At 44.2% G+C, this 115,343-nt stretch carries 99 protein-coding genes, 1 tRNA gene, 4 pseudogenes and 2 other annotated features (1 of these 106 running past the window's edge); of the genes and pseudogenes, 27 read left to right on the top strand and 77 right to left on the bottom strand.

What is annotated here, in order from left to right:
• The 3 genes in view from FJU10_RS10080 to FJU10_RS10070 are tightly spaced (at most 51 nt apart) and all read left to right on the top strand, a layout consistent with a single transcriptional unit that may run on beyond the window.
• Nucleotides 1-91 carry the 3' end of a polysaccharide deacetylase family protein gene (locus FJU10_RS10080; protein ID WP_170924030.1) on the top strand. The gene continues 662 nt to the left of window position 1, outside the view, so the window shows 91 of its 753 coding nt (coding positions 663-753); its start codon lies beyond the left edge, outside the window; it ends in the stop codon at nucleotides 89-91.
• On the top strand, nucleotides 88-1,065 hold the full coding sequence (locus FJU10_RS10075) for an ABC transporter substrate-binding protein (protein WP_086292002.1): 978 nt from the start codon (nucleotides 88-90) through the stop codon (nucleotides 1,063-1,065). The genes FJU10_RS10080 and FJU10_RS10075 overlap by 4 nt, the downstream gene beginning before the upstream one ends.
• Before the next feature lie 51 nt (nucleotides 1,066-1,116).
• The gene (locus FJU10_RS10070) at nucleotides 1,117-1,521 is read left to right on the top strand and encodes an arsenic metallochaperone ArsD family protein (RefSeq protein WP_140965850.1); all 405 of its coding nucleotides are present in this window, start codon (nucleotides 1,117-1,119) and stop codon (nucleotides 1,519-1,521) included.
• A gap of 21 nt (nucleotides 1,522-1,542) precedes the next feature.
• Here FJU10_RS10070 and FJU10_RS10065 read toward each other — a convergent pair whose 3' ends face one another.
• Entirely contained in the window at nucleotides 1,543-2,202 is a 660-nt protein-coding gene (locus tag FJU10_RS10065; protein WP_140965815.1) for a YczE/YyaS/YitT family protein, read from the bottom strand.
• A gap of 92 nt (nucleotides 2,203-2,294) precedes the next feature.
• Here FJU10_RS10065 and FJU10_RS10060 point away from each other — a divergent pair, with 92 nt between their 5' ends.
• Complete coding sequence (locus FJU10_RS10060; protein ID WP_140965814.1) at nucleotides 2,295-2,963, top strand: cyclic nucleotide-binding domain-containing protein; 669 nt, start codon at nucleotides 2,295-2,297, stop codon at nucleotides 2,961-2,963.
• A 125-nt stretch (nucleotides 2,964-3,088) separates the two neighbouring features.
• On the opposite strand, the gene FJU10_RS10055 is transcribed toward FJU10_RS10060, so the two are convergent.
• From FJU10_RS10055 to FJU10_RS09950, 20 genes and pseudogenes are all read right to left on the bottom strand, one after another.
• Nucleotides 3,089-4,531, bottom strand: coding sequence for a glycoside hydrolase family 32 protein (locus FJU10_RS10055; RefSeq protein WP_140965813.1), 1,443 nt, complete (start codon nucleotides 4,529-4,531; stop codon nucleotides 3,089-3,091).
• Nucleotides 4,532-4,574: 43 nt separating this feature from the next.
• Entirely contained in the window at nucleotides 4,575-5,951 is a 1,377-nt protein-coding gene (locus tag FJU10_RS10050) for a PTS transporter subunit EIIC (RefSeq protein WP_086297404.1), read from the bottom strand.
• Between the two features lie 146 nt (nucleotides 5,952-6,097).
• Nucleotides 6,098-7,093 (bottom strand): LacI family DNA-binding transcriptional regulator, encoded by a 996-nt coding sequence (locus tag FJU10_RS10045; RefSeq protein ID WP_077452799.1) that lies wholly within the window; start codon nucleotides 7,091-7,093, stop codon nucleotides 6,098-6,100.
• A 373-nt stretch (nucleotides 7,094-7,466) separates the two neighbouring features.
• Nucleotides 7,467-8,777, bottom strand: a complete 1,311-nt coding sequence (locus FJU10_RS10040; protein ID WP_081116571.1) for an NCS2 family permease — start codon at nucleotides 8,775-8,777, stop codon at nucleotides 7,467-7,469.
• 160 nt (nucleotides 8,778-8,937) lie between these two features.
• Complete coding sequence (locus tag FJU10_RS10035) at nucleotides 8,938-9,537, bottom strand: NUDIX hydrolase N-terminal domain-containing protein (protein WP_081118240.1); 600 nt, start codon at nucleotides 9,535-9,537, stop codon at nucleotides 8,938-8,940.
• A 206-nt stretch (nucleotides 9,538-9,743) separates the two neighbouring features.
• Entirely contained in the window at nucleotides 9,744-10,364 is a 621-nt protein-coding gene (locus FJU10_RS10030; RefSeq protein ID WP_081118241.1) for a zeta toxin family protein, read from the bottom strand.
• Nucleotides 10,365-11,231 carry a class II fructose-bisphosphate aldolase gene (locus tag FJU10_RS10025; RefSeq protein WP_005234664.1) on the bottom strand — a complete coding sequence of 289 codons (867 nt, stop codon included), beginning with the start codon at nucleotides 11,229-11,231 and terminating at the stop codon, nucleotides 10,365-10,367.
• Nucleotides 11,232-11,253: 22 nt separating this feature from the next.
• Nucleotides 11,254-11,646, bottom strand: a complete 393-nt coding sequence (locus FJU10_RS10020; protein ID WP_140965812.1) for a tetratricopeptide repeat protein — start codon at nucleotides 11,644-11,646, stop codon at nucleotides 11,254-11,256.
• A gap of 18 nt (nucleotides 11,647-11,664) precedes the next feature.
• Nucleotides 11,665-12,954, bottom strand: a complete 1,290-nt coding sequence (locus tag FJU10_RS10015; protein WP_008379073.1) for a PTS sugar transporter subunit IIC — start codon at nucleotides 12,952-12,954, stop codon at nucleotides 11,665-11,667.
• A gap of 31 nt (nucleotides 12,955-12,985) precedes the next feature.
• Complete coding sequence (locus tag FJU10_RS10010; RefSeq protein ID WP_005225455.1) at nucleotides 12,986-13,288, bottom strand: PTS sugar transporter subunit IIB; 303 nt, start codon at nucleotides 13,286-13,288, stop codon at nucleotides 12,986-12,988.
• A gap of 24 nt (nucleotides 13,289-13,312) precedes the next feature.
• Nucleotides 13,313-15,382, bottom strand: coding sequence for a BglG family transcription antiterminator (locus tag FJU10_RS10005; protein WP_140965811.1), 2,070 nt, complete (start codon nucleotides 15,380-15,382; stop codon nucleotides 13,313-13,315).
• Nucleotides 15,383-15,617: 235 nt separating this feature from the next.
• Complete coding sequence (locus FJU10_RS10000) at nucleotides 15,618-16,667, bottom strand: FUSC family protein (RefSeq protein ID WP_140965810.1); 1,050 nt, start codon at nucleotides 16,665-16,667, stop codon at nucleotides 15,618-15,620.
• Between the two features lie 648 nt (nucleotides 16,668-17,315).
• Nucleotides 17,316-18,020 carry a deoxynucleoside kinase gene (locus FJU10_RS09990; protein ID WP_077452807.1) on the bottom strand — a complete coding sequence of 235 codons (705 nt, stop codon included), beginning with the start codon at nucleotides 18,018-18,020 and terminating at the stop codon, nucleotides 17,316-17,318.
• A gap of 16 nt (nucleotides 18,021-18,036) precedes the next feature.
• Nucleotides 18,037-18,390: pseudogene (locus tag FJU10_RS09985) on the bottom strand (nucleoside 2-deoxyribosyltransferase); the annotation flags it as partial.
• 82 nt (nucleotides 18,391-18,472) lie between these two features.
• Entirely contained in the window at nucleotides 18,473-19,039 is a 567-nt protein-coding gene (locus FJU10_RS09980) for an LOG family protein (RefSeq protein ID WP_140965809.1), read from the bottom strand.
• Nucleotides 19,040-19,361: 322 nt separating this feature from the next.
• A pseudogene (locus tag FJU10_RS09975) lies at nucleotides 19,362-19,770 on the bottom strand (helix-turn-helix domain-containing protein).
• A gap of 246 nt (nucleotides 19,771-20,016) precedes the next feature.
• Nucleotides 20,017-21,240: an amidohydrolase family protein gene (locus tag FJU10_RS09970; RefSeq protein ID WP_081118249.1), complete on the bottom strand. Its 1,224-nt coding sequence runs from the start codon at nucleotides 21,238-21,240 to the stop codon at nucleotides 20,017-20,019.
• 16 nt (nucleotides 21,241-21,256) lie between these two features.
• The gene (locus FJU10_RS09965; RefSeq protein WP_005225442.1) at nucleotides 21,257-22,618 is read right to left on the bottom strand and encodes a hypothetical protein; all 1,362 of its coding nucleotides are present in this window, start codon (nucleotides 22,616-22,618) and stop codon (nucleotides 21,257-21,259) included.
• Between the two features lie 348 nt (nucleotides 22,619-22,966).
• Nucleotides 22,967-23,889, bottom strand: a pseudogene (msrA, locus tag FJU10_RS09960) (peptide-methionine (S)-S-oxide reductase MsrA).
• Between the two features lie 315 nt (nucleotides 23,890-24,204).
• Nucleotides 24,205-24,750 carry a cysteine hydrolase family protein gene (locus tag FJU10_RS09950; protein WP_189372289.1) on the bottom strand — a complete coding sequence of 182 codons (546 nt, stop codon included), beginning with the start codon at nucleotides 24,748-24,750 and terminating at the stop codon, nucleotides 24,205-24,207.
• A gap of 120 nt (nucleotides 24,751-24,870) precedes the next feature.
• Here FJU10_RS09950 and FJU10_RS09945 point away from each other — a divergent pair, with 120 nt between their 5' ends.
• Entirely contained in the window at nucleotides 24,871-25,278 is a 408-nt protein-coding gene (locus tag FJU10_RS09945) for an Lrp/AsnC family transcriptional regulator (protein WP_411268837.1), read from the top strand.
• A gap of 229 nt (nucleotides 25,279-25,507) precedes the next feature.
• On the opposite strand, the gene FJU10_RS09940 is transcribed toward FJU10_RS09945, so the two are convergent.
• The 4 genes from FJU10_RS09940 to rlmH form a co-directional block, all read right to left on the bottom strand.
• Nucleotides 25,508-27,028, bottom strand: coding sequence for a C40 family peptidase (locus tag FJU10_RS09940; RefSeq protein WP_223273013.1), 1,521 nt, complete (start codon nucleotides 27,026-27,028; stop codon nucleotides 25,508-25,510).
• A 406-nt stretch (nucleotides 27,029-27,434) separates the two neighbouring features.
• The gene (map, locus tag FJU10_RS09935) at nucleotides 27,435-28,208 is read right to left on the bottom strand and encodes a type I methionyl aminopeptidase (RefSeq protein WP_140965807.1); all 774 of its coding nucleotides are present in this window, start codon (nucleotides 28,206-28,208) and stop codon (nucleotides 27,435-27,437) included.
• Between the two features lie 42 nt (nucleotides 28,209-28,250).
• The gene (gene truA, locus FJU10_RS09930; protein ID WP_140965806.1) at nucleotides 28,251-28,988 is read right to left on the bottom strand and encodes a tRNA pseudouridine(38-40) synthase TruA; all 738 of its coding nucleotides are present in this window, start codon (nucleotides 28,986-28,988) and stop codon (nucleotides 28,251-28,253) included.
• A 65-nt stretch (nucleotides 28,989-29,053) separates the two neighbouring features.
• Nucleotides 29,054-29,533 carry a 23S rRNA (pseudouridine(1915)-N(3))-methyltransferase RlmH gene (gene rlmH, locus FJU10_RS09925; protein WP_008379108.1) on the bottom strand — a complete coding sequence of 160 codons (480 nt, stop codon included), beginning with the start codon at nucleotides 29,531-29,533 and terminating at the stop codon, nucleotides 29,054-29,056.
• 373 nt (nucleotides 29,534-29,906) lie between these two features.
• Between rlmH and FJU10_RS09920 the strand changes: the two genes are divergently transcribed.
• On the top strand, nucleotides 29,907-31,211 hold the full coding sequence (locus tag FJU10_RS09920; protein ID WP_140965805.1) for a S1C family serine protease: 1,305 nt from the start codon (nucleotides 29,907-29,909) through the stop codon (nucleotides 31,209-31,211).
• A gap of 76 nt (nucleotides 31,212-31,287) precedes the next feature.
• Here the strand turns inward: FJU10_RS09920 and ytpR are convergent, their stop codons facing one another.
• The 4 genes from ytpR to pepA all read right to left on the bottom strand — a co-directional run bounded on the left by ytpR (nucleotide 31,288) and on the right by pepA (nucleotide 34,179).
• Nucleotides 31,288-31,902 carry a YtpR family tRNA-binding protein gene (gene ytpR / locus FJU10_RS09915; RefSeq protein WP_140965804.1) on the bottom strand — a complete coding sequence of 205 codons (615 nt, stop codon included), beginning with the start codon at nucleotides 31,900-31,902 and terminating at the stop codon, nucleotides 31,288-31,290.
• 273 nt (nucleotides 31,903-32,175) lie between these two features.
• Complete coding sequence (locus FJU10_RS09910) at nucleotides 32,176-32,637, bottom strand: universal stress protein (RefSeq protein ID WP_140965803.1); 462 nt, start codon at nucleotides 32,635-32,637, stop codon at nucleotides 32,176-32,178.
• A 12-nt stretch (nucleotides 32,638-32,649) separates the two neighbouring features.
• Nucleotides 32,650-32,970: a thioredoxin family protein gene (locus tag FJU10_RS09905; protein WP_026008043.1), complete on the bottom strand. Its 321-nt coding sequence runs from the start codon at nucleotides 32,968-32,970 to the stop codon at nucleotides 32,650-32,652.
• 132 nt (nucleotides 32,971-33,102) lie between these two features.
• A complete protein-coding gene (gene pepA, locus FJU10_RS09900) occupies nucleotides 33,103-34,179 on the bottom strand; it encodes a glutamyl aminopeptidase (protein WP_034878843.1) in 1,077 nt (358 codons plus the stop codon).
• A 292-nt stretch (nucleotides 34,180-34,471) separates the two neighbouring features.
• Between pepA and FJU10_RS09890 the strand changes: the two genes are divergently transcribed.
• Complete coding sequence (locus tag FJU10_RS09890; RefSeq protein ID WP_005234590.1) at nucleotides 34,472-34,816, top strand: peptidase; 345 nt, start codon at nucleotides 34,472-34,474, stop codon at nucleotides 34,814-34,816.
• 59 nt (nucleotides 34,817-34,875) lie between these two features.
• Here FJU10_RS09890 and FJU10_RS09885 read toward each other — a convergent pair whose 3' ends face one another.
• The 3 genes from FJU10_RS09885 to FJU10_RS09875 all read right to left on the bottom strand — a co-directional run bounded on the left by FJU10_RS09885 (nucleotide 34,876) and on the right by FJU10_RS09875 (nucleotide 36,813).
• A complete protein-coding gene (locus tag FJU10_RS09885) occupies nucleotides 34,876-35,901 on the bottom strand; it encodes a hypothetical protein (protein ID WP_140965802.1) in 1,026 nt (341 codons plus the stop codon).
• A 77-nt stretch (nucleotides 35,902-35,978) separates the two neighbouring features.
• Nucleotides 35,979-36,380: an Ohr family peroxiredoxin gene (locus FJU10_RS09880; protein ID WP_140965801.1), complete on the bottom strand. Its 402-nt coding sequence runs from the start codon at nucleotides 36,378-36,380 to the stop codon at nucleotides 35,979-35,981.
• Nucleotides 36,381-36,564: 184 nt separating this feature from the next.
• On the bottom strand, nucleotides 36,565-36,813 hold the full coding sequence (locus tag FJU10_RS09875; RefSeq protein ID WP_077452821.1) for a GlsB/YeaQ/YmgE family stress response membrane protein: 249 nt from the start codon (nucleotides 36,811-36,813) through the stop codon (nucleotides 36,565-36,567).
• Nucleotides 36,814-37,219: 406 nt separating this feature from the next.
• Between FJU10_RS09875 and FJU10_RS09870 the strand changes: the two genes are divergently transcribed.
• From FJU10_RS09870 to FJU10_RS09860, 3 genes are all read left to right on the top strand, one after another.
• Complete coding sequence (locus FJU10_RS09870; protein ID WP_077452822.1) at nucleotides 37,220-38,479, top strand: ABC transporter substrate-binding protein; 1,260 nt, start codon at nucleotides 37,220-37,222, stop codon at nucleotides 38,477-38,479.
• Between the two features lie 92 nt (nucleotides 38,480-38,571).
• Nucleotides 38,572-39,444 (top strand): carbohydrate ABC transporter permease, encoded by an 873-nt coding sequence (locus FJU10_RS09865; RefSeq protein ID WP_086291975.1) that lies wholly within the window; start codon nucleotides 38,572-38,574, stop codon nucleotides 39,442-39,444.
• On the top strand, nucleotides 39,434-40,285 hold the full coding sequence (locus FJU10_RS09860; protein WP_010747711.1) for a carbohydrate ABC transporter permease: 852 nt from the start codon (nucleotides 39,434-39,436) through the stop codon (nucleotides 40,283-40,285). Before FJU10_RS09865 ends, FJU10_RS09860 begins: the two co-directional genes overlap by 11 nt.
• Before the next feature lie 73 nt (nucleotides 40,286-40,358).
• Here FJU10_RS09860 and FJU10_RS09855 read toward each other — a convergent pair whose 3' ends face one another.
• Nucleotides 40,359-41,300 carry a magnesium transporter CorA family protein gene (locus tag FJU10_RS09855; RefSeq protein WP_081117409.1) on the bottom strand — a complete coding sequence of 314 codons (942 nt, stop codon included), beginning with the start codon at nucleotides 41,298-41,300 and terminating at the stop codon, nucleotides 40,359-40,361.
• A 187-nt stretch (nucleotides 41,301-41,487) separates the two neighbouring features.
• Here FJU10_RS09855 and FJU10_RS09850 point away from each other — a divergent pair.
• Together FJU10_RS09850 and FJU10_RS09845 are read left to right on the top strand one after the other, a co-directional pair.
• Nucleotides 41,488-42,315, top strand: a pseudogene (locus tag FJU10_RS09850) (manganese catalase family protein).
• Between the two features lie 132 nt (nucleotides 42,316-42,447).
• Entirely contained in the window at nucleotides 42,448-43,287 is an 840-nt protein-coding gene (locus FJU10_RS09845) for an aldo/keto reductase (protein WP_140965800.1), read from the top strand.
• A 50-nt stretch (nucleotides 43,288-43,337) separates the two neighbouring features.
• Here FJU10_RS09845 and FJU10_RS09840 read toward each other — a convergent pair whose 3' ends face one another.
• From FJU10_RS09840 to FJU10_RS09825, 4 genes are all read right to left on the bottom strand, one after another.
• On the bottom strand, nucleotides 43,338-46,427 hold the full coding sequence (locus tag FJU10_RS09840; RefSeq protein ID WP_140965799.1) for an alpha-mannosidase: 3,090 nt from the start codon (nucleotides 46,425-46,427) through the stop codon (nucleotides 43,338-43,340).
• The gene (locus FJU10_RS09835; protein ID WP_034878427.1) at nucleotides 46,424-47,254 is read right to left on the bottom strand and encodes a carbohydrate ABC transporter permease; all 831 of its coding nucleotides are present in this window, start codon (nucleotides 47,252-47,254) and stop codon (nucleotides 46,424-46,426) included. The genes FJU10_RS09840 and FJU10_RS09835 overlap by 4 nt, the downstream gene beginning before the upstream one ends.
• 9 nt (nucleotides 47,255-47,263) lie before the next feature.
• Nucleotides 47,264-48,157 (bottom strand): carbohydrate ABC transporter permease, encoded by an 894-nt coding sequence (locus FJU10_RS09830; protein ID WP_077452827.1) that lies wholly within the window; start codon nucleotides 48,155-48,157, stop codon nucleotides 47,264-47,266.
• A gap of 85 nt (nucleotides 48,158-48,242) precedes the next feature.
• Nucleotides 48,243-49,613: an extracellular solute-binding protein gene (locus FJU10_RS09825; protein WP_077452828.1), complete on the bottom strand. Its 1,371-nt coding sequence runs from the start codon at nucleotides 49,611-49,613 to the stop codon at nucleotides 48,243-48,245.
• Nucleotides 49,614-49,835: 222 nt separating this feature from the next.
• Here FJU10_RS09825 and FJU10_RS09820 point away from each other — a divergent pair, with 222 nt between their 5' ends.
• A complete protein-coding gene (locus FJU10_RS09820; RefSeq protein ID WP_140965798.1) occupies nucleotides 49,836-51,977 on the top strand; it encodes a helix-turn-helix transcriptional regulator in 2,142 nt (713 codons plus the stop codon).
• Nucleotides 51,978-52,126: 149 nt separating this feature from the next.
• On the opposite strand, the gene FJU10_RS09815 is transcribed toward FJU10_RS09820, so the two are convergent.
• Genes FJU10_RS09815 through FJU10_RS09795 form a run of 5 tightly spaced genes read right to left on the bottom strand, consistent with a single transcriptional unit; the run spans nucleotide 52,127 to nucleotide 56,477 of the window.
• A complete protein-coding gene (locus FJU10_RS09815; RefSeq protein WP_140965797.1) occupies nucleotides 52,127-52,864 on the bottom strand; it encodes an SIS domain-containing protein in 738 nt (245 codons plus the stop codon).
• On the bottom strand, nucleotides 52,865-54,115 hold the full coding sequence (locus tag FJU10_RS09810; RefSeq protein WP_140965796.1) for a PTS ascorbate transporter subunit IIC: 1,251 nt from the start codon (nucleotides 54,113-54,115) through the stop codon (nucleotides 52,865-52,867). It abuts the gene before it with no gap.
• A 2-nt stretch (nucleotides 54,116-54,117) separates the two neighbouring features.
• The gene (locus tag FJU10_RS09805; protein ID WP_005225413.1) at nucleotides 54,118-54,399 is read right to left on the bottom strand and encodes a PTS sugar transporter subunit IIB; all 282 of its coding nucleotides are present in this window, start codon (nucleotides 54,397-54,399) and stop codon (nucleotides 54,118-54,120) included.
• Between the two features lie 12 nt (nucleotides 54,400-54,411).
• On the bottom strand, nucleotides 54,412-54,840 hold the full coding sequence (locus tag FJU10_RS09800; RefSeq protein WP_081117417.1) for a PTS sugar transporter subunit IIA: 429 nt from the start codon (nucleotides 54,838-54,840) through the stop codon (nucleotides 54,412-54,414).
• On the bottom strand, nucleotides 54,837-56,477 hold the full coding sequence (locus FJU10_RS09795) for a BglG family transcription antiterminator (RefSeq protein WP_140965795.1): 1,641 nt from the start codon (nucleotides 56,475-56,477) through the stop codon (nucleotides 54,837-54,839). The genes FJU10_RS09800 and FJU10_RS09795 overlap by 4 nt, the downstream gene beginning before the upstream one ends.
• A gap of 201 nt (nucleotides 56,478-56,678) precedes the next feature.
• Here FJU10_RS09795 and FJU10_RS09790 point away from each other — a divergent pair, with 201 nt between their 5' ends.
• Nucleotides 56,679-57,569, top strand: a complete 891-nt coding sequence (locus tag FJU10_RS09790) for a neutral zinc metallopeptidase (RefSeq protein ID WP_086291965.1) — start codon at nucleotides 56,679-56,681, stop codon at nucleotides 57,567-57,569.
• 284 nt (nucleotides 57,570-57,853) lie between these two features.
• On the opposite strand, the gene FJU10_RS09785 is transcribed toward FJU10_RS09790, so the two are convergent.
• The 6 genes from FJU10_RS09785 to FJU10_RS09760 form a co-directional block, all read right to left on the bottom strand.
• A complete protein-coding gene (locus FJU10_RS09785) occupies nucleotides 57,854-58,669 on the bottom strand; it encodes an ABC transporter permease subunit (protein ID WP_140965794.1) in 816 nt (271 codons plus the stop codon).
• Nucleotides 58,666-59,550, bottom strand: a complete 885-nt coding sequence (locus FJU10_RS09780; RefSeq protein WP_140965793.1) for an ABC transporter ATP-binding protein — start codon at nucleotides 59,548-59,550, stop codon at nucleotides 58,666-58,668. Before FJU10_RS09780 ends, FJU10_RS09785 begins: the two co-directional genes overlap by 4 nt.
• A 442-nt stretch (nucleotides 59,551-59,992) precedes the next feature.
• Complete coding sequence (locus FJU10_RS09775; RefSeq protein ID WP_096741499.1) at nucleotides 59,993-60,823, bottom strand: energy-coupling factor transporter transmembrane component T family protein; 831 nt, start codon at nucleotides 60,821-60,823, stop codon at nucleotides 59,993-59,995.
• Nucleotides 60,813-62,522: an ABC transporter ATP-binding protein gene (locus FJU10_RS09770; protein ID WP_140965792.1), complete on the bottom strand. Its 1,710-nt coding sequence runs from the start codon at nucleotides 62,520-62,522 to the stop codon at nucleotides 60,813-60,815. Before FJU10_RS09770 ends, FJU10_RS09775 begins: the two co-directional genes overlap by 11 nt.
• Nucleotides 62,523-62,548: 26 nt before the next feature.
• The gene (locus FJU10_RS09765; protein WP_005225401.1) at nucleotides 62,549-63,103 is read right to left on the bottom strand and encodes an ECF-type riboflavin transporter substrate-binding protein; all 555 of its coding nucleotides are present in this window, start codon (nucleotides 63,101-63,103) and stop codon (nucleotides 62,549-62,551) included.
• Complete coding sequence (locus tag FJU10_RS09760) at nucleotides 63,100-63,948, bottom strand: S-adenosyl-l-methionine hydroxide adenosyltransferase family protein (protein WP_140965791.1); 849 nt, start codon at nucleotides 63,946-63,948, stop codon at nucleotides 63,100-63,102. The genes FJU10_RS09765 and FJU10_RS09760 overlap by 4 nt, the downstream gene beginning before the upstream one ends.
• Nucleotides 63,949-64,040: 92 nt before the next feature.
• Nucleotides 64,041-64,280 (bottom strand) — a binding site (T-box leader).
• Between the two features lie 452 nt (nucleotides 64,281-64,732).
• Here FJU10_RS09760 and FJU10_RS09755 point away from each other — a divergent pair.
• Nucleotides 64,733-64,814, top strand: a tRNA-Leu gene (locus FJU10_RS09755).
• A gap of 93 nt (nucleotides 64,815-64,907) precedes the next feature.
• Here FJU10_RS09755 and FJU10_RS09750 read toward each other — a convergent pair.
• Entirely contained in the window at nucleotides 64,908-66,560 is a 1,653-nt protein-coding gene (locus FJU10_RS09750) for a peptide ABC transporter substrate-binding protein (RefSeq protein WP_140965790.1), read from the bottom strand.
• A 562-nt stretch (nucleotides 66,561-67,122) separates the two neighbouring features.
• Between FJU10_RS09750 and FJU10_RS09745 the strand changes: the two genes are divergently transcribed.
• Entirely contained in the window at nucleotides 67,123-67,575 is a 453-nt protein-coding gene (locus FJU10_RS09745) for a DIP1984 family protein (protein ID WP_077452841.1), read from the top strand.
• A 237-nt stretch (nucleotides 67,576-67,812) separates the two neighbouring features.
• Here the strand turns inward: FJU10_RS09745 and FJU10_RS09740 are convergent, their stop codons facing one another.
• From FJU10_RS09740 to FJU10_RS09725, 4 genes are all read right to left on the bottom strand, one after another.
• Nucleotides 67,813-68,529 carry an NADPH-dependent F420 reductase gene (locus tag FJU10_RS09740; RefSeq protein WP_140965789.1) on the bottom strand — a complete coding sequence of 239 codons (717 nt, stop codon included), beginning with the start codon at nucleotides 68,527-68,529 and terminating at the stop codon, nucleotides 67,813-67,815.
• Complete coding sequence (locus FJU10_RS09735; RefSeq protein ID WP_140965788.1) at nucleotides 68,522-69,583, bottom strand: LLM class flavin-dependent oxidoreductase; 1,062 nt, start codon at nucleotides 69,581-69,583, stop codon at nucleotides 68,522-68,524. The genes FJU10_RS09740 and FJU10_RS09735 overlap by 8 nt, the downstream gene beginning before the upstream one ends.
• Before the next feature lie 152 nt (nucleotides 69,584-69,735).
• Entirely contained in the window at nucleotides 69,736-70,098 is a 363-nt protein-coding gene (locus tag FJU10_RS09730; protein WP_016610641.1) for a TIGR02328 family protein, read from the bottom strand.
• Nucleotides 70,099-70,112: 14 nt separating this feature from the next.
• Entirely contained in the window at nucleotides 70,113-71,081 is a 969-nt protein-coding gene (locus tag FJU10_RS09725) for an NADP-dependent oxidoreductase (RefSeq protein WP_140965787.1), read from the bottom strand.
• A 267-nt stretch (nucleotides 71,082-71,348) separates the two neighbouring features.
• On the opposite strand from FJU10_RS09725, the gene FJU10_RS09720 reads away from it, so the two are divergent.
• The 4 genes from FJU10_RS09720 (at nucleotide 71,349) to FJU10_RS09705 (ending at nucleotide 75,445) form a co-directional block, all read left to right on the top strand.
• Complete coding sequence (locus FJU10_RS09720) at nucleotides 71,349-72,428, top strand: ABC transporter substrate-binding protein (RefSeq protein ID WP_140965786.1); 1,080 nt, start codon at nucleotides 71,349-71,351, stop codon at nucleotides 72,426-72,428.
• Complete coding sequence (locus tag FJU10_RS09715) at nucleotides 72,429-74,033, top strand: amidohydrolase (protein ID WP_140965785.1); 1,605 nt, start codon at nucleotides 72,429-72,431, stop codon at nucleotides 74,031-74,033.
• Nucleotides 74,034-74,496: 463 nt separating this feature from the next.
• The gene (locus tag FJU10_RS19055) at nucleotides 74,497-74,643 is read left to right on the top strand and encodes a hypothetical protein (RefSeq protein ID WP_005234527.1); all 147 of its coding nucleotides are present in this window, start codon (nucleotides 74,497-74,499) and stop codon (nucleotides 74,641-74,643) included.
• A 217-nt stretch (nucleotides 74,644-74,860) separates the two neighbouring features.
• Nucleotides 74,861-75,445 (top strand): SOS response-associated peptidase, encoded by a 585-nt coding sequence (locus FJU10_RS09705; RefSeq protein WP_140965784.1) that lies wholly within the window; start codon nucleotides 74,861-74,863, stop codon nucleotides 75,443-75,445.
• 80 nt (nucleotides 75,446-75,525) lie between these two features.
• Here FJU10_RS09705 and FJU10_RS09700 read toward each other — a convergent pair whose 3' ends face one another.
• Nucleotides 75,526-76,131, bottom strand: a complete 606-nt coding sequence (locus FJU10_RS09700) for a short chain dehydrogenase (protein WP_077452848.1) — start codon at nucleotides 76,129-76,131, stop codon at nucleotides 75,526-75,528.
• Nucleotides 76,132-76,332: 201 nt separating this feature from the next.
• Nucleotides 76,333-76,564 (top strand) — a binding site (T-box leader).
• Nucleotides 76,565-76,612: 48 nt separating this feature from the next.
• Here FJU10_RS09700 and FJU10_RS09695 point away from each other — a divergent pair.
• Nucleotides 76,613-77,452, top strand: coding sequence for a MetQ/NlpA family ABC transporter substrate-binding protein (locus FJU10_RS09695; RefSeq protein WP_140965783.1), 840 nt, complete (start codon nucleotides 76,613-76,615; stop codon nucleotides 77,450-77,452).
• A 138-nt stretch (nucleotides 77,453-77,590) separates the two neighbouring features.
• Nucleotides 77,591-78,502, top strand: a complete 912-nt coding sequence (locus FJU10_RS09690) for a LysR family transcriptional regulator (protein WP_140965782.1) — start codon at nucleotides 77,591-77,593, stop codon at nucleotides 78,500-78,502.
• A 137-nt stretch (nucleotides 78,503-78,639) separates the two neighbouring features.
• Here FJU10_RS09690 and FJU10_RS09685 read toward each other — a convergent pair whose 3' ends face one another.
• From FJU10_RS09685 to fdrA (FJU10_RS09630), 11 genes are all read right to left on the bottom strand, one after another.
• Entirely contained in the window at nucleotides 78,640-80,388 is a 1,749-nt protein-coding gene (locus tag FJU10_RS09685) for an ABC transporter ATP-binding protein (RefSeq protein WP_140965781.1), read from the bottom strand.
• On the bottom strand, nucleotides 80,372-82,126 hold the full coding sequence (locus FJU10_RS09680) for an ABC transporter ATP-binding protein (RefSeq protein WP_077452853.1): 1,755 nt from the start codon (nucleotides 82,124-82,126) through the stop codon (nucleotides 80,372-80,374). Before FJU10_RS09680 ends, FJU10_RS09685 begins: the two co-directional genes overlap by 17 nt.
• 463 nt (nucleotides 82,127-82,589) lie before the next feature.
• Nucleotides 82,590-84,233: a peptide ABC transporter substrate-binding protein gene (locus FJU10_RS09675; RefSeq protein ID WP_140965780.1), complete on the bottom strand. Its 1,644-nt coding sequence runs from the start codon at nucleotides 84,231-84,233 to the stop codon at nucleotides 82,590-82,592.
• A 28-nt stretch (nucleotides 84,234-84,261) separates the two neighbouring features.
• Complete coding sequence (locus FJU10_RS09670) at nucleotides 84,262-84,972, bottom strand: gamma-glutamyl-gamma-aminobutyrate hydrolase family protein (RefSeq protein WP_140965779.1); 711 nt, start codon at nucleotides 84,970-84,972, stop codon at nucleotides 84,262-84,264.
• Nucleotides 84,973-85,266: 294 nt separating this feature from the next.
• Nucleotides 85,267-85,749, bottom strand: coding sequence for a single-stranded DNA-binding protein (locus FJU10_RS09660; protein WP_077452856.1), 483 nt, complete (start codon nucleotides 85,747-85,749; stop codon nucleotides 85,267-85,269).
• A gap of 228 nt (nucleotides 85,750-85,977) precedes the next feature.
• The gene (gene allD, locus FJU10_RS09655; protein WP_140965778.1) at nucleotides 85,978-87,039 is read right to left on the bottom strand and encodes an ureidoglycolate dehydrogenase; all 1,062 of its coding nucleotides are present in this window, start codon (nucleotides 87,037-87,039) and stop codon (nucleotides 85,978-85,980) included.
• Nucleotides 87,040-87,088: 49 nt separating this feature from the next.
• A complete protein-coding gene (locus FJU10_RS09650) occupies nucleotides 87,089-88,306 on the bottom strand; it encodes a dicarboxylate/amino acid:cation symporter (protein WP_140965777.1) in 1,218 nt (405 codons plus the stop codon).
• Between the two features lie 13 nt (nucleotides 88,307-88,319).
• Nucleotides 88,320-89,252, bottom strand: coding sequence for a carbamate kinase (gene arcC / locus FJU10_RS09645; protein ID WP_077452859.1), 933 nt, complete (start codon nucleotides 89,250-89,252; stop codon nucleotides 88,320-88,322).
• Nucleotides 89,249-90,499: an MFS transporter gene (locus FJU10_RS09640; RefSeq protein WP_140965776.1), complete on the bottom strand. Its 1,251-nt coding sequence runs from the start codon at nucleotides 90,497-90,499 to the stop codon at nucleotides 89,249-89,251. Before FJU10_RS09640 ends, arcC (FJU10_RS09645) begins: the two co-directional genes overlap by 4 nt.
• A 15-nt stretch (nucleotides 90,500-90,514) precedes the next feature.
• Entirely contained in the window at nucleotides 90,515-91,336 is an 822-nt protein-coding gene (locus FJU10_RS09635) for a DUF2877 domain-containing protein (RefSeq protein WP_140965775.1), read from the bottom strand.
• Entirely contained in the window at nucleotides 91,326-94,334 is a 3,009-nt protein-coding gene (gene fdrA / locus FJU10_RS09630) for a DUF1116 domain-containing protein (RefSeq protein ID WP_140965774.1), read from the bottom strand. The genes FJU10_RS09635 and fdrA (FJU10_RS09630) overlap by 11 nt, the downstream gene beginning before the upstream one ends.
• Nucleotides 94,335-94,450: 116 nt before the next feature.
• Between fdrA (FJU10_RS09630) and FJU10_RS09625 the strand changes: the two genes are divergently transcribed.
• From FJU10_RS09625 to FJU10_RS09615, 3 genes are all read left to right on the top strand, one after another.
• The gene (locus FJU10_RS09625; RefSeq protein ID WP_140965773.1) at nucleotides 94,451-96,028 is read left to right on the top strand and encodes a PucR family transcriptional regulator; all 1,578 of its coding nucleotides are present in this window, start codon (nucleotides 94,451-94,453) and stop codon (nucleotides 96,026-96,028) included.
• On the top strand, nucleotides 96,025-96,822 hold the full coding sequence (locus FJU10_RS09620) for an alpha/beta hydrolase (RefSeq protein WP_140965772.1): 798 nt from the start codon (nucleotides 96,025-96,027) through the stop codon (nucleotides 96,820-96,822). Before FJU10_RS09625 ends, FJU10_RS09620 begins: the two co-directional genes overlap by 4 nt.
• Nucleotides 96,823-97,025: 203 nt before the next feature.
• Nucleotides 97,026-98,171: a cation:proton antiporter gene (locus tag FJU10_RS09615; RefSeq protein WP_081117446.1), complete on the top strand. Its 1,146-nt coding sequence runs from the start codon at nucleotides 97,026-97,028 to the stop codon at nucleotides 98,169-98,171.
• Between the two features lie 156 nt (nucleotides 98,172-98,327).
• Here the strand turns inward: FJU10_RS09615 and abc-f are convergent, their stop codons facing one another.
• From abc-f to FJU10_RS09595, 4 genes are all read right to left on the bottom strand, one after another.
• The gene (gene abc-f / locus FJU10_RS09610; RefSeq protein ID WP_140965771.1) at nucleotides 98,328-99,797 is read right to left on the bottom strand and encodes a ribosomal protection-like ABC-F family protein; all 1,470 of its coding nucleotides are present in this window, start codon (nucleotides 99,795-99,797) and stop codon (nucleotides 98,328-98,330) included.
• 358 nt (nucleotides 99,798-100,155) lie between these two features.
• Nucleotides 100,156-101,424, bottom strand: a complete 1,269-nt coding sequence (locus FJU10_RS09605; protein ID WP_096741523.1) for a dicarboxylate/amino acid:cation symporter — start codon at nucleotides 101,422-101,424, stop codon at nucleotides 100,156-100,158.
• 18 nt (nucleotides 101,425-101,442) lie between these two features.
• On the bottom strand, nucleotides 101,443-102,693 hold the full coding sequence (locus tag FJU10_RS09600; RefSeq protein WP_081117449.1) for an MFS transporter: 1,251 nt from the start codon (nucleotides 102,691-102,693) through the stop codon (nucleotides 101,443-101,445).
• 151 nt (nucleotides 102,694-102,844) lie between these two features.
• Nucleotides 102,845-104,059 carry a pyridoxal-phosphate-dependent aminotransferase family protein gene (locus tag FJU10_RS09595; RefSeq protein ID WP_140965770.1) on the bottom strand — a complete coding sequence of 405 codons (1,215 nt, stop codon included), beginning with the start codon at nucleotides 104,057-104,059 and terminating at the stop codon, nucleotides 102,845-102,847.
• Nucleotides 104,060-104,189: 130 nt separating this feature from the next.
• Between FJU10_RS09595 and FJU10_RS09590 the strand changes: the two genes are divergently transcribed.
• On the top strand, nucleotides 104,190-105,821 hold the full coding sequence (locus FJU10_RS09590; RefSeq protein WP_087627069.1) for a PucR family transcriptional regulator: 1,632 nt from the start codon (nucleotides 104,190-104,192) through the stop codon (nucleotides 105,819-105,821).
• Nucleotides 105,822-105,851: 30 nt separating this feature from the next.
• Here FJU10_RS09590 and arcC (FJU10_RS09585) read toward each other — a convergent pair whose 3' ends face one another.
• Genes arcC (FJU10_RS09585) through allC form a run of 7 tightly spaced genes read right to left on the bottom strand, consistent with a single transcriptional unit; the run spans nucleotide 105,852 to nucleotide 113,820 of the window.
• Entirely contained in the window at nucleotides 105,852-106,787 is a 936-nt protein-coding gene (gene arcC, locus FJU10_RS09585; RefSeq protein WP_015509188.1) for a carbamate kinase, read from the bottom strand.
• Nucleotides 106,760-107,623 carry a DUF2877 domain-containing protein gene (locus FJU10_RS09580; protein WP_140965769.1) on the bottom strand — a complete coding sequence of 288 codons (864 nt, stop codon included), beginning with the start codon at nucleotides 107,621-107,623 and terminating at the stop codon, nucleotides 106,760-106,762. The genes arcC (FJU10_RS09585) and FJU10_RS09580 overlap by 28 nt, the downstream gene beginning before the upstream one ends.
• 38 nt (nucleotides 107,624-107,661) lie before the next feature.
• Entirely contained in the window at nucleotides 107,662-108,924 is a 1,263-nt protein-coding gene (locus FJU10_RS09575; protein ID WP_005234461.1) for a DUF1116 domain-containing protein, read from the bottom strand.
• A gap of 12 nt (nucleotides 108,925-108,936) precedes the next feature.
• Entirely contained in the window at nucleotides 108,937-110,691 is a 1,755-nt protein-coding gene (gene fdrA, locus FJU10_RS09570) for an acyl-CoA synthetase FdrA (protein WP_140965768.1), read from the bottom strand.
• An 8-nt stretch (nucleotides 110,692-110,699) separates the two neighbouring features.
• The gene (allD, locus tag FJU10_RS09565) at nucleotides 110,700-111,776 is read right to left on the bottom strand and encodes an ureidoglycolate dehydrogenase (protein WP_096741530.1); all 1,077 of its coding nucleotides are present in this window, start codon (nucleotides 111,774-111,776) and stop codon (nucleotides 110,700-110,702) included.
• A gap of 13 nt (nucleotides 111,777-111,789) precedes the next feature.
• Nucleotides 111,790-112,575 carry a (S)-ureidoglycine aminohydrolase gene (allE, locus tag FJU10_RS09560; RefSeq protein ID WP_081117457.1) on the bottom strand — a complete coding sequence of 262 codons (786 nt, stop codon included), beginning with the start codon at nucleotides 112,573-112,575 and terminating at the stop codon, nucleotides 111,790-111,792.
• 15 nt (nucleotides 112,576-112,590) lie between these two features.
• Nucleotides 112,591-113,820, bottom strand: a complete 1,230-nt coding sequence (allC, locus tag FJU10_RS09555) for an allantoate deiminase (RefSeq protein WP_140965767.1) — start codon at nucleotides 113,818-113,820, stop codon at nucleotides 112,591-112,593.
• 169 nt (nucleotides 113,821-113,989) lie between these two features.
• Here allC and FJU10_RS09550 point away from each other — a divergent pair, with 169 nt between their 5' ends.
• Nucleotides 113,990-114,862: an alpha/beta hydrolase gene (locus FJU10_RS09550; protein ID WP_140965766.1), complete on the top strand. Its 873-nt coding sequence runs from the start codon at nucleotides 113,990-113,992 to the stop codon at nucleotides 114,860-114,862.
• Between the two features lie 85 nt (nucleotides 114,863-114,947).
• Here FJU10_RS09550 and FJU10_RS09545 read toward each other — a convergent pair.
• The coding region (locus FJU10_RS09545) for a transketolase-like TK C-terminal-containing protein (RefSeq protein WP_317615670.1) at nucleotides 114,948-115,343 on the bottom strand (396 nt) is incomplete at its 5' end.

Raw genomic sequence — 115,343 nt, 5'->3', positions numbered from 1 at the left:
GCCAATGGAACTCCATCGGGCAGTCATCCCGTTCTCACTACCAATGGCTGCTTTTGAACAACGATTTAGAAACGAGGAAATGAACCAATGAAAAAAACGATTTTAGCAAGTATCCTAGCACTATTCGCTGTCGGCGCTGCCGCCTGCGGCAACACTGGCGAAACAGCAAGTACCAGCAATTCCAGCACTAGCAGTACAGAAGTTGCGGTCACGGATCAAACATTGACGATTGGGGTGTTACCAGCAGAATCAGCGATTCCGATCATTCTAGCAAAAGAAGAAGGCTTTTTCGAAAAGCAAGGATTGACTGTGGAGCTGAAATCCTTCACTTCCCCGAATGACCGCAATGTGGCGGTGCAGGCAGGCGAGCTGGATGGTACCATCAGCGATGTCATGACAGAAGCGACCTTCAAGCAAAACGGCATCGATATGACGATCACTTCTGATATTTTGGAAAACTTCAAGATTCTCGCTTCACCGAATTCAGGGATCACTGAGATGAAAGGGTTAGCGGATAAAAAAATCACCCTTGTACCGAATTTCATTTTAGAATACATCATGGACCAATTTGCACAGGAAAATGATTTTACCTATGACATCGTGGATATCGCTTCTTTTTCTGCCCGTTCCGAAGCATTGCTCAATGACCAAGTCGATGGCGCTGTTTATACGGAACCGCAAGCCAGCATGTTGGCTGCCCAAGGGGCGATTGTTTTAGGCAGCTCTAAAGATGCTGGCATCAAAGGCGGCACACTGCAATTTATGGACGAAGTTATCCAAAATCGCCCGCAAGACCTAAAAGCATTCTACACTGCTTACAACGAAGCCATCGATTACATGAATGCTCATTCAGCAAAAGACTATGCCGACATCTTGGCAGACTATCAATTTCCCGATGCTATGAGTACTTACTTAGACAGCCAGGAAGACTATCCGTATGCCCAGGCAGTGCCGCAAGAGCAATTCGACGCAATCATTGCTTGGACGAAAGACAAGGGTCAAATCGATCAAGCGTATTCTTACAACGAGTTGACCAATTTCGATTTTTTACCCGCTGACGAATAGGAAACAACAAAAAAGACGCATTTGCGTCTTTTTTTGTTGTTTCACTTCTTTTTGCCACTCTTTTTTGCTCGTGGCAAGAAATTCAGGTATACTTTTGACAAATCAGCTACCATGAAAGGATTTGATGCAATGCCAACGATCGCTGTTTATGCCGACCAGAAAGAAGATACTTGGGAAGCACACTTGACTCGCCAGTTAAAAATAAATGAAGAAAGGACCCAGGCTCATCAAACATTCCATAACGAACCTTTAACGATCGACGAATACTTCTTTACAGAAGAACCTGCCCCTTTCTATGCGAATCAAGCCGTCAGCCAGCAATTAGCAAGCAATGGGCGCAGCTGTCTGCCACTCGTTTATGTTGACGATCAGCTATTTTGCCAAGGTCGCTTGCCAACGATCCGTGAATGGGAACAATTGACGAAATCTGGGATCACCGTGCAATTTGATGCGTAAGATCAAAAGGCGTTGAAGGATTTACCCTTGACGCTTTTGCCGAGTCGGTATTCCCAAAGTCAAATCACGTTCCTTCGACCAAGCGATGGCACCCGACAGCAAAAAGAAGCTAATGACCGTCCCTTCCCTCACCGCTAGCGGTAAGCCCAAACTGATCGCTAGCAAGAGCGCTCCCGAAATACAGACTGCATCAACGCCATAACGGTACTGCTTAAATGTCCAACGACTGCGTTGCGCCAGCAAATGACACCAGTGCTCGATTGGAAATTTCAAGACCTGCAACCGTAAGACTTGCCCCGTCGCCGTTCCAGAAATCAAGATCCCACCGATCAAAGCAGCTAGTTGGCTCCAATAATTCGTCAAGTGCAGCGATGCCAAGAAATAGTAAACAAAGCCATTGATCAAATAGCCGAATGCCAGCAAAGCAAAAAACATAATCAAGTACTCACTGCCTTTTTGTTTGAGGGACGTCTGCCGCCGATCCAATAGCCAACAGACAGCTAAAAAGCCCAAATTGATGGCTGTTGTGATGGTGCCGACTTTGATTCCTGACATCGATGCCAGTGTGACATTTAAGGCATTAAAACTACTGACCCCGACGCTGGCTTTAATGGTCAAGCTGATCCCGAATGCACTCAGCCCATAAAATATCCCAGATCCTATCCATTGCTTTTTATTCATTTTTTCTCCCACACTTTCATTTTTGCTTTTCTAAGTATGTGCTATACTGACTAAAAACAAATAGGAGATTTCTCCTAGTTTGGAGGAAAAAAGTGAAAAAAACCGCTTATGCCTTGGCAATAAAGCAGGTACCAATCAAAGAAAGCTGCCCCTTGCCGATTCCTGAGGAGATTTTACAACAAAGTGCTCTCTGGACCTTTGATCATCGAGAAGCGATCCAAAAAGAAACGGTGCCGATGTCGGTCTTTTTCGTCCTATTGACTGGCAAAGCCAAGATCATTCAAACGCAAGAAAACGGCAAACGTGCCTTGCTACAGTTTCTCCATCCTTGTGATTGCATTGGTGATCTCACGTTGATTGGCGCCGAAACAGTGCCGAAGACCGTGGTTGCGATCGGTGAAACAACTTGTCTGGGCATTCCTATGAAAGCAGCAGCTCACGGGCTCATGCAAGACCTGGCTTTCGTACAAACGCTAGGCAAAACTATCGGTGAAAAATTGCTGCTGCGTATGGATCATTTTTCCGTCAATCAAACCTATCCCTTGGCTTGGCGCCTTGCCCAGCTACTGTTGGAAGCTTCGATCGATGATCTTTTTCAAGAAAAATTAACGGAGACCGCAGAATACTTAGGCGTGAGCTATCGCCATTTGACGTATACCTTAAAAGATTTCAAAACGCAAAAACTAGTCTCAAAAACTGCAGACGGCTATCGGATCGATGCGCCTGCGCTGCAGACCTTTATCCAAAACCAACAAAAGTAGTAGTAAGCAAAAAACGACAGCGAAATAGTTGGTATGATGCTCCCCTAAAAGCCAGAGAAAAAGCTGACTTTTAGGAGGCGCAACAAGAAAAACCAACTGTTTGCTGTCGTTTTCGGGTCGTTGCTTTATTTTTTCGCCAATGCCCATGCATTGACAGTAACCGTGCCAGTTCCGCTGAGAGCGATCGCCTCGGTCCGTTTGGGATACACGCGAGAGGTCAAACAATATTGCCCGCCATTTAGGAAGATCTCAATCGAAGACCTATCGACAAAAATCTGCAGCTGCGTCAGTTCATCGACCTTGACACTGCGCTGTTTACGACCGTAGCCAGAAACGCCATGATGGATCGTGAAGACACCAGCTTCATAAGTCAAAGTCGTATCTTGCAAAAGTCCAAGCTGGAACTGCTGCAATGGGACTTCCGCCGTAACTTGCAACTCATATGCCAATTCATCGAAAGACAAGTGCTGCGGTTTCTCTGATAGCACAATTTTTTGGCTGACTTGCTTGTCTCGCAATTTTTGAAATTCTGGCAAAGGTTCTTGATACAACTGGTCATTTTTGACCGAAAGCTGTCTTGGCAGCGTTGCGGCATGCTGCCAGCCGCGAGGGATCGTAGGATTGCTGTATTCAGGACTGGTATCCCCTAGCCCCATCCAGCCCCACAAGATCCGACGTTTCTGCTCATCTTCAAAGGTTTGCGGGGCATAGAAGTCAAACCCATAATCAAGTTCACGAAACGCAGAAGTTTCTTTGAACGTCAGGGTCTCCCAATCCACCTCACCGATCAGATACCCTGATTGATGAATATTTTGGTAGGCATGTTCTTTGGCTGCCAAGCCTTGCGGTGAGAAGACCAACACATCTTTGCCATCTAAATGGAAGTAGTCTGGGCATTCCCACATGTAGCCTAGCGCATAGTCCTCACCGAAAAAGATTCCTCGATAGGTCCATTCATTTAAATCCGTCGATTCATAAATCAAAATTTTGCCTTCGTTTTCCAACGTACGCGCGCCTAGCAGCATATAGTAGGTGTCTTCGTGGGCAAAAACCTTTGGGTCACGAATATGATCGGTAAATCCTTCAGGGTAGTCCTCATGAGGAATCACGACTTCTTGCTTTTCGACGGTATAGCCGTCTTTGCTGATTACATGGACCGTGTTTTGTTCTCGTCCACTAAAGGTATAGTCATGATCACCAGGATGTTTGACATTCCCAGTATAGAAAAAATGGATCGTGTCATTCTCGATAAAGGCAGAACCCGAGTAGACCCCGTCTTTGTCATAGTTGTGTTCGGGAGAAAGAAACAGCGCTTCTTCTTGAAACGTGACAAAATCCGTCGACGTTTTGTGTCCCCAGTGGGGGGGTTCTCCGCCGTGGGGCGTTTGCGGTACATATTGATGGTAAAAATGAACGACACCTTTGAATTGGCAAAGACCGTTCGGGTCGTTCATCCATCCTGTTTCTGGCATCAAATGATAGTTCAAGCGCCACGCATCAGCACTGATTTTTTCCGCTAATTCGCTTTGAGTTTGGGCAAGCTGTGCCCAGTATTCTTTCGTTAACATTGTGGTACCTCTTTTCTCTTGCCGATGAACAGCAAGGGATTATTTATTGGTTCAACTCTTTGGCTAGCGGTTTGCGCTGCAATTGGACACCAGCAAAACCGACTGCAAAGGCAATCAAAATCACGACGACGTATTTCAGCATGGCACCGAAATCTCCAGTATACAACAATAGTCCTGGAATAAAAGTGATGCCCATCCCAGTGGCAGCTAATTGGAAGACATACGTCGCAAACCCGCCGACTGCGCCCCCCAACATGCCTGCGCCAAAAATCCGCATCGAGCGTAAGTTGACCCCAAATAGTAAAGGTTCCGTGATCCCAAATAAGGTTGGAACCGCCGCACTGATGGCATTTGAGCGTTTGACTTTGTTTTTATAAATAAATGCCGCAGCGATCGCAGCCCCAAATTGTCCCGCCATACTTGCTGTACCTAAGACTTGTAGGACGTTTTCGCCTGTCGTATTCAATAACCCTAACTCAATAATACTTAACGAATGGTGCAATCCAGTGATCACGATCACTTGCTGAACTCCTCCGTAAATGATATAACCGATGCCCAATGGTGCTTGCACCAAGTAGACGATACTGTTGATGACTGCTCTTTCAGCTACTTGCAAGATTGGTCCTAACGCAAACAAAATCAAACCTAAAGTAATGACGATCGTTAAGAATGGTGTCACGATCAAGTCCATCATTTGCGGAACAAATTTACGGAACCATTTTTCTAGCTTAGAAACTAAGATCCCGACAATAATTGCTGGAAAAATCGACCCTTGATACCCAGAGATCGATAAACCGAATAAGTGCAATGGCTCTGCATCCCCGCTGGCAACTGCCCAAGCGTTCGGCAATTGTGGTGCCACCATCATCAATCCTACCACGATCCCGATGATCGGATTACCGCCGAATTTTTTCGTCGCACTATAGGCGATCAAAACAGGTAAAAAGGCAAACGCTGTATCCGTTAACATTTCAAACATAGCTAACCAGTCAGCACTATAGGTGACCCCCAACTCGGTCAATAACCCCCGAATCCCCATCAAAAGCCCCGTCGTTACCAAAGCTGGAATCAATGGCACCAAGACATCTGACAACGTGCGGACAACTTTTTGGACGGGTGACAGATTCGAATACACATCATCTTTGAAGCCAGCTTTTTCAGCGGAGGCGTCATTGCCCATCTCTGCGGCGAAGGCTTGATACACTTCATTGACTTTTCCTGTTCCAAAAATGAATTGATGCTGTCCCGTGTTGAAAAAATAGCCCTTGCTGCCCTCAACTGCTTCCGCTTTGTCTTTATCTACTAACTGATCGTCTTTCAAAATCAAGCGCAAACGTGTGGCACAGTGTTCAAAGTTTTTGACATTTTCTTTGCCGCCAACAGCTTCTAACACTTGGTCGATCGTTTTTTGTTCCTTCATTTTTCCCACTCCTTTGATCGTCGGTCCATTTGCGGAACCGGTTCTACATTTGCAGATTAACAGAAACCGTTTGCAATTGCAAGCAAAGAAAATAAAAAAACAGAACGCCGCAACTGGACGTTCTGTTTTCTCGAAAAATTTTTGCTTTATTGCTCCTGCTTGTCAAGCTTGGCAGTCGACTGTTTGACCACTAATCGATTCGGTAATTCGATCACTTCAGGAACCTCTTCCCCTTGTGTCAGTTTTTGGATCGTTAAGACGGCATCGATGCCTAATTGGACATAGGGATATTGGGTCGTTGTGATGGTCGGATAGACATAATCCGTCGAATCATAGCCGCCAAATCCGTTCAAGGAAAAGTCTTGCGGCACTTGGTACCCTAGTTCATGGGCGGCTTTTAGTACAGCAACAGCGATATTGTCCGTAGCACAGGCGATGTACGTTGCCGGTTGATCTTTCAAGAACACAAGGGCTTTTTGGTACGTTTCTCTTCTAGAAAAAGACGTTTCGATAAAGTCCACCTTGACGTTGGGGGTTTGTGCCAAGACATCAAGAAAACCTTTCTTCCGCAAGACACCTACCGCATAATCATTTTCGCTGACCCCAACAAATAAATAACGTCGGTGGCCAGCGCTGACTGCATATTCTGCCATGGTTTTGCCCGCTTGATAATCTTCATGGACGATGGAATGAATGCCAGCTAACTGTTGACCTAACAATAAAACAGGCATAGGAACCTCTGCCAGCACCGCTTGCAGCTGCGGTGTGATTTTGCGCGCAAACAGGATCATCCCTGCTACTTTTTGTTTGACTAGCATTTCGATATTTTCTAATTCCCGCTCATCGCTTTGATCAGAGTTGGTGATTAGCATTTGATAGCCGTTTTCCCGTGCCGTCGTATCGATCCCTTTCAACACATCATTTGTCGATGGTGAATTCAGTCGAGGAATGATCACGCCCAGCAATTTCGTGTCTTGGGCTTTCAGCGAACGAGCAAATGTATTAGGACGATAGCCAGTTTCAGCAATGATCTGATCAATTTTTTTGCGCTTTTCTTCACTGATATAGCCATTGTTCAGATAGCGGGAAACCGTACTTTTCGCTACTCCCGCCTTTTCAGCAATGTCCTTGATCGTTGTCATGATTTCCCACCTTTGCATTTTCTTTTATTATAACAATAACTGAAAGAAAAGCGCAGGTTTTGCGTGAAAATTGTTGGGATAGGAGAATTTGGAATGAAGCTTCACTTCAAAGTCATCTTACAATCAATGAATGGTAGAGAAACTAAAACCTCCCTTTACAAGCTATGGCGAAGATCGATCAGATCATTGAGTATATTTTTTAAGCAACACAACGCCCTGATTCGTCAGCAGATAAACCACGAATAGTAAACCCTTATTCGATTCTGAACATTTTTATAGCAAGCGACATATAATAAAAAAACCAGCTAAGCCACGCTTAACTGGTTTTTCATTAGTAGAAATCCTACTTTAACTTTACATTGAAACCCCTCTATCACACATTCAAAATCCACATAAACCCAAGAAAGACAAAGAACAAGCCGTACATGATCGGTGAGACTTCTTTGCCGCGTTTGGCTGCTAACATGGTGATTGGGTAAAAGATAAAGCCCAACGCGATCCCATCTGAGATGCTGTAGGTCAAGGGCATGCCTAATAGAATCAAGAAGGCTGGGATTGCGATTTCCATTTCGTGCCATTTGATTTCTCGCAGCGATTGTGCCATCAGCACGCCTACAACGATCAGAGCTGGTGCCGTCACTTGGGAAGTGACAACGGACAATAATGGTGAAAAGAACAAGCCGAACAAGAAGAAAATTCCCGTCGTCACGGCAGTCAAGCCAGAACGACCGCCCACGGCGATCCCAGCGGAAGATTCCACGTATGCGCCTACTGGTGAGGTACCTAATAAAGAACCAGCGAGCATGGCGGTGGAATCAGAAGCAAGTGCTTTGCCGACCCGTGGCATTTTGTTGTCTTTCATGAAGCCCGCTTGGTTGGCAAGTCCCACCAAGGTGCCTGCGGTATCAAAGAAAGTGACGAGTAAGAAAGTCAGTACTACGACCCACATTTGCAGAGAATTGATGTCTCCTACATGGTTGAGCGCCACTAAGAATGTGGAAGAAATACTTGGTGCAGCAGAAACGATACTGGATGGTGCTTGGATCAAGCCAGTCAAAAGACCTAAAACAGTTGTTGCGGCCATCCCGATAAAAATTCCGCCAGGAACTCGGCGAACCATCAAGACGGCAGTGATCACTAAACCAAAAATCGTCAGCCACGTCGTACCAACACTCAATGAACCTAGCGCCACAAGGGTCGAATCGTCAGAAACGATGATCCCGCCTTCGCTCAATCCCAAAAAGGCGATGAACAGACCGATCCCGCCAGAGATGGCATATTTTAAATCAGCAGGGATCGCATCAATGATCAGCTCCCGTAATTTGAAGATCGTGATCACGATAAAAATCAGTGATGCCACAAACACACCGGCTAATGCTGTTTGCCATGGAACCCCCATTCCAATACAGACTGAATAAGAAAAGAAAGCGTTGATCCCTAATGCGGGTGCTGTAGCGATCGGGTATTTTGCTAAAACCCCCATCAAGATACAGCCCAATGCACTGGCTAACGCCGTTGCTGTAAAGACGGCACCTTCGTCCATCCCAGATGCCCCAAGGACCGTTGGATTGACGAATAAAATATAGGCCATTGAGATAAAGGTGGTAAATCCAGCTAAGATTTCTCGTTTGACCGTTGTTTGTAGGGCATCCAGCCCAAAAAAGGAATTGATTTGATTCTTCATTTTTACTCCTCCAGCAATCAAGCAAAGGTATCACGATTGCTTGATTTTTTATAATGAAAACGACGAAATCAATCATAAACCAACTTTATCTGCAAGTAAATATTATCCGGTTAAAAAAACCAATAAAACGCTTTTTCCAACATCTTACCCTTAGTTGTTTCTAATCCACGTGTAACGACTTCTCATTCACCAATTGCTTCAGCTGTTCCTTGGTGGTGCGCTTGATGGAAAGCTTTGGCAACTCGTTCAACGCAAAGTAATCGCTGTTGGAGGTTTCACTGTTTTTGATGAAGTCCCCTGCCAAAACATCACAGGCAAAGACCAGCTTATAGTATTGAAACACTTGTGGAATGTCTGGTCTTAGATTCGTATCAAAAATTGCTCGCAGCTCCTTGACCTCAACGAGCAAGCCAGTTTCTTCCAGCACTTCTTTTTTGATGTTTTCCCGTGGCGTCAAGCCAATTTCTGCATAGCCTCCTGGCAGTGACCATTCTTTCGTCAGGCTGTCTTCCACCAGCAAGATTTTTTCGTCTTTTTGGATCAATGCTCGTACATCGACTTTGGGCGTAGGATAGCCCTCATTATTTTCTGTTAAAAGGGTCAACGCAGCTGCGTCTTGATCCACGACGGTACTCATCAAATGCAATGCCAACTCTTTGATTTCTTGATAACGTTCCTTATCGTACACATCTTTGCCATAGTACAAACCTGCTTCAGCGATCGATAACAGGCGTTTGTATTGCGCAAAATAATCTTTCATCCATTCCCCGCCTTTTCCATTTCTCTGTTATGCTTCTTATTCTAGAGGAAATCGCCAGTTTTGCAAAAGAAAGTCTTCTGAGACATAAGCAACAATCCGTCTTGCTTTGACAGCTAAACTTCCCCAAAAGCTGAGTCATGAGAACTAGCTCATCAAAAAAAGCAGTTGGCATGTACCTAGACCAGGTATAACGCCAACTGCTTTGCTTATTTACTTAGCTCAATTGCGATTCTCTCGATCAATGGACGATAATCCACTTGCTTGTAATCTTCCACATTGACTTCGATAAGCTCCCCTAACTGAAAGTCATCGTAACGGCGATCGGTGATGATTTGCCGAAACGCTTCTTTGGTTATATGGTTGGTTGCAGCTTGTCTATCTTCCAGCACATCCCCGTAATGGTACCGTTCCATGATAAAACTCAAATGGCGGTCATCCGCACGATCACGTAAGAAGCGTCTTTCCCATAAGGTTTCAAAAGAGGCTGTCAAACGTATAGTCAAGCAGTCATAGCCATAGCTTTGGGCGAGAAAATTCAGCAAGGGCTTCTGCTTTTCACTAAAGGGGTATTCCGAGACCACCAAACGTTTTCCTAAAGACATGTACAAGCCCAATGCCTGATAGTAAAAAGGCCAAACATACTGCTTTTCGATCTGGGCTTTTTCTGCCAATGAATCAAAGCCGAGGGATTCGGCATAGCACTCTTTGATTTCATCCGGCGTAAGTGCGAAAAGATCAGGAAAACGTGTCTTCAACAGATTCAGTAAATAACTTTTTCCGGTTCCAGGGCTGCCTGCCAATAAAACAAGCATCTTTTTGCGTACCATCTATTTGCCGATCGCAGTCGGCGCTTTCGTATTCATGAAAAGGCCGATCTTATGCTTGACGATTTCTTTGATGGCTTCATTGGATGGGATCACGTTGTGGCGCAATGATTTGTTGACTTCCGTTGCCCCAAAATTTTCTTTAGCAATCTTCGTCCAATTCACCAACAATTCAGTACCTACATTAAACTTGCGAATGCCGTTATTGATTAATTCAGGATAATCTTCTTCTTTGACGCCAGTTCCTCCATGAATGACTAGCGGCACGTCTACGACCGCATGGATTTCCTTCAATAACGCAACATTCACTTCGGTTTTTGAGCGGAATTGGCCGTGATTGGTTCCGATAGCGATGGCTAGCGCATCGACGCCAGTAGCAGCGACAAATTCTACCGCATCTTCTGGGCGTGTGAAGACTTTATCGTCTTCTTCCACATGAATGCCCTCTTCTGTGCCGCCGATCGTTCCTAGTTCTCCTTCGACGGACACCCCATGAGCATGAGCGTATTCGACGACTGCGCGCGTTTTCAAAATGTTTTCTTTGAAGGGCAAATGCGAGCCATCATACATCACCGAGCTATAGCCGCTATCAATCGCCGCTTTGATCTCATCGAAATCTCTGGCATGATCCAAATGCAAGACAGCATCCACCAGCTCGTGATCGGCAATCGTTTTGACGACATTGACCAAGACATCATAGCCGATGTATTTCGCCGTATCGATACTTGTTTGAATGATAATGGGTGCCCCCATCTCTTTGGCTGCCCGCAGCATACTTGGCAGCATTTCTAAATTATGGGTATTAAAAGCCCCCACTGTAAAATTCAATGCTTCTGCTGTTTTCGTTACTTCTTTTAACGTTGTATACATCCTTGATACCACCTCGTCTAGTTTAATTGCCGCTGATCGTAAGTTGTTTGGCGATTTGCCGCATTTCTTCCATTTTGTCCATGTAATAGTCGATCTTTGCATCGTCGCCGTTTCGTGCGGCGGCGGCACGCTGAGCATTGTAAAGGGACATCAGTTTTTTGTAGCCGTCCCCGATCGATTTTTTCGCCTGCAAGCTTTTTTCCAATGCGTCGATCGCTTCTTCTGTGCGGGAAAGTTTTGCCTGCGCTAAGCCTAACGCTTCATACAATTTTGCTTGTTCGTCGCTGTCAGTTTCTGCTTGCAACTGACTTTCTAAGTTTCCAATAAGCGCTTCTGCTTCTTGGCTTTCTTCAGCGGTCAAAGGAACCGCTGGTGTTTCTGTGGGCTTTTTTTCTTTTTTGAAAAAAGAAAACATGCGTCTTCCTCCTAGCGATTAAAAGTTTTTCAATAAGGGACTGATGATCCAAGCATATAGCAGGGCTGCCGTGACGGTATCCACATCGGTTGCCGTAGCGTTAACAAAGCCCATTTGATTGAAGATCGTCACAAGTAGGGCTGGCAGTAATGTAATGAAAAAGCCGTGGAAGATCCCTCCGATGATCGCCCCTCGACGTCCACCGACCGCATTGCCGAAGATCCCAGCGGTACCGCCGGCAAAGAAGTTCGTCAGCATCCCTGGCAAGATCATCGCCAAGCCAAAGACTGGTAAAACGAACATGGCAATGACTGTCCCAATCGTTGTAGTAATAAAGCCTAAAATAACTGCATTTGGGCTATATGGGAAGAACACCGGACAATCGAGTGCTGGTTTTGCATCAGGCACCAATTTCATGGCGATCCCACGAAACGCAGGAACGATCTCGCCTAAGAGCAACCGAACGCCTGCTAACAAAACATAGACCCCAACCACGAATTGGATGGCTTGCAAGAAGGCATACATGATATAGTTTTGATCACCAGAGAGCGTAGAAGCAAAGGTTTCTCCAGCAAACAAGACCGTCACGATATACAGTGGAACCATCACGACCATGACAGAAAGATAGGTGTCTTGTAAAAATTCAAAAGAGCGTGGCAGTTTGATGTCTTCGATCGATTTTTTCTTCTCGCCTCTTTCTCCAAACAGATAGGCAACGCCTGCTTCAAAGAGGTAGCCGATCGTACAAAAATGTCCGAGAGCAATGTCGTCTGACCCAGTGACTTTACGGATGATAGGCTGAGCCATCGCTGGCATCGCTACGGCAAAGATCGCTCCAATCAACCCACCGACAAGAATCAAGACAACGCCCCGTAAACCAGCGAAATAGCCAAAAACCGTCGTCATGGTCGCCATCCATAAAATGGCCTGACCCGTTAAGAAAATATATTTCCATTTCGTAAAGCGTGCCAATAAAATATTAAAAACAAAGATGGCTAAAAATGTCAGCGCTATGTCCCGCCCCAAGCCCAACTCATTCATCGCTTGCCCGTTGATGGCTTCGATGGAAGGGATTATGCCTTGCATGTCGAATCCTTCTGTGAAAATCTCGCCGAAATAGGTCAAACTACCGACGATGATGCTAGAACCAGCGCTTAAAACCTGAAAGCCCAATAGCGTCTTCAAACTTCCTGAAATGACTTGACCTGCTGACTTTTTCTGAAGCAGCAGTCCTAACATCGCGATCAAGGCGATCGTGATCGATGCCTGCGTTAAAATATTATCAATAATAAAATTGATGATGCCCATTTTTTCAAACTCCCTTCGTCATGACCCTTCCTTACAGTGCGCCTTTTTCCGTTAATACCGGGGTGATTTTTTCTTCGATTTCTGGTTTTGAAACAATGTTGCGTAAATAAATGATTGCGGTTGTCGGGTCCAAAGCAAACTTTTCAAATTGCGTCCGAAAATTCTCTGCTGTAATGATGATGTCTGGTTTCATTGATACTGCTGATGAGATATCGACATGATCCAATTTCGCCTCCACTCCTAATTTCGTTAAGACATCTTCTGTTGACATCTGAGCCGCAAAGCTGCTGCCAAGACCTGCACCGCATACGAATAAGATCGATAATTTGTTCATGATTTTTTCCCCTTTTCTTTTTTTTTATGAAAATAGCAATGATTGAAAAGCTTCAATCGTGGAACAAGCCAGTAACTGCGTGACTTTTTCTTCATCATTGATCAGTTCGATCAATTCCTTCATGATGGCAAGATGAGAGTAGGAGTCCACCGCAGCCAAGCAAAAAATGATTTTGACGGGGTCCATTTCTGGGTTCCCAAATGCGACTGGCGGCGCCAAGGTGAGGACACTCACACCCAACTGCTGGGCGCCATCTTCTGGTCGTGCATGCGCCAGCGCCAAATGTTTGCCAATGACGATATAAGGACCGTATTCCTCCACCGCCGCAACCATTGCCTCGATATAGCGTTGTTCGATGATCTGTTCTTTTACTAGCGGCTGCGCCGAGCGTTCAATGGCTTCTTCCCAATTTTGAACAGGAACGTTTAATTGAATATGACTAGCGGATAAAACATCTTTTAACATTGGCTGAATCTCCCTTGCATTAATGGCTAATTGATTTTGTTCAAACAAGTGTGTCAATTTGCGATAGGCGGCAGCATCGACCGTCCCGCCACTTTCTTCAATGACTGTAAGCAACTGATTGAAGAACAGCGTGGCATTTTTTTGGTCAAAGGCGATCCGCTTGAACTGTTCATTGTTTTTTAAGAAGCGGCGGATCACTTGGTGATTTTCTTCATTGATGATCGGTGGGATCAGTAATACTGGCTTTTCTCGATAATCGATCTCATAGGTTGAAAAAACTAGATCCACATCGAATTTCGTAATCAAATTGACTTCTTGTGAATTCAAAACTGCCGCAACTTCTACTTCTGGAAACTTCTCCTTGAGGCTGGCTGCCAGCAGATTGCCGGTTGCCATTCCATGGTTACAGACGACGACCGCCTTATAGATCGTAATGATTTCGTGGTTCAATGAACTTAAGGCTGTAGAAAAATGGATCACGAGAAATGTCAGTTCATCTTCTGATAGTGGTTGTCCGACGATCTCTTCGATCGTGGGGGCGAAGCCCTTGACGGCTTGGTAGATTTGTCCATAATTTTTGCGAACAGTCTCTTTGATCGGATTGGGGACTTGAATGCCGCTTTTGGCTCGAACGATCAGCGCGGCCATATGTTTATACAATCCCTCTAACAACTCTTCTTCCTTTTTACTAAAAGGGATCTTGGTTTGGCATTCCACAAATTGGATCAGCTGCAGCGACAAGAGTTGCGCATGCGCCCATTCGATGGAATTGGACAAATCTTTAAAATTCAGTGATTCGATGATGAAAGAAAGATAGTTGACTTCGATTTCTGGTGGCTCGATCGAAAAGGTTTCAGCGATCGCCTGGATATAGGCTGACCCTTGGAGCGGATTGCTGGAAGTAGACCAGTTCATGCGTGTGATAAATTCCTTCATTCTGATGCGCATCAGCCAAATGGCGGTAAACAATAAGATTTGGCTGCTATACAACTCATTTTGATTTGGCGGCAACACTGCTTGCATCACTTGTTGGATCTGTTTGATTGCTTTTTGCGGCAAATAGCGATAAAGCAATTTCGTAAAGACTAAATCTGGGGTCTGTTTATCAAGTGGCAGCCTACCGATCCGCTGATTGATGATGTCAAAAATCATCGTCCGAATCGCTCGTTCCGATCCATTCAACCGCAATCCTTTTTTTCCTAGACTAATGATCTCAATGCCATACTTATTGATGTCCGCCCGCAAACGGCGCATGTCTTCATCCATGCTGCTTTTCGATATCTGGTACGCTTCTTCTTTTTTATTCAACACCAGGATCTCTTTTGAAAATGTCAGATGCAGTAGCAGATCAAAACTCCGCTCTTCACGGGTCATATATTCCGACTGTTGTGCCTGTAATGCCTGCCAAACAATGGCTTGCTGCTTCGAGGTCAGTTTCAAAAGGATGCCCTTTCCTCGAAGGGTTTGGATCGGTCCGATGTGTAAGTCAGCAAGAAACGTGTTGATCTCATTCAAATCATTGCGGATCGTCCGCCCACTGGCTGCGGTCTCTTCTGCCAGTTGCTCGATGGATAGTGGATAATCAGTCACCAACAGGCGATGCAAAACATCTACGATTCGTTTTTTCACAACTTTCTCTCCTTCTCTGATTTGAGTATATGATTTCGCTTACAACAAAAAAAGTAGATGTTTCTGCCACTTTAGTTTGCAAAAATGTAAACGCTTCTATTTCAAAATAGGAACCTTTGCTCGATTATTTCACATTTCCCTTCTTTTTCCTATCCAATGGAGAAAACGTTTAGCTAGAGGATCAGATGCAAAAAAAGCAAGAGCAGCTGCTCTTGCTTATCGATGATGGTGCATGCTATTGTGTTTGATCCGTCGTGTCTTCTGGCTTATTTCCCAGCGCTTGCTCCATTTGCTTTACTGCCCAATCCATTAGAAAGATCAACAGCATTGCCAGCACGCTGCCAATCAATGCCCCTGAAAAACGCAATGGGATCAATTTCAGTGGCGTAAAACTAGTACCGATCGTCATTAACAGCAGGACTTGTGGGTTGGTAAAGAAATTAGCAACGGTATAATTGACTGGCATAAAAAACTCCGTCAATATGTTTAGAATGATCAATACCACTGCGATCGCTTCAAGGGGCATATGCAAGGACATCAATAAGAAACCCAGCAGCAGCCCTACGATTCCTCCCAGTACCCTGCCGATCGTGCGATTTTTGATTTTTTCCATATGTTCCCCTGCCAAGACGGCAGCAGCGGAAATCAAGATCCAATACCCGTTGCTGTCCCGCAACAGATAGGCAATGTAGGTGGCAATAAACAAGATCAAAGAAAAGTGCAACGCCTTGATAACCATTTCTGGTTGCTGAGATAATGCCAGCGGATATTTCTCGTGCAAGCTCAGTTGTTGAAAGGCCGTTTTTTCTTCTTTCAACGGTAGCTGTTCAGCTAACGAAATCACCAGTCCAGCAAGCAGCGAGCCTGCGATGCCATAAAGCAAATAGGAACTGTGGTGCAAGATCTCTCCAAGGTGCGCGGCGTGAAAATTAAAGCCGGTGGCATAAAGCATCAACACGAAGAAATAATCCGGCTTGGGGATCCGCATCACTTTTGACAACAAAAACGCAGAAAACGATAACGCACCAATAATAAAAGGCGCGCTCCAAGGAATCAGTGCTGTCCCAGCACCTAAAATAAAGGCTAGCAGTAGCGCCGCACCGTGGGTCAAAATGGCGCGCAGATTATAAAACAGGGACCGATGTTGAAAAGCTAAGTATGAAAAAGCCCCCATCGCCCCCACAGAACTTATCAAAGGGTCCTGAACAAGAATCCCTATAAATAAAGGAACCGCCATCGCAAACCCTGATCCTAATGGACGCAAGACTTTTCGTTTGTCTTTCATGCAATTCCTCCTATCAAAAAAATATGTACGATGATACAGCGTTTTATAAACAACGTCCTAAACTAGTATACGGAGCAAAAGATGAATATGCAAATTTTTTTCAGAAACTTTTCGATATAATCGTAGCGATGTTTTCTTAATCAAATCATACGCTGGCACAAAACAGCCCTTAGCAATAAAAAAAGAGAAGCATTCGCTTGGCAATAGACTACAAGCGAATCTCTCTACTTTTCGTCAAAATATTCTTCAATGAAGTGCTGGTCATTGTATCTACTATTAGTATCGCGCAGCATTCACCCGTTTGAATAACACTTGATGCACTCAATCAGCTAGTAACTCACCCTAGTGACCACATGGACAGACTCTTGACACACCAACACGAGTCATTGCCTTTGCTGCTGGTGTCTGGCGCGAATATGTCTCTCAATAGATAATTGAAACACTAAAGCACCGAAAACGGCGTCTTCGGTGCTGACCAATTTCCTTTTGTTTACTGCAAACGCCATTGAATAATTGGTTTGACAACAAGGATTGCTCTTTAATCCTGTAAAATCGCCGTTTTCAAGCACTTCGATTAATCATAAAAAAGCTGACAGGGATGACTGCTTTTTCAACCAACTGGCAAGAATCATCGGTTGCTTCTCTGCTTTAATTTTTCTTGGAAAAATCACCTTTTGCGATGGCTTTGTCCGTACAATAGTGGCCTTTGCCATGGGTCTGACGGACCTCTGCCAATTTTTCTTGGATCATCTCGAGGATCACCATGAGGTTGTCTTCATTGGCAACAAAGTCCAATTGATCCCCATCGATTTGCATTTTCGGACAAACGTCAAAGTTTTCATACCATTCATCATATCGCTGATTCAATTCTTTGTAATAGTCGTACAATGTCGGATCATTGGCAATTTGTTCATAGGAACGGCCACGTTTATTGATCCGTTCGATCATCGTATCCAAGGAAACTTTAATATGAACCATTAGATCTGGATGTTTCAACGGCGCCGATTCTTCCAATTCCCGTAGCATCGTGTTCAACAGGTTATCGTATTGTTCGACCTCCATCGGTGCGATTCGACCTAGATCAGCATTTAGATGAAACATCAAACTGTCCTCATAGATGGAGCGATCAATGACATTGTCATCATTCGACAACGCTTCCCGCATCCCTAAAAAACTTTTGTTTAAGAAAAAAATCTGCAATAAAAAGGCGTATCGTTCTGGATTGGAATAAAACAATGGCAGAACATCGTTGTCCTCCACGTTTTCATAAAAAGGCTTCGACGCCATTTCCTTCGATAAAAAATCAGTCAAACTGCTTTTTCCTGCCCCGATCGTACCTGCGATTAATAACACATTCATCCATCCTTTATTAAATATAGTCACCGACAAATGCTCGGTGCGCCATCGCTTCAAAATCATACGCTGTTCGTGCCGCCAAATCAGTCAAATACGCTTGTACCGACTCCGTCAACATCAGATTGACCGCCGCGGCTTTTTCCTGAAAAGCGATCACTGGTTTATTTCGTACGTGTGCTGCACCGATTTCAAAGGCTGTTCCCGGATCGGTGATCCCTTCATGGTCATCCAAAACGGCAACGACGACGTCGGCTCGTGTCAATTCCAGCATGTCTTTTTCAAAAATTTCTCTCGCCCATTCTGGTGTATTGGGTTCAGATGAACCTTCTTGATACAAGCGCGGCGAATAGATCGCCAAGGGCTGCGGGTTTTCCGCTAAACTGCTTTCTAGTGTTTGAGTCGTGCGACTTGTTCGTTTGAAAAAAACGGTCCAGCTAAATAGACATGCTTCATCCTGCCAAGCACTCCTTTCCTGACCCCTTCGCCGCCAATCGTTGGATCAACGACTCAACGTCAGATAGGAAAAAGAGCGTTTCCGGCAGTTCAGCCCAAGCTCCAAACGTTGTCAGCAGCGGCTTCAGTCCATCCTTCAAGCCTTCGTTCATTAACACACCGATCGGCTTGACTGACAATGGCCCAAGAGTCATAAAAGAGCATACTGATGACAACTCCTCTAGTGTACCAAATCCACCAGGTAATACAAGGTAGGCATCGCTCATTTCCAACAATTGTTGCGTTTGTTCCTCCCTCGTATCCGTATAGAACTCGGTGTATGTGCTTGATCCAGTGATGATTGGCGGCAAATCTTCTGCAAAGGAACCTGATGGATAGATCCCCGTCACTGCGCCTTCTTTTTCAAAGACCCCTTTCACGATCTCCCTCATCAAGCCAGCCAAAGGGCCGCAATAAACCAACTCGATGTGATTTTTTGCTAAGGCATTGCCGATGGCACGAGCGGTCTTTGCTAACTTTTTCTCATTTTCTAAACGGGTGCCGCAACATACAGTTACTCTCAAAAAGAACAGCTCCTTCTTCACTACACCTGCTATTTTACACAATCTCTTAAAAAAGTAAATACTACATATTGTGCTTCATTTAGATGAAAATCGATCTATTCACTATATATTGTATATCGCCATTTACATCTTTTCGCTTTCCCTTAAACCTTACAAACCTTGAAAATAGCAGCCAAGAACAAACAGAACCAGCTTTCATCGATTGCCTCAGCCCTCTTTCATCCCACATAAAAAAACACGATGCAGCTAGGATCGTGTTTTTTTATCCATCACTTTTTTTCTCTTGTCCAAACAAAATTCAGCAAAAAACTGTATAAAAAAATTATTTTTCGTCGGTGGCTGCTTTCAGCTTTTTCAAATCCTCTTGCTCGACAAAAAAAAGTCACTTCTCCTGTTTCTAAATCGACAGATGCTTTGACTTCAACCCCTCGTGGGAAAAACTTGCTGGCATCGGTCTCGATTTTCAAACGCATCGTTCCGTCTTTCAATCCAGCACCATAGGTCATCGTACGAAAGTTCTTTTTCATTCCTGCTCGCTCCTTTTTTAATAGCTCATCGACGCTGCACCCATAAAGGGTACTCAGTTTCAATAAATTCAAACTGTCTGGTACCGTCTTGCCGGTTTCCCAATTTGAGATCGATGTGCGGGTCACTAAAATTTTTGTTGCTACTTCTTCTTGGCTCATTTGCTGTGTGACTCGATGGTTCTTTAATGCTTCCCCAATCGTCATCTTGGCCTCCTTCTTCTACCTTAACGCAGACCTGCTGTGGTTTCTGCTCAAATCCATTGATATTACGGCTTTGTCAAACAGTTTTGACAGGATTTTCTTAAACGAACTCTCCGTGATAGTGGTTTTCTTTCTATCATAGATGAAAAAAGAATAAATGACTAGAAAATGATTTTTTTATTTCGACTATATTACGATAAAAAAAGTAGCACGAATAAATCGTACTACTTGAGAAAACATGACCTGTTACTAACGGTGGATCGTCACTTCTTTTTTGACTTCTACGGTGATGCGGCCATTTTTGATGACCATCAAACGTTCAGGAATATCGATCAGCACATCGGCTTTTCTTTGGGTATCTAAAAGAATCAAATCTGCGCGGTTGCCAACAGCGATTCCATAGTCTTTGATATTTAATGCTTTAGCGGTATTGGTCGTGATCATTGGCAAGACCGTCGGCAGGTCATCGGCGCCGCCTAAATGCGCCACTGGCACAGCCAACATAGCAATTTGAATCAAATCACCGTTGCCATATGGTGTAAAGGCGTTACGGATATTGTTGCTGCCTAAACAGATATTCACACCAGCATCACGTAATTTGCGAATCGGCGTCACGGCACGGCGAACGTTGTAGGCATCGTTTCTGGCACCTAAGTGCAAGTCGGTCGCAGGCAACGGCATCACATTGATTTGGGCTTTGACCATCAAATCGATGACTTCTGCCAGCTGATCAGGTTCCATGGCATGCAGTGCAGTCAAATGTCCTACTGATACCCGACCTTGATAGCCTTCTGCGATGGTTTTTTCACACAGATAGACGATCGATGTATCGTCTGCTTCGTCGGCAAAATCTTGATGCAAGTCAATGTCTTTGTCAAATCGCTTGGCGATCTCAAAGATCAAGTCGATGTGCTCATTGGCTGGCGCATCATTGTAAGGAATGCCGCCAACGACATCGGCGCCTTTCTCCATCGCTTCGATCATCATTTTATCCGTCCCGGGTGCTTTAAAAATCCCTTCTTGCGGAAAGGCAACGACCTGGATATCGATCAAGTCGCGGTATTCTTCTTTTAAGCGCATGATGGTGTCAAACCCTGTGAAGCCTTGTGCTGGATCAAATTCGGCATGGGTGCGCACAGCAGTCGTGCCGTGTACGATCAGCATTTCTAATGCGCGTTTCGCCCGATCATAAATGTCTTCTTCGGTAAAGGTCGGTTTCAGCTTTGCCGTAACTTGGATCGCTTCTTGCAACGTACCTGAATTATTGGGTTCACGATCGGCGATCAACGCTTTGTCTAAGTGGATATGGCTTTCGATCAATCCAGGGATCACCACTTTGCCTTTCGCCTCAATCGTTTTTGCTGCTGATTCTTCAATGTTGGGTGCAACTGCGATGATTTTTCCTTCTGAAATTGCAATGTCTACTAATTCTGCATCGTCTTCAAGACGTGCTTGCTTGATCAATAAATCCATGTTTTCCTCCTATCCATCAGCCAAACACTAAGCCGATGACTAATAATAATACGGCTGCTAAACTCAACCACTTCACGTTTCCTTTGACTACATCCAGAATCGGAATTTGGAAACCAGAAGATAAAGCTTGCATCGTAATGTTGACGAAACTCATTTGACTGCCGAGGCCAACCCCCATCGTTACAAAGCCAAGAGCTAAGACTGGGAAGCCTAATGAAACGGCAACTGGTAGCACTAGTGTTAAAACGGAGCCGACATAGGCACCCGCGGGAATCCCAATCAAGACACCCGTCAAGATCGCCACGGGAACGACGATTGCTGCGGGGGCATTTTGTGCCGCACCGGCAATAACAGCAAACGTCCCGGTTTCAGCGATCACGTTGATGAAGGCTAAAAAGATCCCCACTTGGAACAAGCGGGTCAAAATATACGTCGATCCGTCCACCATCGCTTCCACCGATTGATTCATCGAAAAGTCGGTACAAACAAAAATCAACGCCAACGTGACCACCATATAAACTAGCGGTGTAAAGAGGACAAAGCCGATCAGGTCATTGATCAACGGACCAAAGATGACCGCAAAAAGCAAGAAAATCGCAGGCAGTGTCGTTTTGAACAACTCGCCATTGCTTTTGTTCTCATACTCTTGATTGGCTGATTCTTTGAAGCCCAGATGACGACGCTTGGTCCCAAAGAATGCCAATAAAATCGCCAAACCAACGAATAACAACCAGAATGGGCGCATTTGATCGACGTAAGAAGCGACACTAAAGCCGCCTAGTTCAGACACGATACTAGATTCCAAAGAGGCAGGAGAAGTCGTAAAGGAGACAGCTGCCGCTAACGACATCGCTGCGATCAATTCGGGTACCACCCCAACTGCCGCAAATGCTAACGGTGCGATCACCATCGCACTCCCGCCGCCGATCCCGGACATATAAGTCGCTGCTGCCAATAAAATGACAATAAACCCTGCCACATATTCCACTTTTCCTTTGGTCCCTCTTTTGGCTAAGGTTAAGGCTGCCGTATAACTACCGGCTTTGAAGACCGCCATCGCTACAGCGGAATTGATGATTGGCACCGTAATACTTAACATCGTCGGAATAGCTTCCAACAGTTGCGAATTGGCTTCAGCTAAACTGATCCCGCCAATAATCATCGCCAATATCCCAGCAATCAAGCCAGCAATGATCATATCTACTTTTTTAAAGAGTAAAACCAGTACTAACACTAACGGAATCAGTACTAAAAATGCTTTGACTCCAGTTGGTGCAACGATCTCATTGATCGCTTCTGCCGCAAACACTGTTCTTTCTGAAAAGATAAAAAGAATGAGAGCCATAAACAGTGAGACGAACGTTCCCTTTTTTTTCATCACATTTCTCCTAACTTATATGAATCTTCATATAATAAATGTTGTGTTGCTATGGGGTGTTGCTGATTGATTTTTCCGCTGATTTTTCTCTGGTGTTTCCCACCTTCTTTCCTCGAAGAAAGGAACCAAGCAAAAGACACCTGCTTTTTCGACCTTTTTCGCCACTTTTTCTTTCTCTATTATAATTCTTGTTGTTAACGCTTTCTTTGGACATTATTCTAAAATAAATCTTCGTTTTTTATCCAATTGGCTAAACGCGCAGAAAAAAGCGCGGCCTGTGGAGAAAAGAGCCTTCATTTGATCCTCTGGCCTTTTCTCGGAGCCCCGCTTTTTTGATGTATCTTCTGCCTATGATCGTTTTTTCCCTCGGTTTGTCCAGCGTTTCAGTTTATAAAAAAGCATCAGTTGCTTGCGCGCTCGCTTGATCCGCTGGTAGCGCTTGGGCTGCTTCTTGTAAAATGCTTGATGGTAGTTTTCCGCTGGCCAAAACTGCGTGGCCTTGCGGATCTCGGTCACGATGGGTTGCTGATAATAACCAGATTGTGCTAGTTCCTTTTTGGCTCGTTGCGCAAGCACTTCCTGCTCAGCAGTCGTATAGAAAATGATTGGGCGATAAAAATTGCCGCGATCTTGAAATTGTCCGAAAGCATCTGTCGGGTCTGTCACTTGCCAATATAACTGCAACAAGTCCTGATAGGTGATGATTTTGGGATCAAAAATGATCTCTACTGCTTCGACATGCCCTGTTGTTCCACTTAGTACTTGATCATACGTCGGATTCGGGACTGTTCCCCCGGTATACCCCGACAAGACGGAAAGAATACCCGGCTGGTCTTCAAAAGGCTCTACCATACACCAAAAGCAGCCGCCAGCAAAAATAGCCACTTCTTGTGCTTTTCCACCTGTTTCGGTTGGCTCCACGGAAACTTCTGCTGGTTGGGCTTTGCTTGTTTCTTCATTCCTTGCCTTTTTCGGTGCCGACTGGCTGATTGTTTGATAAAACTCTGCGACATTCGGGGTCAGATTGTTTCTCAGTGCCAAAGGACGCAACGACGCTTCTAGTTTTTCCAAAACCCGTCTGGTCTGTTGGTCTTCAAGGCTATTTGACGATTCTTTTTCGTGTTTGCCTGCTTTTTGTTTGGTCGCCAGCTGAGTTTCCAGTGTATTTTTGCTTGCACCAGTTGTTCTCGTTCCCACTGTCTCGTGCCAGGATGCAAGATCAAATTATAGATTTCTGACAGCCATGCCATCGTTGTTTGCTTCATCACCATTGCCCCTTTGCCTCATGAAGGAGCGGCTCTCGCTCCTTGTTTGGTTGCACTGTACCATAGTTTCGCCGATTCGCCCAATTTGATGCCCAAAAAACGTTCGAGAGAAGTCCTCGAACGTTTTTGGCTTTTGTATGGGTTGGTTCTTATTCATCCTCTGAGGGATCAGCTCAGTATCATTGGTGGGTACGCAACTGGGCATTCATTTTTTTTAGAAACATTGAAGCGGAATGAGATAGGATCGCCAATTTCAAAGAGTGATCAAGAACCACTCAATGCAAATGAACCTTTGCCTTTTTTGGTAAATACGCAATTTTTCTACAATCCGTTTAAATAGTCATCGGTTTTCATCACCGTAGAGAAAGTTTCCAACGCCGATAAAAACGCTCGTTGAACAGCTTCCGCAGGAATTTCGTGTGCTTCAAATGTTAATGCTTTCGTTGCCGTGGCATCAGAAATCAGTATGGGCTGATAACCGAGTTCTTTGCTAGCTCTTGTGGTTGAATCGATGCACATATGCGTCATCATCCCAGTGATGATAACTTGTTGGACACCTAAAGAGTCTAACGTTTCTTTTAAATTTGTTTCAATGAAGGAGTTAGGAAAGTGCTTTTCGACAATAATAGAAGAATGCGTTGTTTTTAACTGTTCATGCAGCAGTACGCCTTTGGTCCCTCGTTCAAAAAAATCAGCTGCTTCTTGATCGTTGATGTGTTGGATATAGATGATCGGGAGTTGCTTTTCGATAAAAGTCGCTTCTAGTTTATTTATGTTTGCAAGCGCCTGTTCAGGGGAATGAAGGGCCATTCTTCCTTCTTTAAAATAGTCATTTTGGACATCAATAATTACTAAAGCTTTTTTCATAGAATCACCATTTCTTTTCTTATTTGTTATAATCCAGTATAAATACATATGACCGTACAACAAAGCGTCTCTTGAAAAAGATAAAGTCAATTTACTTTCATTATGAAAGGAGGAACCCTTATGGACATCATCGATGAACAAATCCTAGCTATCCTGAAACAAAACAGCAAATTATCGAACAAAGAAATCGGCGAAATGGTCCACCTGACAGGACAAGCCGTGGGCAATCGGATCTTGAAATTGCAAGATGAGGGAATCATTCAGCGATTTAGTATTGTAGTAAACTACCCAAGTACGCAATACATCCGGTTTTTTATGGATTCAAATCGCTATACAGCTTTTGAAGCCTTCGTGAATCAATACAAAGAAATTGAGGTCTTTCATAAAGTTTCAGGTCAAGCTTGTTATCTCTTGGTCAGTCATTTTACAGATGTAACCTTCCCTTTATTTATAGAGAGTCTCTCAAACTGGGGCAGGTATAGTGTAGAAACCTTTGTTGCTGACAAACTCAATCATGGGGATGCTTGATTTTAACCGCTTGCTGAAGGGTTGTTGAATAAAGCTTTCACTGAAGCGGTAAGAGGGATAAGAAAAAGGGGCAAAACGATTTGAATTTTTTCCTTTTAAATGAATTGTTCGAAATTCATTGTCCTAATCATATTAATTAAACTTGAGAAAGCAAAAAGCGAATCAAGTGTGGATTCGCTTTTTGCTTTCATCTAAGATAGTAAAAAATATTGATAATTTTTGCGAGAACTTATTTAACACTTGTACCTTGAGTGTTAACATATCCAATCCATGTATTTGTATTATCATATAAGGAATAGAAGGTCTTTCCATTTCCTAATGTATATTTTACTTTAGCAGTGTAACTATTACCATACAACTGACCTGCTTCGAATTTTTTACTAGTCCAATATAAATTGTTCCACATAGGATAGTTTTTGCTAGTAATCTGTACTTCTATGTTAATATTTTCAGTTCTTAAATCTTCAGTAGCATCAGAATTAATATAACCTATCCAAGTGTCGCCTTGATATATAGAATAAAATATCTTTCCATTTGACAGAGTATATTTATATTTTGCTTTATAGACCAAACCACTCGAATAATTTTCTGTACTTCCTAATTTACTCGTCCAATATAGGTTTCCCCAAATCGGATAATTCTTCGTCGCACTGACAAATTTATCAATATTTTCAGCCTTTAAATCAATAACCGCTTCAGCATTGATATAACCGAACCATTGATCACCACGATAGAGAGAATAAAACTTTTTACCATTTGTCAAAGTATAACTAACAGATGCATAGTACACTGGATTATCGGCGAAATCAGCAGTATCACCTAGTTTACTAGTCCAATAGAGATTTCCCCATCTTGGATAATTTTTAGTTGCCATAATATTTTTATTCTCGCTTGTAGCGGTTAATTCTTCAACTGCTACAGTATTAATAAATCCTACAAAGGAATCTCCACGATATAGTTCATAAAACGTTCTACCATCACTAAAAGAGATTTGATTTTTCGCATAATAAACTAAACCATCTTGAAAATTAGAAGTATTTCCATTTTGAGAAGTAAATTCCAAGTTGTTCCATAGTGGATAATTACTGACCGCCATAACCGTTTTTCCATAAGACACTGTTTGGTATTCTGATAGATCCATCCGGATGGCAAATGATGGATAGAAACTGTCCCAGATTGGAGATAATTCAACCGTTCTTCCAAAAGTTGGAGCATGAATATACTGATTATTTCCAATATAAATGGCAGTATGACTCGTTTTCCCTCTACTTCCCCAAAAAAGTAAGTCACCTGGTTTAGCCTCAGAGATAGGAATTTGCTTTCCAGCATACTCTTGCTCCCACGTCAATTTTCCGACATCTTTTCCTGTAACTTGATTAAAAACATAATAAACTAAGCCAGAACAATCAAATTTGTCAGGTCCCAATCTATCAGGATTTGTTTGAGTATATGGTTTACCTATATGTTTTTTTGCTTCTGCTACAATTTGCTCTCTTTGACTCAGATTACCGCCTGATAATGAACGAGATACGACCTCTCTTGTTAGTTGATTATTTTGAGAATTAATTTCATTGATGAATTCTACATATTCTTCATATGTCATAACTGAACTACGATTATCCTTTGAATAGTCTTCAAAAGTCACCTGCCCATCGTCAAACTCATCTGCTTGTACAGATTGGAATGTGAAATTATGAACAAAAAAACAACCAATTCCTAATAATAAAATACCCCATACACGTTTTTTCACTTTATCTCTCCTTTATATTTTTATCTTAAAAGTATATCACGGTTTTTTCAGTAAATAAAGGCTGTAAAGAGATAAATATAGATGAATAAAAACTTCTAAATTTAACGATTCTGATTTTTCCGAGAATTTTTTTCGTTCTCTCAAAACTATGACGATATTTTAAAAAGTAAATAACAAAAAAATAATTCGGTACTGACTCTTCTTATATCCAGCTTTTATATCTTTTAATGTTTACTCCAAAAAGCTTCTACTGGAAGTAGTTTGATTGTTTCATAATCATTTCCTAAAAAGACCTACTTTTCTTCCTATTTGAATGTGCTATACCCTAGCTTCGCAACCTCGACAAGTAAATGCAAAAAATCGTTCGTGTAGAAACACTCGAACGATTTTCGTATTTTCTTCTATTCTATCGGCCTTGTGTTGACGTTTCTTCCTTTTGCAACGTCATGATGACTGGACCTTCTTTGGTGATGGCGATCGAATGTTCATATTGGGCACAATAGCTGCCGTCAATCGTGCGTTCTGTCCAGCCGTTCGGGTCCATCTTCATGCGCCAAGTACCGGTCGTGATCATCGGTTCGATGGTGATCGTCATGCCCTCTTTCAACCGAATTCCTTTGCCAGGCAAGCCGAAGTGAGGAAAGAATGGTTCTTCATGAATGGTTGGGCCAATGCCGTGAGCAATAAAGTCCCGCACGACACCATACCCTTTTTCTTCAGCGAAGCTTTGGATCGCATAACCAATATCGCCGACCCGGTTGCCAACTTGTGCTTGCTCGATACCTTTCATTAAGGCTTCTTTCGTTACTTCCATCAGTGCTTGATGTTCTGGTGAAATCTCTCCTACCGCATACGTCCAACAGCTGTCAGAGATTGCCCCTTTGTAATCGACACAAAAATCGACTTTGACGACATCGCCTGATTTTAAAACATATTCTGAAGGGAAACCATGACAAATCTCTTCATTGACACTGATACACGTCGCAAATTCATAGCCTTCAAACCCGATTTGCGCTGCTGTTGCCCCTGCAGCTTCTATCTGTTGATGGACAAAGGCGTTGATTTGGTTCGTAGTGATACCGGGAACGATTTTTTCCCGTAGCTGTTCGTGAATACTTGCCAAGATACGACCAGAAGTTTTCATTTGTTCGATCTCTCGTGGGGATTTTAATGTGATCAATAGATGATCTCCTTTCCTTAAATAGCCATTACCCTGTTTCTTTTAATAATACACCTCATCTAGAAATAAGCCATGAGAAGGCACTGTTTCACCAGCTGCTTGTCGTACTTTATCGGCTAACACTTGATCGATCACTTCTGGTGGCAGTGTGCCATCGCCAATGGCAATCAGTGTGCCTGTCAAGATTCGGACCATTTTATGCAAAAAGCCGTTGCCTTTGAAGGTAAACCGCAATAGGTCGCCTTCTGGTGTGATGGTGATTTCATCGATCGTGCGCACCGTTGATTTTTTTGATTTTTTCAATGCAGAAAAGCCGATAAAATCATGGGTGCCGATCAACTTCTCAGCCGCTTGCTGCATTTTTTTCAAATCAAGGGGCTGCGGGCAATGAAAACTAGTATTGCGAGCAAAGACTGATGGGATCGCGTTGTTCCAAACATAATATCTGTATTGCTTGCCTTTGGCATGATAGCGTGAATGGAAGCGTTCAGGGACTTCTTCAATCTTGTTGACGACGATGTCTTGCGGCAAATAGCGGTTAAAGAACTGCTGCATCTCTGGCAAACTCATTTGATGGGCCGTTTTGAAATTCGCCACTTGTCCTCGAGCATGCGTGCCCGCATCGGTTCTGCCAGAACCCACAACCTCAATTTCTTCTCCCGTCAATAATTTGATGACTCCTTCAACTTTTTCTTGGATCGTTTTTTCAGAATCTCCTAGTCGTTGCCACCCTAAGTAGCGTTTGCCGTCATATTCAATCGTTAATTTGATGTTTCGCATGGTTGTTGCTCCTTTTTACCGGTAGTACCGGTGGATAATTTTTTCTATTCTATTGCTTGAGATATTTACTTATGATAAGGTGCCCCCGTATTGATTCGATACGCGCGATAAATCTGCTCCAATAAGATCAGTTTCATGAGTTGGTGCGGGTAGGTCATTTTGCCAAAGGAGATTTTGGCATCACTGCGAGTCATGACTTCTTGGCTTAAGCCTAGGGAACCGCCGATGACGAAGGTCAGTTGGCTTTTTCCTTGGATGCCGAGTTGATCGATTTGTTTGGCGAAGGCTTCGCTGGTGGGATTGGTGCCTTCGATTGCTAAGGCAAAGACATATTCGGTGTCTTTGATTTTGGCTAAAATGCGCTGGCCTTCTTTTTCTTTGATTTGCAGCATTTGAGCTTCACTCAAGGTTTCTGGTGCTTTTTCATCTGGTACTTCGACAAACTCAAGCTTTGCGTATGCCCCCAATCGTTTGGCGTACTCGTTGATTCCTTGAACGAGGTACTTTTCTTTTAGTTTTCCTACTGTGACGATTTTGATTTTCATAGGTTCCTCCTCGTTATCCCCTTATTTTATGAAAATGTGGATAATGCTATCCACAACCTTTTACACACTTTGACTTTCTTTGAAATTCTTCTATCTTATCTATAAAACTGTGACACTTCAACGATTTCTTCATCCACCCAACCAACCCCATCAAGATTGTCCACACACTGTGGATAAAAAAACCTTTGATTCTCCCCAGATTTCTCTGCTATTTTTATTCAAAAATGAACGGGTTTTGCGAAGAAAATTTCATCGTTTGAAACAGATTCTTACGCAACTTCTTCATATTTTTTTCAAAATCTCTTAGTAGACTAATCTCAGATAGAAGGAATATACTGATTATAACGAATTATTCATTAAGGGGGAAATAGTAATGGCAAGAAAATATGTCACACCAGGTAAGAAAACTTCTCCTGGTTTATTAAAACGATTAGGTATTGGGATTTTAGGCGGTATGGTCGGCGGTTTATTGACCTTCGGCGGTCTGTATTTGGCAATGGGTTCATCTTTGACTTCAACATCAGAAACTACGACCAACAGCGGGGTCCAAGATTCTAACGGACAAACACAGGTATCCAATGTAAAACTAGACGTGACTAGCGATGTCACGAAAGCAGTTGAAAAAGTACAAGATTCTGTCGTTTCCATCATTAATCTACAACAAAGTCAAAGCAACGATTGGAACAGCCTCTTTGGTCAGCAAGGTGGACAAAGTGAAGGCGATAGCCAAAGCGAAGACGACAGCGCCTTAGAAGCTTCTTCTGAAGGTAGTGGTGTCATCTACAAAATTGATGGCGACGATGCCTATGTCGTAACCAACAACCACGTAGTTGAAGGTCAAGATGGTTTGGAAGTTGTCTTAGCAGATGGTACAAAAGTCAAAGCTGAATTGGTAGGTACCGATTCTTACACAGACTTAGCCGTCTTAAAAATCTCTTCTGAAAAAGTTACAACTGCCGCAACATTTGGCGATTCAAGTGCCTTGAAAGTCGGCGAACCAGCAATCGCGATCGGTTCTCCTCTAGGCTCTGACTATGCAAACTCTGTGACACAAGGGATCGTGTCTTCCTTGAATCGTCAAGTAACAAGCCAAAACGAGTCTGGTGGTACGATCAGTATCAATGCGATCCAAACGGATGCTGCGATCAACCCAGGGAACTCAGGTGGTCCACTGATCAACGTTGATGGTCAAGTGATTGGGATCAACTCAAGTAAAATCGCCAGCACCTCTGGTTCTGCTTCAGGCGTTAGTGTCGAAGGAATGGGCTTTGCGATCCCAAGTAACGATGTCGTTGAAATCATCAATCAACTAGAAGCAGACGGCAAAGTGGTCCGCCCTGCACTAGGGATCCAAACGATCGATTTAGGTTCCATCACATCACAACAACAAGAACAAATCTTGAAAGTTCCTTCATCCGTAACTTCAGGCGTTGTGATCTACTCAGTCAACAATGCAACTCCAGCAGAACAAGCAGGATTGCAACAATATGACGTTATCACGAAGATCGATGATACAGAAGTCAGCACCACAACTGATCTGCAATCTGCGTTGTACAAACACAAAGTCGGTGACACAATCACTGTAACCTTCTATCGTGGCGATGAAGAAAAAACAGCAGAAGTAAAACTTTCCGTTGATACATCGATCAACGAACAATCAACAGACAGCAGCAACTAAGCAGCCAATCACCAAAACCAATCGAAACAATCAAAAAATGAACTGCCGCAAAAACAGGAAGCGGCAGTTCATTTTTTTAGGCTTTACCGACCGGAAAAGCTTCACCTACAACGGCATCTTGAGGCAGCTCAAGGATGCCTTTTTTCATTGGTGCACCTTCTAAATGTAGTTCTTTAGCAGAGCAGATCATTCCGAAGCTTTCTACGCCACGAAGCGTCCCCGGCCAAATCATCAAGCCATCCGGCATCATTGCGCCAGGTTTAGCGACAACGACTTTCAAGCCTTTACGGATATTGGCAGCGCCACAGACGATTTGCAAGACTTCCCCATCTCCAACTTCTGTTTCCGTGATAGACAGATGGTCGCTGTCTGGATGTTCTACACAAGATTTCACATAGCCAACGACGATTTTTGGTTCTGTGTCTGCAGGCAGTTCTTCGCTGAATCCTGCTTCTTTGATTATGGTGTTCAATTGTTGGATTTGTTCTTTCGTCAACGTCACTTGACCACGGCCTTCGATCGTCATCACTTCTGAGATCGCAAAAAAGTTCCAGCCGACGATCGTGCCTTCTTCATTTTTGATTTGAGCAACATTGCCTTTGCGTTCGACGGTTTGTTCTAATCCTTTATCATCTGCTGTGATGGCAAGCAGTGTATCACTGACATATTCTTTGTTATAAGCAAAAATCACGTTTTTTCCTCCTTAGGTACTTACACATTCCGCCCATAATCTTATCAAATTTTTCGGCATCCGTCATGGAATTTCTTTGTTTTCCTTGAAATTCTAGTTATTTTCAAAGACAAAAAAGCCTGAAAACCAGCTACTGCTCATTTGCTAAAGACAATGCTTCACTAGCGAGCAAAATCGTTGATTCTCAGGAACTTCCTTTTGTCACTTGTTACTACCATGCGAACTAAGGAAAAGAACACGGCAGCGACAAGCTTATTTTTTTCAAAAATGACCTTACGCTTTGGTTTCTTCAGGAGATACGATCAGCACGTCGCACCGGGCTTCACGGATAACGAAGCTGGCGACACTCCCCATCATGAAGCGTTCCACGGCGTTCAGCCCGGATTGCCCCACCATGATCAAATCGATGTCGTATTTATCTGGTAATTGAGTGGCAAGAGCGTCTTTGATGGAACCGTAAGCGACGATGCCTTCTACTAGATCAAAATCTACTGATTTTGCGTAGGCTTTACAGTCGTCGATCAGATTTTTCGCCGTATCTTTTTCTTGTTCCAAGATGGAACTATCCAAAGGTGCATAGCCCATCATGGTCGGCACTTGCTGATCGATGATCGTTGCGGCATAGACCTTCCCTTGATTTCGACGAGCGACTTCCACTGCTTTTTTGAAGGCAGACATCGCTTGATCTGAACCGTCGATCCCTACTAAAATGTTTTGATATCTTTGTGCTTCCATCTTTTTCCCCTCCTATGCTGATTGTACGCTGGTTAAAAAGGCTTCGATCTCTTCTTTGGTTTTGCGATCCTTGTTGACTAACCGCCCCAGCTCCTTGCCGTCTTCGATAACGACGAGGCTAGGAATACCAAAAATGTTCCATTCAACCGCTACATCCATGTATTCATCACGGTCGACTTCGATAAATTGAAGATCTGGAAAGTCCGCTTCGATTTCAGGCAATTGCGGTTTGATGTAGCGGCAATCCCCACACCAATCGGCGGTGAAAAAGAAGACATTTTTGCCTTTCTCCACATATGTTGCTAACTCTGCTAAATCTTTTGGAATAATCAAATTCTCACCACTTTCTTTTCTTTCAGTATACACCTTTCTTTCAGGGACTACCAACTGACATGCTGATCTTAGAACCCCTGCAGAAAAAAAGAGACAACGGGTTGCTGTCTCTTTGCTTTCGTTCGTTCTCGCTTATTGTCCTGCCAAAATCGTATCAACGGTTGAACGATCCAAACCTTTCAAGACTTGAATCACCATTTCCCGTGCCGCTTCATAATCAGCGATACTGAATAGGGTTTGGTGGGTATGGATGTATCGTCCAGGAACACCGATAACTGAACTTGGGATCCCTTCATTTGCCATGTGTGCCGCACCAGCGTCGGTACCACCTTTTGAAACAAAGTATTGGTAAGGAATGTTGTTGCTTTCTGCTGTATCCAACAAGAATTCTTTCATCCGTGGCAACATGATCATGCCTGGATCATAGATTCGCATCAAAGTCCCTGCTCCTAGATGACCAAAGGTGCCATTTTTCGTGACTGTGTCATCTGCTGGCGAGCAATCGACCGCAAAGAACAAGTCTGGCTTGAATTTCGTCACAGACGGACGAGAACCCCGTAAGCCGACTTCTTCTTGAACGTTGGCACCAGCAATCAGCGTATGGCCTAACGTTTCCTCTTTCAAGGCTTCAAGTGCTTCTAATACGACTGCACAGCCGTAACGGTTGTCCCAAGCTTTCGAGATGATGTTTTTCCCATTGGCTGTTTTGATGGTTTCCACTTGTGGGACGATCGTATCGCCAGGACGTACACCAAAGCTTTCTGCTTCTTCTTTTGATTCAAACCCAGCATCAAACAAAATATCTGTCACTTCGACATTTTTTTGACCGCTGCTTCCTCGCAACAAATGTGGCGGTACTGAAGAAGAAACGCATGGGTAATCGCCCTTCGCTGTTTTCAATGTAAACCGTTGAGCAGATACCACATAAGGGTTCCATCCACCTAAAGGAGTGACTTTGAATAAGCCGCGATCGGTGATCGTCGTCAATAAGAAACCAACTTCGTCCATGTGAGCAGCTAACATCACTCGTGGTGCATCTGCTTCTTGGTGGTGACGCAAACCGAAGATGCCGCCTAAGCCATCTTGTTGGATTTCATCTACCAATGGAGTCATCGCTTCACGCATATACGCGCGCACGTCGTGTTCAAACCCGCTGGTTCCTTGTAACTCCGTTAGTTCTTTGATACGTTGAAATGTTTTTTCTTCCATGATCATTCGAGAAACACGTATCGGTTATTTGCTGCCCTAAAGAAACAAAGCTGCTTTTTTTGAAAAAGCAACGCTTGCTGTTGCTGTGTTTTCCAGCGATTTTTGGGTGAAACAACGGATGTGCTCTCTTCCTCCTTATTCCTACTGATATTCTTTATTATAGCGCAAATTTCTATTGTTGGTTATTTTTCTTATAGAATATTTCTAAACTATGGTAAACTATTGTTAAGAGAACCTGTGCTTTCACCGAGATCAAAACATTCGGGAAAACTTACTTTAGGAGGGACATTAGATGGAGAATGAGCATCCATTGCATTATTTTAAAAATGGACTGACCATCGGTTTAGGTCTTGGCTTTGCAGGAGGAATTTTTTCAACGATCTGGTTGAAGAAAAGGCAAGCCATGAATGCCGATGATGTCTTAGACAATATAAAAGCGGCGTTTATCAAAGAAGGACCGATCGAAGGTTCTTGGATCAATTTCGAAAAACAACCTTTGCGCAAATTTGCGATCACTTCCCAAGGATATACTGGCGGCATCACCCGCACCGAAGACGGACAGCTTGTCACCTATGAATTTTTGGCAGATGCTCATACAGGTACCGTCTTAGATATCCAACGAGCAATCGTGGAATAATCACTGCACTTACGACCAGCTTCTTAAGAGGCTGGTCTTTTTTCTTTTAAGCAGTGCTTTTACTGGAGCAAGGTCGCAAGGTCCAATACCACGACTTCATCAATGCTGCCGCCTTTTTGCCGATACGCCCATGCCCCACTTTCAAACAAGCAGTACAGCTGCCCTTTTTCTACCACGATCTGTTCAAGGTAATGGGGAAACTTGATGCGTCGCAACGCATGTTTGCGGGTCAGTACCGTTGCATCCTTTGGAAAGACCCATAACTCCGCCGACCCTGGTCCAAAAGAACGCGCCAGCAACAAGTATTCAGTGGTAAAGGCGATACTTTGGACTTTCGTGGTGGTGACCCTTCTCTTACGCGGCTTGATGCGAGGAGGCGCTTTGCGACCGCTGTCTGAAAGAACAGGCAACGGATAATTCGCCACCACACCCCCTTGTTTCAAGGCAAAGGTTCCTGAGATAAGTTCACCGCCATCGGCTGCCAAATAGGAGCTGTGAGTGATGCCTGCCAATTCGATGACTTGCTGATAAGCGATAGGCTGATTGGTTTCATCTTCCAGCAGTGCTTGCAAAGAAACACACGCCACGCGCCCCATTCCTTTCCCTGTAATGGTTAGCCACAGCATTTGCGTTGCTCGATCAAAGACTAGTCCACCGACATGGGGGCGTTTTGGCAGAACCACCGTTTTCAGATGCCGCCCGCTCGTTCTTTCTATTATATAAAGCTGTGAGTGATGTTCCTGCTGCGAACAATACGCTGAGATGAACAAATAGTCCTCTGAAACGGCCAACCCTTGTGGGGTCATTGCCTGACATTGATCTGCATGCTTGTGCAGCCTCGTTTCTGCTTTCGCCGTTGCCGTCGTTGCCACTGCGGCAGTGGCTTCTTTTAAACCGGGAACCAAAAGGACTGCTTCCCTTTTCGCCCCGGCTGCCAGCCACGCTTGCCGCACACTGGGATAACGCTTCAGCTGGGCTGCCAGTGCTTGGTTGTGGCGTGTATGTCGGTGCTTTTTTAGCCAGTACACCACAAAAAGGCCAACCGCAAACACGCCTAAAAGCAGCAAGCTCTCTGTTTGTCTCATTGATTGGCCTCCTTGATGAATTCCCTCTTGTCGGCTGATTTATCAGCCGCTTATTGTTTGTCTATTCGCAATAATGCTTAGACTACTTGAACTTCGACATCAATGTTGCCGCGAGTGGCCCGAGAATACGGACAAAAATCATGGGCTTCTTCTGCGATTTTCTCCGCTTCGGCCCTTTCAACGCCTGGTAAGGATACTTCTAAAATCACGCCGATTTGGTAACTGCCGTCCTCATGCTGATACAAAGACACTCTTGCTTTAACTTCGGATTCGGATTCGATGTTATGCTCTTTCAGCATATGCTGTACGGCACCGTTGAAGCATGAAGCATAGCCTGCGGCAAATAATTGTTCTGGGTTAGTCCCTTCACTATGAAGACCCGGTTTGTCAATTTTCAGGTGAAAACTGCCATTTGGTGCTTCGACCTCTCCGACACGACCGCCTCGATTGATCATCGCTGTTTCATATTGCTTTTTCATTGAACCTCTTCCTTTCTTTTTTTGACCTACTTCAAGTGTAACGACAATTTCCCGATATGACAAAAGGATTGCTTGTACTTGTTTCTTGAAAACAAAAAAGGCAAACCCAGAAACTCTGGATTTGCCTGTCTATTCGAGGTAATTGCTACCCGAAATAAATAAATGGAAACAATTGCTGAATGGACTAGCCGTTTGAACGTCCTAAGAAGAATGAAACAACAGCAACGACAATAACCGCACCAATAATTGATGGGATGATTGCCATTCCAGCAAGTGATGGACCCCAAGAACCTAAGATCGCTTGTCCAATAGCTGAACCTACTAAACCTGCAACGATGTTGGCGATCCAACCCATTGATCCACCTTTATTTGTGATAGCTCCGGCGATCAAACCGATAATAGCTCCTACGATTAATACCCATAACCAATGCATATTTTTCTCCTTCTTTCTTTTAAGTAGTTATTACACATATTATGTTACGCTTAATCCCCGTTTTAGACAAAAGATTTGCACTCAATTTGCAAAAAAAATTTTCAAACCTTGTTATATTAACGTTTATCAGCACTTCTTAATTATCGTTGTAAGAGCTTTAATTCGTTTTTTTTAGTATTGGTGCATTTTTTGAAATCGTTTTATTTTGTATTTTGTATCTTATCCGCTAAACTGAGGGAGAACCACTCTTATTTTGTCAGATAATTGGCACTTTTCACTCCTCGATCAGTCCTAGGACTGCTATCTTTTCAGAACTTCAGCTATTTTTCATTGGGGGACGTTTCGATCGTTTTCGATTGGAAACGTTTTTTTGAACAAAAATCATTCAATAAAGGAGAGGAACAAAATGAACAAAAAAATAGGGTATTCAATTTTGTCTTTAGCGGCAGTGATGTTGGGGGTCGCTGGATGCGGCAGTGGTGACAGTGCCAGCGACAGCAAACAGATCCGTATGTTCGTTTCTGGAGATACCAGTGAAGGCGGCGCTTATTCGAAAATGGCGGAAAAATACAAGGAAGAAACTGGTGTGACTGTCGAAGTCACCGATGTGCCTTATGCGGACTTGCTGACAAAGATCACCAAAGCTGTTCAAGCAGATGATGCGCCAGAGGTCGTGCGGGTTTCTACCGTTCAACCTGACTGGAATGACTATCTGATGGATCTATCAGACATCGCCAGTGAGGCAAAAACATTGGAATCGATGACGATCAAAGATGAAGCAGATGTCGTCAAAGCGCTCCCTTCCGATGTCACTGCCACTGGGTTGTTTATCAATACGGATTTGTTTGACGAAGCTGGTGTGACCTACCCCACTTCGGAAGAAGACATTTGGACTTGGGATGAATTTTTAACTGCGATCAATGAAGTCGTTGAAAAAACCGATGCCAAATACGGCATGGTCATGGACGCGTCGGATCACCGTTTACGGGCTTTCACCTATCAATACGGGGGACAAGATTTCTTTTTAGATGACAGCGGTGATTCTTATACGACCGATGATGCTACGAAAGCGGCTTTGCAAAAATTTGTGGATTTGAACAATGACGAAGTGATGCCAAAATCGGTTTGGACCTCTGGAGAAGATGCTTCTGCTATGTTCAAGAGCGGCCGTGTTCCAGCTTACTTTTCTGGCAGCTGGCAGATCGTTGATTTTTCTACCAACATCAGCAACTTTAACTGGCAATCCACCTATTCTCCTTATGAAGAGACCCGCGCGGTAAATATGGGCGGCAACTTCATCACTGGCTTCAACAATAGTAAAAACAGTGAAGAAGGCGAAAAATTCATCAAATGGTTGTACGAAGAAGAAAATTACAAACAGCTTTGTACCTATGCTGGCTACTTACCTGCGGTGGAAGATTTGACGGTCGATTATGAACAAGGTCAGGACGCTTATGAAATCTACAACCAAGAGATCGCAGCCGCTGCTCAACCAATCAGCAGCAAGCAAACCACCGATCAAGTGACGATGAGTATGAAAGGCTACACTGGATTGACAGGGGCTTACCGTGATGCCATCGTGCAAGTATTAAATGATGAAATTACATTAGATGAGGCAATCGACAAGACGATCAAGGATTACAATGATGGGTTTTTGAAGAAATAAACAGACGTTCAACCACAAAGAACCCATAGTCTGGCTTTTTGCAGACTGCGGGTTCTTTGTTGCTGATACGATCGTCGGAGGAGGAATTTTCTATGAGCACTTTACAAAAAAACAAATGGCCGTTGTTTTTCACTGGCGCAAGCATCATTTTGTTCATTATCTTCTTTTTGATTCCAGCACTCTTAGGACTTTATTACTCGTTGACGGACTATAAAGGCTTTGCGACAGCCAATTTTATCGGCTTGGCAAACTACCAAGAATTGTTTCAAGACGCCAGCTTTTATAAAGCACTATTCCGCACATTTCGTTATGTGATCATTCTGGTCCCAAGTATCTATGTCGTTTCTCTCGCCGTCGCTTTGATGTTGAATAGTCAGTTGGCGAAAGGCAAATTTTTCGCAAAGATCATTTTTTTCTTACCATGGACCATCTCTGGGATCATCGCTGGGGTTATCTGGAAATGGCTGTTTGGTGAAAACTTTGGCTTTATCAACTTTATTCTAGAGCAAGCGGGACAACAAACTGTCCCGTGGTTTACCGACTCGAATGCTGCCTTTTCTGTCATTATTTTGGCTGCCATCTGGGGCGGCACTGCCTTTAACATGCTGCAATTTACTGCAGCTTTGAAAAATATCCCCCGCTCGTTGTATGAAGCTGCCGAGATCGACGGCGCTAGCTTTGGGCACAAATTGCGCTACATCACATTGCCTATGCTGCGGCCAACTTCCTTTATGGTCATCTTATTGGCTTCGATCGGCGCTATGAAAGAGTTCGCCCTCGTGCAATCGCTGACTAATGGTGGTCCAGGAACCGACAACATGTTGATCGTGCAATATATCTATACGACTGGGTTTGACAAAATGCGGGTCGGCTATGCCAGTGCTGCCTCCATGGTTCTTTTCGTGATTCTTTTACTGTTAGGCTTAGCACAAATGAAGATTGGAGGCGGCAAGAATGACATCTAAGACCATCAAAACCAAACGACCTGTCACAAGAAAGTCAGCGATGTTTTTTTTAACGCTGGCATTGATCATCACTTCCCTACTGTACCTTTTTCCACTGCTTTGGTTCTTATTGAGTGCCTTCAAACCAGGGACTGAACTATTTGCTTATCCCTTGAAAATCATTCCTGAAAATCCAACCATTCAAAACTTTATTGATGCTTGGACGACATTGGATTTCTTTCGTTACTTCAATAATACGTTGATTTCAGCGGTCGTCACCACTTTATTGACGATCCTAGTCAGCGCCGCCTGTGGTTATGCCTTTGCAAAATACGATGCCAAATGGCTGCGTTTTTTCTTCATCTGTATCATCGCCACCACCATGCTGCCGACGGAAGTTATCATGAATCCGACGTTTTCCGTCATTCGTTCGCTAGGCTTATATGATAACTTGCTGGGGATCATCATTCCTTCCATCAATACAGCAACCGGTATCTTTATGTTTCGGACCTTTTTCGTCTCCGTTCCTGACGATTTGATTGAATCAGCCCGCATCGATGGCGCCTCGGATGGGATGATCTTTTTGAAAATCATGCTGCCGATTGCCCGACCAATCATTATGACACTGGGGATCTTTTCGTTCCAGTGGCGGTGGAATGATTATATCTGGCCCTTGATCGTCTTGAATGATCCGAAAAAATATACCTTGCAAGTGGCGATCCGCAGCTTGGTGGGCGCGGAAAATATCAATTGGACGATTTTGATCGCTGCCTCAGTAATTTCCATTTTGCCTTTGCTGCTGGTCTTTCTCGCCTTTCAGCGCTGGATTCTCGACAGCAATTTAGACAGCGGGCTAAAATAAAAAAAAGTGCCGACTGCTTCGTCGCACCTTTCTCCTTTTATGGACGAACGGTGCCACAGAGCAGCGGCGCTTTTTATTTTGAGAAGTCTTTTCGTGACAAGTAAACGGCGGTTAAGATGCCGACTAAAATAGCCAAGCCGAAGACGACGATCGTACCGATCGCATTGTCTTTTCCTGGCAGTCCTCCGGTGTTGATCCCCCATAGCCCCGCGATCAAGGATGGCACAGCCACCACTAATGCCGCAGAATCTAAGTATTTCATCAGATGGTTTAGATTGTTGTCCATCATATCGGAGAACAAGCCACCGATAGTTTCTAACAAGTCGCGATAGATGGTGACCATTTTCATGGCAAATTTCTGCCGTAGCTTGATGTCATAAACAAGTGCTTCATTATCCAAACGATCCAAAAATTCTTTGCGATCCATCAATCGATCGACAGTATGGTTTTGGTCCCGCAAGGTGTGATCAAGATAGACCATGTCTCGCTCGGTATCGGCTAAATTGAACAATTCCTTGTTTTCCGTCGTTTTACGGGCTGCTTGATCCAAATCATCGATTTGCTTCTTCATTCCCTGCAGACCTTTGATGTAATGGGTGTAGATCATCAACGTCGAGTAAGCAACAATATCTTCATACCGTTGAATATCTTGCTCATGCTTTTCAATCAGGCGTTTAATCAGTGTAGATTGATGAGAGACATAAGTGATTAAAAGATCTTTGGTATAAATAAAAGTCACCGGTTCTAAACGATCTTCGATGCGGTCTTGTGTCACTTCTGACAAATCGATCAAGGTATAAAGAATCGGATGATTTAACTTAGTATTACGTAAGTATTCCAAACGTGAGACTTCTTCTGGTTCATTGGCGCCAATAAAAATATCTTCGGGCAGTTGATACTTATCTAACAAGTGGCGTTGTTCCTCTGGATCTGTCCCAGAAACCACCAGCCAATTGTAATCTTCCTCCGAGGATTCCCTTATTTTTCGGTCGTCCATTTTGTAATACTGAAACATGGTGACTCGCTCCTTTTCTAATTCTCTCTTAATTTAACTATCTAACGCTTCTCGCTTTTTGTCAAAGTAAATGGCTTTTCTTTTTGGAGGTTTTTTCATTTTGAACTAAGTGCATTTTATTAGACGAACCTTTCGATTCATGAGAAACTTTTTATGGGCCCAATAAAAAAATTTTAGGAGGCATAGTATGTTTCGTCATCAAAAAGAACTACAGTTTGAAGCTAAACCAGAAAAACCAAATCCGTTAGTTGCGAAATACCTTCAAGAATTAATCGGTGGACAATATGGAGAAATGAGTGTTGCCATGTAATACTTATTCCAAGGATGGAGCTGCCGTGGGGAAGAAAAATACAAAGACATGTTAATGGATATCGCTACTGAAGAGCTTGGACACGTTGAAATGTTAGCAACGATGGTTGCACGTCTGTTGGAAGGTGCACCTGTGGAAGATCAGGAAGCCGCCATGAAAAAAGACCCAACGATCGGTGCGATCATTTCCGGAATGAACCCGCAACATGCCATCGTTGCCGGCTTAGGACCACGTCCTGCTGATAGCGTCGGCAATCCATGGTCAGGTGCGTATATCATTGCTAGTGGCAACTTGCTTGCTGATTTCCGTGCCAACTTAAATGCGGAATCACAAGGTCGTCTGCAAGTAGCACGCATCTATGAGATGATCGATGACCGTGGGGTCAAAGACTTACTTTCGGTCTTATTAGCGCGTGATAGCTACCACCAAAATCTCTGGGCAGCTGCCGTGAAAGAATTGGAAGAAAACGAAGGCTCAATTTTAGTGCCAAGTACCTTTGACCGCAAAAACGAACGCTTAGATATCGCTTATGATTTCTATAACTTCTCAGAAGGCGACCAAAGCAAAGAAGGCTCTTGGGCGAAAGGCAAAGCCCTTGACGGTGAAGGCGAATACCAATGGCTAGACGAACCAAAAGTCGAAGGAAAAGCGCCAAAACTCGATCAAGTCACACCAAAAATGTATGGCACACTGCCTGAAAAATAATTTGATCAAAAAGAGCAATTGTTTCTGAAACAGAAACCGTTGCTCTTTTTTCTTTGTCTGTTTGAGCAAGTTGGTTACGTTCTTGTCAAAAAAGCGTTAGAGTAGAATGTAAAGAAAAGGAGGAATCATTTTATGAAAGCACCTTTACTGACATTAAACGACGGCAATTTACGCCCCGCAGTGGGCATCGGTACCTATCAGATCCGCGGTGGCGAAGGGTTGAGCCAGCTGCAAGCAGCGATCGCTGACGGGTATCGATTGATCGATTCTTCAACCAATTATGACAATGAAGGCATTGTCGGCAAAGCGATCCGTCGCTCTGGTATCCCACGTTCAGAATTTTATATCACCTCAAAATTACCGGGAAAATACCATAGCTATGATGATGCCTTAACCAGCATTCAAGAATCCCTTGCTCGCATGGGACTCGACTACTTCGATGCCTTTTTGATCCACTGGCCATTACCAAAACGCGGCAAATATGTCGAAGCTTGGCAAGCCTTAGTGACCGCCCAAAAATTAGGCTTAATCCGTTCCATCGGCGTTTCCAATTTTGAACCAGAACATTTGGATGCCATCATTGAAGCAACTGGTGTGACCCCTGCGCTAAATCAAATTGAGATCCATCCTTACTGGGTCCAAGAACGAATGGTTGCAGAGAACAAAAAACGCGGCATCGTAACAGAAGCTTGGAGCCCACTAGGTCGTGGCAGCGATGCCCTGAAAGAACCACTGATCACTGAATTAGCTGAGAAATACCAAAAATCAGCTGGTCAAATCATCTTGCGCTGGCATGTGGAACGTGGCATTTTGCCCCTTCCAAAATCAAGAAACCTCGCCCATCAACGAGAAAATCTTGCAATCTTCGACTTTGAACTGAATGAAGATGAAATCAATCAAATCAATCAGTTAAACAAGGAAGACGGCCGTATTGATGGTCAAGACCCAAATGAGTATGAAGAGTTTGAATAAACAAAACCAGCAGCTTCTCCGCTATAAATGGAGAAACTGCTGGTTTTAGTTTATCTCAACTCAAAATGAAATGTTTTTATTTCGAAGGGTGACAAGGTAAATGAGACTTCATCTTTCCACTGCTCATTATTTAAAGGTATCTCCATTAAATCTGTTTCTTGCCAAAAACTGCTTGGCAACTGCAATGTAACCTTTCTAGTTCCTCCCGTGTGATCATGTAAGCGTAAAATCCACCCTTTGCCGGTTTCTGCTTGCTTGATGGCGTCGATGTTAACTGAGGTTTCACAGTCTATTTGCAACGGAAGCAACCAAGAATGTTCTCCGTTAATAACCGTTAATGGCGAGTTGAGGGACCATGCTTCTTCCATTGTTCCCCCATCGATGGCATCGCGCTCGTGGGCATAAAAACTGTAAGTAAATTTGTGATCGCCATCGTCAGCCAGTGGATCAGGATAAATAGCGCCTTTAAGCAAGGTCAAGCTTAATTGATTTTCCTTAACAGCATAACCATATTTACAGTCATTCAATAAACTTACCCCACAATATTTTTCTGAAAGGTCTGCCCATTGGTGGCCTACTGTTTCAAACTGAGCCAATTGCCAACTGGTATTAGCATGGGTAGCTCGTTTTACATTTCCGTACTGAATATCAAATACTGCTTCAGTTGATCGAATTGCTGCATCAAAGTTTACCTTCAACAGTTGTTGACGTTCATGCCATGACACGTTTGTTAAAAAATCGATTCGTTGTGTATGAGCATAGACCCGCATTTCCTGATGTATCTGCGAATTACCAAACGTATACTCAAATATTACGGAAGCATAAAGCGCATTATTTGAGCTTAATCGTATTTGATTGGCTTGAAGCACTGTTGCTTTTTCTTGATAAAAACTATCGATATCCCATGCATCGTAATTTAAAGGTTTGTCTTCAAATAGCTGAAAAACATTCCCTTTTCCTTCCAACATTTCTCTACCTAGTTTCTTATCAAAAATGCTGATCAAATTTCCCGATGTTTCCCATAAAATTCGCAAACGATCGGTCTCAAGCGCCCCCTCTGTGAATACAGCGAGCGGTTTGATGTCTTTATTTCCTGCTATCGGTTGAAACTCTATGACCACCTGACTCATCCGCGGAACATTTGCCACAAGAACAGACTGTTTTTCTCCGTCAAAATAAGCCGGAAGTTCTTTTCCTTGTGAATCAATAAAGCGGCCTTCTTGTAAAAGGGGAAGTTCCACCAATTCATTCCGTGACCAGCCAGCTGTATTGATGACTGTATACTTTTGACTAGCAGGTCCATTTAATTCTTCAAATAACTGTTGAATGGTCTTAGTCACGACGGCAAACTCTGCTCTATGGTCTTGATAAACTTCTTTGATCGAAGAACCAGGAATAATATCGTGGAATTGATTACGAAGAACCGTCTCCCATGTTTCAAAAAGCGGATCCTTAGGATACTCGTCTTCTTTGCTGGCTGCTAAACATGTATAGAGAATCTCAAGTTCCCGTAGAGCAATTTCAGCTTTTCGATTCATTTTTTTGACAAACGCTTGCGAGGTATAGGTTCCTCGATGATATTCCAAGTACAATTCGCCATCCCAACGAGAGACCAGCGGCTTATTTTGTTCTACTGTCTGATGCAGTCGTTCAAAAAAGGCTTTCGCTTTTCCTGTTTTGACTTGCGGCAATCCTGGAATCTGGTCAAGGCGTCGTCGATTTTCCAGCATCTCTCTAGTGACACCGCCTCCGCCGTCCCCATGACCGTAAGACAGCAGAAATTCTTGATTCAAACGCTTGTCTTGATATCCGTCGTAAATTCCTTGAACGGTCTCAGGAGAAAGCGTTCCATTGTAGGTATAAAACCATTCTTCTGCCCATTCATCCGTTTTACCATCAACTGGCGTGGTGATAAAATGCGTCAAAATGTCTGTCCCATCGATCCCCCGCCAATAAAAGGTATCATGAGGCATCCGGTTATATTGATTCCAGCTGATTTTGGTCGTCATAAACGTCTCAATACCTGATTTTTTCAAAATTTGAGGCAATGCCCAAGAATAGCCGAACACATCCGGAAGCCACAAGAAATGCATTTCTTTGTCAAATTCTTCCTTCACAAATTTTTTCCCATGGAGTATCTGACGGACCAATGATTCACCTGACGGTATATTGCAATCGGCTTCCAGCCACATGGCTCCGTCCACTTCCCAGCGGCCTTCTTTGATTCTCTTTTTGATTTTCTCATAAAGAGCTGGATAGCTTTCTTTGACATATTTGTATAGCTGAGGTTGGGTTTGCAAGAAAATATATTCTGGGTATTGTTCCATCAAACGTAAAACCGTTGAAAAACTGCGGACAGCTTTTTCCCCTGTATGCTTCAGCCGCCACAGCCAAGCAACATCGATATGTGTATGGCCGACAGCTGTTACAGTGATCTCCGAAAGTTTAGGTATTTTTTGCAGTTCTTGATTTAAATAATGATCCGCTTCCTCAATGCTATGGTAAAAAGAGATAGATCCGGGTACCTGCCACAGAATCAAACGAAAGGCATCATCTAAAAGATTCAACAGCTTGTATCGTATCGGTTCATTTTCCGGTAACCCATCGATAGTTTTCGCCATCATATCAGCGAGAAAGAAACAGTCGTCAGCAGCTAAGTGTCGTTTTGCCAAACAAGCTTGCCGAAACTCATGCCGTTGAATGACTTCAGCCCCACCGCCTTCCAAGCCCGACCATAGTTTCAAATCAAGTCGGATGGTTTTCCCCCGGTAATGATCCGCCAGAAAAATCTCTGTATGATTCGAATCGACACCCTGATAAGGCTCACCATTAATCAACAGCAAGGACTCAAAGCCTGAATTATAGCCACCACCTGTACGACCAAAATCGATCAGCAGCCATAAGTCTTCCTCGTCTGGAACCACCAATTCATAATGAGCCCAAATGTAACGGTCTCTCCCTTGCCAGAAATCACCAACTGAAAGTGTAAAGTCCCACTCTTCTGGTGGGTATTGTTCCGTTTTTGACTTATCTTCTTTTGCCGACCACATTTTCAGGTCTTGTACTTTTTGAAAACGATACGTTTTTAGTTCAGCGATTCGTTTCGTTAATTTTTTTGTCGTATGAAATGGATCTTTCATCCTTTCGTCGCTCCTCCCATGCTAAATCCTTTAGACATATACGTTTGTGACAAAGCATATAAAATAACGACTGGTAAGGTATACAGCACCGAAAAAGCGGCTAAACGGCCATAATTGACCATACCAAAGTTGCCGAAAAACTGAAAGATCGAGACTGATGCCGGCATTTTTTCGGGTGACTGAATCAAAATATAAGGAACAAAGAAGTTGCCCCAGCTTCCAGTAAAAGTAAAAATACCAACCGTACAAATACCTGGAACCATCAGCGGCGCTACGACTTTTCGTACCCCTTGCCATGTTGAAGCCCCATCGACCCAAGCGGACTCTTCTAAGTCGATTGGTACCGAATCCATAAAGTTCTTCATCATCCAAATCCCATAAGGCAGTGAGGACGCCGTCAAGAAGAACGTCACCGCCAGTAATGAATCTTGAAACTTCAAAAAGATAAACAGTTGGTAGACCGGCACGATGACAGCAGTCATCGGTAATGAGGTCATGAACAGCACCGCCATCAAAAAACTTTTTTTATATCTTAACTGATACCTCGACAAGGGGTATGCTGCCAAAACACATAAGACAACAACTAAAATCGATTGACAGCCGGACAAAAGCAAGCCGATTCCAAATGACCGAATGATGGTTTGATCAGAAAGGATCGAAGCAAAATTTTCAAATGATACTGCTTCAGGTAATTTCAAAGTTTGAATAGCGCCCGGATCAATAGAGGCAATCAGCATCCACAACAGTGGGAGCAAAAACAACAAGGCTAATACTGCTAATAGCAGATAATGAATCAGGGTCTCCAATTTTTCACTGCGTTTTACCATTTTTTTCACCTACACTTTCACTTTCAGCATTTTCATATAAATCAAGCTTGCAGTAGCACCAATCAGCAGCAAGACTAGCGAAATCGCTGTTCCGTATCCTAGCTGATAGCTGACAAAAGCTTGTTTGTACATGAAGACTGGCAGCGTTGCAGTCTGATTGCCGGGACCACCACCAGTCATGGTATAAATCAACGTGAAGACACCCAATGTCTGCAAAGTGACGAGCATCAAATTCGTTGCAATGGTACCTTTGACCATCGGAATCGTAATTTTTCGAATCACTTGCCAGCGGCTGGCGCCATCCATAACCGCAGCTTCCTCTACTTCCTTAGGGATCTCATCTAAAGCGGATTGAAACACCATCATTGAAAAAGCGGTTCCTCGCCAAATATTGGCAATCACAACGCTGATCATAGGAAACGCAAACAGCCAAGCAACTGGCTCAAATCCCATCAGTCCCATCAACCAGTTGGCTGTTCCACTGTCCCCTAAAAAAGCAACCCAGCAAAAGGAAACAACGACTTCCGGCGTAACCCATGCGGCAATGATGATCAGACCGACGACTCGCCGAAAGGCACGATTCTTCTCCCGCATCATAAATGCAATCAAAAAACCTAAGAAACATTGACCAATCACTGCAGAAAAAATGACGAAAATCAAGGTTCGTACCACACTAGTTTGAAAAGCCGGATCATTGAACATGCGTACAAAGTTTTCAAAGCCGACGAACCGCAATTGACTTGCTTCAGCACCGGTCAGAGCCAAGTTCGTGAAGGAAAAGATAAAAGTTAAGATAACTGGACCAACAAAAAATATCAGCAGCAAGAGCCAACTGGGAAATAAAAAAATCAACGCTTTTTTACTATTGGACATTTGCTGCTCTCGTTTTAGCGAATTTTCCATTCTTTTCTCCTTTCTTAGTAATAAGAGAAGGAACGTTAGATACTAGTCGGATCGTTTTCAACGAGTCCTTCTCCTATTTATTTACTTAATCAATGGCATCTTCACCGACAATCCTCGTCACGTTGGCTGCGTAATCACTAGCTGCTTCTTCCGGTGTCTTGCTGCCAGTGGCAACTGCTTCAACCATTGTTTGGATTTCTACTGAAACATTTGGATATTTGTCATCTGCCGGACGGAAATGAGCATATTGTAAGAAAGAGGTTGCTTGCTCTATAAAAGGTTGCTCCTTATATTCAGCTATTTCTGCTGAATCGTCTCGGACGGTTAGATTCCCTTCAGCAATTGCACGAGCAGCTTGCTGTTCTTTTCCGCCAAGGGCCTGAACCACGCGCCAAGAAGCTTCTTTGTTTTGTGCTTTTTCGGGAATGGCCCATGTCCAGCCCCCTGACATCGTCGTAAATGGCGGTTCACCACCATTTTGTGTAGGCATGGCTGCGAACCCAAAACGTTCTGTCATATTCTCAACAGGAGTTGCCCCATTTTCTGTCCAGTTACCGGCACTCCAAAATCCATCCAGTAACATACCAACTTCATCATTAGGAAATTTGTCTTGGAACATCACTGATCCGTAATTACTGTTAATAGCAACAGATAAGGAAGGGCCTAATTGTTTCTGGTTATACACTTCATCAATAAAAGTTAAAGAGTCAATGATCCCTTGTGTATTCACTTGCCACTTTCGCGTTTCATTATCAAATAGTGTGTCTTGAGTACCGTATAAAAGCATCTGGAAAGTCTGCATAGAAACCGACTCGCCATTGGCTTTAGCTACACCCAAACCTAAAGGAATCACATTTTCATCGGAAGCTTTGATAGCTTCAGCCGCTTCGATAATCTCCCCCCAAGTTGTTGGTTGCCATTCTTCAGGCAGACCCGCTTTCTTAAAGACATTTTTGTTGTACCAAATCCCACGAGAATCAGAAGTGCCAGGAATAGCATACGTACTGCCGTCCTGCGCAATGACACCGGCTTTTAAATTCTCCGTATAATTCCCCCACTGATCCCAGTCTGCAACATAGTCATCCAGATTGGTTAAGTAACCAGCATTTGCATCAGAATTCAACATAAAGGAATCTTCTGCCACTACATCGGGTGCTGTGCTTTCTGACTGCATGGAAAGAGCAACTTTTGAAAAATAATCCCCTTCGCTTGCCGTAATCGGAGAAAGTACGATTTTAATGTCCTCATTTTCTTTCTCAAATTCTGGAATAAATGTTTCTTCCAAGTATTGGGTCATTTTATCGTTTTCCCCGGTATTGCGCCAAGTGATCTTGATCTCGGTTTTCCCTTCTGAACCTTCCCCGCTTGAAGAGCCATCGCTGTTCCCACAAGCAGCAAGAACCATTGGCAGCGTCAGGATGGTCAGGAGTGATGCAGCTTTTCTTTTCATTGACATAATCGTTCCTCCTAAATCATTTTTCATTTTCTCTCGCTTAAAGTAAGCGCTTTAAATATAGCGTATTTAGCCATTGTTGAATATCAACATTATTCGTTGGAATATACACTTTTTAACCTTAATATCAAGTTTTGTAGACAAGTACAAATAATGATGATTTGACTCAAGCTGATTTATCTCTATAATCAATGTAAACGTTACCAAAAAAAGAAAGGAGCACTTATGAAATCAAAAACCTATCGTAAAATATTCTTAACCTTTTTAACGTTAATCATTGCATATACTATTTTTATTATGGTGATCGTCATCAATAATGAAGTCAATCAGCGGAAAACTGAACAAACTACCCAAAGTATTATGACGCTAGAAAACAGTGCTTTTCGCATTGATCAGCAACTTCGATTTGCCCTCAATTCAATGAAATCTTTAGCAACAAAAGAAAGTATTATACTGTTTTCCCAAAGTACTGAATCTGATTATACGCTGTTTTCAGCGATGTATGATGAAATTCGTGAAAACTATTTGTTAATGAATCAGTTTGAATACTCTATTGGAATCTTGAATCCAGAGAATCATATCATCGTCAGTTCTGACGGCTATTTTGTTTACAATGATTTCTTTTCCTTTTTGAATATAGAAACAAAAGCCGGTCTTCTTTCCGAAATGCTCGCAGATGCCAGCTTCAGTTCTTCCATCTTCGAAACCCTGGATCAGCGGCTGATTTTGCTTCATAAAGAGCAAGTGGAGAATCAGACCCTTTATTTCTTTGCCTATTGGAAAAAAAATGAACTACTGTCTCCAATGAATCAAGGCCTACAAGTTATCGACCAACAATATTTTTCTAGTGAGACCAATTCACCGATACTTACTGATTTTACACAAAATACCATTCAACAAGAGACGAAATCAGATACTATCGTTTTCATAAAAAATTCAGAGGTACTCCCTTTTGCCAATTATCAATTGACACCCGCGATTCAAAGCAGTTTTCCTTTCTCTACGATTTCTTCCTTTCTCCTTCCGTTAATGGTTTTGATCGTACTAGGTGCTTTGATCGTCGTTTTCTTGAGTAAGCGGATGTACAAACCTTATTTAGAAATCTTGGATGAAATCAAAAAGAGTAATGGGGATATCTTAACAGTTGATGATATCAACTTAGCGTTGCATCAAATGATCGAGTCGTCTAGTTCGATCAACCAGCTCCAGTCCCCCGTCTCAGATGAAGTTAAGGAACTTTTCTTAAAAAATCTGCTATACGGAAAATATACCTACAGTATGAGCAAGAGTTTACTACCTACTTTTCATCTTGAAGGCATAGAAAAAGGCGGGAGTTTTGCTTTTCTGACCTTCTCAGGTGAGATGGTGGAAGAAGCCGGTTTTAATGAAACAGAAATCATTCATGTACGCAAACAGTTGATCAAGAAAAACATTCATATCGAGGGTTATGATATCATCAGTTTTTCTGAGAAACACCTTGTCATTCTTTTTTACGATCAGGAATATTCACACATCATGAAAGAGATCGATCAATTGAAGCTAACGATAGAAGACAGTTTGAACTTGAGAATGACTTATCTGCTTTCCAAACCATTTCATTCTCTCGATCATTTTATTGAAGTTTTTCACGAAACCTGTCAGTGGTCAGATGAATGCAATGGCGAAGATCAGTTCCATCAAATACCAGTTCCAACATCAAACGCTTTTCATAAAATCAATTATACCGTTGATGAAGAACAGTTACTGATCCAATATTTCAAAGTAGGTGATTTTGTCCATGCTAGAGAATTATTGCAACAAATCGTGGAGATCAATATTTCCAGCAACCGTTCTCTAGGCTTCCTTCAGGAATTTTCAGCCGCTCTGACCTTAACAATAAAACGTATCGCTGTGATCAAAGAGATTTCCTACCCTGAATTCTACGAACAAAATAAGAAACAATTTCTTTACTTAAAAAAAGGTTTTTCAGATCCCGATGTGAAAAAAACAATTTTTACCCTTTTTGACACACTGATCACTCAGATCGAAACCACGGAAAATAATAATGGATCCAAAACAGATGAAATCATTCAATTTATTAATAGCAATTATTGCAGCGACCTCAGTTTAACAGATATTGCCCAGCAGTTTCATCTAAGTGAAGCCTATTTAAGCCGGTTGATTAAAGAACGACTGTCCATGTCCTTCAAACCATACGTCAATCAACTACGTGTCGAAAAAGCCAAACGTCTGATGAGCGAACAAGAAAGTTCAATCAATGAAATTGCTAGTAAAGTCGGCTTTAAAAATACCAATTCCTTTATTCGGGTATTCAAACAATTTGAAGGGTCGACACCTGGTACTTATCGTACCAATAAAATTCATTAAGCTTTAAAATTCTAATACAAAAAAAACGATCTGAACGAGATTTGATCCCTACATTTACGAATTGTTTCCCTCAAGAAAATTCGTTCTATTAGTAGTTTTCAAATTTTTCGTTCTGATCGTTCTAATAAAAAGATAAGTTACTTATACAGTCACAGCTGATAATGGATCGCCTCTTGGTACTTTTCAAACAGGGACTGGTTCAATTCATCCCCGCCGTCTAGGTTTGCTGAGTAAAAAATCGGCGGATAGGCGACACCGGCTTCTTTTAGTTTTTGGCAAACTTCAACGATGATCGCATTTAAGATCGTTGCGCCGACTACGGTGGATGTAGGTCCGACTTTTTGTTCCACGTCAGGGATCGTACACGCAGCATCGCCAATCTCCCCATGATTGTCGATGACGATATCCGCCGTTTCAAATAATCGCAAGCCTGATGTATGACGGCTGCTGACTGTTTTCGAATAGGTAAGGTTCGTTAATGCGATGATCTTGACCCCTTTTTCTTTGGCATGAAGCGCCATATCGATGATAACTGGGTTTCGCCCAGACACCGAATGCAAGATCAGCACATCGCCTGCTGTAAAGGGCTGGGTCGCCGCCAAGGCCCTACCGTAGCCTTCTAAGCGCTCCATTTTACTAGTGAAGGTGATTGGGCTGCGATCAAGCATCAGTTCTCTTCCAAAGATCGCGTTGATGGTCATCATGCCCCCTGCTCGATAATACATCTCTTCGGCTAAGATCCCAGCGTGACTTGCGCCAAAAATGTAGATGGCTTTTTTGGTCAAGTTGGCTTGCGTCAGTAATTCAATGGCTTGCTCAATCGCTGGTGCTTCTTTTTCTTCTACAATAGACAATAGTTCTTTTGCTTTTTCAAAGTATTGAAACATTTAAAACCCTCCAAACAGCTTGCCGATCAATTCACCAAGGATGCCCCATAGAGATAAATCGTTCCCACCGAAAATCAAGATCCAGTTTTGAATCGTCGTTGAGAATAACGCTGCAGAGATCCCAACGAGTGCTACCATAACGACAGAAGCTGTGATCGTGCCAATAATGGCACCTCGCAAGCCCCCTTGTCCTTCACCAATCACCGCAGCACCGCCACATTCAAAGAAGCTGGTGATGACTAAAGGAACGATCAAAATGCCAAAGACGTTGGTCGTATTGGCAATGACCACTAAAATCGTTGAGGTGATCATCGCCACGATAAAGCCGATGATTACAGCATTTGGACGGTAGTTGAACAAGATTGGCACATCAAAAGCTGGTTTTGCTCCTGGAACGACTTTTTCTGCGATCCCTTGAAAGGCTGGAATGATTTGGTTGATCAATAGACGTACCCCATACAACATGATCAATAGTCCTGCACCGAAGTTCAAGCCAGCATCAACCGCAAACATCACCAAGTTGCCCCCTTCAGGAACTAATACGGGCGCAATCAGACCGATAACGATATTCATCAAAAACATCACTAATGCGCCAGTAATCGATATTTCACGGAAAAACGAGAGATTTTGAGGCACTTTCAAATCTTCCGTCGATTTTTCTTTGTTTCCGACCCGTTTTGCAACAAATCCTGAAACCAATGACAAGATCCCCGTTGGATGACCGATCAAAAATGAATCATCCCCAGTGGCATCCCAAACATATTTCCGCATGATCCATGGCATGAATGACCAGTAACAAGCCGATAGAACCGCCCCTAAGATCAACAGTGGGATTCCGGTAAGTCCGCCTTCAACGCCCCCAGCGACGATGACGAATGGGAACCACCACAACATGTGGCCGGTGAGGAAAATCGTCTTCACAGGTGTAAAGCGAGCAATCAATAAATGAATGACAAGTCCGAAAAACATCGCTAAACCAACTGTTCCGCCGTATTCTGCCGTAAAGGTGATGTCAGAGAGTCCATCTGACACAGCAACGCCTAATTGGGTTTGAACCGCAGCATTGATCGGTGCGATCGTTCCCACCAACATATTTACCCCAGCCGTCAATGCCACCATCCCGAAGGAAGCTGTTAAGGTTCCTTTGACGACTTCTGCAAAAGGTTTTCTTTGTACCAATAACCCAATCATGGCAATGATCCCCAGTAGGACTGGCGGATTTTTTAAAATATAATCCGTAACAAAATTCATGCTTATCCCTCTCTTTCAGCTAAAAATTTTTCCATTTGCTGTTTGACTTCTTCTTTATCCATATACTTTTTGATTGGATAAACGGGTGCTTTAACGGATGCTTTTAACTCATTCAATAATTCATTACTCGTAAAATAAACATCTGCTGGTGTCGCTTTTGCTGTTGATAAATCAGTATTCTCGGCAGTTGCCGTCAACCCTAACTCTTTGATCACCTTATCGATCGTCATCTTCAATACCATTGAGCTTCCTACACCAAAACCACATACTGCTAAAATTTTCATATCCTTTTCCTCCTATTGGAATAATTGACAAATTTGTTCCCGATCGCCGTTTAATATCACGTTGTATTTTTCTTCATCCATAAAGATCGCCATGATCTCTTTCAAGCTTTCTAGATGGCTTTCACTATCTGCGGCGGCTAAGACAAGAAATATCCGCACCGGTTTCCCCTCAAGATCGATGGGCTGTTTTGTTACTAAAAGGCTCATACTTTGCTCCAAAACCCCTTCTCCAGGACGGGCATGCATCAGCGCAAAGTAATCCGCCAACACCATGTAAGGACCATTTTCTTCCACGCTTTGAATCATCGCTTCGATGTATTCTGACGTGATCAGCGCTTCATCGAGCAAGGGCTGACTGGCTAATTTTACGGCTGAGCGCCAATCTGCCACTGTCTCATCCGTTTGTATATGCTTTTCAGGCAAATAATCCTTCACTTTCATTCTGATTTAACCTCCAACATTTTTGATAGGAACCATTCTTTGTTTTCGATTCCTTGCATGATCAATTTCATCATTGGTTCCACCTTTTGCGTCTCATCCTCTCGGATCATCAATAAAATAATGATGTCGGCTTTTTGGTTGCCCCATTCTACTGGCTGATCCAAAAGCAAAATCGAGATCGCTGTTTTTTCGACATAATTCGGATTGCCATGAGGGATGGCAAAGCCATTATCTAAATAGGTTGATTGTAGCTGCTCTCTTTCAATGACGGATTGCCGAAACTGCGCTTTTCGTTTTTCATCACTAAAAGGGATTTGTTCGATCAAAAAATTGATGGCTTCTGTTTTGCTGGCAAATCGCTCGAAAAAGACGGTTGGCTGGATCATCGATTGGGCTTGAAGAAGTAAACCATTTTGATCGACCACCGCCTCATTATCGATGACTAAATCGATGTAGTGATTCATGATCCGCTTCATGTCGCGATTGGTCACCATAGGCGAGATCCGCACCACAGGTTTTTGAATCCCTACGAGATCGATGGTTGAAATAATAAAATCGATCGCCGAAATGTCCATCTGCTTTAATTTTTCTACTGAAACGGTTTCGATACTGTCGATCTCTGGCAGAATGCGACGAATTTTCGCAGAGACAAATGAGCTAGTGCCGACGCCATTGGGACAGACAAAAATGATTTTGTTCATGCGGCGCATTCGCTCGATTGCTGCTTGAAAATGGATCGTGACAAATCCAATCTCATCATCAGAGATCCCCACTTGATACGCTTTCAAGAAATCATGAAGCGAGAACCAGACCACGCCATACAAAGCAGGATAGTTTTGTTTGATTTCTTCTAACAAAGGGTTGATGACTGTGGTTTGCGCTTCGATCCGCAGCAGTAGTTGATACAGATGGATCGTCACATCTTCTTCCAATCGATTGTCTTGGGTCAAGTCGGTGCCTAAGCCTTCGCTGATTTTTTGAATCAAGTTGCGCACTTTTCCCCGAAAGACGAAAGGAACTTTTTCACTTTTCATAAAAAATTTCAAGCCGCTACCGACGATCAGGTAGGTTAGATATTGCACTTCTTTTGGTGAAAATTGATAAATGTGCTGTTCTTCGATTTCTTTCAGTAGCTCATAGACTAACGGATATTTGTCGAACTCCAAAAACAGCTTCCCCACTTGGCGATTTTCTTCAATCACTAAGTTTTCCGCATGACTCGCCCGTTCGATCAGCAGCACGATGGAAAGGACAATACTTTGGATATAGCTGTCGGGCATTTCCACTTGTTTTTCCATTAACGCTCGACGAAAGGCCTGATTTACTTCCTGGTATTTCGCAGGTTCCACCAACAAGGAAAACGCCGCTGGTTGATCCAGCATCATTAAGCAAAAGCGTTTGAGCACCCGATGGATCTGGGATTCACTTGCTTCAAAAAATGTACCTGAATTATCAAATCTCAGACGTAAGCTTTCTTTTTGAAACAGCTCTTTTAAATAAGAAATATCTTTGGCAATACTGCTGCGGGAAACGAAATAATCCTCTGCTAACTGCTGATAGCTGAGGTGCTCGCCAGCAATCAACCGCTTAAAAATCAAAATCCTTCGTTCCGATGTCCCCGAATAATTCATTTTCATACGCTCACCCTCTACATCTATTTTATTGCTACTGTACCAAATTAGAAGGCTAATTGTTAGATTAAAGAATGATTAAAAGGAGTGTACACTTTGATTTTTAAGGCTCCTGAAGGCATTTTATAACAATTTCAAGGCGCTTTTTTTCACAATCTGCCGCCTTTCTCTTATAATTAAGCTAGGATTTATATAGGAGGAGATAACATGAAATGGCGTGGGGGTAGACAAAGCAGAAATGTCGATGATCGAACGGGGCGATCATCTGGCTCAGGTGGGATGTTGGCTGCTGGTGGCGGGATCGGTACGGTGATCATCGCTGTTTTATTTTTCCTGTTTAGCGGTGGTGATTTAAGTTCGCTGCCGGATGTCTTGGGTGGCAGCGGTCAAGCAGCCAATTACCAGACAGAAAATGTGGGCACTAGTGAGTACACGGAGGAAAAAGAATTTTCCGCAGTCGTGTTCGGCTATTTAGAAGATTATTGGCAAGACGTTTTTCAAGAGCGGCAAGAAACCTATCAAGACCCGACACTCGTATTATTTACGGGAAGTGTGCAGTCGGCATGCGGCTATGCCACGTCACAGGTTGGTCCGTTTTATTGCCCAGCAGATGAGAATGTGTACCTTGATCTGAGCTTTGCCAATGAGCTTTCCGATAAATATGGAGCAAGCGGCGACTTCGCAATGGCCTATGTCATCGCCCATGAAGTCGGTCATCATGTGCAAAATGAGCTGGGGATCACCCAACAATTGGACAAAATCCGCCAGCAAGTTTCAGAGAAGGAATACAATCAGTACAGCGTTCGTTTGGAACTGCAAGCTGACTACTTAGCTGGTACTTTTGCGAAATATTTGCAAGGTGAAACCTATCAAGGACAACCGATCTTAGAAGCTGGCGACATTCAAGAAGCGATCACGGCTGCCAATGCCATCGGGGATGATACGCTGCAAAAAGAATACCAAGGCTATGTCGTTCCAGATAGTTTTACGCACGGCACATCGCAGCAACGCGTGGACTGGTTTAACCGTGGCTATCGTTATGGTGACTTAGCACATGGCGACACCTTCAATGTCGATAGCCTTGATTTGAGCAAGTAGCTTCAACTAAAAAAACACTCCGAAGCAGCAGGCGTTTCATGCTGCTTCGGAGTGTTTTTAGGTTCTAGGTGTCCCTTCAAGGCTTTTGGTGAAGGGACACTTTAGGCTTTCTTAACTTTCGCAACGATTTTTTCGCAAAAACGTGCCTGCTTCGTCATACTTTTTTCACATTTCGAGACTATTATATAAGCATACCAACAAACAACCCTAACACTTTTTCATTTTTACTCCTTTGCCTGTCAGTCCCCGCTGACAGGCTCTTTTTTGTCTTTTGATTGTTGTGCTCAGACCTGCAAGTCTTTGCGCTCGTAACGGTAAAAGGTGCCAAAGAAACACAATACACCGATCAGCAGTACCCATAGGACTGATGTTGCGCCGTTATCCATGAGTTGGACGGGTAGTGCCATCCGCACAGGTGAAAGTCCTGCCAGCCATTCCAATTTATCGTAGAGTTCCCCCACGATGCCGAGCAAATACAGACCGAACACGCAGCCTAAGCCGACGCTGGCTGTTTGTTTGCTGGAACGCAAGATCGTGGATAAAAAGAAACCTAGACAGAGGAAAAAAACTAAGACACCGTACTCGGCAACGAAGATTTTGCTAATTTCTTCTATAAAAGCGGACAGGTCATCTCCTGGTAGTTTGAATAGAGCAAACGAGGCCAGACTACTGCCATAGGCAATCAGCCAAAAGCCAGTCAGCAGCAACAATCGGGCGAGGAACTTCCACCCAACGATTTCTCTGCGGCTAATAGGCTGAGCATATAAATACTCGATCGTTCCTTCTGATTCTTCAGTGATCAGACTGTTCAAGCCTAAAAGCATCCCATAAATACATGCGGCGATAAATAAGTATTGAAAGTAGTACCCGAAAAAGCCTGTCGGTGAAACCAAGCTTGAGGGTCCTGTCAGTTGGATGTTAAAGATGCCTAGTAATTCTGGGCTGAAAGAGCCCAAAATCTGGTCTAAGGACGTTTTCATTTCTGGCGTGATCATTTGAGGATAGATAGCCGTAAATGCAAAAATGATTGCTGCAAAAAGGATCGTCCAGACCAGCCAGCCTTTGAAGGTATTTTTAAGGTCGATTTTCATTAAAGTCATTTTTGAGAACCTCCTTCATAGAGCAGCATAAATTGCTGTTCAAGGGTTGGGTGTTCGATCGTGAACTCTTTAATGGTAGGATTGGTTAAAAAATGTGCCAGCTGATTCATGTCCCCTTGATAGAAAAAACGCAAGGTGTGTGATTCCTGAGCAAGAACTTGTACGTTTTCCAAGCCGGCTAATGAGAGGCTCCCCTCATTCGTGAGCGTTACAACTTTGCCGAAATTTTCTTCCTCACTCAGTTCTTTCACGGTGATGATCTGTCCTTCACGAATAAAGGCGGTCCGATGGGCATAGGTCTGAATTTCATGCAAATCATGGCTAGATAGAAAAATCGTCATCCCCTGTTTGTTTCTTCTAAGGAGCTCTTCAAACAGCCTTTTTTGAATCAAGGGATCTAAGCCATTGGTCGGTTCATCTAAAATCAACATTCTCGGTTGTGCAATCAAGGCGCTCGCAAGCCCGACTTTTTTCTTGTTCCCTAAAGAAAGCTCTGCGATCGATTTGTTTGGATCAATTTGAAAAAGCTCCATCAACTCCTGAATCTCTTTTTTTGGCTGTTTGACTTGATGAAAATCCGCTGTAAATGCCAGTAGTTCTGCTGTCGTCATTTTTGAATAAAACCGTACATCACTGGAAACATACCCAGTAAACGTTTTGATCTCTTTGGCTGCTTGTTGGCAATCTCGTCCAAAAATCGCCGCCTGTCCTGCATCTGGTTTGATAAAATTCAACAATACTTTGATGGTCGTTGATTTTCCCGCACCATTTGGTCCGATAAAGCCAAAAATTTCTCCTTCTGCCACTTGCAATGATACGTTCTCGATGGCGTACTTCTTGTTGTATTGTTTGCTTAGTCCGTTGATCGTAATGGCATCCATCCTGTCCCCTCCTTGTACTGCTTTGATGCCATCAGTGTAGCCTTATTTCGTGTTTCCGTCAATCAAAGATCTAAAAGGATTCCGCTGGAATTTTTTACGAAAATCATCAACAGATTGACACACTTCTATTGCTTTCTCTTCCTATTTTTTTCACATTTTCCCGCTATTATTAATACATACCAACAAACAACCCTAACACTTTTTCATTTTTACTCCTATCCCGCCAGTCCCCGCTGGCGGGCTCCTTTTTTTATCGGCAAAAAAACGCAGACCTAGCAGCAACTGACTTTAGCAAATGTAGCACTCGCTAAAGTCAATTGACTGTCTATCCTGCGTTTTTTGGCTCGATCATTTCTGGGACGGATGAATCCATTCTTATTCATCCGTCCCACTTTCATTATTGACAATGAGTCCGTTTTTTAAGTTTCCATGGGGTGATTTGTTAACAAAACGGATTGTAGAAGCGTCCGCCATTAAGGACCATCAAGGACAATCCGAGCGCCACGATCAAGCAAACAACAGCAATCGCCAAGAGATCTTTGCCTTGGATCGGCTTAGCTTTCAGCCAGGTACGCTGCTTGTGCTTACCAAACCTTCTTAGCTCCATGGCAGCAGAAATGTGGTCGATCCGTTCCAAGCTGGAAAAAATCAAAGGAATCGCGATCGCGACATTGCCTGCCACGCGTTTGCGCAAAGGTGCTTTTTTAGAAAGCTCCACGCCCCGTGCTTGCTGCGCTTTGGCAATGGTCCGAAAATCCTCTTGAATATCAGGGATGTAACGCAAAGCCAGTGCGACTGCATAGGCGATTTTGTAGGAGATCCCGATGCGGTTGATACTGGACGCCAACTCGCTTGGATTGGTGGTAAACAGGAAAATCAACCCTGGCGGAATCGTGACAAAATATTTGATCAACAGATTCAACTCATAAAACACTTGCTCTTGGGTCAATGTATACCGACCGATCCCTTCAAAAATCACGTGGCGCGTACCGTAGATCTCCACCCCATATTCTGGTGCGAAAAGATAGACCGCCACCAAATTCAAAAGCGAAAAGAAGATGATAAATTTCAATACAAAAGCGATATCTCGGTAGCGAATTCCAGCACTGGCAAATAGAAAGACCGAAAACAATGCCAGTCCAATGAGAAAACGCGTATCATAAGAGATCATCCCGATGACGGATAGCAGCAAAAAACAAATCAGTTTTGCGGCACCGCTTAGTTGGTGGATCCACGTTTTGCGGTCAAGATAGCCGATTAGATTACTCTCCATCGTGTCCCTCCTTCTCGCTGGCAATAAAAGCGGCAGTAAAAGCGGCGGGATCTGTCAGCTGGTTAAGGGTCGCCAGTGTGTACAAGCTGGTTTCTTTGAGGTTCGCGGCACTCACCACTTGTTTGTCTGCTAAAACAACTTCTGGCGGTGCGTCCAGCAAAATCGTTCCTTGCGTCAAAACGATCGTCCGCTGTGTATACTCCAACATCAGGTGCATATCGTGGGTGATCATAACGATCGTTAATCCCCGCTGGTTCAACTCCTGTAAGAATTGCATCATTTCGGTGTAATGGCGATAGTCTTGTCCTGCTGTTGGCTCATCCAATAAAATGAGTTCAGGATCTAAGACGAGGATCGCTGCAATGGCGGCTCGGCGTTTTTGCCCATGACTTAGTGCCGACAATGGCCATGAGCGAAACGGATAAAGACCACAAATTTTCAAGGTCTGATGAACTTTTTCTGTGATTTCAGCCTCTGGGACATTTCGGTTGCGCAAGCCTAAGGCAACTTCGTCAAACAGGAAGTTTTTTGACAGCATTTGATTGCTGTTTTGCAGAACATACCCGATTTTTTGCGCTCGTTCTTTGATGGAATCATTGCCCATGTCTGTTCCTTGCCAAAGCAACTTGCCAGAAGTCGGTGTCAAAAAGCCGGTAATCAAATGGGACAAGGTCGATTTTCCTGCGCCATTATGCCCGACCAAACTAATCATTTCTCCTTGATGGATGGTAAAATCCAGTGCCTGCAAAATGGGTTTACCGACTTGGTAAGAAAACGATAGATTCTTCGCTTCCAACAACGGCGGCTGGTGGCTAGGAAGTGCCGTTTTCGGAAATTTTTCTTGAAACTGAGTCAGTTTTTCGGCAATCTCAGATGATGCAAATGCTTCTACCGCGACCAAATCAGCAGCATCGGTCACGGGAACGCCCGCTTTTTTTAAGGCGGCTAAATACAGTGGTTCACGAATGCCGACTTGCTGCAGCATATCCGTTTTTAATAGTTCATTCGGTGTACTGTCGGCAAGGATGCGGCCTTCTTCCATCACGATGATGCGATCGACAGCGGCGGCTAACACTTCTTCTAAGCGGTGTTCGATGATGATGGTGGTAAAACGCTTCTCTTGATACAGCTGGTCGATCATTTTGATGGCTTCCACACCTGTTTGAGGATCCAAGTTGGCTAGGGGCTCATCAAACAGTAGAATCGGTGTTTCATCGATCAAAACACCTGCCATTGAAACACGCTGCTTTTGGCCACCCGATAATTCCTGCGGTTTTTTCGCCAAATGATCCATTAAGTCGGTCTTTTCAGCCCAAACCCGCAGCGCCTCCTGCATCACAGCTTGACTACGCTGATCGTTTTCCAATGAAAACACGATATCTTCTGCTACGGTCAAGCCTACAAATTGGCTATCGGTGTCTTGCAGCACCGTGCCGACGGTCAAAGACAGCTCATAGATGGAAGCTTGTCCAAAATCATTAGTACCGATCGTCAATGCTCCAGTACTACTGCCTTTGTCGTTTTGCGGGATCAAACCGTTCAAACATTTTCCTAATGTACTTTTGCCAGAACCGCTGGCACCGACGATCAGGACTTTTTCTCCTTCATAAATCGTTAGATCGATGTTTTTCAAGGTCGGTTCCGCTTGTGCATCATATTGGAAAGAAAAATTCGTAAATTGAATGATTTTTTGTTTCATTTTTTAGCCTTCACACATTTCTTTGGTTAGGATTCCTTGCTCAAGCTGCCTTTTTTGGTTTTGGTTTGGGCATAGGCTTTTAGCAGGATCACTCCGATTATCCCAGTTACGACTGCATTGGTCAATCCCGCAATGACTCCTTGCGTAAAGACTTTGTTCGCTGGTTCGCCATAGATCAAAATATCTCCGATCGGGGCAATGATCACCCAGACGACCAAATTTGCGATCGTTTCACCGATCAAGAAGGTCCGAATTTCTTTAGCCCCAAAGGTTCCTTGCTGGATTGGAATCCAACGAGTCAAAAGTCCAAAGAACACCCCTAAGATCCCAGAGGCGGCGATCCAAGACCACCATGGACCATAAGTCGTCAAATCTCCTAGGGCATGGCCGATAAAGCCCGCTAAACCAGCAACGATTGGACCGTAGACAACGCCTAATAGCGCCAAGAAAGGATAGGCTGTGGCGATATCCGTATTTGGAAAACCAGTCGGGATCGTGACGAAACGTTTTAAGACGAAAAAGACGGCAGCACCGATACCGATTGCAACAATGTGTTTTACTGTAAATTTTGATTGATTCATTTTTCATTTCTCCTTTTTTTGAGGGTAATTTTCCAATTCGTGCCAGTTCCGATTTTATAGGTTTCAGCAAATGAAGCCAAGTTGAGCCCTAAACCAATATTCAATAGGGAATTGACATATAAGACAGGTTCATTTTCCGACACTTGCGCAAAGGAGCGTCCGAAACGCACTTCTTCTTGATAACGCAGTGTATCTTGGTAGTAGATACTGACGAGCAGCGGCTCATTGTATTGGACCTGCCATTGCTTAAAGAACGTATGGGGAATATTCGTCCACAACGAACCAAAGCGGATATCGAGAATATCGATCGTACCAGTAATCGTTTCTGCTGTTTGGCTTGGCTTTTCAATGGCAAAGACTTGGATCGCTTCTTTAGGTTCGGGTGTTCCTAGCTCATCAAAGCTGATGGCGCCACTGGCGAGACGCGCGGCGTTATACATATAAACATCCCGACCATGAAACGTATGGCTTTCGGCTGATCCGGCCAACCGCTCAGTTGCCTCATTGATCACCCGTAGTTCAGCGATTCCGATATAAGTCGCTAAATAGGTTAGGGTGCCATTATCTGGCGTCAAAACCGACTGTCCGGTCGCCAACTTGGCAACCACGCTTCGTCGATCAGACCCTACGCCGGGATCGACCACTGAAACAAAGACCGTTCCCGCTGGCCAATAGGTGACGCTTTGCAGCAGACGATAGCTGGCATCATGAATGTTGTATGGCTCGATCTCATGAGTCAAATCAGCAATGACCAGCTCCGGTGCCACTTGATAAGCTACCCCGTACATCGCATTGACCGCTCCATCTTGCAAACCAAAATCGGTTTGAACCACTAATTTGTGCATTTTTCTCTCCTCCCAACAACCTTTCTCCTTTTTAACAAAACCTGCGCTTGAAACAGCTGACCGTGCAGACACAAAAAAAGCCCTTAGCGAAAGCTAAGGGCATCACCTGCGGTACCACCTTAATCTGCAAAACCTTCACAGGCTTCACCTCATTCAGTACCCGAAAACACTCGGAGACTGTCGCTTGTTAACGGGGCAACCGTATTTTCCTAATTAGTCAGAAAATCCGCTCCAAAGTCATTTTCAAATCATTCGTTGTCGTTCCTTCTCACCTACCGGAACTCTCTGCTAGACAACTACCTTGATTCTACTTTCTTTTTCATCGCGTTTGCATTTTGTTTCATTTAAATTATCAAAGCTTGTGCCTTTTGTCAATTCTCTTTTAAGAAAAAATTCAAACAGAAGGCATAATTTGTCAAAAGATTCACGCAATTCCTGAATTTCGCTCGAAAATTCTTCACATTTTCCCGCTATTATAAATGCATACCAACAAACAACCCTAACACTTTTTCATTTTTACTCCTTCCCGCCAGTCCCCGCTGGCGGGCTCCTTTTTGTCTTCTGACTGTTTTAGATGGTTTCACTTTTTCTTGGCGATTTCTTCTCAGAATTCTGTTTGATTCGTCAATTTTTTTTCACATTTACACGCTATTATAAATACATACCAACAAACAACCCTAACACTTTTTCATTTTTACTCCTATCCCGCCAGTCCCCGCTGGCGGGCTCCTTTTTGTGAGATTGGACTTGCATTTCTTCCTAGAAAGGATTATCTTTATCTTATGCGGAAGTGGCGGAATGGCAGACGCGCACGCTTCAGGCGCGTGTGAGTTTATCTCGTGTGGGTTCAACTCCCATCTTCCGCATTTAGCAGTTCAGCTTTCTGAACTGCTTTTTTTGTTGCAAAACGCGCATGTTCATCGAATAAACATGCGCGTTTCATTCAACTATTTTTCCCCTTATTCACTCACATAGGCGGTGCGGAAAAAGAAATGCGCGCCATAAGCTGGGAATTGGATGTCTTTTACCTTTGATTTGATTAGATAATTTGAAGCACTTTGGTATAGAGGGACTTGCGCAGCATCTTGTTCCAACAAAATTTCTTCTGCCGCTTTGTAATCTTCAAAATATTGATCGGGGTCATTGGCATGAACGGTGCGCGCATCTTCCGTCAACGCCGTATATTCTTCATTGACATAGCCACCGTAGTTAAAGGAAGCGCCGGTTTTGTATAAGATAAAGAACATATCCATGTCACTGCTTCCAGCGATCCAACCAGAAACGGAAAGCTCATAATCACTATTTGCTCTTGATTGATTCAAGCTGGCACGTGGCTGTTTGTTGATGGAGATCGACAAGCCTGGCAAGTTTTCTTGCAGTTGGCTTTGCAAGTACTCCCCGATTTTTTGACCATTGTCATCATCTGTCACTAATAAACGCAGCGTCGTACTTTCGCCAATTTCGGCTTGGGCTTTTTCCCACTCTTCCTTGGCAGCCTCTAAATCATACAGGTTATAATCACCGCTATATGCTCGAAAATCTTCGCCAGTATTTGGATTCGCAGCTAAGCCGGTAGGGATCAATCCATTTAAAACTTTCGCGCCATCGTTCAACACATTATCCACGAGACTTTCTTTGTCGATCGCCAATGCGATCGCTTTACGCACATGAACATTTGCTAAGGCATCGTTGGCGGTTTTGTTAAAGTCTAAGAAAAAGTTCGCCACATCATTTTGCGTAACTAGCTCTTCATTGTCTCCATATTGTTGAACATAGATCCCACTGATTTTTTGCAAATCAAGATCGCCGCTTTCAAACAATTGGATCCCCGTATTTTCTTCTTTGATGGTGGAGCCTTTGATTTCCTCCAATTGAACGACATCAGCATCGTAGTATTGGTCGTTTTTCACTAGCGTCCACTCATCTCCCGTCTGTTGCCAATCGGTTAAAGTAAAGGGACCAGAATACAACAAATCTTCACTTGTACGGGCATAGGTATCGCCTTTTTCTTCAACAAAGGCTTGATTTTGCGGTGCCAACCAGCCGATGGAAATCAAGGATAAAAACGAAGGCTGCGGCTGCTCCAACTGCACGATAAAGGTCGCATCATCTGGGGTTTCCAGACCAATCGTTTCTACGTCTGCATTGCCTTCACGAATGTCTTTACTATTGACTACATTATCCAACAAATAGGCGTTTGGTCCCATCGTTGCTGGAACGACTAACTTTTTCCACGCATAAGCAAAGTCAGCTGAAGTGATCGCTTCGCCATTGCTCCACTTCGCATCCTCTCGCAAGGTAAAGGTATAGGTTTTGCCATCTTCACTGATTTCGACTCCTTCTGCCAAGCCTGGAACTGGTTCGCTGTTTTCATCGAAACGGTAAAGCCCTTCGAATAAATGTTGGACGATGGTAAACGTTGCTTTATCCGTCGTTTGGGTCGTATCGAGAGTCGTCAGCTCAGCTGGTAGACTCACCGCGATCGCTTGATTCGGCGCTCCGTTAGTTTCAGCCTCTGATCCCTCAGTATTTCCTGTTGTCGTGCAGCCAGAAAGGGTCAACCCAATCACTCCTGCTGCAACCAATAAACGCTTCTTCCAGATCATTTTCATTCTTCCTCCTATGTGATTGCGCAACCAACGCAAGTGTTTTTCATGACAGCCAAAAACGCATTCAACGATAAAAAGAAAAAACCTCATCCCTTTGCTTATCAACTTTGACAAACAAAGGGACGAGATTTTCGTGTTACCACCCTTTTTCGCACCACTCTCACAAATGGCACCTCAACAGTACGCTAAGATACTTGGCACGGTAACGGCTGCTTTCCGTCTGATTTGCGTGAACAAATCAGATCACTCAGAGCTCATCTTCACTTTTTTTCTGCTGCCCTTTCTCACCATCCGGGTTCTCTTCTAACAGATTCCAAAGCTACTCTTCTCTTCATCGTCTTTCTTTTTATCTAAAAAAATGGTAAATGACGTTTTTTTGTCTATTTCATGATTGTTATAAAGTATACTATTGGTGTTTTTGGAAGTCAACAAGAATTGCGAATATTCAGTTTTTTATGATTTTTCTATCAGAGCTTGTTTTGCGTCTTGCTTGCCTTTCGTCACGTTCTTCTCTAGGATAAGAACTAGATAAGCCTTCTCATTTGTAAAAAGGAGTGTGCCGAAAATGAAATTAGCAGAAGCGTTACTTTTAAGACGAGATTTGAACAATCGTCTGTTTCAATTGCGCAACGAGATCTCTAGTAGTGTGTTAGTCCAAGAAGGCGATACCTTGGATCGCAGTATCACAGAATTGTTCAAGGAATACGATGAGATCAATCAACAGTATTCAGAATTAGTCGTAGCCATCAATCGGAAAAATGCGACTGCCTCTGTAGCAGATAGTGCGTTATTACTGATGGAAGCACTAGAACGGCGAGAACAGCTGCGCCGCAAGCATGCACTGCTAACGCAAGCACTGGATGAAACCAAAGCAGCTCCCCGAATGGGTCGCAACGAAATTCGACTGGTGCGTACGATCGATACAAAAACGCTAACGGAGCAATTGAATGCGACCGCCAAGCAGCTGCGAGAATTAGATGGAAAGATCCAACAAACCAACTGGCTGGTCGATCTTTAATCAATATGGGTGGGTGTCAAAGGCGAGCACAAAGCAGGTACAGGCTGATATGTACACTATGGAACGTCTGGCAGAGACGTAAACGTAACAACCACTGCTTACGAATCACAATCGTAACAATCACATTGTATTTTTTAGCGACCACGTGCTGATTTGACTGGATGGGAAAAACCCTCTTCTTTTTTTGAGAAGAGGGTTGTTTTTTATCGTATCCAGTCGTACATTGAGACGGCTCTTTTACTGAGGAACCTGCTGCTCATTATTCACAGTGGCAAAACGCGTCAGGAACGTTTGCCCTTTCTCACTGCTCCAAAACTCCTTCATCAATGCCGTCAATCCCTCTTTGGTTTGATTGGCACCAAAGAAAGGGCTGCCGGGTTCTAACATGATGCCATTAGCTAAAGCACCGATAGGAAAGGGATCAAAGCCGAAAGCGGCAACGATTTCGGCTGTCTGATCAAGGGCGGTTTGGTCATCACCAGCAATGGCGATGGCTTTTTTGGCAGTTCCTTGAGCAGCCGTTCTCGTCAGCAAGGATTCCTCTTGGATGTCGTGGTACCCCATATGATTGAATCCTTTGACTACTTTACTTTGGGAAAAATAGCGTTGCACACGTTCCGAAGAAGTCTGCTCGATGGATGAGTATTCTGTCTCTTTGCCATCGACTTCCCACCAATAATTCATGGCATCGATCACTAGCTTGCCAGCCAATGCTTCTGCTGGCAGCTGTTGGTACTTACTCAATGGGATTGCCAAAATGATCGTTTGGGCTTCTGTCATCACTTCAGCGGCATTTTTTGCGATCGCTCCCGGAGCCAACACAGAAACGGACAAGGCGATTTTTTCTGCTGGCTTCGTACTGGCGATCAAGACCCGATAGCCCGCCTGGGCACCAAGATTTGCGAGCGCTAAGCCTAACTTGCCTGCACCTAAAATACCGATGGTTTTAGGCATTGCCATCACCTGCTGCCAACAATTCTTTCACCCGTGGAATCACTTTGGTTCCATACAATTCAATCGTTTTGAAACGGTCTTTTTGCAGCTGGCCGCCAGTACCGTAAACCAGATCAAAGCGTTCTACACCGACTTGCGGCATCATACGGGCAATTTTTTGCGCCACGGTTTCTGGACTGCCTACATAGTAAGACCCATGTTCGACTTCAAAGTCAAAGCGTTCTTTGCTCATGGCTGGCCAGCCGCGATCAAGACCGATTTTGTCCATGCTCTTTTTGATGTAGTTCCAGCCGATTTCATAGGCTTCTTCATCGGTGTCGGCGATCACACCATGGGAGTGCATGCCGATTGGCAAAATCGGTTGCCCCAGTTGCTGTGCTGCCTTTTTATACAGATCAACATAGGGCGCAAAACGAGTGGGTTCGCCACCGATGATCGCTAACATAACAGGAAACCCATAACGGACGGCACGAATGATCGATTCAGGAGTTCCACCGACACCCACATAGGTATCTAATTGATGCCCCACGATTTTTGGGAAAACGTCGGCATTTTTTAAGGATTGCGTAAACTTGCCTTCCCAAGTTAATGGTTTGCCTTTTCTCAATTCACTGAACATTGCTGTTTTTTCTTCAAATAGTTCTTCATAATCTTGCAAGTCATAGCCAAATAGAGGGAATGATTCAGTAAAAGATCCTCGTCCCAGCATGATTTGTGCGCGACCGTTCGACAACGCATCAACGGTCGCGAACCGTTCGTAGACCCGCACGGGATCATCCGAACTCAAGACAGTTACACCGGTACCTAATTTGATGGTTTTGGTAACCATTGCTAAAGCCGCTAGTACCGTATCAGGACTTGAGATCGAATATTCTTCCCGATGGTGCTCCCCTAAGGCAATGACATCGATGCCGACTTCATCGGCTAATTTTCCTTCTGCCACGATATTGCGCAACGATTCGCTATAACTGATCCGTTCTTTCGTTGTATCATCAAAGGCTAGATCGCCAAACGTATCTAACCCAAATTCAAGATTTCTGTGATTGATGGTCATTTTCTTTTCCTCATTTCTCATTACTGATTCTCTGTTCTCACTATAACAAGGAACAAAAAAAGTTGCGAACAATATGCTTACTTTTTGTAAGTTGCCGATTTTAAAGCAAAAAAACACTTTCCCGAACAAAAATTCAGGAAAGTGTTTGGTCTTTAAAGATAGATCCCTTTACTATGGAGATTCACTAAGCATTCTTCCAAGTATGCTTCATCATGTTCTGGATAGATCGGCGTAGTCAAAGGAACGGCTTGAACGGAGGGTTCCAGCGGCAGATTTTTGCCACGATACGCTGGATCGTACCATTCAGGTGCTGGCCGATAGCCTCGACGGGTCATTTCATCCAGCACTAACTGATGGTATTGAAACAATTTATAGGGTGGATGAGTAAAAACGTAATCGACCGTTGCGTGCTTCTTGCCCCAGCCTAACCCTCGTAAGGCTGCTGCTTCACGATGCTGGCCTAACAGCTGCTGCCGGGGCAAAGCAGGGATCAGTGCTTCATGCCATAAGCGCATCGGTTCAGCCTCCTTTATTCTGCGTCTTGGCTGATGAAATTGTCTTGATTTTCAATAACGATCTTACCTACTGCATGGTGTGTCTCACTCAATGCGTGGGCATCGTAAATTCCTTGTGCTGTCAATGGGAAGGTTGCACCGATGATACTGGTGACTTTTTCTGCTTCGATCAGCTCTGTCAATTCTGCCAATTGTTTGCCGTTTGTTCGTAACCAAACTGCTTTGGCGAAGATGTCTTTTTCTTTTGCCAAGTCTTCGTCTTCAATACTCAAAATCGAGATCAGACGGCCCTTAGGTTTTAAGACAGTGAAACTTTTCTTCTGGGTGTCGCCCCCCATCGTATCAAAGACCAAATCAATGTCTTGCAAGACTTCTTCAAAATCTGTCGTGTGGTAATCGATGATCTCATCGGCACCAAGTTTTTGTAATAACTCATGGTTACGAGGACTAGCCGTCGTGATGACGTAAGCGCCAGCTGCTTTTGCTAGTTGGACCGCATAGGTGCCAACTCCGCCTGCTCCGGCATGGATCAAGACTTTTTCCCCTGCTTTTAAAAGACCGTGTTCAAACAACGCTTGGTAAGCAGTCAAACCAGCTAGTGGCACTGCAGCTGCTTCAGCGTAGTTTTGGTTTTCTGGTTTAATCGCTGCTAACTCAGCATCCACGATGGCATAATCAGCATACGTCCCAAAACGAGTCGTTTCAGGGCGGGCATAGATTGCATCACCAACTTTAAATTCTGTCACGTCAGCGCCTATTTCTACGATATCCCCTGCGACATCCCAACCTAAAATAATTGGGAAGTCCCATGGAAACATTTGTTTCAAATAGCCTTCTCTTAATTTCCAATCGATTGGGTTGATGGATGTTGCGGCAACTTTGACTAATAATTGATTTGCTTTTAATTCTGGTAATTGGACCGTTGCTTCTTTTAATTGGTCTTTTCCACCATAGGCTTCAATAACGACAGCACGTGTTTCCATTGATGCTTCACTCCTTACATTCATTCTTCATCAAAGAGAGGTTCCTGTTTTTCCATCCCTTGATTTCTCACTTCCCTAGCTTAGGCAAAAGGAAGATATTTGACAAATGATATGTTTGGAAACTGCCACAGCCACCTGGCCGTTCCTCCTGCTAAGCCTTGAAAGAAACGGGTTTATTTTTTCTTCATTTTTTTATTGCCTTTTCTTTAAAAATCAATTACGCTACTCAAGAAATACGAAATTGTAGAGAAAGAAGGAATTGATGAATTGAAAAGGTTGTGGGTATTTTTTGGCGGTGTGATCGGCATCACCGCATTGCTGTTTTTCGGTGCTTCGGTGTTAACGAAAGAATCGGGGGCAGCAACGTCGTCCGACAAAAATACAGTGATTATTTACAATTGGGGCGAATATATTGACCCCGAATTGATCAAAACATTCGAGACTGAGACTGGTTACTCAGTGATTTATAATACATTTGACTCCAACGAAGCGATGGAAACGAAAATCAAGCAAGGCGGCTCGCGCTATGATTTGGTTTTCCCTAGCGAATCGATCATTCCGAAAATGATCGAAGAAGGACTGTTAGTGCCTTTAGACCATCAGAAATTGACGGGAACGGAAGATCTGTCGCCTTTTTTGATGGATCAAGCCTTTGATTCTGACAATACCTACTCGATCCCCTATTTTTGGGGCACGATCGGAATCATGGCAAATACTGAAGAAGTCGATGTTTCTTCGATCCGTGGCTGGAGTGATTTATGGGACCCTGCATTTAAAAATGATGTATTGATGGTGGATGGTGCTCGCGAAACCTTAGGAATCGCGTTACAGACGCTCGGTCTTTCCCAAAACGAAAAAGACCCGACCAAGGTCGCCAAAGCCTTGAAGAAACTGGAAAGTATCCGTCCCAATGTCAAAGCAGTTTTGACCGACGAGATCAAAACCTTGATGATCAACAACGATGCCCCTTTAGGAATCGGGTATTCGGGCGATGCCGCTTATGTGATGGCGGAAAATCCTGCCGTCACCTATATCGTTCCCAATGACGGCGGTGCGATTTGGACAGACAATTTTGCGATCCCGAAAACCGTTGGCAATCTTGAGGGAGCTTACGCCTTCATTAACTTTATGCTCCGCCCAGAAAATGCCGCACAAAATGCCGAATACGTGGGCTATGCCACGCCGAGTGAAACGGCAAAAGCTATGCTGCCAGTAGAACTGACTGCTGACAAAGCTTTCTACCCTGAGCCAAGTGCGATGGAACAAATGGAACATTATGAATACTTAGGAAAAGAAGCGGTTGAGCTTTACAACGACCTTTTCCTTGAATGGAAGTTGGGATTATAATTGTCACTATTACTAAAATCTGAACACATCTTTGATACCAAAACGAAAACGACTTTTGCGGGCTTTCTCTTGATAGAAGACCAGAAAATCACGGCTGTAGGTCCTCTTTCAGCGCTGCCAACACTTGCGGAAGACACCCAGGTCATTGATCTCAAAGAACAAATGATCATCCCAGGCTTTATTGATGCTCATGTTCATTTTTATCTTTCCGCATTACTCCATCAAGGGGCATTGACCCATCTTACGGGAATGACAGAAGAAGCCGTTGCCCAGCAAGTGCCCGCCTTGCCCATCACCCATGGATGGAAAATTGGCATCGGCTGGTTCAGCAGTGATTTCGGTCAGCAAGTCTACCCGACGAAAGATTCGATCGACAACTATTGTGCCAACACGCCTGTCATGCTGATTTCCGGTGATGCCCACAGTATTTGGTTGAATAGCCAAGGGATCGCTGCTTTAGGGATCACACCTGAGAACTTACCAGCAGGGATCAGCGGGGAGGCACTACTTGACGAAAACAGCGGACAATTAAGCGGCTGCTTTTTAGAAGCGATCGCCATTCATTATTTAGCAAAGGTCTTACAGTCGTTCCAAGCACAAAGCCCTGCTGCTTTTCTGACCTATATGAAACAGCTCAATCAATACGGCATCACGACGATCGGCGATGTTGCCTTGACAGGAGAAAGCTGGGACGATCTAGTCTATCCCACTCTTTATCGACAGACGGAAGCAGAAGCGACCTTGCGCGCTGTCTTTTATCCAGCTATGCGAGAAGACATCACGCAACTGAAAGAAACTTACCGTACTTATCGCTCCGAAAAAGTACAAATGGGCGGCGTCAAACAATTTTTTGATGGCGTGACGAGTACGCACACCGCTTTTTTAAAAGTGGAATATGAAACACCGTATTTTGCTGGTGATGTCGGGATGCCGTTGATCGATGTTCAACGGATGCGCCGCTTTATTTTACAAGCCAACCAGCAAGACTGGCCGATGCGCATCCATACCATTGGTGATGAAGCGATTCGACAAGCACTCCTCTTTTATCAAGAAAGTGCTGCTGCTCACCCGCTTTCTAAAGGCAAAGCCAATACCTTGGAACACTTGGAAGTGATGGATGCCGCTGATCTGCCACTAGTTCGCCAAGAACAACTGGTACTCTCCGTACAGCCTAGCCATTTATTAGTCGGTTATGAGACCCTCGATGAAGAAGTAGGACCTCAGCGTGCCAGTCAAATGTTTCCTTTTCAGTCCTTTCTAGAGCAAGGTGCAACCTTGGCATTTGGGACTGATACGCCGGTCGTGATCGACGTGACCCCTTTAGACTCGCTGTATTATGCGGTTGCTCGGCAAGAAAAAAATGGCCAGCCAGCAGGCGGATTGATGCCACAGGAAAAAATCACCATCGCCGATGCCCTCTATGCCCACACCGCAGGCGCCGCCAAAGCCTTGAGTCGGCAAGATATCGGTCAATTAGAAGTTGGCTGTTTAGCCGATCTTTGTATTTTGTCACAAAACATCTTGCCTTTAACTGCCGAAGAATTGCTTCAAACGACCGTTGAAGCCACCGTATTTGATGGACGATTTGTTTATCGGGGCAACTGATGAAACACCAGATCTTGTGAAAGTACAAGGTCTGGTGTTTTTCTTTGATCAAAAAATACAGAAATAGGTGCTTAGTTTGGACCACTCTTCCCTTTTCGTACTTGCCCCTATCCCTTACGATGGATTCCCTGCTTGGCAGCTATGCTTTATCATAGGTTTTCTTTCGGCCATTTTGATCCTCGTAGATTGGTCTATTCGATTGGCGTAGCAAAAGAATAATTCAAGCAGTTACCAGTTTCTTTATTTGATGGAAATTCAGAAACATTCCTCTTTTTCCCTGGAGCTTATTCCTTCACATGCGCATTGGTCTATTCCACTCTCCACCCTTACTCCTTCAATCGTTTCTAAAACCTTTGAATAAATTCTTAATAAAATAACTAACAAAAAATAAACTTTTACTATATCTCTTGAATGTAAGCGGTAAATTTGTTATTATTACCAAGGATAAGGAGGTGTTTATCTATTGTATGCGATTAAAATCTTTCATGGTTATCTAACCGCCGAAGGAAAAAGAACACGGGACAAAACAATTGCATTGACCTATACTTGCAGAGAAGATGCTGAACGTTTCGCAAATAAAATCGGCGGGAGAGTTAAAAAAATTGGCTAACCAACTAGAATAAAAAGGCTGTCAACCTCAGTAGGTGACTGCCTTTTTTTGTTATCTGATTTCCAGAAAATCAAGCGATACTCCTGACTTTTTACATATGTTTATGATCCTTTTCTTGTTGAATCGAGAAGTGAAGCAAGTTAGTTGGTTTTGACGCCTTGAGTCTTTATACTGAAACAAAGGCAGCAGCCAATCCAAAAAAAGGAGTGACCCGTCCATGTGCGGCCGATACTTATTTGACCCAACAACTGGAGAATTGTCAGAATATTATCAAGAAGCCGCGGCGAAAGCCCGCAAGCGCCAACAGACTGTCGCTATCAATGATGTTTTCCCCTCCAATCACGTCGTAACCATCGGTGCAAATCAACAACAACAAGTTGTAGCTGGTGTGACAAGATGGGGCTTTACCGGCTTTAAAAAAGGGCATTTGATGATCAATGCGCGTTCTGAGACCGTTGAAGAGAAACCGACTTTTCGCAAACCTTTCCAAGAGCATCGCTGTGTCTTTCCGATGTCTGGTTTCTATGAATGGAATCATGAAAAGGAAAAGTTCCTCTTTTCGCAAGATCACGTGATTTATGCCGCTGGTTTTTATCGCATCCTTCAAAAAGAGGATCAGATCGAAACTGAATCAATCATTCTAACGACTGCCGCGAACGATTCTGTTGAACCAGTCCATGATCGAATGCCTCTGTTCTTAGAAAAAGAAGCGATTGCTTCTTGGATCAATGACTTGGCTTTTGCACGCCAACAACTCAAAGCAGAAATGCCCAAGCTGAAAACCCAAATGCTCTCTTCTTAACTGTTTGCTACCTCTTTTTCAGCAGAACAAAAACCGCCAAGTCAGCTGTGATTTGGCGGTTTTTGCTACTTCTGCTTTTCTTAATAAACGGTGAAGGTTTTGCCAGTCATGATCCCAAAAACTGCTTTTTGATACGCTGCAAAAACGGGTGCGTCACCAACGGGAATAAAGCCTTTGAAAGAATCGGCGAAGGTTTCCCAAGAACCCACAAGCGCATTGGGACTGACTGCATTGATTCGTAACCCATGACCGATCTCAAAAGCTGCCGATGCCACGAAGGCTTCTAAACCGCCATTGACCAGTGCTGAAGGCGTGCCCATTGGGATAAATTCGTCTTTGATAATTCCAGAAGTCAGTGTGATACTACCGCCTTCATTGAGAAAATGCTGGCCAATCAACGCAAGGTTGACTTGTCCTTGTAGCTTCGAAGCCACCGACTGTTGAATATCAGCTGGCGTCAATTCCTCAAAGGGTTTAAACACTGTGCTTCCCGCAGCGGAAACAATAGCATCCACTTTCCCAGTAGCTGCAAATAGCTGGCTGACACTGTCTGCATCCGCAATTTCGACCTGATGATCGCCATTGCTACGGCTAGCCGTGATCAGCTCCACCTCTGGTACCTGCTGAAAGCCTTCAGCTAAAAGCTGCCCAAGTGTGCCGGTATGTCCAATCAAAAGTAATTTCATTTGCTCGCCTCTTTTTTTGTTTTGTGTTTCGATTCTAACCCAACCAAGCGATTTCGACCATTCATCTGCTTTTCCTGCTTTTTAGGTCTATTCTTGCCCTTGTCCATTTGTTCCCCTACTACCTGCGTAGTGATTGGAATCACCTATCACGAAAGCAATTGACAACTTTCTCATCTTGTTCTAAGATACTACTAATTTCATACACATGCAGTGAGAAGAAGAGTACGATCCCCCCTTTCTTTCAAGAGAACTCGGAACTGGTGGAAACGAGTAAGGAAGACGATCCGAAGATGACCTTTGAGCATTCGTGGACGAACAATCCCCGACGGAGAAAGCCCGATAGCGCAATGCAGTTTATTTGATGAACTGACTGAGGTTTTTTGTTTCAGCAAAAAACAAACGAAGGTGGTACCGCGAAATGATCGTCCTTCCCAAAGACTATTCTTTGGGAAGGCTTTTTTATAAAAAAGGAGGAAAAGTTATGAAACGAAAGATTCGATTGGGTGTGGGCATTGGTTTATTGTCCTTAGTTTTATTTGCCGGTTGTGGCAATCAAGAAGAAGTAACGGGAAATGCCGAGGAACAGCAAACAGAAATCAGATTGGGGACGACACCAGGGCCTTACAGCGAACTGTTTCTCAAAGGAATCAAACCGATTTTAGAAGAAGCTGGCTATACTGTGACGGATATTGGCTTTACTGGGGTCTTGGAAGCGGACATTGCATTGAACGATGGCGAGATCGACTTAAACGTCGATCAGCACACCGCCTATTTAGAAAACTTCAATGAAAACACGGATGCCGATTTAGTGGGTATCACACCGATTCCTACCGTTCCAGCCGGCTTGTATCCTGGCAGAAAGGACAGTTTAACAGCGATTGAAGCAAACGATACCATCGGGATCCCCAATGATCCGTCAAATAGTACCCGTGCCCTGTTGCTGCTACAAAAAGCCGGCTGGATCGAGCTTGACTCCGAAGTGGCGCCCATTGACGCGACTTTGAGAAACATTACTAACAATCCTTATGACCTGGACATCGTCGAGATGGATTCTGCCCAAATCCCCCGCAGCTTAGCAGATTTAGACTATGCGGTGATTCCCGGCAGCATCGTTTATAGTGCTGGAATCGCTGCAGAGGAAAGCCTATTAAGTGAAGACATTTTGCAAGAATATGAACTGGTGGCAACGGTAAAAGAAGCCAATAAAGATAGTGATTGGGCACAGGCAGTGGTGGCAGCTTATCATTCTGAAGCCTTTAAAGAACTGCTGGCAGAAGAGAATCAAACGGGTTATTGGTTTATTCCTGAGGAATTGCAATGACCGCTTGAAAAGTAGCAATAAGCAGCAACTGTCGTCTTATTTTTTAAAGAAGCTTCTATTATTATAGAAGGAAAAGAACTGACTACTATTGATTGGTGGACCCTTCCCTGTCGAAATCTTTGTAAAGGAGGTCAAAAATTGAATATTCAACAAATGCGGATCGTGCAAGCGATTGCTGACCATGGAAGTTTTCGTGAAGCAGCCAAACGGCTGTATCTTTCGCAGCCAAGTCTTTCCCAAGCCGTAAAAGAGTTGGAAACAGAATTGGAGGTCCAGCTTTTTGAGCGTACGAATCAAGGCGCCCGCTTAACTGCTGAAGGCTCGGAATTTCTAGACCATGCCCAGCCGATCTTGAGTCAAGTGGCGCAGCTGCAAACACGTTTTTCCAGCAAGCAAGCAGCGAATCAAACCTTCACTATCGCAAGCCAGCACTATGATTTCACGGCTGGAATTTTCAGTGAGCTGCTGCAGGAATTTCCCGACTGTCGCCAGTTTCGCCTTTTAGAAACCACGACCTTAAAGGTAATCACGGACGTGCAGCAATATCGAAGTGAATTTGGGATCCTTTATTTAAATGAGCAAAACCAAGCAGGGTTGGAACGACTATTGCAAGGCGCCCAATTGTCCTTCGAAGCGTTGGGACGGTTTCGTCCCCATGTCTTTTTGCGAGCGGCTCATCCCTTGACAGAAAAAAGGCAGCTTTCCTTAAGAGATCTCGCCCCTTATCCACAAGTACGCTTTTTGCAAGAAGATGAACGCTATTCGTTTTTTTCCGAAGATTTGATCGACTTTGCTCCAAGCCCTCAAGTGGTGCATGTCAGTGATCGAGGCACGATGGTCCAGCTATTACAGCAGACGGATCTTTATGGAACCGGCTCGGGGATCGTTGCCCAACCAGAACGCCAAGGCTTGGCTTTTCTTCCTTTGATCGACGCTTCCGAGGGTGAGATCATCCTCATTAAAAAGAACGCTCGCCCGTTATCAGTGATCGGCGAGCATTTCTTAGCAAAATTGCGACAACACCTTGCCGCTTTTCCTACTGATATATAAGCGAAGGCCTCCTCTTCCTACTCCCCATAGATGATTGGCTGCACCTTCGCATTATATTAAAAATCCTTGAGCCACTTCCCATGCAGGAGGCTCAAGGATTTTCTTTTACGGTTAACGTTGTCGGCAATCACCGCTGATTACAGCTGTTCTGCCTGCATTTGATACATTTGCTGATAGATTCCTTGCCCTTGGACAAGACTCGCATGGGTTCCCCTTTCCACGATCTTCCCTTGGTCTAGGACCAAGATTTGATCGGCTTGTTTGATCGTTGACAAACGGTGAGCGATCATGAAGGTCGTCCGTCCTTTTTGCAAGACGGTCATCGCCTTTTGAATGATGGACTCTGTTTCAGTGTCCACATGGCTCGTCGCTTCATCCAGAATCAAGATTTTTGGATCAAAGACCAGCGCACGGGCGAAACTGATCAGCTGGCGTTCTCCACTAGAAAACTCATTGCCTTTTTCAACGACTGGATGATGGATGCCTTTTTCATAACGGCTCAAAAGGTAGTCAGCGCCGACTTGTTTCAAGGCATCGATAATCATCGCTTCGGTGATCGTTGGATCGTTCATTCCGATGTTGCTGGCGATCGTTCCAGTAAATAGATAGGGATCTTGCATGACGATCGCCATTGAATCTCTTAAACTATGACGATCATAATCAGCGATCACTTGTCCATCCACAACGATTTTTCCCTGCTGTGGATCATAAAAACGGAACAACAGGTTCAAAATACTCGATTTTCCAGAACCAGTATGACCGACTAAAGCAATGGTCTCTCCTGCGGCAACGTCAAAGTTGATATCGTGCAAGATCGCTTGCTCAGGGTCGTAGCCAAAGGTCACCTGTTGGAAAGAAACATCGCCATTCGTAACAGTCAGCTGCTCACTTTGTTGTTTTTCAACCGGCTGATCAGCAAACTCAAAGACCCGCTGTCCAGCAGCTAATGATTGCTGCACGTTGGTGATGGTTTGGACAAGCCCCTCGATGGGATCATACAGGCGGTTGATGTAATCAATAAAGGCATACAGCAAACCTGCTGAGATCGCCAAGCGGCCATCAAGGAAAAAGGCGGCCAAGGTCGTGATCAAAATCAAAATCGTTGAATTTCGCAACAAATTGCCTAATCCCCAAGCGATACTTGAATCGAGTAAGAGGTATTTCCGTCCAGTTTTGAACCATTTCTCTACTGTCTCATTAAATTCTTTCTGCAACTGCTTTTCTCGTTGGAAGGTTTGGATGATCGCCATTCCTTGGACAAATTCATTTAACTGCCCACTGATTTGTGAGATATATTCCCGCATTGCTAAATTGTAACGAGAGGCATATTTGGTATAAAAATGCTGCCAGATGCCCAGAATCGGGATCAAAATCAGCATCGCTGCTCCTAAAGTGCGATTCAAAAGAAATAATGCAATAAACGCACCAATGATTTGGATAATGTTGCTTAACAAATTACTGATCACGATCACGTAGAAATTAGACCGCAAGACTTCGGTGTCATTCGTGATGCGTGCGACGACCTTGCCGGCTGGAATCTGGTCAAAGTAAGAAACCGGTAATTTGTGCATATGGTCAAAAAGCTGATCCCGCATTTTTTTGACAATACTGTTGGACATTTTTCGCAATTGTAGCAAGCTGATATAACGAAAGAGGGAACCAATCAAATTGACCAGCAAATACCCAGCGAGTAATTGGATCAAAAGCATCGTATTTAGGTTTCTGCTGTCAACCGCCGGTGTCATCACTCGGTCGATCAGCTGTTTGGCAATCAGTGGTGAAGTCAGTTCGAGCGCTGCTGCCAGCAACAGCAAGATCGCGCCCACGGTAAATTGTTTTTTATAATAGCTCAAATACGTGAGCAAGCGCTTAATCGTTGAGAACACTTGTATCGTCCTCCTTTAACTGTTGATGGTAATACTGTTCTTGGTACCAGCCTGGGGTTTCGATTAACTCCTGATGGGTACCACGCTGTGTGATCCTTCCGTCTTCTAAGACGATGATTTGATCCGCTTCGGTGATGGCGGACAATCGATGGGTCACGATAATGGAGGTCGGTGCCTGCTTCATCGTTTTCAAATTTGTGATGATGGCTTGTTCCGTTTTGGCATCAACTGCCGAAAGGGCATCATCCAGTAAGAGGACTTCACTGTTTCGTAAAAACGCCCGTGCTAAGGACAAGCGTTGTTTTTGTCCACCAGAAAGGGAAACGCCTTTCTCACCGACAATCGTTTCGAGCCCTTCTGGCATCCGCTTGATGTCTTCGCTAAAGCAAGCAGCTTCCAGGGCTTCCCACAATACTTCTTCGGAAGCGTCTGGCTGTCCGAATAACAAGTTCTCGCGAATCGTTCGTGAAAACAAGGTATGTTCTTGCGGTACTTCTGCAAAGTGGTTGCGCACTGCTGTTGTTTGATAGGCCGTCAAGGGCTGCTCATTGATCAAGGGTACTTGATCAGAGTATGGATAGCGGTGACCGAATTGTCTTAGCAGCGTCGTTTTTCCGCTGCCGGTCTTCCCAACGATCCCTAAGACTTCTCCACGAGTGATCGTCAAATCCAGTCCTTCTAACACATAGCGAGCTGCTTGTGGGTATTGGAAATGGTATGCTTCAAAACGGATCGTATTGATGGCTTGCAGGTCGGCTTCGCCTGGCGTTTCTAATTCATCCCCTGTCTGCAGCACTTCATTGATCCGACGCCAGGATGCAGCACCTTGCTGCATCACATTCACAAGATCCCCTGCTGAGATCATCGGCCAAACGACCATTGTCAAATACACTTGGAAAGAAACCATCGCACCAATGGTAATCGTTTGGTTAGCAACAAGAAACGCCCCGACACCAAAGCTCATCACAAAACTGATCGCTAAGATGATGGTAATCAGCGGCCCAAAACGGGAATCGATCTCAGAAACGATATTGTTTTTTGCTCGTGTTTCCAGTGTTTTCTTTTGAAACTGTTCCGTGGTGGCTCCTTCTAGTCCATAAGCTCGGACGACCCGAATGCCATCAATGATCTCCAACACTTCACTGTTCATCTCAGAAACAGAATTCTGCGCTTCCGTAAACGCCTTATCGACTTGCGAGCCCCATTTGAAAATGTAATAGGCTAAAAGCGGCATTGGAATCAAGGCAATCAAGGTCAATAACCAAGAAACCGTCCCAGCCATCATCGCTACGATAAAGCTTAGATACAAACTAGTATTTAAGAAAACCATCAGACCATACCCAACGGTCATCCCCATCACTTGGACATCGTCACTGGAACGAGTCATTAAATCACCTGTTCGGAAACGATGGTAAAACGGCGCCCCCATTTTGAGAAAGTGGCTCATCAATTGTTCCCGTAATTGTTTTTGCAAATCGTAGGAACCAATAAATAAATTAAACGTCCAAACAAATTCCGCCAAATATCCTAACAAGATAGCTCCCGCGAAGAGGCTCACATATTGGATCAGTACGGAGTAATCAAAATTATCTTGAATCAACGCATCGATGAACAAGCGCAGAATATAGATCGGTGCAACATACATCGCACTAGCGATCACCATAAAGACGAATACAAAAGTATAGCGCACCTTATGTTCTTTAAAATACGTTGTTAATTGTTTTAATACATACTTCATGTTTTATCCCTCACATTCTAAAAAAGTACACAAAAAAGCTCTGTCCCTTCGGAAAAAGGACAGAGCATAAACGTCGTTATTATAGACATTATCTGTACACTAATGGTTACCGAATGAGGGATTCACTTTATTCAATTTGGTTGTTTTTTTATCAAATACTTTTTGCATCGTAATCCCTCCTTCTCTTTTTATTTTGCTGACTACACCTAACACTTTACAGATAAGTTTCTGAGAATGCAACAACTTTTATTAATTTTCTTTAAAAAAGATTGACTTTTCTAAAAATGTGAATGTCAGAACAGTCCTTTTTAACAACCTTTTTTTGAAAACGAATTCCTGTTTTATCCCAAGAGTTGCAAGGATTTTGGCAAAAATAAAAAAACAGATGCCCCTCTTTTCAACAAGCGCTGTTTGATCAGCACAATTGGTTGAAAAAGAGTTCCTCTGTTTTCTTACTACCTGTTTATTCTGTGACAGATGCTAGGCGATAGGATACTGTTCGTCCAAAAGGAAACACTTGCACCCCTTGCAAGCGATCCGTTTTCAAATACGCCACCGCTCCTTGATATAACGGCAAAACGGCTGTATCTTCAACGATCAATTGCTTTTCGAGTTCTTTCAATAAGTCCCAACGGGCAGCTGGGTCGTTTGCTAAAGTCGTCCGTGCTTCTGCTAACCCTTGGTCGTAACTTTCACTAGCATACCCAGAGGTATTCAAGCCACCTGTCGAATCATAAAATTCTAAGAAGTTGATTGGATCCGCGTAATCTGGTGTCCAAGTCCCAAAAACGAGATCAAAATCACCTTGGGATTGCAAGTCCAAACGGTTTTGTAAAGGAATCGACTTGGCATCGATGGTTAATCCCGGCAAATTGGTTTCTAACTGCCCTTGGACAAACTCGATGGTTTTCTTGGCTGCTGCTGTATCTGCTGACAACAGTTCCAAAGTGATTTCCTCTTGTCCCAACTCTTCTTTGGCTTGTGCCCAAAGCGCTTGTGCGGCTGTTAAATCGTACGGCAGTAAATCGCCATTTTCTTCACGAAAATCTTGGTCTGTTTCAGGATCTTTGGCAAAGTTGCTTGGCACAAAGCCGTTCAATGCAGTGGACCCATCACCTAAGATATTTTCGGCAAATGCCTCTTTGTCGATGGCTTGTAAAATCGCCTGACGTACCTTGACATTGCCTGTGACTTCTCGTTTTTGGTTGGCACTTAAATACCCCACCAGCGCCTTTGGCACATAGTTGGCTTGAGCTGAGTTTTGGTATTGCTGCGCGTAAGTATCTGTCAAGGTGGTGTAGTCCAGTTCCCCTGTTTCAAAAAGGCTCACACCAGTTGCCGTTTCCTTTACTACTTGCACGTCGATCTTGGTCAATTGGACATTCTCAGCATCCCAATAATCAGGATTTTTCGTTAACGTCCATGATTCGTTGGTTCCATTCCACCCTTCGATCAAGAATGGGCCGTTGCCGACAAAATTTTCCGCTGACAACCCATAATCGGCGCCTTTTTCTTCAGCAAACGCTTGGTTTTTTGGCATAAAAGGTGTCCCGACCAAAATTTGATCCAGATACGAGATTGGACTTGTCAATGTTAGCTCTAACGTCTGCTGGTCCAATGCTTTTGCACCTAACTCACTCACCTCAGCGTCCCCTTGACGCACTTGACTGCCATTTTTCAACACATCCATTTGATTGCTACTGCTAGAACCGTTCTCTGGATTGGCAACATATTGAAAGGCGTAGACAAAATCATCCGCTGTAACAGGATCGCCATTGCTCCATTTTGCATCACGAATGGTGAAGGTATAAACCAGACCATCTTCTGATACCGTAGGCTCTTCAGCTGCCATCGCAAGCTCAGGATCCCCCTCTTGATCCAGACGGTATAACCCCTCTGCCACTTGTCCGATCATATCGGAACTATTGACATCCGTGTATTGCCCGCTATCAAGGGTCGATAAGGCACCAGCGGTTGACACTTGAATCTCTTGAGCCACGGCGCCTTGCTCCTCTTGCTGTCCAGAATCCGTTGTGGAACTCGTGGTACTGCAGGCACTTAAAACCAATAGTGTGAAAACAGCGATACCAAACATTTTCTTTTTCATTTTTCTCCTCCTTGCGTGACTCTCTTTCTTACAACACGTCAACGACATACTTGAAAACCGCTTGTTCTTGTAAAAGCGCATCATAGGCAAAGTCTGGATGCCATTGAACCGCCAGCAAACGCTGACCCACGTGTTCAATGCCTTCAATGATACCATCAGGACTCCAAGCTGTCTTTTGCAATGGACGAGCCAATCGATCCACCGCTTGATGATGAAAGGAATTGACCTTTGTTTTTTGACCATAGACACGAGCCAACATGCTTTTTTCAGCCGTCGCGATGGCATGAGTCGGCACTTCTTTCGGAATCGGTGCCTGCATATGAATGATCTCACTGAAGGTACTGATGTCTTGCTGCAGCGTGCCCCCGAATGCCACGTTGACCAGCTGCATTCCCCGACAAACCGCAAAGATCGGTTTCTTTTGCAGCAGCGCTTCATCGATCAGCGCTAGTTCAAACTCATCCCGTGCCAAAAAGCCACTTCCAGTTGCCTGATGGGCTTCCTGCCCATAAAACTTGGGTGAAACATCTTGTCCACCAGCTAATACCAGTTTATCGATCTGTGAAACATAGTCCTTGGCTGCAGCTGGCTCACTGATTGGCACGAGCAATGGCAGTCCGCCCACTTGCTGGATCGCTCGCACATACCCTAATGGTGTGTAGGCGATCGGCAAATGATGCAGCACATCGCCAGCATCTTGCACTTCATTCGCAGCGATCCCTATAATTGGTTTGCTCATCGACATCCCTCCCTGATTAACGATTTTTTCAGAAAAAAAGCGGCATCTAGCAGTTGCACAAGGCAAGCGCCGCTCTTTTTCTCAAGATATGTTTCAACTATTCTAAACCAATCCGCACTTTTTGTGAAACACTATTTTCACTTTCGCGATCATTTATTACAATCACCATTCTATTTAACCCCCTCTTTGATAAGCAATAAAGAACACCGCTAGTCAGATATAGTTGAATTTTACCAATGCTTTCTCTATGTAAAAAAACATGCGAGAAGCCGTTGCTTTCCGCATGTTTCGTCATTAAAATAATCGATTGTCTTTTAAAAACTCCAGCATCTGTGTTTTTAGGGGATCTTTTTCATTACGGATCAACTTTGTTTGCGTCGTTTCATCAAGTGTCGATGGCCGCTTTTTAGGAAAAGGCGCCGCTGGTTCTTCTGCCAACTCTAAGATTTGGAAGCTATCCACCACCACTTCTGCCGCACAAAGTCTCTGACCTTCTGGTGTTTCATAAGGACAGCCTTGCAAGTGTCCATTGATTTTGATACTTGCCCCTTTTTGAGTATACCGTAAAAAGGTCTCTGCCTGCTTTCCATGAATGACGCAAGCAAACCATTCATGGTGCACTTCTTCACTGTTTTGCCATTGAGACACAATGACAAGATCAAAACGTACGCCCTGATCGTCCGCCGCATCAAACGCTTCTTTACTAGGCATCTCTGCGATTTTCCCAGTAAGAACCACTTTATTCATTGCCACGTTGCATCCTCGCTTTTCTCTCATTTCTTGAGTGATCTTAACTTATGCGACCTATTCTACCACATTCCAAAAAACAAGCAATCAAAGGTCGAATGGCTTAAGAAATGCTTTGAACAAAATGAACCAACTCAAAGAATTCGTCTGATCCTGCCAATAATGTGCGATTTTCTGACTGAAAACTTTTCTTTGCCCCAGACAGCAAAAAAACAGTTGGTTCAATCCCCCTCTGAACCAACCGTCTTCTGCAGATCTTTATTTAGCAAAGGAATCTTGACTACCATAGCGATCAAAATGGAGGGTTTCGGTTTCGAGATAATCGATGATCGCTTTGGGGATCATGACCCCTTCTTGCTGGGCTTTTTCAAAGTGTATTTGGCTGATCTCTCCAGGATAGTAGACTTGTGATTGCCCTTCTACTGGCGGGATTGCATGCAGCTCAGTCACCATCTGATCGATGCTTTGCTTGAAAGTTTCGGTGTTGGTAAAACGAGATGGATCGATCACAAGCAGGAATTGTCCTAAGCGGCGTTTTTCCGTCAAGTCCGCATACATGGAGGTGACCTGTTTACCAAAAGCCAAGCCTAGCATTGAGCCAGCTAAAATATCCACCATCATCATCAAGCCATATCCTTTAGCACCAGCGATGGGCAATAATCCTTGGACTGCATAAGGATCGGTGGTAGGCAAGCCATGCTCGTCTACTGCCCAAGTATCGGGGATCTGCTGTTTCTTCGAGCGAGCGTCCAAAATTTTGCCCCACGCTTGAACCGTTGTCGCCATATCAAAAACCACCGGCGGATGATTGGCTCGTGGTGCAGCAAACGCGATTGGATTGGTGCCAAAATAGTTTTCGGTCCCACCAAAAGGCACCGCCATCGGATCCGATTGACACATGGCGATCGCCACTAAGTCGGCTTCAGCAGCCTGTTTGACGTAATACGCCATCGTCCCGCTATGGCTGGTCTGCTCGATTCCTACTGCAGCGATCCCGGCTTCTTTTGCCAGATGAATGGCGATCGCCATCGCTTCATTGCACACATAATGCCCCATACCGTTATCTCCGTGGAAAATTCCGGTAGCGGCGCCTGTTTTTTCAAAAGACATGTTTGGTTCCAGCGTGATGCCGCCTTTTACTAAACGCTCGGCATAGTAGTCCATCCGCACGGCACCATGAGAATGGATCCCGCACGCATCCGCAAAGGTCAAATGTGCCGCTGTTTCACTGGCAGCGGCTTCTGGCAAACCAGCAGCCAATAGTTTCTTTTTCATTAATGCTTCTAATTCCAGCAGAGAACGTCTGCTCATTTCTTCCATCTTTTCTCCTCCTTATGAAAAAGAGAAGCACGCTTGGCAACGGCTTCTCCTATTGATTAAATACGCGATGATCGAGTTCATCGGCTGACTTAGCGATCAGCAGCGCTGAATAGACGTCTGAGTTCACGTTCAAAATCGTCCGCAGCATGCCAACAAACCATTCGACACCAGCAAATAGCGCAATGCTTTCGATTGGTAAACCGAGCTGAGGAACAATGATTGCCAAGGAAACTAACCCCGCTCCGGGAACAATAGCATTGGCTAAAGAAACGAAAGTCGCAGTGACAGCTACCGTCACCATTTGGATCCCGTCAAAGTTGATTTGATACATTTGGGCGATCGTCATGACGGTAATCGCCATATGCATTGCTGACCCATTGCTGTTCAAAGACATGCCCAATGGCAATACCAAATTGGTGATGCGGCTACTGAGACCTAATTTGTTCTGGGATTCTTCCATAGCGATCGGCAGTGTGATGGCAGAGGAGGTTGTCGCCAAGGCCATGACCGACATATTTTTCATATTTTTGATCAATCGTAACGGATTGATCCGACAATACACGGTCAACAAGACTAGCCACAGCCCAAGGAACGTGACGGTGGCTAGACCGTAGACGAGCAAATAGCTGCCTAATGGCAAAATGATCTGCAAACCCAGGGAGCTGATCGTTGAAGCGATCAATGCAAAAATACCGATTGGTGCCACGATCATCACGTAACGAATGATGGCAATGACGACCTCATTCAGATCCACGATCAGCCCATAAAGAGCTGACTCAGGTTTCTTTTGCATAAAGCGATTGAGGGCAACACCAAAGAACAACCCAAAAACGATGATTTGAATAATTGACCCTTTACTCAACGCATCGAAAATATTCGTGGGAATAAAGTTGATCACTGTCTCTGATATAGAAATTTCTTGTGCTTGCAGAGGTTCACCGGCAGCTTGTGAAAAGTCGATCCCTTTGCCCGGAGCAAAGAAGACCGCCATCAGCACACCCCATGCAGCAGCGAATAAGGAGGAAATCCCAAAGACAGCGATCGTTTTTCCACCCAAACGTGTGAGTTCTTTCGGGGCAATGCCCCCAACTGCTTGAATGATTTGTCCAACGATCAATAACGGGATCGCCATTTGCATCAGACGCAAGAAAAGATCGCCCAAGATTTTTAGGAATGAAGCGGCTTGCCCAAAGAACAAACCGCAAAGAATCCCTAGAAGAACGGCAATAACGATCTGCGTCACCATCGGTAGTTTTTTTGCTTTCACTTTGATCCCCTCTTTATTTTCGAAGTATGGTTCCTGTATGCTGATCTAGTTCAGCTAACTTTTCGATTGAGGTAATAATCGCGGTTCTGGCTGCATCTTCTTCAACAAAATCAATCGCAGCTTCTATTTTTGGCAACATACTGCCCGCTGCAAAATGGCCTTCCTCGATGTAGCCCTTGGCTTGTGCCACACTGATTTCCCCTAAGGCTTGCTGATTCGGCTGGTTGTAATTGATGTAGATATTGTCGACACCGGTCAAAATAATCAGGCGATCGGCCTGCACATCTTTTGCTAAGACACTGGCGGTAAAGTCTTTGTCGTTGACGGCTTCCACGCCAGTAAACCCATTATCGTTGCGAACGACAGGTACGCCACCACCACCGGCGCAAATCGTGATCACACCAGCATCGACCAATGTTTTAATGGCTTCTTTTTCAACGATTTCTTGCGGTTTCGGGGATGGAACCACTTTGCGGAAACCACGCCCAGCATCTTCTTGATATACCCCGCCATTGGCTGCCATCGCAGCATTGGCTTCCTCTTCACTATAAAATGGTCCGACTGGTTTGGAAGGTTTCTCAAAGGATGGATCTGCTGGATCGACACGAACTTGGGTGACTAATGAGATCACTGAAGGATGTGCTTGACGTGTGGCAAACTCATTGATCAAGGCATTTTGCAGCCAATACCCGATACTTCCTTGAGTCATCGCCACGCAGCTGTCTAATTTCAATTGAGGATTTTTTTCACTTTCCCCGGCTTTTTGCTGCAGCAGTAAATTGCCGACTTGTGGTCCATTGCCGTGACAAACAATGACTTTTTCCCCTTTTTCGACAAAATCGGCAATATAACGTGCTGCTTGCGCAACAACTGCTTTTTGTCCTTCATCACTGGGGTCTTTATCTAAAATAGCATTACCGCCTAACGCGATCACATTCAAACTCATTTTATGCTCTCCTTCTGATTTTCCTTTGCTAATACGGCAAAAACACCTAATCCGATCAGCAGTAATAGACAAGACAGGTAAAACCCGACTTGCATCGATCCTAAAGAATCGGCTAAAAAGCCAGTAACATAAGGTGCTAAGATCGACCCCGACATCCCGATAAAGTTATAGGCACTTAAGGTCGTTCCTAAGGCGCCTTTTGGTGCGTTTTTCGTCACAAAGGTCACGACGATTGGATCAAGCGCCAGCTTGCCAGTCAATCCATACAAAATCAAAACAGTGATCAATAAGGTACGATCGGTTACAAAGGCAATGGCAAATACGGAAAGGGTCGCCAATGGGACCAATAAATAGACTAATTTTTTCGTCGCGCCAGTTTTATCATTCAATCGAGCAAAGATCAATGCACCTGGAATCGATGCCCATGGGACTAAGGAAGCAATAAAGCCGACACTCGCCCCTTCAAAGCCACGCTCGGCAATCAAGAATTGCGGCAACCAAGTAATGATCACAAAGTTTGCATAAATGCTGGTAAAGCAAAGAACAAAGGCTGCCACGAGATTGCGGTTTGAAAAAATCTGCTTCAAGGAAATCTTTTCTTTTGACCCTTCTTCTTTTATTTCTTGTCCTTCATCTTCTGGACGAATCACTTTTTCTTTCAAAACAAAATAGAACAATACACCGACGATCAAGGTCGGAATTGCCATTAGGAAGAAGGGTTGACTCCAATGGCCCCCATTATCCAAGACCAATTTACTAGAAAGCAAGTACCCGCCAGACGTTCCAAACGCCATCCCACTGTTGATAATGGCATTTCCGACGGTCCGTTTGTTGTCGGGAATCGCTTCGGTAGACAATGCGTATTGCGGACCGTAATAGGCACCTTGACCAATCCCTGCAATGGCACGAATCACTAAGAACAAAACAAAGCTTGTGGCTAGCCCACTGAAGTACGTAGTCACCGCCAATAAAACAAAGCCTAGAGCGATCACTAATTTGCGACCGATTTTGTCGCCGATGATACCAAAAGGAATTTGCGCAACGGCATAAGTCAAAAAGAAAATACTATTGGCAAGTCCTAGTTGTGTGTTGCTTAAATTGAATTCTTCTCCGATCACACCCATGATTGGATTGAAGATCGTCCGTGTGGCGTACATTAAAATCCAGCCGACAAAGAAAATAGCAACGACTTTTTTCCAGTAAGAATTGCTTACTTTGACCGCATCTTTCTGGTTACTGATTTCCATGATTTCTCCCCATTTCTATTCTTTTTCCTCAAGTGACAATGACTCCAACGCTAACAACAACCCAAAACTAAGATCTTTGCCTGACGAATGACCAACGGACATCAACTGCTGCACATCTTTTTCAATCACCTGTGGGTTTTGCTTTTTTAAGTCTTTAAATAATTGCAGCATCAGAGAATTGACATACCCTTGACTGGCACTTTGAATATAAGCAAGGCTGACATCCGTCGTAGACAGCGGTTTTGCCAATGCTTGCGCTAACGCGTCAGCTTCTGGCTGCTGCAAGGCATAGAGCATCGCTTGATAGGCAACGAGAAGATCATCGCCGCTAGGTGTCAATCCTTTGCCGCGACCAATCAGGTGGTCAATGATTGGTTCCCAATCTGAGACAGGCTGCCGCAATGCCGCAAACACTGCTTGGGTTTTCTCATCTTCTGGCAACCCAATCTTGGTTTCTAGTTCTTGCTGAAGCAGTATTTCTTTCAAAAGCTGCAATTCCGCAGAGGTGAAGGATAACTCCTTCACCTGCAGCGAAACCAATTCTTTCTCCTCTAATGAAAGAGAAAATGTTCCTTTTGTGCTGTAAAAGGTCAGACCATGCTCTCGGACTTGCACGCGATTGCCGACTTCGATCAAAGGCAAGACTTGTTCAAACAATGCATCGGGTAAAAAGACCCCGAAGCCAGTCAAATAGTTGCGATAGTTGTTGATATTGACCAGCTGCTGCCCGATCGTCACATTGAATGAACGATCAAACACGCTATGCACCCGACCGGTACGACCGAATCGTTGCAGTGGGTCTAGATAATCACTGATTTTGATTTTCTCAGTCAACATCGATCCCCAGATCCTTCGCATAAGCCGTCAAGGCATTTTCAAAACAGCCTAACGGTGCACGCACCGTGCCTGCGCCGACTTGACCGACACCTGCTTCTTTATGGGCGATCCCAGTATTGATGATTGGGGTGATGCCTGTTTCAACGACTTTGCGGATGTCGATCCCCAAACAAGTCCCTTGGAAGTCCCATGTTGGGATCGAGAAGGTCGGATTATGACCGAAACAGATTTTTGCCATTTCGTTGGAAGTTTCCAGCGCATCCTCAAAGCCCCCAGCGCCGACAAAGCGTGTTACCCCTGGTGCGGCTACCATCGCCATTGCTCCGACGCCGACGGTTTCAGTAATGGCACTGTCCCCAATATCAGGATTGCCATCTGCTTCGGTAAACCCAGTAAAGTACAAACCTTTCGGCGTATTAACTGGTGCAGTATGCCATTGGTCTTCTGTTTGGGCGACACGAACCCCAAAGTTAACACCGTTTCTCGTCATGGTGGTCACGATCGTTCCTTTGGCATCGACACGGGCACCGTCAACGATGGCTTTGCCAGTTGCCATCATGATATTCAAGAAGAACTGATCGGTATCTGCTAAGAACTTGATCACTTCATATTTTTGCTTTTCATCGATCTCTGTTTGGATGATCAACGGCGCGATTTCTTTCAAAAAGTTCAATGATGCTGCAATATTTCGTTGATGGAATTCATCCCCCATTGTGATCGACCGGGCAATCAATACATTCAAGTTGATGCCTTCTTCTGTTAATTGCAATGCCTTGGCAATGGTTGGTCCTAAAACGTCTTTGATCCAATCCAAACGATCGATGACTTCTTGTGAATAGGCACCAAATCGTAAGACTTTACCGATCCCTTCGTTCAAAATACAGTAGGCTTTGTTGCCGACAAGGCGGTTTTCAACCACAAAGACAGGCATATTCCCAGAAGTGATTCCCCCCATTGGTCCAACTGCCTGGACATGGTGACATGGCATAAAGCGGACTTCCCCACTTTCGAGTAAGCGGCGGGCTTCGTCTTCATCCTTCGCCCAGCGTTCAAACAAGGCAGCGCCGATACAAGACCCTTGCATCGGTCCCGTCATTTCCGACCATTGGATCGGCGGTCCTGCATGCAGCAAGGTTTTCTGGCTTTCGTTTAATTCAGCGATCACTGATTTAGCTGGAACGACATCGATCAAGAATGGTTGGGCATTTTTGATTTTATCCGTCACTGCTTGGTTTTCAGCTGTGATTTTTTCGTCAAATTCTTCTAACGCGTCTAAAATACGGATCATTTTCTTGTTGCCGTTGGCACGAGGACGCCAGTTAAATTGTTCTGTTTTCCCGCCATATTGCAGGATCGATTCATTGAAGCTTTGCAAGCCAACATTGATGATCCGTGGTTTGGTGGTCAACAGCTCCATCACTTTCTCGCTAACTGTCGGCACCTCAACTTTGCTACCAGTATAGTCATTGACCGCTTTGTCTGCTTCAGAAAGAGTCGCCCCTTTTAAGGCGAGGGCTAATTGCACTGCTTGAGCATTGCTTGGTGCCACATAGACGCCAGCTGCTTTCAAACGGTTGACTGCTTCTTGATAGTTTTGCGGATCTTTTTCAGTTCCGCAGACGGTAGCAACAAAGTACAGCGTGCGATCAGCTGCTTGGGCTGTTTGCTGTGCAGCTTCGATGGCTGGTAACAGTGCACCTACCATATCTGCATGTGCGCCGTAACCTAACACCACATCAAATAAAATGACCCCGGTTTGCTCATCTTGCGCATAGTCTTCGATTTTTTTGATGCGCACTTCAGGATCGATCATTGGGTGCGGTTTGCCTTGGGTATAGATATCATCACCAAGGTCGATCACATCATAGCCGTGGGAATGCAAGATATAGCCTTCTTGTTTTACAAGGCCTTCTAGATTCAAGGCTTCGGAGATCAGCATTCCTGCTTCGGCAGCTAATGTACCGCCAGAATAAAGACCTTTGACCACTTTATCTTCAGCGAGTTTGGGCACATCTGGGGTTTCCACGCGTTCAAAATAGTTCGCTTTGACGGGTTCTTCATTGGCAAGATCAACAGCAATGCGCGCTGTTTCTTCCAGCGTATGTGCCAAATAGACTTTTCCTTCATGGGCTTCTGGTTTTTCTCCTAAGAAAATCGCTACCACAGGTTTGCTGATACTTTGCAGCAATTGAACGACTTCATCCCGCACTTCTTTTGCAGGTGGTTTCGAGATCACGCAAATCACATCTGTCGGTTCATGATTTTCTAAAGCAACGATGGCATCTTTGACAGTGATCGCCCCAACTTTGTCGCTTAAGTCACGTCCGCCGGTCCCGATGGCATGAACGACACCACCGCCTAATCGGTCAATGATCGTCGTCACTTCTTGAATCCCCGTACCAGAGGCACCAACGACACCGATGTTTCCTGGTGCCACAACATTCGTGAAGGCAATCGGAATGCTAGAAATAATACCAGTCCCACAGTCAGGCCCCATCATCAATAAGCCTTTTTCATGAGCCAGCTTTTTCAAACGCACTTCATCTTCGATAGCGACATTGTCCGTAAAAGAGAAAACATGCAAGTCATTTTTTAGCGCTTTTTCCATCTCGGCTGCGCCATATTCCCCAGGAATACTAAATAATGCAACATTGGCATCTGGCATTGCGCTCAAGGCTTCTTGCCATGAAGCCGCCGCTGGCGTTTCTTTGCCTTGATCTTTTGCTGAAAGATCAGCTAAGAATGAATCGATCGCTGGCATTACTTGATCCATGATCTGTTCGTTTTGGCTATCGACCACGATCATCATATCGTTGGGTGAAGCACCTTCTGCCTCTTTAGAAAGCAATCCAGTGTTATTTAATATGTCTTTGTTTGCATCCGTCCCCATCATGATTTGACTCATTTCGACATCGCCTAGATCATTGATCGTATTCGTCAGCAGCATTAAGTTAATGGAATCTTGGTAGTTATTCTTTAAGATTACTGTGTGCAGCATTTGTTCTCCTCCTTTTCTTATACTCTCATTCTAACGAGCCTTGTTTGCGTTTTCATTGGATAAAGTTCTAAAAAAATGCTATACTTTTTATCCAAAAGAGAAAAAAGGAGCATTTTATGAAATTAAAAGAATTGGTTGAACTGCCGCTTTTTGAAAAAAGTAAAGTCCTGACTGGCTCCATTGGTTTAACAAATTCCGTTGGTTCCGTTATGGTGCTGGAAGCGATGGATATCGAGAAATGGAGCAAAGCCCATCAATTGATTTTGACTTCTTTTTATGCCTTCAAAGACCAATCCCCTGAGGAACTGCGTGTTTTTTTTGAAAAAATGCAGCAAATCGGCGTCAGCGGTTTAGTGATCAAAGTGGATCGCTTGATCCCTATGATTCCAGATTGGGTGATCGAGCTTAGCTTTGCTTATCAGATCCCTTTGATCAAAGTGCAGCAAGAAGTCAGCTATGAAGCCATCATGCTAGCGGTTTACGAACCATTGCTGAATCACCAAACCCAGCTGCTGCGTACCTATTACGAAGTTCGCCAGCGCTTCATGAAAGTCGAGCGCAACCACTCTTCTTTCGATCAGATCATGCAGGAGTTCTATCAATTGATCGAAAAGCCTTGTTCTTTGCGCATCCCCCATTTAGATGTGCATGTGTCCGTCGGTCAATCCTTTAAGAATTTCGTGGTGACCAAACAAGAACCCATGAAAACCGTCGAGTTTACCAAGAACCACTACGAATATTTGGAATTATTTTCTCATGAGAACAATCAATATGTGACTGCCCTCAAAGTAGAGATCATCAATCCTTACAATGATTTATGTACTTTGATCGTTTATCAGAAAGATTCGCAGATCCCTGAGGCAAAAGTCATGATTATTGAAAATGTGATCGACGTCATCTATGAACGCCTCCAAATGGAGTATTTGTTGAAGAAAGAGCGCTACAATCGCATGAACAATCTTGCCGATGCGATCTTGCAAAACACTCCTAGCAATTTGGCTGAGCTGGATCTTTTGTTAGAAGAAGCGCAACTGGATCGCTATGATTTCTACCAAGGCATCGCCTTTGCTTCCAACAGCTTTAAAGATAAAGAGCGTAAGTCCGTCGTTTTGCACAAGCTACGGGCGTTGAAAACACCCCACGTCTTTTTCGAACACCATAATTATTTGGTGATCCTTTATAATTTCCAATCGATCGCCCATCAGGTGACGAAACAGATGCTGCAGACACATTTTGATGATGCCCTGCTAGCCGATGAACATGGCTGCTTGGTGGTCAGCGAAGTCTTGCGCAAGGAACAGATCAAAGAGATCCTGCCAGAGTGTTTGGATGCGATCCGCTTCAATCGGCAGTTTTATTTGGCGCCGATCATTGCCTATAGCGACTTAGGTATCTTTAGTTCCTTTATCAAGGAGAACCAACTAGAAAAGCTGCAGCAAAGCATTCCCCCGAAGCTGTATCAACTTTCGGAAGAAAATGAAGAGCTGTTCAAAACGCTGTATACCTTTTTTATCACGAATCGCAATTACAAAAATACGGCTGAAACCTTGTTTCTTCATGCCAAAACGATTCGCTACCGGCTAAGCAAAATTGAACAGCTCCTAGAGATCGATCTGACAAGTCCAATCCAATTAGTCAATTACGAGATCGGCACCTATTTATTAGAGCTTCAGAAAAGGAGTCAAGCAAAATGAAAAAAGAATGGCAATTGACCACCGGCGCTTCGGTGACCCTTTATCCTGCTTCTGAGAAATACCTGGTTTATTTTCACGGTGGCGGTTTTGTTTATGGAACCCGCCAAGACATTCCCGCATCACTGATCGCACTATTTCAAGCGCAGCAATACAGCGTCCTCACAGTCGATTATTTGCTGGCACCTAATTCCTCGTTAGCGGAGATTTTAGCAATGAACTGGCAGAACTTTCAAGAATTGCAAGCAACTGTGCTTAAAGATCGCCCATTTTGTTTCTGCGGTCGGTCAGCCGGTGGGTATTTGATGCTGGCGCTGACCCAGCAATTACTGAAGGAACAACAGAGATTACCTGAAAAACTGGTCAACTTTTATGGGTACACCGATCTTTCTTTTATCGAAAACAAACGAGTCTTGCAGCAGCCGCTCTTAAGCAAAGAGCAAGTCCCTCCTTTGGATCAAACCGAGATCGTTTGGGATGATCCGCAGTTTCAGCGCTATTTGCCTTATGTTTATTGGGTCCAACAGCAAGAACTCGCCACCATCTATGGGCTAACAGCTGAGGATCTTTCTGACTATGCCATTGATCCTGAGCTGCTTTCACAATTTCCTCCAATTTTCAGCAGTGCTAGCAGTACCGATGAGGAAGTACCTTTTCGTTACAGCAAAGGCTTGAAGAAAGTGCCTAAAAGTAAATTTGTCCCTGTCTATGATTTGCCCCACGACTTTTTGAAAAACGTCGAGGAGCCGCAAGTCCAAATGGTCTTTCAGCAGCTTGCCCATTGGCTCGAACAATAATTTGTTACAAGTAAAGTGAAAATAATGTTTTTTTATTTTAATGATTGCGCAGAATAATTCTAATTGCCTTCGCTTCCTCCTCATCTCAAAAACGTGTGGTTTAATGAAACTCTTTTATTAAAAAAAAGCTTGATACAGGCTCAATTCAAGAGAGAATGCTATACTAAAGGGGAGTATGTTATAGGAAAGAAGGATGAGGTTTTATGCATTTTGTCGGGATTTTGTGTTTGATCCTAATCACGACGACCCTCTTCTCGCATCTGGCGAGACGGATGGGCGTTCCTGCTGTCATCGGGCAGTTGCTAGCGGGGGTTTTATTAGGAGGCGCAGGACTCAATTGGGTCCATCCAGATATTCTAGTTCATGATTTTTCAGAGATTGGTGTTATTTTGCTGATGTTTTTAGCGGGACTGGAAAGTGATATTTCTTTATTGAAACGCTATTTTCGTCCAGGAATGCTCGTTGCCCTTTTAGGGATCGTGTTCCCGATGCTCTTCGGGTATGCCACAGGAGTCGGTTTTCAAAGCAGTCCCACAGAAGCGTTCTTTTTCGGGATCGTATTAGCTGCCACCTCAGTCAGTATTTCTGTCGAAGTATTGAAAGAGTTGAATGTGGTGAACACGAAAGAAGGTTCGACGATTCTTGGTGCTTCCGTCGTGGATGATATTTTGGTCGTGTTGGTTTTGAGTCTTAGCCTTTCCTTTTTAGGCGGCGAAAGCAGCCAAGCAACACCACTGCCGGTCACCTTATTGGTAGAACTGATTTATTTTGTGTTGATTTTTCTATTGGTGAAATGGATCGCTCCGTTCTTATTGGCACTTGCAGAAAAGCTATTTGCAAATTCCGCGGTGATCATCATGTCACTGATCATCTGCTTAGGAATGGCGTATCTTGCTGACCTTGTTGGGTTAAGCTCTGTCATTGGTGCCTTCTTCGCAGGGATCGCTGTCAGTCAAACGAAGGTTCGTGAGGAAGTGGAACACAGTGTCGAAGCATTAGGTTATGCCGTCTTCATTCCGGTGTTCTTTGTCAGCGTTGGCTTAGAAGTTGATTTTTCCCGCTTAAATGAGCAATTATTCTTTATTCTTGCCTTTACCGTGGTCGCGATCTTGACCAAACTGGTCGGCGGCTATGTCGGGGCGAAAATCGCGAAATTCTCGAACAACAGTGCTTGGATGGTGGGAGCTGGAATGATTTCCCGAGGTGAAATGGCATTGATCATTTTGCAGATTGGTCAACAAAACCAATTGATTTCGTCCACATTGTATTCCCCTTTGGTGATCGTTGTCTTGTTGAGCACCTTGATCTCTCCACTGATCTTAAAATACTTTACGAAAAAGATTTATTAAGCGATGTAGCAACAGCTAGGCGATACCGATTAGTGCAAAAAAACAGTGCGGGTTTTGTAGTGACCGCTCAACGGCCGATTTTTTGATCGAACGTTGGGCGGTCATTTCCTTTCCCGCGCTGTTTTTCTCTATACAGGTATAAAAGCGACAATGCTGCTAGTTACTGGAAACCAATGTTAATTTCCCATGATCGATTTGATACACGTCATCCGCGACAGCATCAATAAACGCTTGATCGTGAGAAGTGAACAAAATCATGCCACGATAGCTGCGAATCAATTGTTCCAAGACGTTGATTGTCGGCAGATCAATAAAGTTCGTCGGTTCATCAAGAATCAAGACATTGGCAGCTTGAGTAAAGATGCGTGCAAGCTCGACCCGTGTCGCTTCTCCGCCGCTTAGCACATTGACTGGCTTCATCACTTCATTCTGGCTAAATCCTAGATTGTGTAAAATACTGCGGACCAGTGGTTCCTGATAGTCTGTTTGAGCCATCAATTCCGTCAAAAGTGGTGTGGTGCTGTTTTTTCGATAGCCCATTTGCTCGTATATCGCAAAGACGATTTTCGGTGATAAATAGATCCCCTCTCCACCTGCGATGATTTCTTTTAGTAAAGTCGACTTCCCCGAACCGTTCGGACCCACGATAGCGATTTTCTTCCCGGCAGCAAACTGGAAACTGCTGCTGTCTAGCAAACATTTCGTCCCTCTTTGAATGGTTACTTGCTCCCCACGAATCGGTCGTTTATTATGCAGTTCCACTGCAGGGACTACTGGAAAACGAATCACCTGCTGCTGGGCGACACCCTTCACTTCTTCCAACTGATCCAAGCGGCTTTCCATGGCTTTGACTGTTTTTTGCAATGACTTTTGCACCGTGTCCTTTTGTTTTGATGACGACAAACGGTCTGGTCGGATGTTCTGCTGCCGCTTTTTTTCAGAAATGCGACTGCTCTTGATCACTTGTTCTTTTTTCTTTTGGATTGCTTGAGTCAACTGCTGCTTTTGTTGCTGATACTGCACCGCCTCCCAGGCAACACGCTGTGTCGCTTGCTCTTTTTGCTGTCGGTAACTGTCATAATTGCCAGAATACTCGATGACTTTGCCTTGATCGACTTCCCAGATTTTCGTTGCCAGCTGATTCAATAGGTACCGATCATGACTGACCACGATCAGGGTGCCATAATAATACTGCAATTCCTCAATCAAGACTTGAATTCCTTGCTGGTCTAAATGGCTCGTTGGCTCATCGAGCAAAAGTCCTAATTGATAGGAAGATAACATTTGTGCCAACCGGTATTTGGTCTCCTCCCCGCCACTTAGTGTCGCCAATTCATTAGTTGGGATCGAAAAACGACCAAACAGCGCCCAGTCAAGAGCCTCCGTCTTTTCAGTCACCTCAGCGATTTGCGGGAAATAGTGAAACGAATTTTCTCTTTGGATCGTTCCTGAATCAGGATCGATCACTCCCGCAATCAATTTCAGCAAGGTGGACTTGCCTTGCCCGTTTGCGCCCACGATCCCGATACGATCTGTTTGATAGGCGCTCAGTTCTTCAATGTTCAGTACTTCTTTGGACCCATAATTTTTGATTAGCTTGTTTATTTTTACACTTAATTGTTCCATCAGTCTGTCCTTCCCGTCTAGGAAAACGCAAGAACAAAAAAAGGGCATAGCCTACCGCTATACCCTGATTTTAATAAGAAATTGGAAAAAAGAGGACACTCATCCCTTGAAATCACGATTGCCTAGACTTTTGAAATAGATTTAAATTAGCTATTCAAAAGGTCAATCCACAATTTCATCGATGCTGTCATGTTTTTCCTCCTCTTTTTGTCGTATTTATCTGTTGAATGACGAGCTGAAAATCACTCGCTACTGTTTACCGTTTACGGTATTTCAGGAAGCTTCTTTCGTCTATCAACGAATAAATCGTAGCACGTTTTCAAAAAAGAGTAAAGTTTCATCACAAGAATGATTGGTCTTATACGCCATCGGTGATTTTTTCTGCTAATTTGACCGGGGCTTTTTCACCATTGAAGACTGCACGATCCAGTTCTCCTTCATCATGAGCAACGATCAACGCCACCGTGACGTCAGGATCCACATTCAAAAGGGTCCGAAACATCCCAGAAAACCAATCGATCCCTGCCAGTAAGGCGATGCTTTCATTAGGCAGTCCTAACATAGGTAAAACCGTAGCCAGTGTGACTAATCCGCCGCCTGGAACGACGATCGTTCCCAAGCATGCCAACGAGGACAACAAGACCACTTGCAAAAGATCCCCCAAGCTTAATTGGATCTGGTACGCCTGAGCAACGGTTACGATTGCCAGGGCTAAAAATAAGGAGAGCCCATTGCTATTTAAGGTCATGCCCAGAGGCATCACGAGCTTATTGATTCGATCACTGATCCCAAATCGTTCTTTGCCATCTTCGATTTGAAACGGCAATGAAACAGCAGAAGAGGTGGTCGTAAAGGAAATCACCGAGAGGCGCCACATGTTCTTTATCAAACGAAACAAGGAAACTTTGCAATAGAGCGACGTCAAGAGAAACCAAAGAAACAAAAAGAGCAAAGATGCTGCTGCTAACGTCAATAAAAAACTGGCTAACATTCCCAAAACACGAATACCGGTATCTTCTACTAAGGAAGCAACAAGGCCGAAAATCCCGATCGGCGCCAACTTCATGATCATGCTGACCATTTTTATCAAAATATGATTAAAACTGCTGATCATATCTAGAAACAGCTGATTCTTTTTTTCATGCTTGATCAAGCTCAAGGCAAGGCCAAAGAAGAGCGAAAAAATAATCACTTGGATCATATTCTGCTCCACCATGGCTTGAATAATGTTCAGTGGAACAAAGTTTAAGATGACTTCTTCCATGCTGCTGGTACTTAATGCGGTTTCTGTACTTTGCAGCAGGGACTGATCAAGGCCTGCGCCGGGCTTGAGGATCAAGGCGAATAAGAGACCGAAAATAGCGGCGACAAGGGTCGAACCGGTAAACCAGAGGAAGACTTTCCCGCCGATCCCACCTAATTCTTTTGGATCAAGTCCCCCCACCGCTTCAATCACCGAGCCCATGACCAACACGACCACAGACATTTGAATCAGTCGCAAGAAGAAGTCCCCGACTAGCTGCATTTGATCACCTAAACCGGGAAAGGAAACGCCCCAAAAAATCCCCAATACCGTTGCAATCATGATTTGGTTGGTCAAACTGATTTTTAAGGATCGTTTTTTCATCTGTTGTTCCTCACTTTTCTACTTGGCTGTTTTCTTAGAGTTTACAGTCAAGAATAAGAATGTACCACCGATCAACAAAATAATTGCGATATAAAAGCCCATTACTTTTGACCCTGTTGCATCCGAGATCGATCCGGTCAATGTTGGTGCGATAACGGAAGACATCATGCCGAAAAAGTTGAAGACCCCTAATGTCGTACCGACCCCAACTTTGGGTGCATTTTCCCCTAGCCAAGAAATGATGATTGGTTCAACCGCTAGTTTTCCAAGGAACCCGTACAAGATCAACGCGATCATTAAGAAGGTCGAATTTGTTGCTTGCACCGTTACTAATAACATCAACGCCGCCAACACTTCTAAAATAACGATAAAAGTTACTTTTTTATGCATGTATTTGTCTGCCAAGCGGCTAAAGAACAAGGCCCCAGGAATCGAAGCAAATGCCACCAATGAAGAAGAGAAGCCGATTGCGACTCCTTGGAAGCCTCGTTCTGTTCCTAAGAAGTTTGGTAGCCAAGTAACCGTCATATAGTAGGCATAACACGTCGCAAAATATAACACATACGTAAAGAGCATCCGCAGTGAGAACAAGGTCGAAAGGGAAACTTTTTCTTTCGGCTGATCCGTTGTTTCTTCTTCAGCTGCTGCTTGACTCTCCAAGAAAGCTACGTCTTCTTTGTTGCTGCGGATCACCAATGCGAAAGCGATCGTCATACAAACGATCAAGAAAGCGGATAAATACATCATTGTTTGCCAAGGCATGTTCATCTGAATAACGATAAAGCTTGATAAGATCATCCCAAACCCTGAACCAACGGCAGAACCACTATTGACGATCGCTGTTGAGAAGCTCTTCTTTTCTTTCGGAATGTTCTGTGAGGTCAAAGAATACGCGGAGCCGTAAAAAGACCCACAGCCGATCCCTGCTAAAAAGCTACCGGTATAGATCATGGTGATTGAAGAGGCTTGTGAAATCAGTAAAGCTGCCAGTGCAAATACCACAAATCCCGGAAGCAGAACTGTTTTCTTCCCAATCTTATCCACTAAAAAGCCGGCAGGGATCTGCATGATCACATAGCCGAAAAAGTAAAAGCTGGCGATCGATCCTAATGCTGTATCAGAAATATTGCCGCCAAGTGACTCATTGATTTGCGGATAGACCGGTGATAACGCAGCACGATAAATCCATATAGTGACCCAGCCTGAACACATTAAGATAATAATTTGTTTCCAGTAGGCAAGCCCACCACGTTCTTTATTGATTTCCATTTTTTTCCCTCCATCAGTTACACAAGTAAAGTTTGTGAAGCACGCCAACGAAAGCGCTTTAAGATAGTCTTAGTGTACGTTTTTTTGCCGACGATTGCATTTGTCATTTTTCACAAAGCGCTTCCAGTCGTTGTGCATTTGTGCTAAAATTTTAAGTCGTTTTTTGGTAGTAATTTAACGCAGCGATGAGCGCTTTGCCGGCAGAAATTGGTGCTTGCTGGTACAATAGTGCCCCTTCTAACGCGGCTAGGACATATAAAATATTTTCTTTGCGGCTGCTGTAACCCATATTTCCAATCCGCCAGATTTTTCCTTTTAGATCACCAAATGAACTAGCGATCTCTACACCAAAGGAGTGAAGCATCTCTTCTCGGACAGCTTCGCCATCAACACCTTCTGGAATAAAGATGGGGGTAACTGTCGGCATTTTGGTTGCTTTTTCGCCATAAATTGAAAGCCCCATTGCCTCCAGTCCAGCGACCAGTGCCCCTTCATTCGTCAAATGACGTTGATAGGCTGCATCGAGGCCTTCGTTTAGCAACATCCGTAATCCTTCATGAAGCGCATAGATCATACTCGTCGCTTCTGTGTGATGGTTGATTCGCTCTTTATTCCAGTAGCGTTGCAGTTGACTCAAATCCAAGTAATTACTCATAATGTGCCGCTTGTTTCGATCCGTTTTGCTCAAGCCTAATTCTTTTTGGTAACGGGAATTAAGGACAGCTTCGACTCGCTCGTTGTAGGTCACTAATGAAAGACCAGACGGCACGCTTAAACACTTCTGAGTACCAGCAATTGCCAAATCGACACACCAATCATCGACTGACAGGGCTACGCCACCATAAGTCGCCACCATGTCAACGACAAAGAAAATATCTTTTGCGCGACAATACTGCCCGATTTCTGCTAACGGCTGCATTTGCCCGTTGGCGGTTTCCCCGTGGACCATCGCCACGATTTTGGGTTGAAATGCGACGATTTCTTTGATGACCTCTGCGGGTGCAAAAGGAGCTGTCCACTCTTTTTCCACATATTTGACTTGCGCTTGAGCACGTTCACAGATTTCTCCCAGTAAGAAAGCAAAGCGCCCATAGGCTGGGATCAAGACTTTGTCCCCTGGTTCGATCAAAGCGATCAGCGCCGCTTCTAAACCAGCTCGGGAAGTCCCGTCAATGGCAAATGCCTCTTTGTTTTTGGTTCCAAACGGTTGTTTGATCATTTCTTTGACCTCATCCATGATCGCCAAAAAATTCGGATCAAACTGCCCCAAAATGCGATTGGTCATTGCTTGTAGAACAGCTGGATGGGCTTCTACAGGCCCAGGTGTCATGATCGTACGTTGTGCGATCGTTAACTCTTTATACATCTTTTTCCCTCATTTCTCTTTTTGATTTCACTGTCCAACGCCTTGTCAACGTTTCCAAGTTTGTTGTACAATAAAGCTAAAAAAGGACATGTTTTTGTTTATTTTGTTCAATTCCAAAAGGAGTTTCTCTATGAAGTTAGTTGCTGAATTGCTTGCTACACCACGCTTTTCCAATTTGCGTTTGTTGACAGATCCCATTACCGCGGAAATTCCCGTCGACAGTATCGAAATCACTGAGACCCCCGATATCGCCCACTATATTCCTGAGCATACCTTTATCTTAAGCACGGCGATGGTTTATAAAGATAATCAAGGAGCGCTTCTAGAACTGATCGATTCTCTCGTAGCCAAAAATGCCGCTGGATTAGGCATCAAGATCGGTCGTTTTTTGGATGTCATCGATCCTGAAGTCATCGCCTACGCTGATAGCTTGGGTTTCCCCATCGTAGAAGTACCTGCCACGATGCCGCTGGGTCGTTTGATGCACCAGCTTTTGAATTTATTGTGGAACACCAAAACCGAGCAGCTGAGTTATGCGTTAGACATTCAAAAACGGTTCTCTGCTTCCTTGATGAAGGATGTCAGCATCGCTCGCTTTATCGCTGATTTTGGCCAAATGGTCAATACACCGATCATTTTGTTGAATCCTTTTAAACAAGTGATTGCCCACTCCAAGCATTTCACCCGCATGTCAAAACCCGCGGAGTACTACATCCATCAATTAGGACAAACGAAAGGGGTTTTTACTGGTGAAAAAAGCGGGGCGATCCCTATCAAAGATCTTCATGAAAAAACGTCACAAATTTCTTATTATGCCATTGAAACCTCCACTTATTTCCCCCATTATTTAGTCATTTTGAATCCTGAGGCAATTCCTTATCCTGTCTCGGATTTTGCGCTGGAACAAGCAGCATTGGTCTTGTCGTTTATGCTCTACAAGAACCAAAAAGTGCAAGAATCTTTTGAAGATTTAAAAAGTGACTTTTTAACACGGATGATCGAATACCAGCAATCGACCAAGCAAGAACAAAAAGATTGGTTAGATCTCGGAAAGACTTACGGGTTAGTCAAAGCCCGCCATTATCGTGTCATCTATGGTGCCTGTGAACCAACCAAAGAAACCAAAGGCAAAGACAAATACCTAAAAGAAGAAAGTGACTTGGTTTATCAGTGGTTTAGTGAACAACTGCCTTATCGCATCAAAGATGTTTGTCTCTTTCGCTTAAAGGGCAGCAATCACTTTGCGATTTTCGTGCAGCACAAGTGTGATGCCTTAGAAGACCATTTGATCGAGACCGCCAATGCTTTGACCAATCGGTTGCCATTTCGAATGGCCTTTGGTGTAGGAAGTGTCTGTGAAAGTATCAATGATTTAGCCAGCTCCTACATCGAAGCAAAAACTGCGTATGAAGAACGAAGAGGCCAACATGATTCTTCCATCGTCTCTTTCTACCATCAAAGGGGAATGCGGAGTCTATTTGAAAAAATGAGTCCTGAAGATATCCATTATTTCTGCCGTACGATTCTTAAAGAATTGGCGTTTCCGCAAGAAGATGCCACCATCGAATTGCGCAAAACCTTACGGGCTTACTTGGATTATCAATGTGAGATCACCCGCACCGCCAAAGCCTTGTTCGTTCATCGCAACACGATCAAATACCGCATCGAACAGTGTCAAAAGCTACTAGGAAAAAACGTGCATGATCCTAGCATCAGCCTGGATCTGCGTTTAGCCCTTGAGCTGTCGGAAGAAGGCGACTAATAGGCGAATCAAGCAGTTGGATCGCTGGTTTTACCCAGCGATCCTTGTGCCTGCTTCACCTAACAATGCTAAGTCCGCTTCTTCCAATGAGCAGATGATTGCTGTCTTTCCTTGTTTGGCAAACGCAATCGCCGCTTCCATTTTCGGCCCCATACTACCTTCTGCAAAATGCCCCGCATCAAAATATGCTTGCGCTTCACTTACGGATAAGCCCGTTAATTTTTCTTGCTCCGGTGTTCCATAATTGATATAAACGTTGTTGACGTCGGTCAGCATCATAAATACATCGGCATCCACTTGTTCTGCCAGTTTTTTCCCGGTTCGGTCTTTATCGATGACTGCTTCGATCCCTTTCAAGCCTTCCGCTTGTTTTACGACTGGAATCCCACCGCCGCCACCAGCGATCACGATGGTATTTTGATTCAATAAATGAACCATTGATTCCACGCCGTGGATCGTCACAGGTTGTGGAGATGGCACGACGCGACGGTACCCACGTCCAGCATCTTCTTCCATCACCCAATGTTTTTCCTCAGCCATCTTTTTTGCTTCTTCTTCTGAGTAGAACAAGCCGATCGGCTTCGTTGGCTTTTCAAACGCGGGATCATCCGCTGCCACTTCCACTTGGGTCAATAAGGTCACGACATTGCTGGTCAGTTCTTCTTGCTCGATTTTATTTTTGATGCTTTGCTCCATTAAATAACCGATAAAGCCTTGTGACTCTGCATTGCAGACATCCAGTGGAAAAGGCGGCACGACTTCTTTGGCTTCTTCATTTTGTCGTAAAATATTGCCGACTTGCGGACCATTGCCGTGCGTCACGACGATTTGATGGTCAAGCTTCTCGATTTTAGCGATCTGTTCTGCACTTAACTGGATATTTGCAAGCTGTGTCTCAACGGTCGCTGGTTGATTCGGTTTTAAAATTGCATTGCCCCCTAGAGCGATGACCACTCGTTTTGCCATATGAATTCCTCATTTCTATTGTTTTGAAATTGATCGATACTGCGAGCAAACCCTGCCAAAAAGTCGGCCCCCGAGGTGTGACCGATCGCTAGTATCTCTTTGATTACTTGGGAAAAAGCCGCTGAATCGGTACACCTGGTCAAGGATAATGCCGATTGATTGAATGCGCCTGTCAGTGCATGCAGAAGATAGTGTTTACTGACGTCAGTCGTTAAATCATTGACTGTCAACAGCCTTCTTTGTAGATAAGCCACCAAGCGGGTATCTTCTTGCCCCATCACTCGGCGAGCCAGTAAATGACCAACTAGCATATCATCGCCTGTGGGGGTCAATCCGACACCCCGTCCGACTAAATAAGCGACTGCTTGCCGTTGTTCCTTAAATGAAGGCGTGCATAGCTGATCGATTGCGTCATAAAACGGATGATTGCTGCGGATGGTTTCTGAAACAGCTTCTTGAATTCCCGTCTTTTCCGTGACGCTTTGGAGGGCTGACCAAAACAGTTCTCGATCAAATGGGACTGTGCCAGCTGGAAAGGTGGTTGTAAATTTGGCTGCCTTTTGAAAAGACAGACGATGATGCGGAAAATGGATCACCCGTTGCTGAACCAAAAGACTGGTACCAGCAACTAAGCCTGTCGCCAACGCTGCATAATCGTCGGCAGCTAAAATCATCCCTTTGGGCACGCGAGCCGCTTGTTTGGAGACACAGATCAGCTGATCCTGACGAGGATCTTGTAGATTGAAACTATGCTGAAACACACTGTGAACGATCCAGTTGCCATTGATAAATGCGGGTTCAAATAAAGCTTGGTCGATCCATTTTGCCTGTATCATCGCTAGGTTGCTCCTTTTTCACGTTTTCAGTCCCTGATTTATTCTTCAAATCCTAATTTTTTTGCATAAGCCAAGACAGCTTTTTCAAAGCAATCCATTGGTGGTGTCACTGTCCCGGCACCAATTTGTCCCCGTCCAGCTTGTTTGTTGGCGATCCCTGTATTGATCACCGGTAAGATCCCTGTTTCCACGACTTTCCGAGCATCGATCCCTAAACAGATCCCTTTGAAGTCCCATGTAGGAACGGGAAAATTCGGATTGGTATCAATGGAGATCTCTAACATCTCATTGCTGGTTTTCAACGCATCGTGAAATCCGCCGGAACCAACGAAGCGTGTCACAGCTGGGGCAGCAATCATTGCCATTCCCCCAACACCAAAGGTTTCCGTAATGGCACTGTCGCCCATATCTGGAGAGGCATCTTCTTCACTGAATCCTGAGAAATAGAGCCCTTTTGGTGTATTGACAGGACCAGTAAACCACTCGTCCCCCATGCCAGAAATACGGATACCGAATTCATGCCCGTTGCGACACATTGCGGTCACAACCGTGCCTTCTTCAATCGTCCGGGCGCCATCAAGCACCGCTTTTGAAGAAGCCATCATAATATTCAAGAAAAACTGATCCGTGTCTGCTAGAAACTGAATGACTTCTGGTTTTTCTTTTTCAAATCCTTCCAGAGTAACGATCGCTGGTGCTACTTCTTTTAAGAACGCCAACGAAGCAGCGATATTCCGTTGATGGAACTCATCCCCCATGGCGATTGCTTTTGCGACTAAGACATTGATGTTCAATCCATCGGGTTTTGTTTGTAGTGCAGCACTTAAAACTGGTGCTAACGTATTTTTCATCCAATGCAAGCGATCAATGACTTCTTGAGAATAGGCGCCAAAACGTAAAACTGCCCCGATCCCTTCGTTCATCGTACAATACGCTCGGTTGCCATCGGTTTTGTTTTCTACCACGAGCACTGGCATATTGGCAGAGGTGATGCCCCCCATTGGGCCAACCGCTTGCACGTGGTGACAAGGAATCAGTTGAACTTCCCCAGATGCTAATAAATGACGTACCTCTTCTTCCGTTTCGCCCCAGCCTTCAAAAAGCCCCGCACCAACACAAGCACCTTGAATCGGATCGATCATCTGATCGTAGCGGATCGGTGGTCCTGCATGCAATAGGACTTTTCCTTCACCTAACTCTGGAATGACACTGACTGCTGGAACGACATCCAGCAAAAAAGGCGAACCCGCAACGATTTTGGCAATAACGGCTTGGTTTGCTTCTTCAATAGTTTCGTACACGATAACTTCCTCCTACTCTGATAGTGACACTTGTGCTAAGAAACGTAAGGCTTTTTGTAACGTTACGTTTCCACCAGCAATTGGCTGCCAGTCATATTGAACGACTTGACCGTGATGCGCCTGGATTGCTTCCGCAAAGCTACGCAATCCTACATTGATGAATGCGTCATTCGCCAACAATTCGCGGCTCTTTTCAGATGGCTCTGGCAATGCATCGGCAGTTGTCACTGCTTTTGGCAACAGCTTACGATTAATTGGTGAAAAGGGGTGACCGAGTAATGCTAAAGCTTTTTTGACTGCTTGGGCATTGCTTTGACACAAAATCACGCCAGCTGCTATTAAAATCTCTGCTTGCTCGTTGCTGTCTTGGGGGTCTAAATCAGTTCCGACGATCGTAGCGATCACCGCTAACTCCCGGCCAGCTGCTTGTGCAGCTTCCTTCAACGATTTGATGGTCGGTGCCAATTCACTCGCCATATCTTGATGAGAGCCGTACCCTAAAACGATATCTAACAAAATCACTGCCGTTTCAGGATCTTCTCCCGCTTGTTTCAACAGTTCGATCCGCTTTGTTGGGTCGATCATCGGATGGGGCTTGCCTTGCGTATAGATGTCATCACCTAAATCGATGATCTCATGGCCAGCTGCTTTTAAGATGTACCCTTCCTGAGGGGCATCTTCTTGTTCTAGATTTAATCCTGCTTTGACCAGCATCGCTGCTTCGTACGCCAATGTTCCACCAGAATAGTAAGCTTTGATTTTTTGCTGTTCAGGGCCAAAAGCGACAGCTGCCGTTTCCTCTTTTACTGGCTCTAATCCAATCTGTTCTTGACGTAGCAGCTGCACGGCTAATTGTGCCGCTTCTTCCAGCGTGTAGGCTCTGTAAAGATTTTCTTCGTGATCCGTTGGTTCTTCCCCAAGAAAAATCGTGACTGCAGGTTTTGTTCCTCTTCTTAATAATGCCAACACTTCATCGCGGACACGTGGTGCAGGTGGTTTGGAGATCACCACGATCACCTCTGTATCAGGATCGTGTTCCAAGGCAAGAATGCTGTCTTTCATGGTGATCCCACCGACGGCTTCTTTGAGATCTCGTCCACCGGTTCCGATGGCTTGTGTCACACCGGCACCCAATTTATGAATGATGGTGGTGACTTCTTGGATGCCCGTACCCGAAGCGCCGACAACACCGATTTTCCCTTTACGAACGGCATTCGTGAAGGCTACTGGTATCCCATTGAGAATCCCTGTGCCACAATCTGGCCCCATTAAAAGAAGTCCTTGTTCATGAGCCATTTTCTTTAGCCGAACTTCCTCTTCCAATGAAACATTATCACTGAAACAAAAAACATGTTTGCCCGCTGCTAATGCGGTTTCAATTTCTGGTGCTGCCATAGTACCAGGAATCGATAAGACAGCGACCTTCGCATCTTTTCCAAGATCTAAGGCTTTTTCCCAAGTTTTGACGCTTTGGGTTTCTTCCCCTGCGCTATTGCTTTGGTCCGATAAGAAGGCATCGATTTCTGACAGGACTGTTTCGATGATTTCTTCCCCTTCAATGTCTAAAACGAGTACCATATCGTTGGATGTCGCATTGCTCATCTCCTCGGTATAAAGACCACCCGTCTTGAAGATATCCTTATTGGCAGGTGTACCCATCATGACCGAAGCGTTGTTGATCCCTTCGATCGTCAGTAAACGATTGGTCAAAAGCATTAAAACAATGGAATCTTGGTAATTGTTTTTTTGAATAATAGTGTGTAACATGGGTCTCCTCACTCTCCTGTTCCTGTCTGTGCAAAGGCATCTGACCCAGAATACTGGTCAAAATGAACCGTGTCGCTAATGAGATAGCGATAAATGTTCTTTTCGATAGGAATACCTTCTGCCATATATTTTTCATAAGTTAGTTGATTGATCTCGCCTGGATAATAGACTTGCTGGAACTGTTCAGCAGCTGGTATATCGTGCAGCTCTTCGATCATCGTTTCCACCGACTCTTTAAATGTGTCTAAATCTGTAAAACGTTGCGGATCGATCAGCAAAATAAATTGCCCTAAGTCGCGGCCTTTCGTCAGATCGTTGTACATAGAGGAAACATGCTTGCCAAAAGGCAGCCCAAGAAGCATTCCAGACAAGATATCCACCATCATCATCAACCCAAAGCCTTTTGGTCCTGAGATTGGCAATAACCCATGAACATGATGCGGATTCGTTGTTGGCTTGCCATGGGCATCAACGGCCCATGTTGCAGGAATCTCTTTATTTTTGGAGCGAGCGTCTAATATTTTGCCCCACGCTTGGACCGTCGTTGCCATATCAAAGACCACCGGTGCCCCCTGTTTTCGTGGTGCGGCAAATGCGATTGGATTGGTACCAAAATAATTTTCTTTGCCGCCAAAAGGAACCACCATTGAATCTGATTGGCACATAGATAATGCAATCAAGTCAGCTTCTGCAGCTTTTTTGACATAATAGGATAGCGCCCCACTATGACTCGTTTTCCGTACACCAACTGCCGCGATCCCAGAACGTTTGGCCATCTCAATGGCATGCTTTGTCGCTTCTAATACAACGACCTGCCCTGCGCCATTTTGACCGTGAACGATCCCGCTGCTCGGCCCAGTCTCTTCAAACGTGATCTGTGGAGTGCGATTCATTCCACCTTTAGCGATCCGCTCTGCGTAATAGTCTACCCGTACAGCCCCATGAGAGTGGATCCCGCTGGCATCGGCAAAGACTAAATGCTCTGCAACGATGGCTGCGTGCGCTTCAGACAAACCAGCAGCCGCTAATTTTTTTTGGATCAATTGCTGTAACTCTTGTGACTGTACAATAACCGTCTCTTCCATTTTCTAAACTCCTTTAAATTTCCGGATCGCGGTTGCAATCTTTGGAATAAATATAGGTCAATGGTTCGTCACGACCAACACCATAGGCCGCTTGCTGTACATAGGCACTCATGAAAATGTAGTCGCCTTTTTCCACCGGGAACCACTCATTATCTAAGTTATACATCCCTTTACCTGACAGTAAGTACGCCCCGTGTTCTTGATAGTGGGTCTCAATGTAGCCATGACTTGCCCCTGGTTCAAAGGAAAGGATATGAATATTCATGTCAAAGCCCAACTCTTTCGGTAAGAAATCCCAAAGCAAGACGTCTGCCATCCCTTCGTATTGGATCGGTGTCAACTCTGAAAGATTCCCCACTACTTTGTAGGATTGGTGATTTTCTAACGGTTGGTAACGCTTCTTATACAAGAACACTTCTGTCGCTTCTTCTTGGAGATTTTTCATATACAGTTTTTCTCCAGCAGGCAGATAGATATAGCCTCCGTCCGTCAATGTATGGGTTTCTTTGCCATCACTTACTTCCAGTTTGCCCGAGATGACATACAAGAAACTCTCGATCTCTGGACCGCCGAAGCCCAATTGGTTGGCGCCATCTTTTTTGAATGAAATGATGTAATCGACAAAAGACGCCCCTAATTTTGGTGTGCCGAGTATCGAACATTCACAGTTTTCAAAGCCTGGAATGACATTATTCACTAACCCATCATGCGGCAAGATCGCAAAATTATTTTTTCTAATGACTGCTCGTGATTGCAACAATCCATCTAAATAGCCCGTATTATTATTTTTATATCCCATGTGTGTCCCTGCTTTCTATTCTTTGTATGCTAGCTCGTAAAGGGAAGCTGCTAAAACTTCAACCCCAGCTACTAAATCTTCGATAGTCGTTGCTTCGGCTGGGTTGTGGCTAATCCCATCAATACTTGGTACAAACAGCATCGCAGTTGGAAAATGTGGTGCAATGATTTGGGAATCATGCCCCGCCCCACTATGCATGACTTTGTAGCGTTTGCCAGTTTGCTTCACCGCGTGTTCCACCGTGGCAACGATCGTATCGTCCATCGGCACTGGGCGTTCATCCATCCATAGGTCCATCTCCACTGTCAGGTCGTGCTCTTGGGCGATCGCTTGAATGATCTGTTCTGCTTCAGCAGTAAAGGCATCCAATAGCTGCCCATCAGTATGGCGACAATCCATCGTAAACAACACTTCACCAGGAACCACGTTGACCGTATTTGGCTTTGGCTCAACTTTACCGAATGTCACTACTAATGGATCCCCAAGCTCTAAGCCACGGTCGATCACTGCGGCACACATTTTGGAAAAACCATACACAGCATCTTGGCGATAGCCCATCGGTGTGGTTCCTGCATGATTGGCTTGTCCTTTTAAAACAAAGGTGTAGCGCTTTTGACCAGCGATACTATTGACGACACCGATCTGCAAATTTTCTTTTTCTAAAACACTGCCTTGTTCGATATGGATTTCCACGAAGGCTTTGATGTCTGATCGAACCGGTTTTTGTGGGTCGCGAAAATCAAAGCCTTGGCGTTGCATCTCTGCCACGAAGCGATTGCCTTCAAAATCTGCGATCGCTTCAACATCGGCTTTTTTGGCCTCTCCGACAAAGTTTTTACTTCCCCAAAAAACGGTTGGAAAACGACTGCCTTCTTCTTCTGCCATTGAGATGACTTCCAAGGAGCGTAAAGGTTGCCCATAGGTCTCTTTTAAATACTTGATTGCTAAAGCAGCAGCAACGACCCCGTATTGACCGTCTAATGTGCCGCCGTTGACGACGGTATCGATATGTGACCCTGAAAGAATCGTTTCTTCTGGATACTGGCTGCCTTCCATTCTGCCGAAGAGATTGCCGACTGCATCATAGGACGTCGTTAAGCCAGTTTCTTTTAATTGTTTTTCTACAAATGATTGCGCTTCTTTCCATGAATCGGTATAAAGCAGTCTAGTCATTCCTCCAGTTGGATCACTCCCAATCTGAGATAGTGCATCGATCATTGCCGCTACTTCTTTTTTCAACTCCATTGTTCTGCCTCCTTTGATTTATACGGTTATTGTAAGCGTGTTACTGAAGGACATCATTGTTCACTTTCGACAAAACCGTTTCTATTTTTAGTCATAACGCTGTTTTTTAAACCGCTTCCTTCTCCTATACTCTTCCTTATACTATCGAAGAAGAGAAAGGAAGAAAACAATGGTTTATCCTAAAAATGCCTTTGCGCAAACAGAAAAAATCCAATTTGGCACCTATGGCACTTTGCCGTTAGAAGTGACGATCCTAAAAGCAGCGCAGCCTCGGATCAGCCTTTTGTATTTTCATGGTGGTGGCTTCCTCTATGGTCAGCGGGAAGACCTTCCGCAGGATTATGTCCACCAATTGCTGGCTACGGGTGTTAGCCTTTACCTGTTCGATTATCCACTGGCTCCCGAAGTAGCGCTACACGATATCTACCTTCATGCAAAAAAGGCAGTGGCGTGGTTTTTGGCCGAAGGCTGGCAGTTCAGCGGCGTTGGTACAAATGAGTATGTTCTATTCGGTCGCTCCGCCGGCGGTTTTTTAGCAACCTTACTGACCGCACGCACAAAGCACTCGGAGCAAAAGGGTTTGATCCGATTTTACGGTTACCAAGAGTTGTTTTGTAAAGAATTTTTGCAGCCGGCACGCTTTTACACACAATTTCCGAAAGTTCCACCACTCGCCGCTGAAGCCATGATCGAAAGCCAACCCATCACCCACGGCACGTTAGAAAAACGATTCCCTTTGTACCTTTCCGCCCGTCAATATGGCAACTGGCAGCGTTATTTAGGGAATCGAGAACAGCTAGCAGCCTTGGCGATCCCTGCTGCCGCTTACCTAGATTTTCCTCCTTGCTTTGTCGTTCATTGCAAAAAAGATCCAGATGTTCCCTTTAGCGCATCCGATGCTTTCGCTGCACAAGTCCCCCATGCCAAAACACTTTGGCTCGACTTAGATCAGCATGACTTTGATCGGACACCAAATGCGAGCGCTGATGAGTGCTATCGAGAGATGATTTCATGGCTCCTTTTAACAATAGAGAAAAATTAAGCGCAGATTTAGCCATGCTTCTTTAGTAAACAAAAACAGGCGATCTTCAAAGGAGTGTTCCCTCTAAAGATCGCCTGTTTTTTGATTATAGTGAGTTGAAAGTATTCACGACATTCTCAACACTGAAGCCGAATTCTGCTAAGACTTTGTCACCAGGTGCTGATGCACCGAAATGATCGATCGCGATCACTTTTCCATGGCAACCGGTGTAACGTTCCCAACCAAATGGGGAAGCCGCTTCGATCGCTACCCGTTTCTTCACTGCTTTTGGCAAGACGCTTTCTTTGTATTCTGAGCTTTGTGCTTCAAACAGATCAAAGCTTGGTAAGGAGACCACCGATACATCGATGCCTTCTTCTGCCAATTTAGCTTGTGCTTGGATCGCAAGATTCACTTCAGAACCTGTGGCGATCAAAATACCCGCTGGTGTTTCACCGGCTTGTTTTGAAATCACATAGCCACCTTTTGCGACATTTTCATC

The organism is Enterococcus sp. OL5 (genome assembly GCF_006491895.1).
Lineage (GTDB): Bacteria > Bacillota > Bacilli > Lactobacillales > Enterococcaceae > Enterococcus_D > Enterococcus_D innesii.
Note: the sequence above shows the minus strand (reverse complement) of the source record. Positions and strands in the feature narration are given on the sequence as shown.

Coding starts and splice junctions, on each gene's coding strand:
- FJU10_RS09840 (WP_140965799.1), bottom strand. CDS start 46,427: ATGAAAGATCCATTTCATACGACAAAAAAATTAACGAAACGAATCGCT.
- rlmH (WP_008379108.1), bottom strand. CDS start 29,533: ATGAAAATCAAAATCGTCACAGTAGGAAAACTAAAAGAAAAGTACCTC.
- FJU10_RS10050 (WP_086297404.1), bottom strand. CDS start 5,951: ATGAAGGAACAAAAAACGATCGACCAAGTGTTAGAAGCTGTTGGCGGC.
- FJU10_RS10015 (WP_008379073.1), bottom strand. CDS start 12,954: ATGGGCATCATCAATTTTATTATTGATAATATTTTAACGCAGGCATCG.
- FJU10_RS09945 (WP_411268837.1), top strand. CDS start 24,871: ATGGACATCATCGATGAACAAATCCTAGCTATCCTGAAACAAAACAGC.
- FJU10_RS09775 (WP_096741499.1), bottom strand. CDS start 60,823: ATGGAGAGTAATCTAATCGGCTATCTTGACCGCAAAACGTGGATCCAC.
- FJU10_RS09910 (WP_140965803.1), bottom strand. CDS start 32,637: ATGGAAGCACAAAGATATCAAAACATTTTAGTAGGGATCGACGGTTCA.
- FJU10_RS09950 (WP_189372289.1), bottom strand. CDS start 24,750: ATGAAAAAAGCTTTAGTAATTATTGATGTCCAAAATGACTATTTTAAA.
- FJU10_RS09805 (WP_005225413.1), bottom strand. CDS start 54,399: ATGAAAATTTTAGCAGTATGTGGTTTTGGTGTAGGAAGCTCAATGGTA.
- FJU10_RS09920 (WP_140965805.1), top strand. CDS start 29,907: ATGGCAAGAAAATATGTCACACCAGGTAAGAAAACTTCTCCTGGTTTA.
- pepA (WP_034878843.1), bottom strand. CDS start 34,179: ATGGAAGAAAAAACATTTCAACGTATCAAAGAACTAACGGAGTTACAA.
- FJU10_RS09625 (WP_140965773.1), top strand. CDS start 94,451: ATGAAATTAAAAGAATTGGTTGAACTGCCGCTTTTTGAAAAAAGTAAA.
- FJU10_RS09825 (WP_077452828.1), bottom strand. CDS start 49,613: ATGTCAATGAAAAGAAAAGCTGCATCACTCCTGACCATCCTGACGCTG.
- FJU10_RS10040 (WP_081116571.1), bottom strand. CDS start 8,777: ATGAAGAATCAAATCAATTCCTTTTTTGGGCTGGATGCCCTACAAACA.
- FJU10_RS10020 (WP_140965812.1), bottom strand. CDS start 11,646: ATGTTTTCTTTTTTCAAAAAAGAAAAAAAGCCCACAGAAACACCAGCG.
- allC (WP_140965767.1), bottom strand. CDS start 113,820: ATGGAGTTGAAAAAAGAAGTAGCGGCAATGATCGATGCACTATCTCAG.
- FJU10_RS09770 (WP_140965792.1), bottom strand. CDS start 62,522: ATGAAACAAAAAATCATTCAATTTACGAATTTTTCTTTCCAATATGAT.
- FJU10_RS09835 (WP_034878427.1), bottom strand. CDS start 47,254: ATGGTAAAACGCAGTGAAAAATTGGAGACCCTGATTCATTATCTGCTA.
- FJU10_RS09780 (WP_140965793.1), bottom strand. CDS start 59,550: ATGGATGCCATTACGATCAACGGACTAAGCAAACAATACAACAAGAAG.
- abc-f (WP_140965771.1), bottom strand. CDS start 99,797: ATGGAACAATTAAGTGTAAAAATAAACAAGCTAATCAAAAATTATGGG.
- FJU10_RS10075 (WP_086292002.1), top strand. CDS start 88: ATGAAAAAAACGATTTTAGCAAGTATCCTAGCACTATTCGCTGTCGGC.
- FJU10_RS09635 (WP_140965775.1), bottom strand. CDS start 91,336: ATGTTGACTGAGAAAATCAAAATCAGTGATTATCTAGACCCACTGCAA.
- truA (WP_140965806.1), bottom strand. CDS start 28,988: ATGCGAAACATCAAATTAACGATTGAATATGACGGCAAACGCTACTTA.
- FJU10_RS09735 (WP_140965788.1), bottom strand. CDS start 69,583: ATGACCATCAATCACAGAAATCTTGAATTTGGGTTAGATACGTTTGGC.
- FJU10_RS09745 (WP_077452841.1), top strand. CDS start 67,123: ATGAAATTAGCAGAAGCGTTACTTTTAAGACGAGATTTGAACAATCGT.
- FJU10_RS09965 (WP_005225442.1), bottom strand. CDS start 22,618: ATGAAAAAAAAGGGAACGTTCGTCTCACTGTTTATGGCTCTCATTCTT.
- allD (WP_096741530.1), bottom strand. CDS start 111,776: ATGGAAGAGACGGTTATTGTACAGTCACAAGAGTTACAGCAATTGATC.
- FJU10_RS09820 (WP_140965798.1), top strand. CDS start 49,836: ATGAAATCAAAAACCTATCGTAAAATATTCTTAACCTTTTTAACGTTA.
- FJU10_RS09865 (WP_086291975.1), top strand. CDS start 38,572: ATGAGCACTTTACAAAAAAACAAATGGCCGTTGTTTTTCACTGGCGCA.
- FJU10_RS09785 (WP_140965794.1), bottom strand. CDS start 58,669: ATGACTTTAATGAAAATCGACCTTAAAAATACCTTCAAAGGCTGGCTG.
- FJU10_RS09870 (WP_077452822.1), top strand. CDS start 37,220: ATGAACAAAAAAATAGGGTATTCAATTTTGTCTTTAGCGGCAGTGATG.
- FJU10_RS09845 (WP_140965800.1), top strand. CDS start 42,448: ATGAAAGCACCTTTACTGACATTAAACGACGGCAATTTACGCCCCGCA.
- FJU10_RS10030 (WP_081118241.1), bottom strand. CDS start 10,364: ATGGTACGCAAAAAGATGCTTGTTTTATTGGCAGGCAGCCCTGGAACC.
- FJU10_RS10035 (WP_081118240.1), bottom strand. CDS start 9,537: ATGAAAGATTATTTTGCGCAATACAAACGCCTGTTATCGATCGCTGAA.
- FJU10_RS10065 (WP_140965815.1), bottom strand. CDS start 2,202: ATGAATAAAAAGCAATGGATAGGATCTGGGATATTTTATGGGCTGAGT.
- FJU10_RS09675 (WP_140965780.1), bottom strand. CDS start 84,233: ATGAAAAAGAAAATGTTTGGTATCGCTGTTTTCACACTATTGGTTTTA.
- FJU10_RS09590 (WP_087627069.1), top strand. CDS start 104,190: ATGAAGTTAGTTGCTGAATTGCTTGCTACACCACGCTTTTCCAATTTG.
- FJU10_RS10010 (WP_005225455.1), bottom strand. CDS start 13,288: ATGAACAAATTATCGATCTTATTCGTATGCGGTGCAGGTCTTGGCAGC.
- arcC (WP_015509188.1), bottom strand. CDS start 106,787: ATGGCAAAACGAGTGGTCATCGCTCTAGGGGGCAATGCAATTTTAAAA.
- FJU10_RS09830 (WP_077452827.1), bottom strand. CDS start 48,157: ATGGAAAATTCGCTAAAACGAGAGCAGCAAATGTCCAATAGTAAAAAA.
- FJU10_RS09550 (WP_140965766.1), top strand. CDS start 113,990: ATGGTTTATCCTAAAAATGCCTTTGCGCAAACAGAAAAAATCCAATTT.
- fdrA (WP_140965768.1), bottom strand. CDS start 110,691: ATGTTACACACTATTATTCAAAAAAACAATTACCAAGATTCCATTGTT.
- FJU10_RS10000 (WP_140965810.1), bottom strand. CDS start 16,667: ATGAAAGACAAACGAAAAGTCTTGCGTCCATTAGGATCAGGGTTTGCG.
- FJU10_RS09815 (WP_140965797.1), bottom strand. CDS start 52,864: ATGTTTCAATACTTTGAAAAAGCAAAAGAACTATTGTCTATTGTAGAA.
- FJU10_RS09750 (WP_140965790.1), bottom strand. CDS start 66,560: ATGAAAATGATCTGGAAGAAGCGTTTATTGGTTGCAGCAGGAGTGATT.
- FJU10_RS09670 (WP_140965779.1), bottom strand. CDS start 84,972: ATGAGCAAACCAATTATAGGGATCGCTGCGAATGAAGTGCAAGATGCT.
- FJU10_RS09800 (WP_081117417.1), bottom strand. CDS start 54,840: ATGAAAGTGAAGGATTATTTGCCTGAAAAGCATATACAAACGGATGAG.
- FJU10_RS09580 (WP_140965769.1), bottom strand. CDS start 107,623: ATGATACAGGCAAAATGGATCGACCAAGCTTTATTTGAACCCGCATTT.
- FJU10_RS09620 (WP_140965772.1), top strand. CDS start 96,025: ATGAAAAAAGAATGGCAATTGACCACCGGCGCTTCGGTGACCCTTTAT.
- FJU10_RS09680 (WP_077452853.1), bottom strand. CDS start 82,126: ATGAAGTATGTATTAAAACAATTAACAACGTATTTTAAAGAACATAAG.
- FJU10_RS09740 (WP_140965789.1), bottom strand. CDS start 68,529: ATGCCTAAAACCATCGGTATTTTAGGTGCAGGCAAGTTAGGCTTAGCG.
- FJU10_RS09595 (WP_140965770.1), bottom strand. CDS start 104,059: ATGTATAAAGAGTTAACGATCGCACAACGTACGATCATGACACCTGGG.
- FJU10_RS09705 (WP_140965784.1), top strand. CDS start 74,861: ATGTGCGGCCGATACTTATTTGACCCAACAACTGGAGAATTGTCAGAA.
- FJU10_RS09810 (WP_140965796.1), bottom strand. CDS start 54,115: ATGAATTTTGTTACGGATTATATTTTAAAAAATCCGCCAGTCCTACTG.
- FJU10_RS10025 (WP_005234664.1), bottom strand. CDS start 11,231: ATGTATACAACGTTAAAAGAAGTAACGAAAACAGCAGAAGCATTGAAT.
- FJU10_RS09640 (WP_140965776.1), bottom strand. CDS start 90,499: ATGGAAATCAGTAACCAGAAAGATGCGGTCAAAGTAAGCAATTCTTAC.
- allD (WP_140965778.1), bottom strand. CDS start 87,039: ATGGAAGAAATGAGCAGACGTTCTCTGCTGGAATTAGAAGCATTAATG.
- FJU10_RS10045 (WP_077452799.1), bottom strand. CDS start 7,093: ATGACAACGATCAAGGACATTGCTGAAAAGGCGGGAGTAGCGAAAAGT.
- FJU10_RS09795 (WP_140965795.1), bottom strand. CDS start 56,477: ATGAAAATGAATTATTCGGGGACATCGGAACGAAGGATTTTGATTTTT.
- FJU10_RS09730 (WP_016610641.1), bottom strand. CDS start 70,098: ATGCGCTTATGGCATGAAGCACTGATCCCTGCTTTGCCCCGGCAGCAG.
- FJU10_RS09695 (WP_140965783.1), top strand. CDS start 76,613: ATGAAACGAAAGATTCGATTGGGTGTGGGCATTGGTTTATTGTCCTTA.
- FJU10_RS09605 (WP_096741523.1), bottom strand. CDS start 101,424: ATGAAAAAACGATCCTTAAAAATCAGTTTGACCAACCAAATCATGATT.
- FJU10_RS09615 (WP_081117446.1), top strand. CDS start 97,026: ATGCATTTTGTCGGGATTTTGTGTTTGATCCTAATCACGACGACCCTC.
- FJU10_RS09760 (WP_140965791.1), bottom strand. CDS start 63,948: ATGCACAAATTAGTGGTTCAAACCGATTTTGGTTTGCAAGATGGAGCG.
- FJU10_RS09700 (WP_077452848.1), bottom strand. CDS start 76,131: ATGAAATTACTTTTGATTGGACATACCGGCACACTTGGGCAGCTTTTA.
- FJU10_RS09880 (WP_140965801.1), bottom strand. CDS start 36,380: ATGAAAAAGCAATATGAAACAGCGATGATCAATCGAGGCGGTCGTGTC.
- FJU10_RS09970 (WP_081118249.1), bottom strand. CDS start 21,240: ATGGATTTATTGATCAAGCAAGCACGTCTTGAAGACGATGCAGAATTA.
- FJU10_RS09790 (WP_086291965.1), top strand. CDS start 56,679: ATGAAATGGCGTGGGGGTAGACAAAGCAGAAATGTCGATGATCGAACG.
- FJU10_RS09765 (WP_005225401.1), bottom strand. CDS start 63,103: ATGAATCAATCAAAATTTACAGTAAAACACATTGTTGCAATCGGTATC.
- FJU10_RS09600 (WP_081117449.1), bottom strand. CDS start 102,693: ATGGAAATCAATAAAGAACGTGGTGGGCTTGCCTACTGGAAACAAATT.
- allE (WP_081117457.1), bottom strand. CDS start 112,575: ATGGGATATAAAAATAATAATACGGGCTATTTAGATGGATTGTTGCAA.
- fdrA (WP_140965774.1), bottom strand. CDS start 94,334: ATGCTGCACACAGTAATCTTAAAGAATAACTACCAAGATTCCATTAAC.
- FJU10_RS10055 (WP_140965813.1), bottom strand. CDS start 4,531: ATGTTAACGAAAGAATACTGGGCACAGCTTGCCCAAACTCAAAGCGAA.
- arcC (WP_077452859.1), bottom strand. CDS start 89,252: ATGAGTTTGAATGTGATCGCGTTAGGCGGTAATGCTATTTTAGATAAA.
- FJU10_RS09860 (WP_010747711.1), top strand. CDS start 39,434: ATGACATCTAAGACCATCAAAACCAAACGACCTGTCACAAGAAAGTCA.
- FJU10_RS09890 (WP_005234590.1), top strand. CDS start 34,472: ATGGAGAATGAGCATCCATTGCATTATTTTAAAAATGGACTGACCATC.
- FJU10_RS09885 (WP_140965802.1), bottom strand. CDS start 35,901: ATGAGACAAACAGAGAGCTTGCTGCTTTTAGGCGTGTTTGCGGTTGGC.
- FJU10_RS09875 (WP_077452821.1), bottom strand. CDS start 36,813: ATGCATTGGTTATGGGTATTAATCGTAGGAGCTATTATCGGTTTGATC.
- FJU10_RS09660 (WP_077452856.1), bottom strand. CDS start 85,749: ATGAGAGAAAAGCGAGGATGCAACGTGGCAATGAATAAAGTGGTTCTT.
- FJU10_RS09855 (WP_081117409.1), bottom strand. CDS start 41,300: ATGTTTCAGTATTACAAAATGGACGACCGAAAAATAAGGGAATCCTCG.
- FJU10_RS09725 (WP_140965787.1), bottom strand. CDS start 71,081: ATGGAAACACGTGCTGTCGTTATTGAAGCCTATGGTGGAAAAGACCAA.